The organism is Kitasatospora sp. NPDC058115 (assembly GCF_042884635.1).
Lineage (GTDB): Bacteria > Actinomycetota > Actinomycetes > Streptomycetales > Streptomycetaceae > Kitasatospora.
The window spans coordinates 1-115,343 of record NZ_JBHVTL010000011.1 but is presented as its reverse complement, the minus strand read 5'-3'; the positions used below and the strand labels follow the sequence as shown (position 1 = coordinate 115,343).

General features: G+C 76.0%; 71 protein-coding genes and 1 pseudogene (1 of these 72 running past the window's edge). 47 read left to right on the top strand and 25 right to left on the bottom strand.

Translation table 11 applies throughout. The features are described from left to right. The 8 genes in view from ACFVVL_RS14140 to ACFVVL_RS14105 are tightly spaced (at most 45 nt apart) and all read left to right on the top strand, a layout consistent with a single transcriptional unit that may run on beyond the window. On the top strand, positions 1 to 3,382 hold the 3' portion of the coding sequence (locus ACFVVL_RS14140) for a beta-ketoacyl synthase N-terminal-like domain-containing protein (RefSeq protein ID WP_387674690.1). It extends 1,298 nt beyond the left edge of the window; the window shows 3,382 of its 4,680 coding nt (coding positions 1,299-4,680); its start codon lies off the left edge, out of view; its stop codon occupies positions 3,380 to 3,382. After that, complete coding sequence (locus tag ACFVVL_RS14135) at positions 3,379 to 6,729, top strand: type I polyketide synthase (RefSeq protein WP_387674687.1); 3,351 nt, start codon at positions 3,379 to 3,381, stop codon at positions 6,727 to 6,729. The genes ACFVVL_RS14140 and ACFVVL_RS14135 overlap by 4 nt, the downstream gene beginning before the upstream one ends. Then, complete coding sequence (locus tag ACFVVL_RS14130; RefSeq protein WP_387674684.1) at positions 6,722 to 10,096, top strand: amino acid adenylation domain-containing protein; 3,375 nt, start codon at positions 6,722 to 6,724, stop codon at positions 10,094 to 10,096. The genes ACFVVL_RS14135 and ACFVVL_RS14130 overlap by 8 nt, the downstream gene beginning before the upstream one ends. A 33-nt stretch (positions 10,097 to 10,129) precedes the next feature. Continuing rightward, entirely contained in the window at positions 10,130 to 15,973 is a 5,844-nt protein-coding gene (locus ACFVVL_RS14125) for an SDR family NAD(P)-dependent oxidoreductase (RefSeq protein ID WP_387674681.1), read from the top strand. A 32-nt stretch (positions 15,974 to 16,005) separates the two neighbouring features. After that, entirely contained in the window at positions 16,006 to 26,559 is a 10,554-nt protein-coding gene (locus tag ACFVVL_RS14120; protein ID WP_387674678.1) for an amino acid adenylation domain-containing protein, read from the top strand. Positions 26,560 to 26,594: 35 nt separating this feature from the next. Beyond that, positions 26,595 to 27,338, top strand: coding sequence for a 3-oxoacyl-ACP reductase FabG (gene fabG, locus ACFVVL_RS14115; protein ID WP_380292914.1), 744 nt, complete (start codon positions 26,595 to 26,597; stop codon positions 27,336 to 27,338). A gap of 26 nt (positions 27,339 to 27,364) precedes the next feature. Continuing rightward, entirely contained in the window at positions 27,365 to 27,559 is a 195-nt protein-coding gene (locus tag ACFVVL_RS14110) for an MbtH family protein (protein ID WP_387674675.1), read from the top strand. A gap of 45 nt (positions 27,560 to 27,604) precedes the next feature. Continuing rightward, positions 27,605 to 28,318, top strand: a complete 714-nt coding sequence (locus ACFVVL_RS14105) for an HAD-IIB family hydrolase (protein ID WP_387674672.1) — start codon at positions 27,605 to 27,607, stop codon at positions 28,316 to 28,318. Between the two features lie 4 nt (positions 28,319 to 28,322). Here the strand turns inward: ACFVVL_RS14105 and ACFVVL_RS14100 are convergent, their stop codons facing one another. From ACFVVL_RS14100 to ACFVVL_RS14090, 3 genes are read right to left on the bottom strand one after another with little or no spacing between them, the layout of a single operon-like run. Continuing rightward, positions 28,323 to 29,624, bottom strand: coding sequence for a VWA domain-containing protein (locus tag ACFVVL_RS14100; protein ID WP_387674669.1), 1,302 nt, complete (start codon positions 29,622 to 29,624; stop codon positions 28,323 to 28,325). A 59-nt stretch (positions 29,625 to 29,683) separates the two neighbouring features. Then, positions 29,684 to 30,577 carry a serine peptidase gene (locus tag ACFVVL_RS14095; RefSeq protein WP_387674667.1) on the bottom strand — a complete coding sequence of 298 codons (894 nt, stop codon included), beginning with the start codon at positions 30,575 to 30,577 and terminating at the stop codon, positions 29,684 to 29,686. Continuing rightward, positions 30,574 to 34,941: an AAA family ATPase gene (locus ACFVVL_RS14090; RefSeq protein WP_387674664.1), complete on the bottom strand. Its 4,368-nt coding sequence runs from the start codon at positions 34,939 to 34,941 to the stop codon at positions 30,574 to 30,576. Before ACFVVL_RS14090 ends, ACFVVL_RS14095 begins: the two co-directional genes overlap by 4 nt. A 270-nt stretch (positions 34,942 to 35,211) precedes the next feature. Here ACFVVL_RS14090 and ACFVVL_RS14085 point away from each other — a divergent pair, with 270 nt between their 5' ends. Next, positions 35,212 to 35,643, top strand: coding sequence for a hypothetical protein (locus tag ACFVVL_RS14085; RefSeq protein WP_387674662.1), 432 nt, complete (start codon positions 35,212 to 35,214; stop codon positions 35,641 to 35,643). Between the two features lie 174 nt (positions 35,644 to 35,817). Beyond that, the gene (gene secD, locus ACFVVL_RS14080) at positions 35,818 to 38,169 is read left to right on the top strand and encodes a protein translocase subunit SecD (protein ID WP_387674659.1); all 2,352 of its coding nucleotides are present in this window, start codon (positions 35,818 to 35,820) and stop codon (positions 38,167 to 38,169) included. Positions 38,170 to 38,246: 77 nt separating this feature from the next. Here secD and ACFVVL_RS14075 read toward each other — a convergent pair whose 3' ends face one another. Further along, entirely contained in the window at positions 38,247 to 38,876 is a 630-nt protein-coding gene (locus ACFVVL_RS14075; RefSeq protein WP_380292670.1) for a hypothetical protein, read from the bottom strand. Positions 38,877 to 39,178: 302 nt separating this feature from the next. Between ACFVVL_RS14075 and ACFVVL_RS14070 the strand changes: the two genes are divergently transcribed. The 4 genes from ACFVVL_RS14070 (at position 39,179) to ACFVVL_RS14055 (ending at position 44,930) form a co-directional block, all read left to right on the top strand. Beyond that, positions 39,179 to 41,323, top strand: coding sequence for a hypothetical protein (locus tag ACFVVL_RS14070; RefSeq protein WP_387674656.1), 2,145 nt, complete (start codon positions 39,179 to 39,181; stop codon positions 41,321 to 41,323). Further along, a complete protein-coding gene (locus ACFVVL_RS14065) occupies positions 41,313 to 42,692 on the top strand; it encodes a hypothetical protein (RefSeq protein ID WP_387674654.1) in 1,380 nt (459 codons plus the stop codon). Before ACFVVL_RS14070 ends, ACFVVL_RS14065 begins: the two co-directional genes overlap by 11 nt. A gap of 95 nt (positions 42,693 to 42,787) precedes the next feature. Beyond that, positions 42,788 to 43,351 (top strand): dihydrofolate reductase family protein, encoded by a 564-nt coding sequence (locus tag ACFVVL_RS14060; protein WP_387674651.1) that lies wholly within the window; start codon positions 42,788 to 42,790, stop codon positions 43,349 to 43,351. A gap of 52 nt (positions 43,352 to 43,403) precedes the next feature. Further along, positions 43,404 to 44,930 (top strand): hypothetical protein, encoded by a 1,527-nt coding sequence (locus ACFVVL_RS14055; RefSeq protein ID WP_387674648.1) that lies wholly within the window; start codon positions 43,404 to 43,406, stop codon positions 44,928 to 44,930. 90 nt (positions 44,931 to 45,020) lie between these two features. Here the strand turns inward: ACFVVL_RS14055 and ACFVVL_RS14050 are convergent, their stop codons facing one another. Both ACFVVL_RS14050 and ACFVVL_RS14045 read right to left on the bottom strand, forming a co-directional pair. After that, complete coding sequence (locus ACFVVL_RS14050; protein WP_387674645.1) at positions 45,021 to 45,788, bottom strand: hypothetical protein; 768 nt, start codon at positions 45,786 to 45,788, stop codon at positions 45,021 to 45,023. Next, positions 45,785 to 46,693 carry an ATP-binding cassette domain-containing protein gene (locus tag ACFVVL_RS14045; protein WP_387674642.1) on the bottom strand — a complete coding sequence of 303 codons (909 nt, stop codon included), beginning with the start codon at positions 46,691 to 46,693 and terminating at the stop codon, positions 45,785 to 45,787. Before ACFVVL_RS14045 ends, ACFVVL_RS14050 begins: the two co-directional genes overlap by 4 nt. Before the next feature lie 160 nt (positions 46,694 to 46,853). On the opposite strand from ACFVVL_RS14045, the gene ACFVVL_RS14040 reads away from it, so the two are divergent. The 8 genes from ACFVVL_RS14040 (at position 46,854) to ACFVVL_RS14005 (ending at position 54,409) form a co-directional block, all read left to right on the top strand. Continuing rightward, on the top strand, positions 46,854 to 48,116 hold the full coding sequence (locus tag ACFVVL_RS14040) for a sensor histidine kinase (RefSeq protein WP_387674639.1): 1,263 nt from the start codon (positions 46,854 to 46,856) through the stop codon (positions 48,114 to 48,116). Further along, positions 48,116 to 48,781 carry a response regulator gene (locus tag ACFVVL_RS14035; protein WP_387674949.1) on the top strand — a complete coding sequence of 222 codons (666 nt, stop codon included), beginning with the start codon at positions 48,116 to 48,118 and terminating at the stop codon, positions 48,779 to 48,781. Before ACFVVL_RS14040 ends, ACFVVL_RS14035 begins: the two co-directional genes overlap by 1 nt. 482 nt (positions 48,782 to 49,263) lie before the next feature. Next, positions 49,264 to 49,767, top strand: coding sequence for an RNA polymerase sigma factor (locus tag ACFVVL_RS14030; RefSeq protein ID WP_380292672.1), 504 nt, complete (start codon positions 49,264 to 49,266; stop codon positions 49,765 to 49,767). Between the two features lie 61 nt (positions 49,768 to 49,828). Continuing rightward, on the top strand, positions 49,829 to 50,656 hold the full coding sequence (locus ACFVVL_RS14025) for an anti-sigma factor (protein WP_380292654.1): 828 nt from the start codon (positions 49,829 to 49,831) through the stop codon (positions 50,654 to 50,656). A gap of 32 nt (positions 50,657 to 50,688) precedes the next feature. Then, a complete protein-coding gene (locus tag ACFVVL_RS14020; RefSeq protein WP_387674635.1) occupies positions 50,689 to 51,498 on the top strand; it encodes an ABC transporter ATP-binding protein in 810 nt (269 codons plus the stop codon). Next, complete coding sequence (locus tag ACFVVL_RS14015) at positions 51,495 to 52,889, top strand: hypothetical protein (RefSeq protein WP_387674632.1); 1,395 nt, start codon at positions 51,495 to 51,497, stop codon at positions 52,887 to 52,889. Before ACFVVL_RS14020 ends, ACFVVL_RS14015 begins: the two co-directional genes overlap by 4 nt. Further along, positions 52,886 to 53,470: a hypothetical protein gene (locus ACFVVL_RS14010; RefSeq protein WP_387674629.1), complete on the top strand. Its 585-nt coding sequence runs from the start codon at positions 52,886 to 52,888 to the stop codon at positions 53,468 to 53,470. Before ACFVVL_RS14015 ends, ACFVVL_RS14010 begins: the two co-directional genes overlap by 4 nt. A 510-nt stretch (positions 53,471 to 53,980) precedes the next feature. Then, positions 53,981 to 54,409 (top strand): DUF2690 domain-containing protein, encoded by a 429-nt coding sequence (locus ACFVVL_RS14005; protein ID WP_380292648.1) that lies wholly within the window; start codon positions 53,981 to 53,983, stop codon positions 54,407 to 54,409. 135 nt (positions 54,410 to 54,544) lie between these two features. On the opposite strand, the pseudogene ACFVVL_RS14000 reads toward ACFVVL_RS14005, so the two are convergent. Beyond that, positions 54,545 to 54,865: pseudogene (locus ACFVVL_RS14000) on the bottom strand (sigma-70 family RNA polymerase sigma factor); the annotation flags it as partial. Between the two features lie 225 nt (positions 54,866 to 55,090). Here ACFVVL_RS14000 and ACFVVL_RS13995 point away from each other — a divergent pair. Continuing rightward, positions 55,091 to 59,905 carry an RHS repeat-associated core domain-containing protein gene (locus ACFVVL_RS13995; RefSeq protein WP_387674625.1) on the top strand — a complete coding sequence of 1,605 codons (4,815 nt, stop codon included), beginning with the start codon at positions 55,091 to 55,093 and terminating at the stop codon, positions 59,903 to 59,905. A gap of 13 nt (positions 59,906 to 59,918) precedes the next feature. On the opposite strand, the gene ACFVVL_RS13990 is transcribed toward ACFVVL_RS13995, so the two are convergent. The 3 genes from ACFVVL_RS13990 to ACFVVL_RS13980 form a co-directional block, all read right to left on the bottom strand. After that, a complete protein-coding gene (locus ACFVVL_RS13990; RefSeq protein ID WP_387674622.1) occupies positions 59,919 to 62,090 on the bottom strand; it encodes a BTAD domain-containing putative transcriptional regulator in 2,172 nt (723 codons plus the stop codon). Positions 62,091 to 62,230: 140 nt separating this feature from the next. Beyond that, entirely contained in the window at positions 62,231 to 62,557 is a 327-nt protein-coding gene (locus ACFVVL_RS13985; RefSeq protein WP_387674619.1) for a MazG-like family protein, read from the bottom strand. Between the two features lie 239 nt (positions 62,558 to 62,796). Beyond that, entirely contained in the window at positions 62,797 to 63,450 is a 654-nt protein-coding gene (locus ACFVVL_RS13980) for a TetR/AcrR family transcriptional regulator (RefSeq protein WP_387674616.1), read from the bottom strand. 132 nt (positions 63,451 to 63,582) lie between these two features. Here ACFVVL_RS13980 and ACFVVL_RS13975 point away from each other — a divergent pair, with 132 nt between their 5' ends. The 3 genes from ACFVVL_RS13975 (at position 63,583) to ACFVVL_RS13965 (ending at position 66,206) form a co-directional block, all read left to right on the top strand. Then, on the top strand, positions 63,583 to 64,563 hold the full coding sequence (locus ACFVVL_RS13975) for an alpha/beta hydrolase (RefSeq protein ID WP_387674613.1): 981 nt from the start codon (positions 63,583 to 63,585) through the stop codon (positions 64,561 to 64,563). 130 nt (positions 64,564 to 64,693) lie between these two features. Further along, a complete protein-coding gene (locus ACFVVL_RS13970; RefSeq protein ID WP_387674611.1) occupies positions 64,694 to 65,464 on the top strand; it encodes an NAD(P)-binding domain-containing protein in 771 nt (256 codons plus the stop codon). Between the two features lie 100 nt (positions 65,465 to 65,564). Then, positions 65,565 to 66,206, top strand: a complete 642-nt coding sequence (locus tag ACFVVL_RS13965) for a carbonic anhydrase (RefSeq protein ID WP_380292632.1) — start codon at positions 65,565 to 65,567, stop codon at positions 66,204 to 66,206. Positions 66,207 to 66,216: 10 nt separating this feature from the next. Here ACFVVL_RS13965 and ACFVVL_RS13960 read toward each other — a convergent pair whose 3' ends face one another. From ACFVVL_RS13960 to ACFVVL_RS13950, 3 genes are all read right to left on the bottom strand, one after another. Further along, positions 66,217 to 66,924, bottom strand: a complete 708-nt coding sequence (locus ACFVVL_RS13960) for a maleylpyruvate isomerase N-terminal domain-containing protein (RefSeq protein ID WP_387674607.1) — start codon at positions 66,922 to 66,924, stop codon at positions 66,217 to 66,219. Between the two features lie 56 nt (positions 66,925 to 66,980). Further along, positions 66,981 to 67,853, bottom strand: coding sequence for a class II glutamine amidotransferase (locus tag ACFVVL_RS13955; RefSeq protein WP_380292628.1), 873 nt, complete (start codon positions 67,851 to 67,853; stop codon positions 66,981 to 66,983). A gap of 158 nt (positions 67,854 to 68,011) precedes the next feature. Next, positions 68,012 to 68,605 carry a phosphoribosylanthranilate isomerase gene (locus ACFVVL_RS13950; RefSeq protein ID WP_387674604.1) on the bottom strand — a complete coding sequence of 198 codons (594 nt, stop codon included), beginning with the start codon at positions 68,603 to 68,605 and terminating at the stop codon, positions 68,012 to 68,014. Positions 68,606 to 68,949: 344 nt separating this feature from the next. Between ACFVVL_RS13950 and ACFVVL_RS13945 the strand changes: the two genes are divergently transcribed. The 7 genes from ACFVVL_RS13945 to ACFVVL_RS13915 all read left to right on the top strand — a co-directional run bounded on the left by ACFVVL_RS13945 (position 68,950) and on the right by ACFVVL_RS13915 (position 86,460). Next, the gene (locus tag ACFVVL_RS13945) at positions 68,950 to 77,322 is read left to right on the top strand and encodes a ricin-type beta-trefoil lectin domain protein (RefSeq protein WP_387674601.1); all 8,373 of its coding nucleotides are present in this window, start codon (positions 68,950 to 68,952) and stop codon (positions 77,320 to 77,322) included. 45 nt (positions 77,323 to 77,367) lie between these two features. Further along, positions 77,368 to 77,808 carry a DUF4240 domain-containing protein gene (locus tag ACFVVL_RS13940; protein WP_380297563.1) on the top strand — a complete coding sequence of 147 codons (441 nt, stop codon included), beginning with the start codon at positions 77,368 to 77,370 and terminating at the stop codon, positions 77,806 to 77,808. 146 nt (positions 77,809 to 77,954) lie between these two features. After that, on the top strand, positions 77,955 to 78,515 hold the full coding sequence (locus tag ACFVVL_RS13935) for a nucleotide exchange factor GrpE (protein WP_387674598.1): 561 nt from the start codon (positions 77,955 to 77,957) through the stop codon (positions 78,513 to 78,515). A gap of 35 nt (positions 78,516 to 78,550) precedes the next feature. After that, positions 78,551 to 80,131, top strand: a complete 1,581-nt coding sequence (locus tag ACFVVL_RS13930) for an Hsp70 family protein (protein ID WP_387674595.1) — start codon at positions 78,551 to 78,553, stop codon at positions 80,129 to 80,131. A 22-nt stretch (positions 80,132 to 80,153) separates the two neighbouring features. Next, complete coding sequence (locus tag ACFVVL_RS13925; RefSeq protein ID WP_387674592.1) at positions 80,154 to 82,874, top strand: hypothetical protein; 2,721 nt, start codon at positions 80,154 to 80,156, stop codon at positions 82,872 to 82,874. Then, on the top strand, positions 82,871 to 83,938 hold the full coding sequence (locus ACFVVL_RS13920) for an ATP-binding protein (protein WP_387674589.1): 1,068 nt from the start codon (positions 82,871 to 82,873) through the stop codon (positions 83,936 to 83,938). Before ACFVVL_RS13925 ends, ACFVVL_RS13920 begins: the two co-directional genes overlap by 4 nt. After that, positions 83,935 to 86,460 (top strand): hypothetical protein, encoded by a 2,526-nt coding sequence (locus ACFVVL_RS13915; RefSeq protein ID WP_387674586.1) that lies wholly within the window; start codon positions 83,935 to 83,937, stop codon positions 86,458 to 86,460. The genes ACFVVL_RS13920 and ACFVVL_RS13915 overlap by 4 nt, the downstream gene beginning before the upstream one ends. Here ACFVVL_RS13915 and ACFVVL_RS13910 read toward each other — a convergent pair. After that, positions 86,441 to 89,131 carry an NACHT domain-containing protein gene (locus ACFVVL_RS13910; RefSeq protein WP_387674583.1) on the bottom strand — a complete coding sequence of 897 codons (2,691 nt, stop codon included), beginning with the start codon at positions 89,129 to 89,131 and terminating at the stop codon, positions 86,441 to 86,443. The two genes, ACFVVL_RS13915 and ACFVVL_RS13910, sit on opposite strands and share 20 nt — an antisense overlap. A gap of 157 nt (positions 89,132 to 89,288) precedes the next feature. Here ACFVVL_RS13910 and ACFVVL_RS13905 point away from each other — a divergent pair, with 157 nt between their 5' ends. Continuing rightward, positions 89,289 to 90,227: an ADP-ribosylglycohydrolase family protein gene (locus tag ACFVVL_RS13905; protein ID WP_387674580.1), complete on the top strand. Its 939-nt coding sequence runs from the start codon at positions 89,289 to 89,291 to the stop codon at positions 90,225 to 90,227. Positions 90,228 to 90,695: 468 nt separating this feature from the next. On the opposite strand, the gene ACFVVL_RS13900 is transcribed toward ACFVVL_RS13905, so the two are convergent. Beyond that, complete coding sequence (locus ACFVVL_RS13900; protein WP_387674577.1) at positions 90,696 to 91,145, bottom strand: peptidoglycan-binding protein; 450 nt, start codon at positions 91,143 to 91,145, stop codon at positions 90,696 to 90,698. 312 nt (positions 91,146 to 91,457) lie between these two features. On the opposite strand from ACFVVL_RS13900, the gene ACFVVL_RS13895 reads away from it, so the two are divergent. Beyond that, on the top strand, positions 91,458 to 92,831 hold the full coding sequence (locus tag ACFVVL_RS13895) for a cytochrome P450 (RefSeq protein ID WP_387674574.1): 1,374 nt from the start codon (positions 91,458 to 91,460) through the stop codon (positions 92,829 to 92,831). A 47-nt stretch (positions 92,832 to 92,878) separates the two neighbouring features. Next, a complete protein-coding gene (locus ACFVVL_RS13890; RefSeq protein ID WP_387674571.1) occupies positions 92,879 to 93,241 on the top strand; it encodes a hypothetical protein in 363 nt (120 codons plus the stop codon). 55 nt (positions 93,242 to 93,296) lie between these two features. Here ACFVVL_RS13890 and ACFVVL_RS13885 read toward each other — a convergent pair whose 3' ends face one another. From ACFVVL_RS13885 to ACFVVL_RS13870, 4 genes are all read right to left on the bottom strand, one after another. Then, complete coding sequence (locus tag ACFVVL_RS13885; RefSeq protein WP_387674568.1) at positions 93,297 to 93,650, bottom strand: zinc ribbon domain-containing protein YjdM; 354 nt, start codon at positions 93,648 to 93,650, stop codon at positions 93,297 to 93,299. Between the two features lie 33 nt (positions 93,651 to 93,683). Beyond that, a complete protein-coding gene (locus ACFVVL_RS13880) occupies positions 93,684 to 95,342 on the bottom strand; it encodes a SulP family inorganic anion transporter (protein WP_387674945.1) in 1,659 nt (552 codons plus the stop codon). A gap of 235 nt (positions 95,343 to 95,577) precedes the next feature. Next, positions 95,578 to 97,248: a threonine/serine exporter ThrE family protein gene (locus ACFVVL_RS13875; protein ID WP_387674565.1), complete on the bottom strand. Its 1,671-nt coding sequence runs from the start codon at positions 97,246 to 97,248 to the stop codon at positions 95,578 to 95,580. 219 nt (positions 97,249 to 97,467) lie between these two features. After that, complete coding sequence (locus ACFVVL_RS13870; protein ID WP_387674562.1) at positions 97,468 to 98,673, bottom strand: amidohydrolase; 1,206 nt, start codon at positions 98,671 to 98,673, stop codon at positions 97,468 to 97,470. Between the two features lie 177 nt (positions 98,674 to 98,850). Between ACFVVL_RS13870 and ACFVVL_RS13865 the strand changes: the two genes are divergently transcribed. The 4 genes from ACFVVL_RS13865 to ACFVVL_RS13850 all read left to right on the top strand — a co-directional run bounded on the left by ACFVVL_RS13865 (position 98,851) and on the right by ACFVVL_RS13850 (position 102,151). Next, a complete protein-coding gene (locus tag ACFVVL_RS13865; protein ID WP_387674559.1) occupies positions 98,851 to 99,342 on the top strand; it encodes an HPP family protein in 492 nt (163 codons plus the stop codon). Between the two features lie 145 nt (positions 99,343 to 99,487). Next, a complete protein-coding gene (locus tag ACFVVL_RS13860; protein WP_387674556.1) occupies positions 99,488 to 100,666 on the top strand; it encodes a hypothetical protein in 1,179 nt (392 codons plus the stop codon). A gap of 76 nt (positions 100,667 to 100,742) precedes the next feature. Further along, positions 100,743 to 101,390, top strand: a complete 648-nt coding sequence (locus tag ACFVVL_RS13855) for a TetR family transcriptional regulator (protein ID WP_380296397.1) — start codon at positions 100,743 to 100,745, stop codon at positions 101,388 to 101,390. Further along, the gene (locus ACFVVL_RS13850; RefSeq protein WP_380296396.1) at positions 101,387 to 102,151 is read left to right on the top strand and encodes a glucose 1-dehydrogenase; all 765 of its coding nucleotides are present in this window, start codon (positions 101,387 to 101,389) and stop codon (positions 102,149 to 102,151) included. The genes ACFVVL_RS13855 and ACFVVL_RS13850 overlap by 4 nt, the downstream gene beginning before the upstream one ends. Positions 102,152 to 102,295: 144 nt before the next feature. Here ACFVVL_RS13850 and ACFVVL_RS13845 read toward each other — a convergent pair whose 3' ends face one another. Continuing rightward, positions 102,296 to 103,201, bottom strand: a complete 906-nt coding sequence (locus tag ACFVVL_RS13845; RefSeq protein WP_387674551.1) for an alpha/beta fold hydrolase — start codon at positions 103,199 to 103,201, stop codon at positions 102,296 to 102,298. Between the two features lie 71 nt (positions 103,202 to 103,272). Here ACFVVL_RS13845 and ACFVVL_RS13840 point away from each other — a divergent pair, with 71 nt between their 5' ends. Beyond that, entirely contained in the window at positions 103,273 to 103,878 is a 606-nt protein-coding gene (locus ACFVVL_RS13840) for a TetR/AcrR family transcriptional regulator (protein ID WP_387674548.1), read from the top strand. A gap of 113 nt (positions 103,879 to 103,991) precedes the next feature. On the opposite strand, the gene ACFVVL_RS13835 is transcribed toward ACFVVL_RS13840, so the two are convergent. Further along, positions 103,992 to 105,248 (bottom strand): cytochrome P450, encoded by a 1,257-nt coding sequence (locus ACFVVL_RS13835; protein ID WP_387674545.1) that lies wholly within the window; start codon positions 105,246 to 105,248, stop codon positions 103,992 to 103,994. Positions 105,249 to 105,714: 466 nt separating this feature from the next. Here ACFVVL_RS13835 and abc-f point away from each other — a divergent pair, with 466 nt between their 5' ends. The 3 genes from abc-f to ACFVVL_RS13820 all read left to right on the top strand — a co-directional run bounded on the left by abc-f (position 105,715) and on the right by ACFVVL_RS13820 (position 110,946). Continuing rightward, positions 105,715 to 107,349: a ribosomal protection-like ABC-F family protein gene (gene abc-f / locus ACFVVL_RS13830; protein ID WP_387674543.1), complete on the top strand. Its 1,635-nt coding sequence runs from the start codon at positions 105,715 to 105,717 to the stop codon at positions 107,347 to 107,349. A 189-nt stretch (positions 107,350 to 107,538) separates the two neighbouring features. Beyond that, entirely contained in the window at positions 107,539 to 109,773 is a 2,235-nt protein-coding gene (locus ACFVVL_RS13825; protein WP_387674540.1) for an MMPL family transporter, read from the top strand. A 69-nt stretch (positions 109,774 to 109,842) separates the two neighbouring features. Continuing rightward, entirely contained in the window at positions 109,843 to 110,946 is a 1,104-nt protein-coding gene (locus ACFVVL_RS13820) for a glutamate--cysteine ligase (RefSeq protein WP_387674537.1), read from the top strand. Between the two features lie 77 nt (positions 110,947 to 111,023). Here ACFVVL_RS13820 and ACFVVL_RS13815 read toward each other — a convergent pair whose 3' ends face one another. Both ACFVVL_RS13815 and ACFVVL_RS13810 read right to left on the bottom strand, forming a co-directional pair. Continuing rightward, positions 111,024 to 111,299 (bottom strand): hypothetical protein, encoded by a 276-nt coding sequence (locus tag ACFVVL_RS13815; protein WP_387674534.1) that lies wholly within the window; start codon positions 111,297 to 111,299, stop codon positions 111,024 to 111,026. Between the two features lie 64 nt (positions 111,300 to 111,363). After that, a complete protein-coding gene (locus ACFVVL_RS13810; RefSeq protein ID WP_387674531.1) occupies positions 111,364 to 111,681 on the bottom strand; it encodes a hypothetical protein in 318 nt (105 codons plus the stop codon). 145 nt (positions 111,682 to 111,826) lie between these two features. Here ACFVVL_RS13810 and ACFVVL_RS13805 point away from each other — a divergent pair, with 145 nt between their 5' ends. Further along, positions 111,827 to 112,870, top strand: a complete 1,044-nt coding sequence (locus ACFVVL_RS13805; RefSeq protein ID WP_387674528.1) for a YihY/virulence factor BrkB family protein — start codon at positions 111,827 to 111,829, stop codon at positions 112,868 to 112,870. On the opposite strand, the gene ACFVVL_RS13800 is transcribed toward ACFVVL_RS13805, so the two are convergent. Continuing rightward, on the bottom strand, positions 112,867 to 113,928 hold the full coding sequence (locus ACFVVL_RS13800) for a mechanosensitive ion channel family protein (RefSeq protein WP_380297124.1): 1,062 nt from the start codon (positions 113,926 to 113,928) through the stop codon (positions 112,867 to 112,869). The genes ACFVVL_RS13805 and ACFVVL_RS13800 overlap by 4 nt on opposite strands. Positions 113,929 to 114,105: 177 nt before the next feature. On the opposite strand from ACFVVL_RS13800, the gene ACFVVL_RS13795 reads away from it, so the two are divergent. Together ACFVVL_RS13795 and ACFVVL_RS13790 are read left to right on the top strand one after the other, a co-directional pair. Beyond that, a complete protein-coding gene (locus ACFVVL_RS13795; protein ID WP_380297126.1) occupies positions 114,106 to 114,474 on the top strand; it encodes a PRC-barrel domain-containing protein in 369 nt (122 codons plus the stop codon). A 130-nt stretch (positions 114,475 to 114,604) separates the two neighbouring features. Further along, positions 114,605 to 114,958 (top strand): hypothetical protein, encoded by a 354-nt coding sequence (locus ACFVVL_RS13790; RefSeq protein WP_387674524.1) that lies wholly within the window; start codon positions 114,605 to 114,607, stop codon positions 114,956 to 114,958. On the opposite strand, the gene ACFVVL_RS13785 is transcribed toward ACFVVL_RS13790, so the two are convergent. Continuing rightward, on the bottom strand, positions 114,937 to 115,260 hold the full coding sequence (locus tag ACFVVL_RS13785) for a DUF1232 domain-containing protein (RefSeq protein WP_380297129.1): 324 nt from the start codon (positions 115,258 to 115,260) through the stop codon (positions 114,937 to 114,939). The genes ACFVVL_RS13790 and ACFVVL_RS13785 overlap by 22 nt on opposite strands. Positions 115,261 to 115,343 lie beyond the last annotated feature (83 nt).

The following is a 115,343-nucleotide window of genomic DNA, read 5'->3' as shown; positions in this document are numbered from 1 at the left end:
CGGCATGGGCGGCACCAACGCCCAGGTGGTCGTGGGCGCGGCCGAGGAGCAGGACGGCGGCGCGGTGCCGGCGGGACCGGTCGACGGCTTCGAGCTGTCCGCCCGCACCCCGGAGGCGCTGCGGGCGCTGGCGGGCGCCCTGCACGACCGGCTCGCCGGGCTGACGGACGCCGACTACCCGGCGTTCGCGTACACGGCGGGCGCCGGGCGGGCCCGGCACCGGCTGCGGGCGCGGATCGCGGCCGGGGACCGGGGCGCCGCGCTGCGGGCCCTCCGGGGGCTCGCCGGGGGCGGTTCGCCGTCCGGGGTGGAGCTCTCCGAGCGCGAGCACGGCGGCGACGGCGCGGAGGACGTCGCGACGGCGCCGTCCCGGGCCGTGCTGGACCTGCCGAACTACCCGTGGCAGCGCCGCCGGTACGCGCCGGAGCCGGCCGGCCCGTCCTCTCCCGTGGCCGTGCCCGTGGCCGCGCCCGTGCCTCCGGTGGCCGAGGCGCCCGCGGAGGGCCGGCACGCCCTGTTCGCGCTGGAGTGGGCCCCCGCCGGGGACGGCGCCGACGAGGCCCCGGCCGGCGCCCCCGGCCGGTGGCTGGTGTTCGCCGACCGCACGGGCGTCGGCGAGGCGCTGGGCGCCGAGCTGACGGCCCGGCACGGCAGCGCGGTGACCGTCACCCCCGGCGAGCGGTCCCGGCGGCTGGACGCGCTGCGCCACGAGCTAGACCCGCGCCGCCCCGAGGACCTCACCGCCCTGCTCAAGGAGCTGCGCGCGGAGGGCGACGGGCCGTGGGCCGGGGTGGTCCACGCCTGGGGCCTGGACGCCCCCGGCCCCCGGCCGGACGGGCCCGCGCCGTTCCCGCTCACCGAGGAGCGCGCACGCGCCGTGCGCCCGGTGCTCCAGCTGCTCCGGGAGCTGGCCGGGGAGGGCCTGCCCGGTGCCCCGCGCCTCGCGCTGCTGACCCGCGGCGCGCAGCGGGTCAGCGAGCGGGATCCGGCGCCCGACCCGGCCCAGGCACTGCTGCGCGGCGCGGCCGCGGCCGCGGCCGCGCCCGGCACGCCGCACCCGCTGGTCGTCGACCTCGACCCGGACCCGGGCCGCGACGACCCCGCCCGGCTGCTGGACGTGCTGCTGCGCCCCGCCGGGGAGCCGGCCGCCGCGCTGCGCGGCCCGGCCCGCTACGTGCCGGTGCGGGTGCCGCAGGACTCCGCGGACGGCACCGAACCCGGGTGGCAGCGGCGGCCGTTCGACCCGGAGCTGGACACCAACCACCGGATCCTGGCGGTGCGGCCCGGCCTCCTGGAGAGCCTGACGCCGACCCGCTGGGAGCGGACCGCGCCCGGCCCCGGCCAGGTGGAGATCGAGATCGCGGCGGCCGGGCTGAACTTCAGCGACGTGCTCAAGGCGATGGGCGCCTATCCGGGCGCCGCCGGGAGCGTCCCGCTGGGCGTCGAGTGCGCCGGGCGGGTCAGTGCGGTCGGCGCGGGCGTCGACCGCTTCCGGCCCGGCGACCGGGTGATGGCCGTGGTGCCGTCCGCGCTGGCGGCGTACGCCACCACCGAGGCGCACCTGGTGGCGCCGCGGCCGGCCGCGCTGGACGACGAGCAGGCGGCGGCCGTCCCGGTCGCCTTCCTGACCGCCGTCTACGGGCTCGACCACCTGGCCCGGCTGCGGGCGGGCGAGACGGTGCTGATCCACTCGGCGAGCGGCGGGGTGGGCCTGGCCGCGCTGGCGGTGGCCCGGCGTCGCGGGGCCCGGGTGTTCGCCACCGCCGGGACGCCGGACAAGCGCCGCTTCCTGCGCGAACTGGGCGGTGTGGAAAGGGTGATGGACTCCCGCTCGACGGCCTTCGCCGACGAGGTCGCCGAGGCGACCGCCGGGCGCGGGGTCGACGTGGTGCTCAACTCGCTGACCGGCGAGGCGCTGCGGCGCGGCCTGGCGCTGCTGGCGCCGGGCGGCCGCTTCGTCGAGCTGGGCAAGCGCGACATCTTCGACGACAACCCGATCGGCCTCGGCCACCTCAAGGGCAACCGGGCGCTGTTCGCGGTCGACCTCGACCACACCTTCCACGCGCAGCCGGAGCTGCTCGCCGAGCTGTTCGCGGAGGTGGTGCAGGGCTTCGACAGCGGGGAGTTCGGGCCGCTGCCGGTCACCGCCCGCCCGTTCGGCGAGGCGCGGGAGGCGTTCGCCGCGATGGCCCAGGCCCGCCACCTCGGGAAGCTGGTGCTGCGCCCGGAGCCGGCGCCGGAGATCGCGGTGCCGCCGAGCCCGGCGGTCGTCCGGGCGGACCGGGCCGGCTACCTGGTGACCGGCGGGACGACGCCCGCCGCGCTGGCGGCCGCCGGACGGCTGGCGGAGCTGGGCGCGCGCCGGATCGTGCTGCTCCGCTCCCCCGGCGCGGACGCCGCCGGGGCCGCCGAGGCGGCGGCGGGACTGCGTGCCCGGGGCGTGGAGGTGGCGCTGCCGGTCGCGGACCTGGCGCGGCCGGGGGAGGCCGCCGCGCTGCTGGCCGGCCTGGACGTGGCCGGGGTGGTGCACCTCGCGAGCGCCCCGCGGGACGGCGCCGGCGAGGACGACCCGACGGACGCCTCGGCGGCCCGGGCCGCCGAGGCCTGGCAGCTCCACCTCGCCACGGCCGAAAGCGCGTTGGACTTCTTCGTGCTGTGCGACCCGGCCACCGGGGCCGGGCGCGACACGGCCCTCGGCGCCTGCCTGGACGCGCTCGCCGCGCACCGCCGGGCCCTGGGGCTGCCGGCCCTGAGCGTCGACGGCGAGGGCCTCGGCTCGCTGGCCCGGCTGCTGGGCAGCCCGGCCACGATCGTCCGGGCGTCGGCGGCCGGCGACGGCGCCCCGGGCGAGGACTCCGACGGCGGGGAGGCGGTCCGCCGCCTGATGCTGGAGGTCGAACCGGGCCGGCGCCGACGCGCCGTCCTGGTGCGGCACTGCCGGGAGCTGGCCGCCCGGGTGCTCGACGGGCCCGGCGCGGACGCCGCCGCGATCGACAGCTCGGCGCCGCTGGCCGGTCTCGGCTTCGACTCCATGCGCACCCTGGAGCTGCGCACCCGGCTGGAGCTGTCGCTCGGCGTGCCGCTGCCCGCCACGCTCGGCTGGCAGTACCCGACGCTGGACGCGCTGGTGCCCTTCCTCGCCGAGCGGATGGGCATCCCGCTGGAGGCCGCCGCCCCGGCCGGGACGAGCCGGCCCGCCGCGGCCCCGCCCACGGGCGTCCGGGAGACCTCCGGCGCCGGGGAGACCGCCGCCGCCCGGGAGGGCGCCGCCCCCGTCGACCTCGACGGGCTCTCGGAGAGCGAGCTCGAAGCGCTCCTCCTCGCCAAGACCGCGCAGTTCGACGCCGATGCCGATCCGACCGACCGGGGACAGGGACGATGACCACCAGCGACAGCACCACCCGGCCCGCCGCGCCCGACGACCGGTCCGCGTCCATGACGGCGATGAAGCGCGCCCTCCTGACGATGGAACGGATGCAGCAGCGGATCGACGCCCACGAGCGGGCGCGGACCGAGCCGATCGCCATCATCGGCGCCGGCTGCCGCTTCCCCGGCGGAGTGGGCGACCCGGACTCCTACTGGGACCTGCTCACCGCCGGCAGCGACGCGATCGGCGAGATCCCGCCCGACCGCTGGGACGTCGAGGCGCTGTACGACGAGCGGCCGCGCACCCCCGGCAGGCACAGCACCCGCTGGGGCGGCTTCCTGGACCGGATCGACCGCTTCGACCACGAGTTCTTCGGCATCTCCCGCCGCGAGGCCGTCTCCATGGACCCGCAGCAGCGCCTGGTGCTGGAGGTCGCCTGGGAGGCCCTGGAGGACGCCGGGCAGGCTCCGCACGCGCTGGCCGGCAGCCGCACCGGGGTGTTCCTCGGCATCTGCAGCAACGACTACGCCGGGCTGCTGTTCCGCGAGCCCGCCGACATCACCGCCCACGCCAGCACCGGCGTCGCCCACAGCATCGCCAGCGGCCGGCTCTCCTACCTGCTGGACCTGCGCGGCCCGAGCGTCTCGGTGGACACCGCCTGCTCCTCCTCGCTGGTCGCCGTGCACCAGGCCTGCCAGAACCTGCGCCTGGGCGAGTGCGACCTGGCGATGGCCGGCGGGGTCAACGCGGTGGTCTCCCCCGACGCGGCGATCTCCTTCTCGCAGTTCCCGGAGATGCTCGCCGACGACGGCCGCTGCAAGACCTTCGACGCGGCGGCCAACGGCTTCGTCCGCAGCGAGGGCTGCGGCGTGGTGGTGCTCAAGCGGCTCTCCGACGCCGAGCGCGACGGCGACCGGGTGCTCGCGGTGATCCGCGGCTCGGCCGTCAACCAGGACGGCCGCAGCTCCGGGCTGACCGCGCCGAACGGCGCGGCCCAGCGCGAGGTGTTCCGCCACGCCCTGGCCGCCGCCGGGGTGGGCCCGGACCGGCTCGGGTACATCGAGACGCACGGCGCCGGCACCAAGCTGGGCGACCCGATCGAGGTGGCGGCGCTGGCCGAGGTCTACGGCCGCGAGGAGGGCGAGCCGCTCTACCTGGGCGCGGTGAAGACCAACCTCGGCCATCTGGAGGCGGCCGCCGGGATCGCCGGGCTGATCAAGGCCGCGCTCTGCGTGGAGCGCGGGCTGATCCCGGCGAACCTGCACTTCGGCGAGCTGAACCCGCACATCTCCTTCGACGGGACCACCTTCGCCGTGCCGACCGCGCTCACCCCGTGGCCGGCCGCGTCGGGGCCCCGGACGGCGGGCGTGAGCAGCTTCGGCTTCAGCGGCACCAACGCCCACCTGATCGTGGAGCAGGCGCCCGAGCGCCCGGCGGCGGAGCCGGACGGCGCCCGCCCGCTGTCCGTGCTGGCCCTGTCGGCGAAGAGCGGCGGCGCGCTGCTCAAGCTCGCCCGCCGCTACCAGGACCGGCTGGCGACGGCCGGGCCGCTGGACGCGCCCGACCTCTGCTTCTCCGCCAACACCGGCCGCTCGCACTTCCCGCACCGGCTCGCCGCGGTGGGCTCCTGCGCCGGGGAACTCGCCGACCGGCTGGCGGACTTCGTGCGCGACGACGCCGGGGAGGGCCTGCTGCTGGGCACCGCCCGGGACGCCGGGCCGGGCACGGCCGCCGAGCCGGTCTTCCTGTTCACCGGCCAGGGCCCGCAACGCGCCGGAATGGCCCGGCAGTTGTTCGAGACCCAGCCGTCCTTCCGGCGCACCCTGGAGCAGTGCGACGAGATCCTGCGGGACGTCCTGCCGGCGCCGCTGCTCTCCGCCGTGTACCCGGCCTCGGAGGCGGACGGCGAGCTGATCAACACCATGGAGTTCGCCCAGCCCGGCCTGTTCGCCGTGGAGTACGCGCTGGCCGAGCTGTGGCGCTCGTGGGGCGTGGAGCCGGCCGCGGTCGTCGGGCACAGCCTCGGCGAGTACACCGCGGCCTGCTTCGCCGGCGCGATGCCGCTGGAGGACGGCCTGCGGCTGGTCGCCGAGCGCGGCCGGCTGCTCCAGCGGCTCGCCGACGCCGGGGCGATGGCCGCCGTCTCCGCCCCGGTGGAGGAGGTCGCCGCGGAGGTCGCCCGCCATGACGCCGCGCTGGTGGCGGTGGCCGCGGTCAACGGCCCGGCGAACACCACCGTCTCCGGGGTGCGCGAGGTCGTCGACGCGATCTGCGAGGTGTTCACCGCGCGCGGCGCCGAGGTGCGCCGGCTGCGGATCTCCACCTCCTCGCACTCCCCGCTGGTCGAACCGGTGCTGGAGCCGCTGCGGACGGCGCTGGAGAAGGTCGCCTTCGGCGCCCCGCGGCTGCCGCTGGTGTCCAACCTGACCGGCCGGCTCTGGCCGTGGGACCGGCCGCTGGACACCGACTACTGGCTGGGCCACGCCCGGCAGCCGGTGCTCTTCGCCGACGGGGTGCGCTCGCTGTACGAGCTGGGTTACCGCACCTTCCTGGAGGTCGGCCCGGCGCCGACCCTGCTGGGCCTGGTCCGCGAGGTGCTGACCGGTGACGACGTGCTGATGCTGCCCAGCCTGCGGCCCAAGTTCGACGACTGGGAGGTCCTGCTGGGCAGCCTCGGGCGGCTGTACGTCGAGGGGGCCGAGGTCGACTGGGCCGGGTTCGACCGCGACTACGCGCGGGCCCGCACCCCGCTGCCGCACTACCCGTTCGCCGCCACCCGCTGCTGGCACGAGCCGAGCGGCGAGGTCACCGAGGTCCGTGCGCCCCGGCCCGGCCGCCCGGACCGCGCGGACCGGACGGTCCGCCGGGCCCCCGCGCCCCGCACCGCCGACCGGCCCCGGCGCGAGCAGCCGGCGCCGCCGCCCGGGGCGCCCGGCCGGGCCGCGGCCGGCGCGCTGCCCACCGCCGAGGAGCTGGCGCGGGTCCCCGCCGAACGGCGCGTGGAGACCCTGGTGGCGGGGCTGACCGCCGGGGTGCGCACCGCCCTGGGCTCGCGCGCGGCCGCCGTGGACCCCGACGCACCGCTGTCCGCCCTCGGGCTGGACTCGCTGATGGCCGTGGAGCTGCGCAACGAGATCCAGGCCCGGCTGGGCGTCAAGGTGACCGTGGCCGACTTCCTCAAGGGCGCGACCGTGCGGAGCCTGGCCGGGCAGGTGGTCGGCGAGCTGGCCGCCGCCCCGGGCCCGGAGCGGGCGGAGGACAGCGCGCCGATCCGCCGGGCGGCCCGCGCGGGCGACCGCGACGCCGAACTGCTCGCCCTGCTGGACCAGGTCACCGGCGAGACGGAGCGTTCCGATGGCTGAGACGGCGCAGACCACGGGGCCGGGCGAGCTCGACCGGCGGCTGGCCGCCCTGACCCCGGAGCAGCGGGCCCGCCTGGAGCAGCTGCTCGCCGAGAGGCGGAACGCGGCCCCCGCCGAGGACGTCTTCCCGCTCTCGGTGTTCCAGCAGGGCATGTGGTTCCTGGAGCAGGTCCGCCCCGCCAACCCGGCGTACGTGGTGCCGGGCGCGGTGCGGGTGCGCGGCCCGGTGGACGCCGGGGTGCTGCGCGCGGCGTTCGCCGAGGTGGTCCGCCGGCACGAGGCGCTGCGCACCGGCTTCGGCCTGCGCGAGGGCCGCCCGGTCCAGCTGGTGCGGCCGGCGGCGGCGCCGGAGCTGCCGGAGATCGACCTGCGGGACACCGGGCTGAGCGCGGCCGAACTGGACGAGCGGATCACCGCGGTGGCGGTCGGCGAGCCGTTCGACCTGGAGACCGGGCCGCCGGTGCGGCTGACCCTGCTGCGCACCGGCGAGGACGAGTCGGTGCTCGCCCTGGCGCTGCACCACCTGGTCTCGGACCGCTGGTCGTTCTGGGTGCTGCTGTCCGAACTCGCCGCGCTGTACGCGGCGTTCGCCGAGGGCCGGCCCTCGCCGCTGCCGGAGCTGCCGGTGCAGTACGCGGACTTCGCCGTCTGGCAGCGCGAGCAGCAGGAACGCGGCCGCTGGGACGGGCAGCTGGCGTACTGGCGGGAGCGGCTGGCCGGGGCGCCGGCCGCGCTGGAGCTGCCGACGGACCGGCCGCGGCCCGCCGTGCAGGGTTTCCACGGCGGCGCCCTGCCGTTCGAGCTGCCCGAGCCGCTGATGCGGGAGCTGGCCGCGTTCGCCCACCGGCGCGGCGCGACCACCTACATGGCGCTGCTGGCCGTCTTCACCGTGCTGCTCGCCCGCTGGAGCCGGCAGCGCGACGTGGTGGTGGGCGTGCCCACGGCGGTCCGGGACCGGCCCGAACTGGAGCCGCTGATCGGCTACTTCGTCAACACCCTGCCGATCCGCACCGAGCTGCACGGCGAGCCGACGTTCGGTGAGGTGCTGGAGCGCGTCCGCGCCGCCTGCCTGGGGGCCTACGAGCACCAGGAGGTGCCGTTCGAGCTGGTGGTCGGGGAGCTGGGCACCGCCCGCGACCTCAGCCGCCCCCCGGTGTACCAGGTGAGCTTCGCCTACGGCCGGGAGGCGGTGCCGGACCTCACCCTGGGCGGTGCGCGGCTGGAGCAGGTGCTGGTGCGCAGCGGCGGCGCCCGCTTCGACCTGGAGCTCCAGGCCTTCGACCGGGACGGCGGGCTGAGCGGCTGGTTCGAGTACGACCGCGACCTGTTCGACGAGTCCACGGTCGTCCGGCTGGCCGCGCACTTCCGCCGGATCGCCGAGCAGGCGGTGGCGGCGCCGGACCGGCCGGTGGACGAGCTGGAGCTGCTGACGGAGCGCGAACGGCGGCTCGTCGTCGAGGAGTTCAATGCCACCGCGCGGCAGTGGCCGGCCGCGGAGGGCTGGATCCACCAGGCCTTCGAGGAGCGCGCGCGGCTGCACCCGCAGGCGGAGGCGCTGCGCTTCGAGGGGCGGTCGGTCGGCTACCGGGAGCTGGACCGGCGGGCCAACCGGCTGGCGCACCGGCTGCGCGGGCTCGGCGTGGGCCGGGACGTCGTGGTCGGCGTCGGGATGGAGCGCTCGCCCGAGCTGGTGGTGGCGCTGCTGGCGGTGCTCAAGGCGGGCGGCGCGTACCTGCCGCTGGACCCGGAGCTGCCGGCCGCCCGGCTGGAGCACATGGTGCGCGACGCCCGGGTGCCGGTGCTGCTCACCCAGCGCCGGGTGCTCGGGCGGCTGCCCGAGGCCGGGGCCGAGGTGCTGTGCGTCGAGGAGTTCGAGGCCGCGCCGGGCGACGCCCCGGACACCGCCCCGGACGTCGAGGTGGGCGGCGAGGACCTCGCCTACGTCATCTACACCTCGGGCTCCACCGGCCTGCCCAAGGGCGTGATGAACGTGCACGCGGCGATTCACAACCGGCTGCTGTGGATGCAGGACGCCTACCGGCTGGACGCGGACGACCGGGTGCTGCAGAAGACGCCGTTCTCCTTCGACGTCTCGGTGTGGGAGTTCTTCTGGCCGCTGGCCGCCGGGGCGACGCTCGTGCTGGCCCGCCCGGAGGGCCACCGGGACCCGGGCTACCTGTCCCGGACGATCCGGGCGGAGCGGATCACGACGGTGCACTTCGTGCCGTCCATGCTGCAGGCCTTCCTCCAGGAGCCGGTGGAGGAGTGCACCAGCCTGCGCCGGGTGGTGTGCAGCGGCGAGGCGCTGCCGCGCGACCTCCAGGACCGGTTCCTGGCCCGCAGCGGGGCCCGGCTGTACAACCTGTACGGCCCGACCGAGGCGGCCATCGACGTCACCCACTGGACCTGCCGTGCGGACGGCGACCCGCGCCGCCCGGTGCCCATCGGCCGGCCGATCGCCAACACCCGCATCCACGTGCTGGACGGGGCGCTGCGCCCGGTGCCGGTCGGGGTGCCCGGGGAACTGCACATCGGCGGCCGGGGCCTGGCCCGCGGCTATCTGAACCGCCCGGAGCTGACCGCCGAGCGTTTCGTGCCGGACCCGTTCGACCCGGACCCGGCGGCCCGGCTGTACCGGACCGGGGACCTCGCGCGGTTCCGCGAGGACGGCGCGGTGGAGTTCCTGGGACGCCTGGACCACCAGGTGAAGCTGCGCGGCCTGCGGATCGAGCTGGGCGAGATCGAGGCGGTGCTGACCGCGCACCCCGGGGTGCGCGAGGCGGTGGTGACGGCCCGGGAGCACCGGGCCGGGGACGTCCGGCTGGTCGCCCATCTGACGGCGGCCGACGGCGCCGCGGCGCCGGGGCCCGCCGAGCTGGCGGCCCATCTGCGCGGGCAGCTGCCCGGGTACATGGTGCCCGCCGCGTTCGCGGTGCTGGACGCCCTGCCGCTCACCCCGAGCGGCAAGGTGGACCGCGCCGCGCTGCCGGAACCGGAGCCGGAGGGCGGACGGGCGCAGGAGCCGTTCGCCGCGCCCGGGGCCGGTCTGGAACGCACGCTCGCCGGGCTCTGGCGCAAGGTGCTGGGGATCGAGCGGGTCGGCGCCCACGACAACTTCTTCGACCTCGGCGGGCACTCCCTGCTGATGGCCGAGCTGCGTTCGCTGCTCGCCTCGGACACCGGGCACCTGGTCTCGATGGTCGAGCTGTTCCAGCACCCGACGGTGGCCTCGCTGGCCGCCCACCTGAACCGGTCCGAGGGGGAGCCGTCCGCGGCCCCCGGACCGGACGCGCGCGAACGCGCGGAACACCGACGCCGGGCCGGTGCCCGGCGGCAACAGGCGGCCGCGCGCCGCGCCCGTTCCTGAGGGACCGATGTGAGAGGGCGACAGGAGACCCCGATGCCGGAGATGTCCGAAGAACTCGACCAGATCGCCATCGTCGGCATGGCCGGCCGCTTCCCCGGCGCCCCCGACGTCGACGCGTTCTGGAGGAACCTGGAGGAGGGCCGCGAGTCGATCGCCGTGCTCTCCGAGGAGGAGCTGCGCGCCTCCGGGGTGGACCCCGGGGTGTCGGGCCGTGACGGCTACGTGCCGGCCAAGGGCGTGCTGGAGGGCGCCGACCGCTTCGACGCGGCCTTCTTCGGCTACAACCCGCGCGAGGCCGAGATCATGGACCCGCAGCACCGGGTGTTCCTGGAGTGCGCGTGGGAGGCCCTGGAGTCCGCGGGCTGCGTGCCGGAGGCGTTCGAGGGCCGGATCGGTGTGTTCGCCGGCGCCGGTCTGAACACCTACCTGCTGCACAACGTGACGGCCAACCGGCGGGTCTTCGACTCGGCGGGCCCGTACCAGACGATGCTCGCCTCGGACAAGGACTTCCTCGCCACCCGGGTCGCCTACAAGCTCGGCCTCACCGGCCCGGCGCTGAGCGTGCAGACCGCCTGTTCCACCTCGCTCACCGCGATCCACCTGGCCTGCCAGAGCCTGCTCAACGGCGAGTGCGACCTCGCGCTGGCCGGCGGCGTCTCGATCGGCTCGCCGCTGGAGCAGGGCTACCAGTACGAGCCGGGCGGCATCCTCTCCCCCGACGGCCACTGCCGTCCGTTCGACGCGTCGGCCGGCGGGACGGTGCCGGGCAACGGCGCCGGCGTCGTGGTGCTGCGCCGGCTGGCCGACGCCCGCCGTGACGGCGACACCGTGGACGCGGTGGTGCTCGGCTCGGCCGTCAACAACGACGGCTCGCTGAAGGCCGGGTACACCGCGCCCAGCGTGGACGGGCAGGCCACGGTGATCGCCGAGGCGCTGGCGGTGGCCGGGGTGGAGGCCGGCTCGGTCGGCTACGTGGAGACGCACGGCACCGGCACCGCGCTCGGCGACCCGATCGAGATCGCCGCGCTCACCCGGGCGTTCCGGGAGTCCACGGAGGAGACCGGCTTCTGCGCGATCGGCTCGGTGAAGAGCAACATCGGCCACCTGGACGCCGCCGCCGGGGTCGCCGCGCTGATCAAGGCGGTGCTCGCGCTGCGCCGGGAGGCGATCCCGCCGTCGCTGCACTTCACCAAGCCCAACCCCGAACTCGACCTGGAGTCCGGCCCGTTCTTCGTCAACGACCGGCTGCGGCCGTGGCCCCGGGGCGGCGCGCCGCGCCGGGCCGGGGTCAGCTCGTTCGGCATCGGCGGCACCAATGTGCACCTGGTGCTGGAGGAGGGCCCGGCCCCCGAACCCGCCCCGGCCGCCGAGCCCGCCCCGGCCGCCGGGCCGGACGGCGCGCCGGTCGTGCTGCCGCTGTCCGGGCGGACGCCGGAGGCCCTCGCGCAGGGCGCCCGCCGGCTCGCCGACCACCTGGAGGCCCACCCGGCGACGGCACCGGCCGACCTCGCCCACACCCTGGCCCACCACCGCCGCGCCTTCGCCCGGCGCCGCGCGGTGGCCGGCCGCGACCTGGCGGAGATCGTCGCCGCGCTGCGCGCCGTGACCGCCGCCGGCACCGCCGAGGCCGCCGAGCGGGCCCGGGTCGCCTTCCTCTTCCCCGGCCAGGGCACCCAGTACGTCGACATGGCCCGCGGCCTGTACCGCCACGAGCCGGTGTTCACCGCCGAACTCGACCGCGCCGCCGAGCTGTTCGCCGCCGAGCTGGGCGAGGACCCGCGCGCGCTGCTGTTCCCCGCGCCCGGGCGGGCCGCGGCGGCCGAGGAGCGGCTGACCCGCACCGAGTTCGCCCAGCCCGCGCTGTTCCTGGTCGAGTACGCGCTGGCCCGCCACTGGGAGTCCCTGGGCGTGCGGCCGGGCGCCATGGCCGGTCACAGCGTCGGCGAGTACGTCGCCGCCTGCCTGGCGGGCGTGTTCTCGCTGGAGGACGCGGTGCGTCTGGTGGCCGCCCGGGGCCGGCTGGTCCAGGCGATGCCCGCCGGGTCCATGCTCACCGTGTTCCTCGCCGAGCGCGAGCTCGCGCCGTGGCTGGACGCCGACCCCGGCCTCGCCGTGGCGGCGGTCAACTCCAGCGAGCTGAGCGCGGTCTCCGGCCCGGCCGGGGCGGTGGACGCCCTGGAGCGCCGGCTCAAGGCCGCCGGCGTCGCCTGCCGCCGGCTGCACACCTCGCACGCCTTCCACTCCGCCGCCATGGACGGCGCGGTCGGCCCGCTGGTCGAGGCGGTCCGCGGGGTGCGGCTGAGCCCGCCGCAGATCCCGTTCTGCTCCAACGTCACCGGCACCTGGATCACCGACGAGGAGGCGACCAGCCCGGAGTACTGGGGCCGCCACCTGCGCGAGCCGGTCCGGTTCGCCGACGCGGCCGCGCTGCTGCTGGCCGATCCGTCCTGGGTGCTGCTGGAGGTCGGGCCGGGCCACACCCTCGGCGACTTCGTCCGCCGCCACGACGCCTGGCAGGAGGGCCGCACGGTGGCCGGCTCGCTGCGCCACCCGCAGGAGCGGGAGGACGACCGGGTCCGGCTGGCGCAGGCGCTGGGCGCGCTGTGGAGCGCCGGGGCGCCCGTCGACCCCGCCGCCCTCGCCCCGGCCGGGGGCCGGGTGCTGCGACTGCCCGGCTACGCCTTCCAGCGCGAGCGCTACTGGGTCGACCCGGACCCCGGCACCGCCGCCGCACCGGAGCGCCCGGCCGGACCGGTGCCACTGGAGGACTGGTTCCGCACGCCCGGCTGGAAGCGCCTCGCCCCGGCCGCCGCCCGGCCCGGCCGGGACGGCGAACCGCTGTGGGTGGTGCTCGGCGACGGCACCGCCCTCGGCGCCGCGCTCGCCGACCGGCTGGCCGGCGCGGGCGCGCCCGTGGTCCGGGTCGCCGTCGACGACGGCTCCGCCCGCACCGACGGCCTGCGCGTCCCCGGCCCGCACCGCCTCGGCGAGCACGCCTGGACGCTGGACCCGGCCGACCGCGCGCAGCTCGCCGGACTGCTCGGCTCGCTGGACCTCGGGGACGCCACGGCCCTGCGGCTGGTGCACGCCTTCAGCCTCGGTGACGACCCGTCCGAGGACGCCGCCGTCGACGAGGACCGGCTGGCCGCGGCCCGCCGGCTCGGCCTGGACAGCCTGAGCGCCCTCGCCCAGGCCGTCGGGGACGTCCGGCCCGCCGTCCCGGTCACCGTCGACGTGCTCTGCCGCGGCGTGCACGCCGTCACCGGCGAGGAGGCGCTGCGCCCCGAGCAGGCCCTGCTGGCCGGCCCGTGCACCGTCCTGCCGCAGGAGCTGCCGGACACCGTCTGCCGGCTGCTGGACCTCACCGGCACCGACCCCGGCGACCCCGGCCGGGAGGCGGTGGGCGCCGTGCACGCGCTGCTGCTGCGCGAGCCCGCGGAGCGCGACCTCGCCCTGCGCGGGCGGCACTGGTGGGTCCGTGACTTCGACGCCCTGCCGCTGGCCGCCGACGACCGGCCGGCCGGCGGCCCGGCGCAGCTACGCGACGGCGGCGTCTACCTGGTCACCGGCGGGCTCGGCGGCGTCGGCCTGGCTCTCGCCGAGCAGCTGGCCGAGGGCGCGGCCTCCCCCGTCCTCGCGCTGCTCGGGCGCTCCGGCTTCCCCGCCGAGGACGCCTGGCCGGCCTGGCTGGAGGCGCACGGCGAGCAGGACCCGACCAGCGTCCGGATCCGCCGGCTGACCCGGCTGCGCGAGCGCGGCGCCAGGGTCGCGGTGCTGCGCGCCGATGTCACCGACGAGCCGCAGCTCGCCGCCCGGCTGGCCGAACTGCGCGAGCGGTTCGGCCCGTTGAACGGCTTGGTGCACGCCGCCGGGGCGCCGTCGGCCGGGATGCTGGCGCGCCGCACCCCGGCGGAGGCCGACGGCGTGCTGGGGGCGAAGACCCTCGGCACCCTGCTGCTGGACCGGCTCTGCGCGGACGACCCGCTGGACTTCCTGCTGCTCTGCTCCTCGGTCAGCGCCGTCCTCGGCGGCCCCGGCCAGAGCGACTACGGCGCGGCCAACGCCTTCCTGGACGCCTACGCCCAGTGGCGGCGCCGCCAGGGCCGGCCGGTGACCTCGCTCGGCTGGGGCACCTGGGAGGGCGTCGGCATGGCCGCCGGGCTCACCGCCAGGACCGGCGCGGCCGGCGAGGAGACCGGGCACCCGCTGCTGCGGCCGGTGCGGTCCGAGGGGACCACCCGGGTCTACGAGACGGTGCTGTCCACCGCGGACAGCTGGATCGTCGACGACCACCGGCTGATGGACCACGGGCTGGTGCCGGGCACCGCCTACCTGGAGCTGGTCCGCGCCGCGCTCGCCGGACAGGCCGGCGAGCGCGACATCGAGCTGCACGACGTGCTGTTCATGACGCCGGTGATCGTCCCCGACGGGCAGACCCGGACGGTGTACACCACCGTCGAGGAGCACGAGGGCCGCACCCGGTTCACCGTCCGCAGCCGCCCCGGCGAGGGCGCGCCCTGGCGCGAGCACGCCGTCGGCTCGGCGTCGTTCCACGAGCGCGGCCCGGACACGGTGCGCGACCTGGCCGAGGTGGAGGCCCGCTGCGAGGTGACCGAGGTCCTGGAGACCGAGGAGGAGATCCGCCGCCGGCTGGGGGTGGAGCGCTTCGAGGAGGGCGGCGGCCCGCTGCAGTTCTGGTTCGGGCCGCGCTGGCAGGTGCTGGAGACCATCCGCACCGGCGGGCGGCGGATGCTCGCCACCCTGCGGCTGGACGACGCCTTCCTCGCCGACCTGGACGCCTACCCGCTGCACCCGGCGCTGCTCGACATGGCCGGCGGCGTGTTCCGGCTGCACGCCGAGGACCCGTACTACCTGCCGCTGACCTACCGGAGCCTGCGGATCCTGCACCCGCTGACCGGCACCGTGCACGTCTCGGTGGAGATCAGGCACCCCGCCGGGTCGACCGGCGAGACCCTCAGCTGCGACCTCGAACTGCTCGACCCGGACGGCCGGCTGCTGGTCCGGGTGGGCGACTTCACGGTCAAGCGGATCAACGACGTCGACGCCCTGCTGGAGCAGATCGCGCAGACCGTCGCCGAGGCCGAGGCCGCCGGCGGGTCCACCGCGGCGGCCGGGGACGGCGGGGACGCCGGGGACGCCGGGACCGGCGCGCGGCCCGCGGCCGCCGGGGCGCTCGCCGCGCTCGGCGAGGGCTTCACCGAGGAGGACGGCCGGGCGGCCTTCGCCCGGGTGCTGGCGCAGCCCGACCTCCCGGCCCACCTGGTGGTCACCCCGCAGGACTTCGGGGCGCTGCGCCGGCTGGCCCGCTCGATCACCCCGGCGCTGCTGGCCCGGGAGCTGGAGCAGCTGGCGCCGCTCGGCGGCAGCCACCCGCGCCCGGACCTGGCGACCCCGTTCGTGGCGCCCGCCACCGAGCAGGAGGAGGCCGTCGCGGCGCTCTGGCGGGAGGTGCTGGGCGTCGAGGAGGTCGGCGTGAACGACGACTTCTTCGCCCTGGGCGGCCACTCGCTGGCCGCCGTGCAGATCAACACCCGGATCCAGGGCCGCTTCGGGACCGAGCTCGACCTGCGGGACTTCTTCCAGTCCCCCACCGTCGCGCACACCGTCCGGCTGCTGGCCGGGGGCGGCGGCGGGGACGCCGAGGACGCCATCGAGGCGATCAGCCGTGACGCCTCCGTCGAACTCGACGGCCTCGGCACCCTCGACGGCCCGCACGGCCCCGACGGCCCCGACGGCCCGGACGCGCTCGGCGACCTCGACCTCGACGACCTCGACGGCCTGTCGGACGACGAGGTGGAGGCCCGGCTGCAGGCCCTGCTGGCCGAGGAGTCCGCCGAGCAGGGGGACCAGGAATGAGCACCCGCGACACACACGAGGACGGACGCGCGATGACCACCCCCGACCCGGCGACCCTGTCCGCCGCCGAGAAGCGGGCCCTGCTCGCCGAGCGCCTGCGCCGCAAGCAGGCCGCCGCCCAGCCCCGCCGGCACCGGTTCCCGGCCTCCTTCCCGCAGCAGCGGATGTGGTTCCTGGACCAGCTGACACCCGGTGACACCGCCTACAACGTCTGCGGCGCCACCCGGATCCGCGGCCCGCTCGACCTGGAGCTGTGGCGGCGCGCCGTCTCCGCGATCGCCCGCCGCCACGAGGCGCTGCGCACCACCTTCCGCGCGGTGGACGGCGAGCCGGTGCAGGTGGTCACCGAGGGCGCCGAGCCGGAGTTCGCCGTCGTCGCCTGCGAGCACCTGGCCGGCCCGGACGGCGAGGAGGGCATCAAGGCGCTGGCCCGGGAGGAGTTCGCCCGTCCCTTCGACCTCGCCACCGGCCCGCTGGTGCGGATGCGCTTCCTGCGGCTGGCCGCCGACGAGCACGTCCTGCTGCTGACCATCCACCACATCGCCGGTGACCTCTGGTCCACCTCGGTGTTCCTGGACGAGCTGGTCACCCTCTACGGCGGGTACGCCTCCGGCACCGAGGCCGTGCTGCCCGCGCTGCCGATCCAGTACGCCGACTACGCGGTGTGGCAGCGCAAGCGGCTGGACGGCGACGGCGCGGCGGGCGACCTCGCCTACTGGACCGCGGCCCTCGCCGGCGCCCCGGCCGCCCTGGAGCTGCCCACCGACCGGCCGCGGCCCGCCGTGCGCACCACCCGCGGCGGCTCGCGCCCGTTCGCGCTGTCCGCGCCGGTCATGGACCGGGTGCGGGAGTTCAGCCGGGCCGAGGGGGTCACCCCGTTCATGACGCTGCTCGCGGCCTTCCAGGTGCTGCTGCACCGCTACACCCGGGAGGAGGACGTCGTCGTCGGCGTGCCGGTCGCCAACCGGGGGCGCCCCGAGGTCGAGCGGCTGATCGGCTACTTCGCCAACATGCTGGCGCTGCGCACCGACCTGTCGGGCGCGCCGTCCTTCCGGGAGCTGCTGGCCCGGGTGCGGCCGGCCTGCCTGGGCGCCTTCGCCCACCAGGAGCTGCCGTTCGAGCGGCTGGTCGAGGAGCTGCACCCGCAGCGCGACCTCTCCCGCACCCCGGTCTTCCAGGTCTCCTTCGTCTTCCAGAACATCGCGATGCCCTCCTTCGACGTGGCGGGCCTGCACCTGGAGCCGATGGAGGTGGAGAGCGACACCGCCCGCTTCGACCTGGAGCTCCAGGTCTTCGACCGCCCCGAGGGCCTGAGCGGCCGCTTCGAGTACAACAGCGACCTGTTCGAGGCGGCCACCGTCGACCAGCTGGCCGGCCACCTGCGGCTGCTGGTCGAGCAGGTGCTCGCCGACCCGGACCGTCCGATCGGCGAGGTGCCGCTGCTCGCGCCCGACGAGGAGCGGGCGCTGCGCGAGCGGGGCAACGACACCCGCCGGCAGTGGCCCGACCGGGGCCCGGTCCACCACCGCTTCGCCGAGCGGGCCGCCCGCACCCCCGACGCCGAGGCGGTGCGCTGCGGCGCCGAGGCCCTGACCTACGCCGAACTCGACGACCGCTCCGCCCGGCTGGCCCACCGGCTGCGCCGGCACGGCGTCGGCCGCGACGTCCTGGTCGGCGTCTGCACCGAGCGCTCGGTCGACCTGGTGGTGGCGCTGCTGGCGGTGCTCAGGGCGGGCGGCGCCTTCGTCCCGCTGGACCCGGAGTTCCCGCCGGAGCGGATCGCCTTCATGCTCGCCGACTCCGGGCTGCCGGTGCTGCTCACCCAGCGCCCGGTGGCCGGGCGGCTGCCCGCCTGCGGCGCCGAGGTGCTCTGCCTGGACGAGCTGCGCGAGGAGCTCGCCACCGAGCCGGCCGGCGACCCCGGCGCCCCGGTGGACGAGGACGACCTCGCCTACGTGATCTACACCTCCGGCTCCACCGGGCGGCCGAAGGGCGTGCAGGTCCCGCACCGGGCGCTGACCAACTTCCTGCACGCGATGGGCGAGCGGCCCGGCCTGGCGGCGGACGACACCCTGCTCGCGGTCACCACGCACTCCTTCGACATCTCGCTGCTGGAGCTGCTGCTGCCGCTGGTGCGCGGCGCCCGGGTGGTGGTCGCCGAGCGTTCCTCGGCCGCCGACGGCGAGCGGCTGTCGCGGCTGCTGGCCGCCTCCGGGGCGAGCGTCATGCAGGCCACCCCCTCCACCTGGCGGATGCTGCTGGACGCGGGCTGGCGGGGCGCGCCGGGCCTGAAGGTGCTGGCCGGCGGCGAGGCGCTGCCCGAGGACCTCGCCCGGCGGCTGCTGGCCGGCGGCGTGGAGCTGTGGAACATGTACGGGCCGACCGAGACCACCATCTGGTCGGCGGTGGCCGAGGTGGGCGAGGGCCCGGTCTCGATCGGCGCGCCGATCGCCAACACCGAGCTGCACGTGCTGGACGAGCGCGGCCGGCTGGTGCCGCCCGGGGTGCCCGGGGAGCTGACCATCGGCGGCGCCGGGCTGGCCCGGGGCTACCTGGGCCGGCCGGAGCTGACGGCCGAGCGGTTCGTCCGGCACCCCTTCGACCCGGACCCGGCGGCCCGGCTGTACCGCACCGGGGACCTGGTGCGCCGCCGCCGCGACGGCGGCATCGACTTCCTGGGGCGGCTGGACCACCAGGTGAAGCTGCGCGGCTTCCGGATCGAGCTGGGCGAGATCGAGAGCGAACTGGCCGCCCACCCGGAGGTCGGCCACGCGGTGGTGACGGTCCGTGAGGACGTTCCCGGCGACCAGCGGCTGGTGGCGTACGTGGTGCCGGCCGCGGACGGCGGCACCGCTGCGGCCCCGGAGTGGCCCGACCAGGTCGACGAGTGGCGCCGGATCTGGGACACCGCCTACGACGAGCCGGAGGACGCCCCGGCGCCCGACGCGGCCCCGATCCCCGGCGAGGACCTGCGCGGCTGGAACAGCAGCTACACCGGCGAGCCGATCCCGGCCGCCGAGATGCGCGAGTGGGCCGACCGCACCGCCGAGCGGGTGCTCGCCCTGCGCCCGCGCTCGGTGCTGGAGATCGGCTGCGGCACCGGTCTGATCCTCCAGCGGGTCGCCCCGCACACCGAGCGCTACTGGGGCACCGACATCTCGCAGGTCGCCCTGGACGGCCTGCGCCCGGTGGTCGACGCCGCCGCCGGGGCCTTCGGCGAGGTCGCCCTGCACGCCTGCCCGGCCGACCGGCTGGACCGGCTGCCCGAGCGGCTCTTCGACGTCATCGTGCTCAACTCGGTGGTCCAGTACTTCCCCGACGAGCGCTACCTGCTGCGGGTCGTCGAGGGCGCGCTGAGCCGGCTGGCCCCGGGCGGCTCGCTGTTCCTCGGCGACATCCGCAGCCTGCCGCTGCTGAGCGCCTTCCACCTCTCGGTGCAGCTGGCGCACGCCGAACCCGGCCTGCCCGGCGCCGAGTTGCTCGCCCGGGTGCGCCGCCGGGTGGAGGAGGACGAGGAGCTGGTCTTCGACCCCGGGCTGTTCACCGCCCTGCCGCGGCGCTTCCCGGCGATCGGCGAGGTCCGGGTGCTGCCCAAGCGGGCCGCCGCCGCCAACGAGCTGAACCGCTTCCGCTACGACGTCGTGCTCACCACCGGCGGTCCCGCCGCCGGGCCGGCCGGCGAGCCCGCCGCCGAGTGGCTGGACTGGACGGCCGAGGGCCTGAGCGTGGCGGCGCTGCGCGAGCGGCTGACCACCGAACGCCCCGCGCTGCTCGCCGTGCGCGACGTGCCCAACGCCCGGCTGCGCGACCTCGCCGACACCCTCGGGCAGCTGACGGAGGGCGACGCCCCGGCGACCGGCCGCCCGGAGGCGGTCGACCCCGAGGAGCTGTGGTCCCTCGCCGACGCCACCGGCTACCGGATCGACCTCGACTGGTCCGGCCACGGCCCCGACGGCGCGCTCACCCTGGTCGCCCGCCGGACCGGCGCCGACGGCACGCCCGCGCCCGGCCTGCCGCGCCTCGCCGAGGTGCCGGCGAAGGAGCCGGACTGGGGCCGCCACGTCAGCGGCACCCGCCGCCGGCTGGCCCGCCGGCTCGTCCCGGAGCTGCGCACCGCCCTGGCCGGACGCCTGCCCGCCTACATGGTCCCCTCCGCCTACGTCCTGCTCGACGCCCTGCCGCTGACCCCCAACGGCAAGACCGACCGCAAGGCGCTGCCCGCCCCCGACGGCGAGCGCCGCGACCTCGCCTCCGCGTACGTCGCCCCGCGCGACGAGCGCGAGGAGGCGCTGTGCGCGCTGTTCGCCAAGGTGCTCGGGGTGCCCGCGGTCGGCGTCCACGACAGCTTCTTCGACCTGGGCGGCCACTCCCTGCTCGCGACCCGGCTGGTCTCCCAGATCCGCTCCGCGCTGGGCGCCGAGGTGCAGGTCCGGGCGCTGTTCGAGACCCCGACGGTGGCAGGCCTGGCCCGTCACCTGGCCGGTGAGGGCGCAGCCGCGGCTTCTGCGCGCCCGGAACTGGCGCCCGAGCCCCGGCCCGCCGAACTGCCGCTGTCCTTCGCGCAGCGCCGGCTCTGGTTCCTGGACCGGATGCAGGGCCCCTCCGCCACCTACAACATCCCGATGGCGGTGCGCCTGGGCGGACCGCTGGACGCCGTCGCGCTGCGTGCCGCGCTCGCCGACGTGGTCGAGCGGCACGAGGCGCTGCGCACCGTCTTCCCCGACACCGCCGGTGTCCCGCGCCAGCACGTGCTGGGCCCCGACGCCGGGCGCGCCGTGCTGACCGTCACCGAGGTGCCCGAGGCCGACGCGGCGCCCGCCGTGGAGGCCGCCGCCCGCCACCGCTTCGACCTGACGCGCGAACTGCCGGTGCACGCCGAGCTGCTGGTGCACGGCCCGCAGCGGCAGACCCTGGTGCTGGTGGTGCACCACATCGCCGCCGACGGCTGGTCCGTCGCCCTGCTCGGACGCGACCTGGCCACCGCCTACGCCGCCCGCCGCGACGGCCGCGCGGCACGCTGGGCGCCGCTGCCGGTCCAGTACGCCGACTACACCCTGTGGCAGCGCCGGCTGCTCGGCGACCAGGACGACCCGGACAGCACCTGGAACCGGCAGCTCGCCCACTGGCGCCGGGCGCTGGACGGCCTGCCGGAGCGGATCGCGCTGCCCGCCGACCGGCCGCACCCGGCCTCGGCGAGCCGGCGCGGCGGCACCGTCGCGCTGCGCTGGGACGCCGCGCTGCACGCCGCCGTCGCCGAGCTCGCCCGGCGGCACGACGCCAGCGAGTTCATGGTCGTGCACGCCGCCCTGGCCGCGCTGCTGCACCGGCTGGGCGCCGGGGACGACGTCCCGGTCGGCGCGACCGTCGCCGGGCGCACCGACGCCGCCACCGAGGAGCTGGTCGGCTTCTTCGTCAACACCCTCGTACTGCGCGCCGATCTGAGCGGCCGCCCGACCTTCCGGGAGCTGCTGGCGCAGGTCCGCGAACGCGGCCTGGACGCCTACGCCCACCAGGAGGTCCCGTTCGAGTTCCTGGTGGACGCGCTGCGGCCGGCCCGCTCCACCGCCCACCACCCGCTGTTCCAGGTGATGCTGGCCTGGCAGAACGTCCCCGACGCGGTGCTCGGCCTGCCGGGCCTCACGGAGGAGGTCGTGCCGGTGGACACCGGCGGCGCCCGGATGGACCTGGTGTTCTCGCTGACCGGCCGGCGCACGCCGGGCGACGGCGCCCCGGCCGGGATCGACGGCGTCGTCGAGTACAACGCCGATGTCTTCGACCCGGCGACCGTGGAGCTGCTGGCCGAGCGGCTGCGCCGGATGCTGCTGGCGGTCTGCGCGGCGCCGGAGCGCCCGGTCGGCGAGGTCGAGCTGCTCGCCCCCGAGGAGCGGCAGCGGCTGCTGACGGACGGGAACGGCGCGGCCGGGGCCCCGGCCGCCGCCACCCTCCCCGCGCTGTTCGAGGCGCAGGCGGCCCGCACCCCGCAGCGGCTCGCGGTGCTGGACGCCGAACGGGAGCTGACGTACGCGCAGTTGGAGGCGGAGGCCAACCGGCTCGCCCGGCTGCTGATCGGCCTCGGCGCGGGCCCGGAGCGGCCGGTGGCGGTGGCGCTGCCGCGCTCGGCCGCCTCGGTGGTGGCGATGCTGGCCGTGGTCAAGGCCGGCTCGGTCTACCTGCCCGTCGACCCGGACTACCCGGCGCAGCGGATCGCCTTCCTGCTCCAGGACGCCCGCCCGGTCCTGCTGCTGACGGCCGGTGAGGCCGCCGGGGCGCTGCCGGCCACCGACGTCCCGGTGCTGCGGCTGGACGCGCCGCAGACGGCGGCCGAGCTCGCCGCCCTCCCCGTGACGGCGCCGTCGGACGCCGAGCGCACCGCTCCGCTGACCCCGGCGAACGCCGCGTACGTCATCCACACCTCGGGTTCCACCGGCACGCCCAAGGGCGTGGTGGTCACCCACACCGGCCTGGCGGGCCTGGTCGCCGCGCAGCGCGAGGGCTTCGGCCTGGACGAGGAGAGCCGGGTGCTGCAGTTCGCCTCGCCGAGCTTCGACGCCTCGGTGGCGGAGCGCTGCGACGCGCTGCTGACCGGCGCCGCGCTGGTCGTCGTGCCCAAGGAGGAACTGCTCCCGGGCGAGCCGCTGGCCCGCACCTGCGAGCGGTACGGGGTCACCAATGTGACGCTGCCGCCGAGCGTGCTGGCCGCCGTGCCGCCGGGCGGGCTGCCCGCCGGGCTGTCGCTGGTGGTGGCGGGCGAGTCCTGCCCGGCCGCGCTGGCCGACCGCTGGTCGGCGCACGGGCGGATGGTCAACGCCTACGGCCCGACCGAGACCACGGTGTGCGCCACCCTGACCGGACCGCTGACGCCCGGCGGGGGCGTTCCGCCGGTGGGCCGGCCGATCCCCGGCGCCCGGGTGTACGTGCTGGACGAGGGGCTGCGGCCGGTGCCGCCCGGCGTGCCCGGCGAACTGTTCGTCGCGGGCGCCGGGCTGGCCCGGGGCTACCTGGGCCGCCCCGGTCTGACGGCCCGCCGCTTCCTGGCGGACCCGTACGGGGAGCCGGGCACCCGGATGTACCGCACCGGGGACCTGGTGCGCCGGCGGGCCGACGGCCGGCTGGACTTCCTGGGCCGCACCGACCACCAGGTGAAGGTGCGGGGCTTCCGGATCGAGCTGGGCGAGATCGAGTCCGCGCTCGGCGCCCTGCCGGAGGTGGCGCAGGCGGTGGCGGCGGTCCGCGAGGACCAGCCGGGCCGGCGGGCCCTGGCCGGCTACGTGGTCCCCCGCCCGGGGACGGCGCCGGACCCGGCGGCGCTGCGGGCCGCGCTGGCCGCGCAGCTGCCGCCGTACCTGGTGCCGGCCGCGGTGGTGGTGCTGGCGGAGCTGCCGCTGACCGCCAACGGCAAGGTGGACCGGGAGGGGCTGCCGGCGCCGGAGTTCACCGCGGCCGCCGGTTCCGCCCGCCCGCGCACCGCGGCCGAGGAGACGCTGTGCGCGATCTACGCCGAGGTGCTGGGGCTGGCGGAGGTCGGCACCGGGGACGGCTTCTTCGACCTCGGCGGCGACAGCATCCAGGCGATCCAGGTGGTCTCCCAGGCCCGTACGGCCGGGCTGGTGATCGGCGCCCGCGACGTGTTCGCCCACCCGTCGGTGGCCGAGCTGGCGGCGGTGGCCGTCCGGGCGGAGGACGCGGCGGACACCGAGGACATCGGGACGGGTGAGATCGCCCCCACCCCGATCACCGAATGGCTGCGCGAACTGGACCTGCCCGCCGAGGAGTGGGGGCGGTTCAGCCAGGAGGCCGTGGTCGCCGTGCCGCCGGCCGGGGAGCTGGACCTGCCGCGGCTCGCCGCCGTGCTGCAGGCACTGGTCGACCACCACGACGTGCTGCGCTCCCGGCTGGACACCCGGGCCGACGGCCGCTGGGTGCTGCACGCCGGGCCGGCCGGTTCGGCGCCGGTCGCGGACCACCTGCTGCGGGTGGACGCCGAGGGCCTCGACGCGGCCGGGCTGCGGGCGCTGACCGCGGAACAGGCCGCCGCCGCCCGGAGCCGGCTGGACCCGCGCGCCGGGGTGATGCTCCAGGCGGTCTGGCTGGACGCCGGGGCGCACCGCCCCGGACAGCTGCTGCTGGTGCTGCACCACCTGGTGGTGGACGGGGTGTCCTGGCGGATCCTGCTGCCCGATCTGCGGGCCGCCGGCGAGGCGGTGCTCGCGCAGCGGCCGGTGCCGCTCGCCCCGGTGGGCACCTCGGTGCGCCGCTGGGCCGGACTGCTGGCCGACGAGGCCGCCGATCCGCGGCGCGTGGCCGAACTCCCGGCCTGGCAGCGGCTGCTGTCGGACACGCCGGCGCTGCTGCCGGCCGGCCCGGAGCCGGCCGGGGGAACGGGCCGGCTGGTCCTCACCCTGCCGGCCGAGGCCACCGCCGCGCTGCTCGCCACCGCCCCCGGCGCCTTCCACACCGGCGTGCAGGACGTGCTGCTGGCCGCGTTCGGCATCGCCCTGGAGGAGTGGCGCCGGCGCCGCGCCCCCGAGCGGGCGCCGGACGGCGGGGTGCTGGTGACCGTGGAGAACCACGGGCGTCAGGAGGACCTCGCGGACGGGGTCGACCTGTCCCGTACGGTGGGCTGGTTCACCAGCGTCCAGCCGGTGCGGCTGGCGGCCGGCCCGCTCGACTGGCCGCAGGTCGAGGCCGCCGGGCCCGAACTGGCCGCCGCCGTGGTCCGGATCAGGGAGCAGCTGGCCGCCCTGCCCGGGGACGGCCTGGGCCACGGCCTGCTGCGCCGGCTGAACCCGGAGACCGCCCCGGCGCTGGCCGCGCTGCCGGCCCCGCAGGTGGCGTTCAACTACCTGGGGCGCTTCGCCGACGCCGGTCCGGACGCCCTCTGGGCGCCGGTCACCGCCGACGCGGCGCTCGCCCTCGGCGGCACCGGCACCGAGGACGGCGCCCCGGCCGGACTGCGGACCCACCCGGTGGAGCTCAACGCCGTCACCTACGACGGCCCCGACGGCCCGCGCCTGGCGGCCGGCTGGACCTGGGCCCGGGGGGTGCTGGACGAGTCCGCGGTGCGCGAGCTGGCCGAGACCTGGTTCGCCGCCCTGACCGCCGTCGCGGCCTGCGCCGCCCTGCCGGACGCCGGTGGCCCGGCGCCCGTCCGCCCGGCGGCGCAGCCCCGGCGCCGCCGCCCGGCCGCGCGCGGCGGCGTCCCGCGCGCCGACCGCACCGGCGGGGTGCCGCTCTCCTTCGCCCAGCTGGACATCATGCACCAGCCGGTCGACCCGGAGGCCTCGCACCACAACGTCATCACCGCCACGGTGCTCACCGGCACCCTCGACCCGGCGGCGCTGCGCGAGAGCCTGGACGCGATCGTGGCCCGTCACGAGGCGCTGCGCACCCGGATCGTCGAGGACGGCGCCGGTTCCTGGCGCCAGCTGGCCGACCCGTCGGGCGGCTGGCCGCTGGCCGCGGTGGACCTGAGCGGCGAGCCCGAGGAGACCAGGACCGGGGCGCTGCGACGGCTGGTCGAGGCCGAGGTGGACCGCCCGTTCCGGCTGGCCGAGGGCCCGTTGGTGCGCGGCACCCTGGTGACCACCGGGCCGGACACCTGGGTCCTGGTGCTGGTGCTGCACCACATCGTGGTCGACCTCTGGTCGTACGCGCTGCTCGGCCGCGAGCTGGGCGAGCTGTACGCCGCCCGGGTGCTGGGCCGCGAGCCCCGGCTGCCCGAGCCGGCGCTCCAGTACCCGGACTGGGCGGCCTGGCAGCGGCGGCGGCTGGCCGACGGCGAGCTCGACGAGCACGTCGCCCACTGGGAGCGGCTGCTGACGGACCTGCCGGAGCTGCCGCGCTTCGAGGCGCCCGAGCACCAGAAGGCCGAGGCCGTCGAGGGCTACACCAGCGGCTTCGTGCTGGAGCCCGAGGTCACCGCGGCGCTGAAGGAGGCCGCGCAGCGCGAGGGCACCACGCTGTTCATGCTGCTGCTGTCCGCCTTCCACCTGCTGCTGCAGAGCTACGCGCAGGAGGAGGCCGGCACCGATCTCGCGGTGGGCTTCCCGCTGGCGGGCCGGGAGCACCCGCAGACCGAGCAGATGATCGGCTTCTTCATCAACCCGGTCGTGGTCCGCCCCCGCCCGGCCGGCGACGCCACCGTCCGGGACCTGGTCACCGCCGTGCGGGCGGGCGTCCTGGACGCCCATCGGCACCAGGAGGTCCCGCTGCGGTGGCTGCGCCGGGACGCCGGGGAGGACCGCAACCCGCTGCGGCTGCTGTTCAACCTGCTCAACGTCGCGGGCGACCCGCTGGACCTGCACGGGCTGAGCGCGGCGCCGCTGAACCTCAACGTCGGCGACGCGGAGGTGATCCCGGAGCTGATCACCGAGATGCGCCCGCACAACGCCGACCTCTACCTGATGATGCACGAGTCCGACGCCGGGCTGCGCGGCCTGTGGCTGTACGCGCCGGACCGGATCGACCCGCGCTCGATGGCCGCCATGATGCGCCGGTGGCCGGCCGTGCTGGACCTGCTGACCGGCGAGCCCGACCTCCCGCTGGCCGAGCTGCGCCGCCGCGTGCGGCAGCATCCCGCCTCCTGACCCCGCCCGTTCACCCCCTCCCCGAAAGGCACGCCATGCACCGCACGGCCACCCCCGTCGCGCTGATCACCGGCGGCACCCGCGGCATCGGCCGGGCCACCGCCCTGCGGCTGGCCGAGGACGGCTACGACGTCGCCCTGTGCTACAGCAGCGACGCCGAGTCCGCCCGCACCCTGGAGAAGGAGCTGCGGGACCTCGGCCGCGCCGTCTACGTCCGCCGCACCGACGTGGCCGACGCCGCCGCCGTCCGCGAACTGGTCGACGGGGCCGAGGACGCCCTCGGCCCCGTCACCGCCCTGGTCGCCTCGGCGGCGATCCTGCGCGACACCCCGCTGCTGCTGATGGAGGACCAGGACTGGCACGACGTCCTCCAGGTCAACCTGAGCGGCGTCTACCACGCCTGCCGCGCCGTGATCGACGGCATGGCGCTGCGCCGCCACGGCGCCATCGTCACGCTGTCCTCCGTCGCCGGGGTCTGCGGCAACCCCGGCCAGACCAACTACGCGGCCACCAAGGCCGGCATCATCGGCTTCACCCGCTCGCTCGCCCAGGAGGTCGGCCGCTACGGCATCCGCGCCAACGTGGTCGCGCCCGGCTACATCGACACCGACCTGGTCGCCGACCTCCCGGAGGAGGCCGTCGAGCAGTCCCTCGACCAGGTCGCCCTGCGCCGCCTCGGCCGCCCCGAGGAGGTCGCCGACCTGGTCGCCTTCCTGCTCTCCGACCGGGCGAGCTACCTCACCGGCGAGGTCGTCCGCATCGACGGCGGCTTCCGCTGACCCCCTTCCCCCCTCTGGAGCCCCCCGTGTCCGACACCCGCTGGACCGTGCTGGTCAACGACGAGGAGCAGCACGCCCTCCATCCCGCCGCCCTCCCCGCCCCCGCGGGCTGGCGTCCCGCCGGCTTCACCGGCACCGAGGACGCCTGCGAGTCCTGGGTCGACGCCCACTGGAGCGACCTGCGCCCGCTGTCCCTCCGTCAGGGGGCCGCCCGCACCTGAGGTGGACACTTCACCACGACCCGTGACCGTGCTAGCGTCCTGGCGGTGTCGAGGATTCTGGTCACCGATCTGGACGGCACCCTGCTCGGCGGCAGCCCGGACCAGCGTCGGCGGTTGCGGGACGCGTTGCTCCGCCACCCCGAGGTGACCCCGGTCTTCGCCACCGGCCGGGGTCCCTCCGCGGTCCGCGAGGTCCTGCGCGACCCGCTCGTCCCCCGGCCGCGCTGGATCGTCGCCGACGTCGGCGCCACCGTCCTCGACGGCACCGACCTCACCCCGCTGGACGCCCTCCAGGACCGGCTGCGGGCCGGCTGGCCGGGAGAGGACCGGGTGCGCGCCGCACTGCACCGCTTCCCCGACCTCACCTACCAGCACGACGTCGTCCAGGACGGCCGCTGCTCCTACCGGCTGGCGCCGCGGCACCTCACCGCCGACCTCACCGCCGCCGTCGAGGCGCTGGGCTGCGCCTGGGTGTACTCCGGCGACCGCTACTTCGACGTGCTGCCGCCCGGGGCCTCCAAGGGCACCGCCGTGCGCGCCCTGGCCGGCAAGCTCGGCTGGCGGCCCGAGGACGTCCTGGTCGCCGGCGACTCCCTCAACGACCTCTCGCTGTACCGGCTCGGCACCCACGCGGTGGTGGTCGGCGGCGCCGAGCCCGCCCTGCTCGCCGCGCTCGCCGACACCCCGCACGTGCTGCGCCCCGAACACCCCGGCGCGGCGGGCATCCACGCCGCCCTGGACACCCTCGGCTGGATCTGAACCGCTACGGCAGGATGCCGGCCCGGCGGGCGGCCACGACCCAGCGGGGGAACTGGGAGAGCAGCCGGTCGTACAGCTCCGGGTCGGGCAGGGTGCTGATGTCGTCCACGGAGAAGAAGCCGACGTTGTCCACGCGCCGGCCGGGCAGGTCGTCGAAGCGCTGCAGCACGCCGTAGTCGGAGCGGCCCAGGCCCACGAACTGCCAGAAGACGGGCTCCTCCACGGACGCGCGCAGCTCGCGCTCGATCTCGGCGTTGCGGTAGACGCCGCCGTCGGAGAAGAACAGGACCAGGGTGGGCGCCGCGGCCGGGTTCCTGCGCACGTGGTCCCGCACCTCGGCGATGACCTTCTGCTCCTCGTTGCCGATGCCGACCGCCCTCATGTCGACCCGGCCGTCGGGCAGCCGGTTGCCGCGCCGGCGGCGGCCGAACAGCCCGGCCAGCTGCCCGACCCGGACGTGCTGCAGCCACTCCGGCAGGTCCCCCACCCGCAGGTCGGGCAGCCGGGCCGGGTTCGACGCGAACGTCCACGCCTGCATCGTCCCGTCGTCGTCCAGCTGCGCCGCCACCGCCACCATCCGCTCCACCACGTCGGACACCACGCCCCGGGCGTAGAGCGCGGACATCGACCCGGAGGCGTCCAGGACCAGCACGACCCGTGCGACCATGCCCGCCGCCCCGTGCTTCTCCAGACTCACCGCCACCTGCCGCTTGCGCAGCGACAGCCGTTCCCGCATCCCGGCCGGGAGCCTCTCCTCCTCCCCCGCGCCGCCGCGTTCCTCGTCGTCCACGGTGACCCCGAAGTCGGCCGCCAGCCCCGCGAGCCCCGACGCGTACCCCTGCCCGAGCGCCCGGAACCGCCACTGTCCGCCCCGCCGGTACAGCTCACCGCCGATGAGCACCGTCTCCGGCCCCGCCACCGGCTCGAACCGCGCCAGCTCCCGCTGCGTCCCCGCGTCGACCAGCCGCACCACCAGCCCGCGCACCTGCCCGAAGGTCCCGCCGTCCGCCGAGGCCACCAGCACGATCCGTTCGACGCCCGGTTCCACGGCCGCCGGCCCCACCGCGAGCCGGTCCGTCACCACCCCGTCCCCTTCGGCCTTCCCCTGATGGACCACCGCCCCCGACGCATGCCGCGGCTGGTTGTGGAACACGAAGTCCCCGTCCCCCCGCACCCGGCCGTCCGCCGCCACCAGCAGGGCCGACGCATCGACATCGGGTCCCCCGGCCCCTCGGCCGATCTCCACCCGCACGGCCGCCGCGTCGACCGGCACATTCGCACCCGCACTCAAGCCTCGCTCCGTCATGGACACAGTCTGGCAAGGCTCCTCCCCGCCCCGACAGGACCGTGCCGCCGCTCGCCGGGTCAGAGCCCGGCGTAGGGGGCGATGGTGGCCGCCGTGGCCGCGCACCGCAGGTAGTTGTCGGCGTGGTGGAAGCGGAAGAGGGAGCTGACCGACGTGGTGTGGTCCAGGGCGATCCCGTCGAAGAACCGGCTCAGCCCGGGAGGGACGGCGACGGGGTCGCCCGGGTCGGCGATGTTCACCCAGCGAATCCCGCCGGGCAGGCCCGCACCGCGCGCCCGGGTGCCGTCGGCGGGCTGCGGAGCGGGGACGAGGCGGTCGAAGACCACGCGGGGCAGCGCGAGCGGCGAGCCCAGGGTGAGGAACAGCTCGGGCCGCAGCTCCGGGTGGGCGTGCAGGGCCTCGTAGGCGACGACCGAGCCGAGGGAGTGCGCGACGACGACGCGCGGCCGGTGCCGGGCGATGCGCGCCGCGACCTCCTCGCGCGCCGCGAGGCGCTCCGGGGCATCGGCTGCGCGCAGGTACGCGGCCACCTCGCCGCACAGCAGCCGGACGAAGACCCCGAGCCGGCCCTCGGCCAGGTCGAACCTGCGCGCCAGCCAGGACGAGAACGCGCGCAGCGGCACCGCGGCGTTCCCCTGCGCCACCTCCTCCGGCACCCCCAGCTCCCGCGCCCACGCGTCGAGCACCTCCTGGGCGAGCGGGTCGTCGAGGAAGTCGCCGCCCCGGTCGCCCTGCGGCGCCGGGCCGGGGCGGAGCTTGTCCGCGTAGTAGGCGAAGTCGGCGTCGATCCGCTCCGGCGCCGTGCCGAGCCCCGCCGCCAGGTCCCGTGCCCAGGCGGCGGCCTTGAGCGCCCGGAGCTCCTCCTTGCGCGCGTCGGAGATGCCGGCGCCGAAGCTGTTGTGGATGCCGTGCACGGCGACGACGCGGAGCGGTGAATCGGTGATGCCGGTCAACGGAGTCTCCTGAGAAGGGGGTCCAGACTGAGGGTGGCCACTTCGCGGCCGAAGCCCGCCACGACGGTGCCGTCGGCGGTGACCGTCACGGCGGTCACCGCGGCGGGGAGGTGGAACGTGGTGCGGCAGGTGCCGGTGGTGAGGTCCCAGACCCGCACCACCCCGTCGCCGCAGCCGAGGACGGCGTGCGGACGCCCTGCGAGGTCGGCCACCGCCGCCGCCCCGACCCCGCCGGTGTGACCGGCGAGCAGGCGGACCCGGGCACCGGTGGTGAGGTCCTGGACCGACGCCGATTCCCCGTTGCCGGTGACGACGGCGTGGGGGCGTCCGTCGATCTCCGTCACCGCGACCGCGTGAACCCCGCCGGTGTGGCCGTCGAGTTGACGAACGTGGGTGTCGGTGGTGAGATCCCACAGCCCCACCGAACCGTCGCCGACGACAAGGGCGTGGAGGCGTCCGTCCAGGACCGCCACCGCCACCGCGTTCACCCAGCCGGTGCGGGTGTCGAGCCGGCCGACCTGGGTACCGGTGGTGAGGTCCCACAGCCGCACCGCCCCGTCGCCGCAGCCGGAGACCGCGTGCGGACGCCCGTCCAGGACCGCCACCGCCACCGCGTTCACCCAGTCGGTGTGGCCGGTGAGCCGGCCGACCTGGGTACCGGTGGTGAGGTCCCACAGGCGCACCGCCCCGTCACTGCAGCCGGAGACCGCGTGCGGACGCCCGTCCAGGACCGCCACCGCCACCGCCCTCACCCCGCCGAAGTGGCCGGCGATTCCCCGGACCCGGACACCGGTGGTGAGATCCCACAACCCCACCGAACCGTCGCCGGCGGTCACCACGTGGGGGTGTCCGTCGAGCTCCGTCACCGCCACCGCCCTCACCCTGTCGCTCTGGCCGGTGAGCCGGCGGACCCGGGTACCGGTGGAGAGATCCCACAACCGCACCAACCCGTCCCGGCAGCCGGTGACGGCGTAGCGGCGCCCGTCGAGGTCCGCCACCGCCACCGCCCTCACCCCGCCGAAGTGGCCGGCGATCCCGCGGACCCGGACACCGGTGGTGAGATCCCACAGCTTCACCGAACCGTCGCTGGTGGTGAGGGCGTGGGGGCGCCCGTCGAGCTCCGTCACCGCCACCGCCCCGACCCCGTCGGTGTGACCGGCGAGTTGACGAACCTCGGTGCCGGTGACGAGGTCCCTCACCTGCGCCGACTGGTCGTTCCCGCCGGTCACGGCGTGGGGGTGCCCGTCCAGGACCGTCACCGCCATCGCGTTCACCCCGCCGAAGTGGCCGGTGAACCGGCGGACCCGGGTGCCGGTGGTGAGGTCCCACAGCCCCACCGACCCGTCGCTGCCGCCGGTGACGGCGTGGGGGCGCCCGTCCAGGACCGTCACCGCCACCGCCCCGACCCTGACGGTGTGGCCGGTGAGCCGGCGGACCCGGGTACCGGTCGTGAGGTCCCACAGCCCCACCGACCCGTCGCTGCCGCCGGTGACGGCATGGGCGCGCCCGTCCAGCACCGCCACTGCCACCGCCCCTGCCCCGCCGATGAGTTGACGGGCCTGGGTGCCGGTGGTGAGGTCCCACAGCCGCACCGACTCCGCACTGGCGGTGACGGCGTGGGGGCGCCCGTCGAGGTCCGCCACCGCCACCGCCACGACCCTGCCGGCATGGCCGGTGAACCGGCGGACCTGGGTGGCGGTGGTGAGGTCCCACAGCGCCACCGACCCGTCGCCGCACCCGGCGACGGCATGAGGGCGCCCCGTGAGGACCGCCACCCCCAGCGCATGGACCGCGCCGTTGCGGCCGACCATGGTGCGGATCAGCGCGGTGGAGACCTGGCCGCCCGTGGCCCAGCACACCCGCCAGTCGGCGTCGCCGGGGAGTTCGTCCTGGAGCGGGGCGATGCGGAAGCGGGCGGCGTCCAGGGCGAGGAGCTGCCGGCGCACCGCGGGTGGCAGCGTGTGGTGGACGCCCCAGGAGGCGCGGTAGACGGCGGCGACCAGCCGGGCCCGGTCGGAGCCGGCCCGGGACAGGGCGTCGGCGAGGGCGTGGGGGTCGGCGTGCTGGAGGTGACCGGCGTCGTCGAGGAGCTCGTCCAGGCGTCCGGCGTCGACGGCGTGCTGGGCGGTGTGCCGCAGCAGGTAGTCGGCGGCGTTCTGCCACAGCGGGCCGCCGTTGCGGTCCCGGGGGACGCCGAGCAGGAGGTGTTCGAACAGGCGCTGCGCGGGGCCGGGCAGCGGGTCCGTCGCCGGCGACGGGTCCTCGGGCGACGGGTCACCGGCGGGCCCGCGCAGCCAGTCGGCGAGGCCTTCGTGGAAGAGCCGGTAGAGGGTGGTGCCGTCGGCGTCGAGGTCGCGGCGCAGGTAGAAGCGTGCGTCCCCGTCGAGAAGGGCGTACAGCTGCGGCAGGGACGGAGGCGGGTCGCCGTCGGCGGTGAAGGCGGCGGCGGCGTGGACCAAGACGCTCTCGGGCATGCCCCGGCCCTGGGCGAAGGCGAGGGCCGTGAGCACCGGTCGCAGGTGGGGCTGGTCGGCGTGGCGCCGCAGGTCGAGTTCGAGGAGGTCGGGGAGGCTGCGGGGCACGGCCCCTCCCAGCCGCCGGGCCTCCTCGGGTGTGTCGGCGGGCGGCAGCGCCAGCAGGTGGTGGACGTAGAGTCCGGTGGTCAGGAACTCCCCCCAGTGCGGGGCTTCGGCGTCCGCGCCCGGCCGGTCGGCGTCGGCGGGTGCGGTGAGGGCTTCGGCGATCGCGTCCGCGAGGGCGTCCCGGGCGGGCCGCAGGGTGCTGCGGGTGTACGGCCCGTCGGCGGTGAGCAGCCGTTTCGCGTAGGCGGTCAGGTCCGCGCGGAGCTCGTGCGGTGCGACAGTGCTCAGGTCCGTCAGCGATCCGCCGTCCCGTGCCAGGCCGAGGAGCTCGTCGAACCGGTCCTCCTCGCGGGTGGCGACCAGCAGCCGCAGCGGCCCGCCGGTCGTCCGCGCGTGCCGGGCGAGCGGGAGCAGCAGGGCGGTGGTGACGTCCCGGGGTCTGAGGGCTTCGTCGAGGGCGTCGATGACGACGGTGACCGGGCGCTCGCCGGAGGGGATCAGGTCCAGCAGGCGCTGCGCCGGGCTCGCGTCCGGGGCGGGCGCCTGCCCGTCCGGGGAGCCCGCAGCGCCCGGGGTGACGATGTGGCGGATCTGGCGGACCAGGGAGGCGACGATGTCGTCGAGGCCGAGGCGTCGTGCGTGGACGGCGGCGATCCGGTCGTTCTCGCCCGGGACGTGGTCGTCGAGGGCGGCCCACAGGGGGCGGGTGTGGCGGCGCAGCGCGGGGTGGGCGGCGCACAGCAGGATGCCGAGGAGCGCGGACTTGCCGGCGCCCGGTCTGCCGGTGACGACCCGCAGGTGCGGGGCGGCGGTGTCGTCGTCGAGCCAGCCGGTGAGGGTGTCGAGTTGCGCGGTGCGGCCGCTGAAGTAGCCCTCGGTCCAGTCCCGGGCCACCGGTTCGCCGCCGCCGGCGCGGCGCATGAAGTGCAGGGGGTCCGCGGCCCAGTCCGCCAGGCGGGCGATCTCCGGCGGCAGGTCCGGTGCCGGTCCGCCGTGCTGCGGGGCGTAGCAGGGGTTGGGGAAGAACGGCAGCCGGGAGAGGTCGGCGTGACCGGGGACGAGGCTGGTCAGGACCGACTGCGGCAGCCCGCCGGCCTGTTCGGCCATCTCGTCGACGGTGCGGCCGATGTCCCGCCAGACCGTGGCGGAGGGGATGTGCGGCAGGGAGGGGTCGAAGCGGACCTCCAGGTCCCGGTAGCGTTCCAGCACCCGGACCAGGGCCCGGCTGAGGCGGTAGCCGAACGCCTGCCGGTCCGGTCCGGTCGCGGCGAGCACCCAGGCCCGGCGCCTGTCGACGTCCATCCGCGCGTGCCAGGCGGTCACCGCCGCCTGTCCGCTGTAGCAGACGTCCAGGACGAACAGGGTCACCGGCCGGTGCCGGTCGGGGTGGTCCTCGATCAGGTCGATCCAGCTGCCCACCGGCCGGCTGAGCCGCTCCCCGTCGCTGCCCAGGACGTACAGCTTCTCGCTGCTGCCGTCGGCGAGTTCGCCGTGCCCGACGATGTGCACGATCAGCACGTCCGCGTCCTCGGCCTCGACCGCGGCCTCCACCAGCCTCCCGTAGTCCGCCCGGGGCTGCGGCTCCGCGGCCGGGCGCCGGGTGTACCGGAACTCCGCCAGGATCCCCGCCACCCGGTCGGCGTGCGCAGGAGCCTCCTCCAGGACGTCCAGGCCGAAGCGCGGCGAGTCCCCGTCCTCGGTCCGGGTCAGCGCGATCCCGAGCGACAGCACCGCGTACCGCGGCTCGCCCGCGGCCTGCGTCCGCTCCTCGCCCAACGCCACCCTCCGCCCCCGGTCCCCCGGTCCCCCGGTCCCCCGATCATCGCGGTTCGACGATAGACACTTCCCGCCCCGGTGGGGCCGGATCGCCCGGATCGGAGCGGTGGTTCCGAGGGCCGCACCGCCGTGACGAACCGCCGGGCGGCCGCCTCCCCGCACACCGTCACGGGTGCGGGGCGCCGACCGGATCCCCACGCGGCGGCGCCGTCGCCTACAGTGAGACCTTCTTGCGGACGGGGCCGGGTGACGGCACGAGCACGGAGGGGGGCCGGAGTGGAGCGACGGGTACGTCGGACCGCGGCGGCCGCCCTGTCCTGCGCGTTCCTCGCGGCCTGGGCCGTCTGCCAGGTCCTCCTCGGCACGGCGACGGGCGCGGCGCGGCCGGCCCTCGAAGCGCCGCCCGCCCTCGCCGCCCAGGCCGCCCCGGCCGCGCCCGTCGCCGTACGGTTCGGCCCGGCGGGCGCGGAGGTCCGGCGCGCCGCGGACCGCCGCGACGCGGATGTCGCCCAGCGGCGCACGGCCACCGCCGAGCCCGCCGTGCGGCTGCCCGCGCTCCCGCCGGCCGCGCTCCCGGCCGGCCGGACGGACGCCCCCCGGCCCGGGACCGGGGTGTACGCCCCGGGGTCGCGCCAGGAGCGGGCGCCGCCGTCCGACGCCTACGACCCCCGCCACACCCGCGGTCCCCCCTCCACCCGGTCCAGCTGACGTTCCACCGCGCCCGCCGACCGGGTGCCGCGGCCTGCCCGCGGCCCGGCCGGGAGGACTCCGGCCACCGTGCCCGGAGCGTCCCCGGCGGCGCGCGTCCCCTCGCGTCCGCCCGTCCCGGGTGCGGCGTCCCCCGCGGACGCCCGGCTCCCGCGGACCGCCCGTGGAGTACCCATGCCCACTCGCCGTGCCACGTTCTGGCGCGCGCTCGTCGCGCTCGCCGTCGTCGGTGTCTCGCTCTACATCGCCCTGACCACCCCGCCCCGCCTCGGCCTCGACCTGCGCGGCGGCACCCGGATCGTCCTGGAGACCCAGGACTCGCCCACCGTCCGCGCCGACGCGGACGCCACCGACCGGGCGCTGGAGGTGCTGCGCCGCCGGGTCGACGGCCTCGGCGTCGCGGAACCCTCGCTCGCCCGCGCCGGGGAACGGCGCATCGTCGTCGAACTGCCCGGCGTCCAGGACCCCCGCGAGGCCGCCGCGGTGATCGGCCGCACCGCCCAGCTCACCTTCCACCCCGTCACCGCGACCGCCGAGGGCCCGGCCGGCCCCGCGGCGGCGGACGGCTCCCGGGTCCTCGCCGACCCCGCCCTGCCCGGCGGCCACCTGCGGCTGGGCCCGCCGGTGCTGACCGGCGACGGCGTCAAGGACGCCTCGGCCGTCCTCGACACCCGGACCGGCCTCGGCTGGAGCATCGACCTGTCCTTCCGGGGCTCGGCCGGCGACGCCTGGGCCCGGCTCACCGGGGAGGCGGCGTGCGCCGCGCCGGCCGACCCGGCCCGCCGGGTCGCCATCGTGCTCGACGACCGCGTCCTGTCCGCCCCCGGGGTCCAGGACAGCGTGCCCTGCGGGCAGGGGATCACCGGGGGTTCGACGCAGATCACCGGCGGCTTCTCGGCCGACGAGGCCCGTGACCTCGCGGCCCTGGTGAAGGGCGGCGCGCTGCCCGTCCCGGTGACGGTGATCGAGCAGAGCACCGTCGGCCCCACCCTGGGCGCCGAGGCCATCCGGGCCAGCGCCCTCGCCGCGGCCATCGGCCTGCTCTGCACCGGGGCGTTCATCATCGCGGTGTACCGCCTGCTCGGGGTGCTGGCCACCGTCGCGCTCGGCCTCTACGGCCTGATCTCGTACGCCGCCGTGGTCGTGCTCGGCGCGACGCTCACCCTGCCCGGGCTGGCCGGCTTCGTGCTCGCCATCGGCATGGCGGTGGACGCCAACGTGCTGGTCTTCGAACGGGCCAGGGAGGAGTACACCGCACCCCGGGCGGCCGGCCGCGGCAGGGAGCGCGACCTGCGGCGCCCGCTGCGCGTCGGGTTCGCGAAGGCGTGGAGCGCGGTGGCCGACTCCAATGTGACGACGCTGCTCGCCGCCGGGCTGCTCTTCGTGTTCGCCACCGGCCCGGTCAAGGGCTTCGGGGTGACGCTCTCGATCGGCGTGCTGGCCTCGATGTTCTCGGCCATGCTGATCACCCGGCTGCTCGCCGAGTGGGCAGTGCGGCGGCCGGCCGTCGCCCGGCGGCCGGCCCTGACCGGCATGGCCACCGTCGGCCGGCTCCGGACCCGGCTGAACCGGCGGCCGCCCCGGCTGATGCGCCACCGGCGGCGCTGGCTGGGCGCCTGCGCGGGCCTGCTGCTGCTCGCCCTGGCCGGGATCGGCGGGCGCGGCCTGGACTTCGGCGTCGAGTTCACCGGCGGCCGGGTGGCGCAGTACACCGCCGCGCAGCGGGTCGACGCGGACGCAGCCCGCGCGGCGGTGGTCGGCGCCGGGTTCCCGCAGGCCGTGGTGCAGACCACCGGCGACACCGGCGTGTCCGTCCGCACCAAGGAGACCGGCGACGACCAGCAGCAGCGCATCCGGGAGGCGCTCACCGGCGTCACCGGCGAACTGTCGGTGGAGCGCGACGAACTGATCGGGCCGAGCCTCGGCAGCGAGCTGCGCGGCTACGCGCTGGCCGCGCTCGGACTCGCGGTCGCCGCCCAGCTGCTCTACCTCACGGTCCGTTTCCGGTGGACCTTCGCGACCGCCGCGGTGATCGCGATGGCACAGGACCTGCTGCTCGTGCTCGGCCTCTTCGCCTGGCTGGGCAAGCCGGTGGACAGCGTCTTCCTCGCCGCGCTGCTCACCATCGTCGGGTACTCCGTCAACGACACGGTGGTGGTCCTGGACCGGCTGCGCGAGCTGCGCCGGACGGGGACGAAGGCGAGCTGGGCGGACCTCGCCGACCGCGCCGTGGCGCAGACCCTGCCCCGGACGGTGAACACCGGCATGGGGGCGCTGTTCGTCCTGGCGGCCCTGGCGGTCCTCGGCGGCGACTCGCTCGCCGACTTCTCGGTGGCGCTGCTGGCCGGGGTCCTGGTGGGCACGGCCTCGACGGTGTTCACCGCGATGCCGGTGGTCGTGCTGCTCCAGGGGCGGTTCCCGGACCGGCCGCGGGAGGCCCGGGAGGCGCCGGGGGCGCGGGGCGTGCGGACGCCGCACCCGGCGGGCGCGGCCCGCACGCGCGACCACAACGGGGCGGTGGTCTGAGCGGGGCCCGCGCCACTCCCGGACTCCGGTCCGGGAGCGGCGCGGGCCCGGTGCGGGCCCGGTGCCGCGCCACGGCGCTACCGCGCCGCCGCGGCCTCCAGGGCGGGGACGGCCGCGACGAGGGCGTCCACGAAGGGCTCCAGCTGCCCGGGCTCGGGCAGCTCGTCCCAGAGGAAGCACACCTCGCGGTCGTGGAACGACACCGCCGGGGCGTCGACGGCGGCCAGCCGCCGCGCGATGTCGGTGTCCACCAGGAAGGCCACGAGGTCCCCGGCGCCCTCGCCGCGCGGTACGTAGACGAAATCGGGGGGCCAGTGGACGCCCAGGGGCAGCGAGCTCCAGGGGCGTTCCAGCCGGACGGTGCGCGCGGGGGCCGCGAGGCCGATGCAGACCGCGAGCCAGATGTCCACGTCCCGGGACCGGTTGCGCATCAGCAGGGCGATCGTCGCCCGGCGCTTGCCGAGCATCCCGGAGACGGCGTACACCGCGAGGGTCTCCTCCGTCAGCCAGCCGTAGTGCGTGAGGTGGCCGGTCCAGCGGGGCTTCCGGCGGTCGTGCTCCCACCAGCCCGGTCGCTTCCCGAAGTCCCCGACGGCCCTGCGCAGCCGCCCGGCGCGCCGGGCCTTGCGCCCCGCGAGCACGGCCGCTGCGATCAGGACGACGACCGGCAGGCCGAGGGTCAGGAAGTAGACGATCGCTCCGACCATGGAATCTCCAACTCACCGATGAACAACCGATGTTCACCGTAGCGTCGACACGGCCCGCGGAACAGCGGCCGGGCCCGCCGATACGGCGGCGGCGCCTCCCGGGCCCGTCCCGCCGCCGGCCCCGCCGGGCCGGGCCGGTGACGGTCCGGGGAGGTCGCCTCCGTCCGGAGCGCCCACGAGTAGGGTGGGCGGACGAACCACCGGGAGGGGCGCCGATGCGGACACCGGCAGGCATACGGAGACGGACCGGGACACGCCGGGCCCGGGCGGGCACGGCCCTCGCGGCGCCCACCACGCTCGCCGTGCTCCTCACGCTCGCCGCGCTCGTCCTGCTCGGCGGCGGCGGAACGGCCGTCGCGGCCGCGCCGAGCCCCACGGCGACCGCCGCTGCCACCGCCACTGCCACCGACACGCCGGCCGGCCGGCCCACCGACGGCACGACCCGCTCCGAGCGCCTGGCCGAGCAACTGCGCAGGAACCCGGTCTACGTCTCGGCCGCCCTGCCTCGCCGGCTGCCGCGCTCGCTCGCCCCGGAGATCGCCGCCCTCGCGGAGCGCACCGGCGTGCCCACCTACGTGCTGGCGCTGCCGGACGGCGACGCCGCGCTGCTCGCCCTGGTGCACGACCGGCTCGGCACGGACGGCCTCTATGTGCTGATCGGCGACCACGGCTCCATCACCGCGGCCGCGTTCGGCGTCGACCTCCCGGTGGACGACGCCCGCCGGATCTCCTTCTACGGCACCCCGCGCGGTGCCGGGCCGCTCGCGGCGTTCGAGAACTTCGTCGACGCCGTCGCCTCCGGCAAGGACCGGGCCGCCGCCGACGCCGAGGAACTGTCGAACCGGTACCACGACGGCGACCGGAGCGATCCGTACATCAGCTCCACCGACCGGCAGAACCAGAACCTGCTGCTCGGACTGGCGGTCGTGGTCCTGCCCGGCCTGGTGCTCGCCCTCGGCCTCGGCCTCTGCCTCCCCCTCCGCCGGACCGGCTCCTCCGGCCCGGGCAACAGGCCCGCCGTCAGCCTGGAGAAGCCGCCGGCCGTGCGCCACCGTGCCCGGGGTCCGGCCGCCGCGCGGCGCGGCCTCGTGCTGCTCCCGGTGACCCTGCTGGCGACGGCCGCCACCGTGGTCGGCGTGGTGCGCGTCGCGCCCGCCGTCTTCCCCCAGGTCGTCGACGGCCCCTCCCTGAACGTCACCCGGGCCGACCTGGACGCCCGCGTCGACGAGATCGCCGCCGGGCTCACGGCCGACCCGGTCTACCAGGACCCGTCCGGCCCCGACGCGCTGACCGCCGCCGAGTTGCCCGCGCTCCGGCAGCGGCTCGCCGAACTCGCCCCCCAGGGCCCGGTGCACGTCGTGGTCACCCCCACCGGCAGCGACGACGAGACCGACCAGGACGCCGATCTGCTGCTCGCCCTGATCCACGAACGCACCGGCCGCAACGGCGTCTACGTCCTCGTCGACCCGACGACCGGCACGATCGACCTCGACAGTTACGGGACCGACCGGGACACCCTGCGCCGCTTCGCACGACTGCCGGCCGGGGTCAGGTACGTGTACGGGAACACCGGGGGCCGGAGCGTGGCACAGCGGCTGGACCAGGTGCTGGACGCCGTCGCCGCCGCCGGGCCCCGGCCGGGCGACGATCCCGCGGAGCGCCCCACCACGCTGCCCCCGCTGCACGACAACCGGCTGCCGGCCCTGTTCGGCAACGACTTCGGGACCGGCGTCGGACTCGGCGTGATGCTGCTCGGCGCCCTGCTGGTGCTCGGCTGGGCCGCCCTCGCCACCGCCCGGGCCGTGATCCGCTCCCGGCGCACCCGCGCGGCCGGCCCCTCGCCGCAGCACACCACCCCGCTGCCCTCCCTGCGGCAGCTCCGCGCCCGGGCCGGCGAGGGGGTCCGCGAACTCTCCGCACAGCTGGCCGCCTCACAACCGACCGCCGCGCAGGAGACCGCCGCCGCGCAGGATCCGGCGCCCGGCCGCGCCCGCGCCTGGGACTGCCTGGACGCCGCCGGGCTCCTCGCCGGCGGCGGGCAGCGCCCCGACGCCCCGGCCGGGGCGGGAGAGGCGGCCGAGGCCGGCGACCTGGCCGCCGCCGTGGTGCTCGCCCGGGCCGGGCTGGCCGCGCTCCGCGGCCGTTCCCACCCCACCGTCTGCCGGCTCAACCCGCTGCACGGCGAGGCCACCGGCGGCCCGGTGCCGGCCTGGTTCGCCGCGGGCGGCCTCGGCCCGGGGTCCGCGGAGTTGTGCCCCGCCTGCCGGGACGCCCTCCGCGGCGGAGCCGTCCGCGTGGACCTGGCCCGGGACCGGCTGCTGCGCCTGCCCGCGGCGGACCACCGCACCCGGACCGTCTGGGACGAGGCCGGGCAGGTCCTGCCGGCCGCCCGCGAGGGAATCGAAGCACTCATCCTCAGGACCAGGGAGTCCGCCGGTGTCCAGTGACCGCACGACCGTCCGACGCGAGACCGTCCGACGCGCAACCGTCCGGCGCCCGGCCACCACGACGCTCGACCGGCGCCGGCTCGGCGGGCTGCTCGCCGCGCTGCTGACGGCCTGTGCGGCCCTGCTCGGCACCGCCGCCCCCGTCCGCGCGGAGAGCACGGGCCCCGGCCCGGGCGCCGCGACGATCGTCGAGTCGCTGGCCACCGCCCCGGTCCACGTCGACCCGTCCTTCGCCGCCGCCGTCACCGCCGCCCAGCAGCGGGAGCTCGCCGACCGGATCGCCGTGTCCGGCCTGCCGATCAAGGTGGTCCTGGTGCCGCTGAAGAAGGGCGACGCGTTCGGCGGCAGCGCCGAGTCCCTGGCCGCGGTGGTCCGGGAACGCCTCGGCCTGCCGCAGTTGATCCTGCTCACCAACGACGAGTACGGGAGCCGGCTCAAGGGCACCGAGTGGCCCGACGACACCCACCGGGCCCGCGACGCGGCGATGGCCGTGGGCATGCTGAAGGAGCTCAAGGACGCCGGACTGGCCGCCCGCGTGGGCCGGGCCGTCGACCTGATCGCGACCGGCCGGGCCACCGAGGTCTACCAGGCCGAGGCCGCCCGGGCCGACCGCGAGTACTCGGCCCGCCCCACGGTGCCCCGGGTGAAGGACGAGGCGGCCCGCTCCTCCTCCGACGGCAGCGGAACCCTGCTCGTGGTCGACGCCGCGCTGGTCCTCGCCGTCCTCGCCGCCGCCCTCCTGATACGGCGCCGCCGCTCCTCCCGGCCCGCCGCCCCCGCCTTCCCCGACACCGTCTTCGCCACCGGGCAGGCCGCCGACGAGGCCGGGCTGCGCCGGCAGGCCGCCGCCGAACTGCTCGCCCTCGGCGAGGCCGTCGACGGCGCCGACGGGACCACCACCCCCGGCCTGGCCCGCGCCCTGGACGCCTACGACGCGGCCGGCCGGGTGCTGGACGCCGCCCGCGGCGTCCCCGACCTGGTGGGCGTGCTCGCCCTGGCCGCCGAGGGACGCGCCGCGCTCGCGGCCGGACCGCGGCTCCCGCTGTGCTTCTTCGACCCCCGGCACGGCGCCGCCGTCCGCCGCACCACCTGGCGCCCGGTCGGCCGCCGGGAACGCGTCGACGTCGCCGTCTGCGAGGACTGCGCCCGCGCCCTGCGCGCCCGCCGCGCGCCCCGGGTGCTCGCCGTCCGCGACCAGGGCCGCACCGTCCCCTACTTCGAGGTGCCCGCCGACCGCAGCCTCTGGGCCGCGACCGGCTACGGCTCCCTGCTCTCCGGCCCCGACGACACCCTCGCCGCCCGGGTCGGAACCGGCGCCTTCAGCCGTGCCCGGCAGCGGTCCGAGGAGCGCGGCGCGGCCGAGGACTGACCCCGGGAGGGCCGCCGGATCCCTGCCGCGCGCCGATGAGTCCCCCGCACCACGCCCGTCGCTACGCTGGGACCGACTCACGGAGGGCCGGTGCCATGCGGAGACTCATCTACGGCATGAACGTGTCCGTGGACGGCTACATCGCCGCACCCGGCGACGACATCGGCTGGAGCACGCCGAGCGACGAGCTGTTCGGCTTCTGGTCCGACCGGTTGCGGGCGACCGAGCTGTCGCTGTACGGGGGCAGGCTGTGGCGGACGATGAGCTCCTACTGGCCGACCGCCGATCAGCAGCCCGGGGTCACCCCGGCGGAGACCGAGTTCGCGCACCGCTGGCGGGACATGGCCAAGGTGGTGTTCTCCTCGACGGTCGACGAGGTCGACTGGAACACCCGCCTGGTCCCCGGCGACGCGGTCGCCGAGATCACCCGGCTCAAGGCCGAGGACGGCGGCCCGATGGACATCGGCGGCGCGACGCTCGCCGGGGCGGCCATGCGGGCCGGACTGATCGACGAGTACGTGCTGGCCACCGCGCCGGTCCTGGTGGGCGGCGGCACGCCGTTCTTCACCGCGCTGGACAACTGGGTGGACCTGAACCTGGTGGAGACCCGGACGCTCCCCTGCGGCGTGGTCCTGAGCAGGTACGAGACCCGACGCTGAGCACCCGTCACCCGCCCGGCCGGCCGCCGCCACCGGGTGACAGGATGGCGCGGTGTCCGACTCCCTGCGTGAACCGTGGCTGCGCGGCCTCGCCCTCAACCCCGCGGCGCCCTCCGACGTCCTGGTCCGCCTGATGGACCGGGCGGCCGGTGCAGCCGGCCCGCTGATGTGCGAGGGCCGTGACCTCCCCGACGCCGTCGTCGACGCGGCGCTGCGCCATCCGGACCCGGGGATCCGCCGCGCACTCGCCCGCAACCGGCACGTCGACCCGGCCCGGCTCGCGCCCTTGGCGACGGACCCGTCGGGGATCGTCCGCGCCTGGCTCGCCGGTGGCCCCCGCTCCCGGCCCCGGTCGGTCCGGCCGCTTCCGGACGACGTCCTCGTCACCCTCCTGACCGCCGAGGACGGGGGTGCGGACGGCAGGCTCACCGCGAACGAGATCATCGAGGAGCTCGTCTCCTCCCGGCAGATCCCGCCGTCCTTCCACCGCTCCCTGGCCGATCGCGAGCACCCCGCGCTCCGGATCCGGGCCACCCTGACGTGGCAGTCGCTCACCCCCGCGCAGCGCGAGGCCCTGCTCGACGACCCCGACCCCGCCGTGCGGCAGGCCGCGCGGGACCGGAGCTGGGTGCTGGACCCGGAGCGGGTGGAGGCCGAGCTGCCGTCCGTCGGCGCGCGTCACAGGGAATTCGTGTTCGGCACCTGCGCCCTGTCCCCCGCGCTCGTCGAGCAGTGCTTCGCGGACGGCACGGTGCGCGCCCTGGCCCGGAACCCCCACATCCCGGCCGACACCGTGGCCCGGCTCGCCCGCCACCCCGAGGCGACCGTCCGCGCACTGACCGCCGTCCGGCCCGACCTGGGACCCGACCTGGCGGCGGAGCTGAGGCAGGATCCGGACGAGACCGTACGGCTGCGCGCACGCCTCCAGCCCTTCTCCCGCACCTGGGCCGAGTACGGGGCGATCGGGCGGGTCGTCGGCCAGGTCGTCGGACATGGTCCGGACTGCATCTGCCCGATCACCGAGCCGTCCGCCGAGTCCTCCTCCGAGCCGTCCGCCGAGCCGTCCGCCGAGCCGTCCCCGGACTGGTTCGCCGCCTGCGCCGCGTCCGGGGAACCGGAGCTCCGCCGGGTGGCGGCGAGCCGGCCGCTCCTGCCCGCGGACCTCGCCGGGGCACTCGCGCAGGACGCCGACGAGGAGGTGCGGATCCGGCTGGCCTGCCACCACCCCCTGGCTCCGCCCGGTCTCCTCCTGGACGTCTTCGTCACCCGCCCGGTCCACCGCCCGCACCTGCTGACCCTGCCCGCGTTCCCGCGCACCGGCCTCACCCATCTCATCGCCCACCCGGACCCCGAGGTGCGCGCCCTGGCCGCCGCCGATCCCGCCCTCCCCGACCCCCCGGTGGACGATCCCGACGACACCGTGTGCCGGGCAGCCGCCGCCAACCCGAGCCTGACCCCTCGGGCCCTGGAGGACCTCCTCACCACCCCCCGCACCGCGGAGGGCGCCGCCGCCAACCCGTCCCTCCCCGCCCACCGCATGCACACCCTCCTCGACCACTGCCTGCACGCCCCGGCGTGAATCCGCTCGCCGACACGCCCCCGCCGCCGGGCACGGCCCACGGGTTGCCCGAGGCGGCGGGGGCGCGGTCCCACCAGGCCCGGCGCCCCGTCAGTTCCCCTGGCGGCGCAGTCCGCACAGTCCGGCGTACGCGGCGGCGCCGGCCCACAGGGCCATGATCAGCAGGCCGGTCCAGTGCCCGTACGCGACCTGCGGGTCGTCGGCGTAGCGCAGCGCGTACTGGCCCGCGCGGTCCGGGAGGAACTGCGCGGCACTGCGTACGCCCGGGACGCCGGACAGCAGCGGGGAGAGCAGGAAGACGCCCGGCAGCAGCAGGCCCATGGCCGCGGTGAGGCTGCGCAGCACCGCGGTCAGCCCCAGGCAGAACACCACCAGCAGCACCGGGTAGAGCACCCCGGCGGTGGCGCTGCGCACCAGGGCGGGACCGTCCCAGGTCTCCGGCACGAACGCGCCGTAGCCGAGGAACGAGCCGGCGGTCCCGAGCACGCCGACGCCGAGGGCGACGGCCGCGCCGAGGGCGAGCTTCGCGCCGTAGAGGCGACCGCGGTGCGGGACGGCGGCCAGGGAGACGCCGATCATGCGGGTGCCGAACTCCTGCCCGAACAGCAGGACGGCGAAGCAGACCAGCGCCGCCTGGCCGAAGTTGAGGCCGTAGTGGATGCCGAGGCCCGGGTCCTCGGCGAAGCTGTCGTCCCGGCCGCCGACGGCAGCGGCCACGGCGGTGCCGAAGCCGACGGTGAGCAGGACGGCGACGAGCGGGGTGATCCACAGGGAGCGCAGGGTGGTGAACTTGATCCGCTCGGCGCGCAGCGCGGCCCGGGCGGCCCGGCCGGCCGTGAAGGAGGTCGCGGTGCTCATGCGGCCACCGCCCGGTACTCGACGCTGTCGGCGGTCATCCGCAGGAAGGCCTCCTCCAGGGAGTCCTGCTGCACGGCGATCTCGTACAGCACCACCCCCTCGGCGGCCGCCAGCGCGGCGACCTCCTCGGGCGCCGCGCCGGTGACCTCCCAGGCGCCGCCGTCCGCACGCCGGGCGTCCAGGCCCGAGCGGCCGATCAGCGACGCCAGCGCGTCCGGGTCGACGGCCCGCACCCGGATCCTGGTCCGGCCGTGGCGGTCGATGAAGTCCGTGGTCGCCGCGTCCGCCAGCAGCCGGCCCCGGCCGATCACCACCAGGTGGTCGGCGGTCAGCGCCATCTCCGACATCAGGTGCGAGGAGGCCAGCACCGCGCGCCCCTCGGCGGCCAGGCCGCGCAGCAGGGCGCGGATCCAGCGGATGCCCTCCGGGTCCAGGCCGTTCACCGGCTCGTCGAGCATCAGCACCGGCGGGTCGCCGATCAACGCGGCGGCCACGCCCAGGCGCTGGCGCATGCCGAGGGAGAAGGCGCGGATCCGCCGGTCGGCCGCGTCGGACAGCCCGACCTGGTCGAGCACCTCCTCGACCCGGCGCCGCGGCAGGGCGTTGCTCGCGGCCAGCCAGCGCAGGTGTCCGCGCGCCGTGCGGCCGCCGTGCAGGGCGTGCGGGTCGAGCAGGGCGCCCACCCGCCGCAGCGGGGCGTCCAGTTCGGCGTACGGGCGGCCGTCGATCAGGGTCCGGCCGGCGCTCGGGCGCTCCAGGCCGAGGATCAGCCGCATCGTCGTGCTCTTGCCGGCGCCGTTGGGCCCGAGGAAGCCGGTCACCACCCCGGGGCGGACCTCGAAGCCGAGGCCGTCCACCACCCGCGTCCCGCCGTACTCCTTGGTGAGTCCCTCCACGGTGATCATGACCGTCCTCCGTTCTGCCGCGTCGTGCGAGCCGCGCCGTTGTCCTTCGGTGGCTCCATGGGACCGCGTCCGGGCGCCCCGGCGGATCCCGCCGGGGAGGGGACCGGCCTCCCTCCCGGGAGGGAGGCCGCGCACGTCTCCGGCCTGGCAGGATGGCGCCGTGTCCCGCATCGTCGCGCCCCTGCTGAGTCCCGTCACCTACGCGCGGTGGCTGCATCTGCTGATCGGCTGGATCTTCGCCGGCGTCATGCTGATGATCTATCCGGGCATCGCGGGACGCGGCTTCGGCGAGGTGCTGGTGCGGGCGGTGCCGGTGGACGTCGCGCTGGTGGTGCTGTCCGCGACGGTGCCCGCGATGCGCCGGGCGGAGGGCGTGCAGGCACGGCTTCTGCTCGTCCCCGAGCGCGAGCAGGACATCGTCGCCGAACCCTCGCGCAGTTGGGCCGACCGGTGGCGCACGGCGCTCTGGCTGCTCGGCCGGCTGGTCCTCGGCGGGGCCGTGGGCGCGGCCTCGGTGCTCGGACCCGCCACCGCCTTCGACCTGCTGGTGCGGCCGGAGCCGGTGGTGTTCGGCCTCCGGATGCCGGGCGGGGACGCCCCGCGCTGGGCGCCGCTGCTGGCACCGCTGGCCCTGTTCGGTCTCGGCTGGCTGGTCGTCTGGGCCGGTCGGCTCCAACTGGCCATGGCCGTCCGGCTGCTGGGGCCCTCCCCGGCGGAGCGGCTGGCCGCGGCCGAGCTGCGCGCCGAACGGCTGCTGGAGCGCAACCTGCTGGCGCGCGAGCTCCATGACTCCATCGGCCACGCGCTGACGGTGACGGTCCTTCAGGCGGGCGCCGCACGCGCGGTCGGCGACCAGGCGTTCACAGCCAAGGCGCTCGACGTCATCGAGGAGACCGGCCGCCGGGCGATGGACGACCTCGAACGCACTCTCGCCCTGCTCCGGGACACCGGCGGCGCCGGCGGCTTGGGCGGCGTGGGCGACAGCGGCGACGCGGGCACCGAGGACGTCCGCGAACGGCCGGGCATCGACCGCCTCCCCGCCCTCTTCGAGACCGCCCGGGCGGCCGGCAGCCCCGTCGAGGCCCGGGTCGACGTCCCGCCCGGGCCCCTGCCCGGCGTGCTCTCCCGCGAGGGTTACCGGATCGTCCAGGAGGGCGTCACCAACGCCCTCAAGTACGCCCCCGGCGAGCCGATCAGCGTCCGGATCGCCGTCCGCGACGGCCGGCTGGAGCTGCGCTGCGCCAACGCCCTGCCCGCGCACGCCGGTGCACCGGGCCGCTCCGGCAGCCCACCGCGCCGCGGCGGCAAGGGACTTCGCGGCATCCGCGAGCGGGCCGTGCTGCTCGGCGGCGAGGCCTCGGCGGGCGTCGAGTCCGGCGAGTGGGTGCTGGCCGTCCGGGTCCCCCTACGCTTGGGCGCGTGATGATCGACATTCTGCTGGCGGACGACGAGGAACTGGTCCGGGCCGGCCTGCGGGCGGTGCTGGAGGCGCAGGGCGACCTGCGGGTGGTCGGCGAGGCGTCCGACGGCGCGCAGGCGGTCGACCTGGCCCGCCGGCTGCGTCCGCACGTGGTGCTGATGGACGTGCGGATGCCCGGAACGGACGGCCTCGCCGCGACCCGTGAACTGGTCCGCGACGGGGCCGTGCCCGGCGGCCACGCGCCGAAGATCGTGGTCGTCACCACCTTCGAGATCGACGACTACGTCTACCAGGCCCTGCGGGCCGGCGCCGACGGCTTCCTGCTCAAGCGCACCAGGCCCGCCGAGATCGCCCAGGCCGTACGGCTGGTGGCGGCCGGCGAGTCGCTGCTCTTCCCCGCCCAGATCCGCCGGCTCGCGGCCGGCCGGGGCAACGAGGCGGCGCGCGCGGCGATGGCACGGGCCGCCCTGACCGGACGCGAGGCCGAGGTGCTGCGGCTGGTCGCACGCGGACTGACCAACGGGGAGATCGCCGAACAGCTGTACCTCGGCGTGCAGACGGTGAAGACGCACGTCAGCAGCATGCTGGCGAAGCTCGGCGCACGCGACCGCACCCAGGCGGTCGTCCTCGCCTACGAGTCGGGCTTCGTGGCACCGGCCGACCGGTGATTTCGAGGCCGGCGGGCACGTCCCTGTCGAGCCCGGCCGGGAGCCTTCCGAACTCCACGGCGCGGTGGCGGCGGTGGAGGGAGCCGACGAGGCTGCCGGTGGCGGTGCCCGCGCGGACGTCGTCGCGGCTGCGGCGTCCGGGCACCCCGGGCGCCCCGGGCGCCCCGGGCATCATCGGCAGGACCGGCCGGGAGCGGTCCGGGGCCCGGACCGCGCAGTGGCCCGCCCGGACCGGCGCAGCGCCTCGGTGCGGCCAGCGCCGGGCGCGACACCGGCGCCCCTGAGGATCGTCCGGAGACTCCGCGCCGCCAAGGGCCGACCGGCCCGGCATCCGGCGAACAGCCACCGCCGACGAGACCCGCCCGACTGTGATGCAGGTCACGCCGGGCGCAGAACCCGGACGCCCCTGCGGGCGTCTGGCTGGTGTGAGATCACGCAGGAGAGCACTGGACGACGTGGACGAGGAGCGACTCCTCCGGCTGGTGGCCAAGGGGAACCGCGCGGCGTTCGACGAGCTGTACCGGCGCACGTCGCCGTGGCTGGCGGTGCGGCTGCGCCGCCGTTGCGCGGACGAGCAGATCGTCGCCGAAGTCATGCAGGAGACCTATCTGGCGGTATGGCGCGCGGCCGGCGCGTTCGCCGGGAGCGCGGCCGGCGGGACGGCCGCCGGATGGCTGTGGACCATCGCGGCGCGGCGCCTCGTCGACGCGTTCCGGCGCCGCGCCCACCACGCCGAACCGCCGGTCGCCGCCGCCGAGCGGGCCGTGGTTCCCGCGGCGGAGGAGGAGGCGCTCGCCGGGACCGTCGGCGGAGACGTCGGCGACGCCCTGCGACGGCTGGCGCCGGAACTCCGAGAGGTCCTCCAGGCCACCGTGCTCGACGGGCTCTCCGTCCGGGAGACCGCCGTCCTGCTCAGACTGCCCGAAGGCACGGTCAAGACCCGTGCCCGCCGGGCCCGGATCGCGATGCGGGAGGCGCTGGCATGAGCGGGCGAAGCACGAGGGTCCCCCCGGCCGGAGGCCGGGAGAGAGTCATGGGGAGGTGCGCATGAGCGGGGAACACGCGTCCCGGCGCTTGATCGACGACTACACGCGCGGTGACACGGCGATGGCGGCGGACACGGTCTGGGCCCTGGAGGCCCACCTGGAGACGTGCGCGCCGTGCCGGAGCCTGCTGGCGGCCTCCGTGGCCACCGAGGCGCCGGGCATCGCCGCACTCGTCGACTCCGTCCGGGCCGGTTTGGAACCGCGGTTGGACGCGGCGGTCACGAGGCCCTCGCGGTGGCACCGTCCGGGCTGGGTGTCGTCCTGGCTGACGCCGGTCATGACCCCGTGGCTGGCGATGACCGCCGTCGTCACCCTGATGGCGCTGCTGCTGGACGCGGCCGCGCCGCCGGAGTTCCTCGGCGGCTCCTCGGTGGTGTCGCTGCTGGCGCCGGTCCTGCCGCTGTGCGGCGTCGCCGCGTCGTGGTCGAGCGGCCTCGACCCGGCACACGAACTGACCGCCTCGACCGCCCGGGCCGGCCTGCCCCTGCTGCTCAGGCGCACCACCTCGGCCCTCACGGTGGTCCTGCCCGTGCTGCTGCTGGGGGGATGGCTGACCGGGACCACGACGGCCGCGCAGTGGCTGCTGCCCTCGCTGGCCTTCACCTCCACCGCGCTGGCACTGGGCAGCGTGATCGGGGTGACCCGCGCCGCCGGCTGGCTGGCGGTCGCCTGGGGCCTCGTCGTCGTGGCACCCGCGCTGGTCACCGGCCGCGGCCCCACCGTCCTCCGCCTGGCCCTGCAGCCGGACCGGCTGCCGGTGTGGGGGCTGCTCCTCGCACTCAGCGCCGGCGCCGTGATCGCCCGCAGGAACACGTACTCGACGCTGTGACACCCATGTCCACCACCGAAAGGCACCACCGCATGACACCCGTGACGAGCGCGGCCGAAACCGCGCCCAGGACGTACGCCTGGGAGATCAGGGCCGACGGCCTCAAGGTACGCGTCGGACGGAGCAGGATGGCCGTCGACGGACTCGGCCTCTCCCTGGGCACCGGCGCCCACGGCCTCCTGGGGCCCAACGGCGCGGGGAAGACCACCCTGATCCGGACACTGGCCACGGTGCTGCGCCCCACCAAGGGCGAACTGGAGATCCTCGGCACCTCCGTGCGCAGAACGGCCGACCACCGGGCCCTGCGCCGCCGCATCGGCTACCTGCCGCAGGACTTCGGCTACTACAAGCGCTTCACGGTGCGCGAGTTCGTCGAGTACATGGCCTGGTTGAAGGAGGTCCCCAAGGCGGACATCCCCGAAGCCGTCCAGCGCGCCGTGGAACGGGTGGGCCTGGCGGACCGCGCCGACCACCGGATGAAGACCCTGTCCGGCGGCATGGTGCGCCGGGCCGGCATCGCCCAGGCCATCGTCAACTCCCCGGAGGTGCTGCTGCTGGACGAGCCGACCGCCGGCCTCGACCCGGCACAGCGGCTGCGCTTTCGCGAACTGCTCCACGAGCTGGGCCGCGACACCTGCGTGATCGTCTCCACCCACCTGGTGGAGGACGTCGCGGCCGCCTGCTCCGACGTGCTGCTCTTCGCCGACGGCCGCCTCGTCTTCCAGGGCACCCCGGACGAACTCGCCGCCGCGGGCGGCCCCGAGCACCCGGGCGACAGCCCCCTGGAACGCGGCTACTCGGCGCTGCTCCGCGACTCCGGCCGGCAGGGAGGCGCCTGGTGAACGGACGTCTGCTGCGCACCGAGCTGAAGCGCTCGGCGGCCCCGTGGGCCGGAGCCGTCGTCCTGGGCGGCAGTCTGGCGGTCTTCTTCCTGATCGACGGAGTCTGGTGGCGGGGCACCGCGGGCTGGACGGCCCAGTGGACCACCATGGCCATGTGGACCCGTTCCCTGCTGGCCTTCTGGCTGCCGCTCGTGGTCGGCATCGGGGCGGTCTACGGGCTGCGTGAACCCCGCTCGCGGATGACCGAACTGCTGGCGACCACGCCGCTGCCGGCCTGGCGCCGCGCGGCGCTGCCGGCGGGAGCGCTCGCGCTCGCCCTGGCGGTGGGCTTCGGCCTCCTCGTCCTCACCGGCGGGGTGCGGGTGGCGCTCGGCCCGACCACCTACACGGGCCTCGGCTGGCTGCCGATCCCGCTGGTGGCGGTGCTGGGACTCGTCGCGGCCGCCGTGTTCGCCATGGGCGTCGCCCGGACGCTGCCCTCCGTCCTCACCCCGCCGGCCCTGGTGGTGGCCTGCCTCGTGATGACAAACGTGCTGCGGGTGCGGATCGAAGGGGAGGTGCCGGAGAGCAGGACGTCGAACCGGCTCGGCCTGTTGTCCCCGGTGACCGCGGAGCCGCGGCGGACGCTGCTGACCCTGTCCGACTCCGTCCACCTCGGCCAGACGCTCTGGCTGGTCGGCCTGCTCGCCACCGGCCTGGCGCTGCTGGCGGCCACCACCCGCCGGGCCCGGCTGCTCGCGCCGGCTCCCGCCCTGGCCGCCGCGGCCGCGGCCCTGCTGATCCTGCCGGCCGCCCCGCGCGACACCTACGTCGTCGACAAGGCCGCCGCCGCCCTCGTCTGCGACGGCCCGGTCTGCGTGACGCAGGCGAGCCAATCCCACCTGGCCGAGCTCGCACCGCGCGGCCGGGAGGCGCTGGGCGTCCTCCACGACGTCCTGGGCGACGCGGCGCCGACCTCGGTGCGGGAGGACACCGCCCTGCGCGCGCTCGGCGACCTCCGCACACTGTCCGCCGACACCGTGACGGTCGACTTCGACGACCAGCTGTTCATCGACGCGACCGGCAGCGACCTGACCCGCGCGCTGATCGCCCAGGGGCTGGCACCGAGCTGCCACGCCCGCACCTCCCGGGAGGGCGGGACACAGAACGACATCGCCCTCCAGAGCATCGCCGTGAGCTGGGCCCTCGACGACCCCACCCTCCGGCCGATGGCGGAGAAGGCCGCCGACGAGTACGCGCGCCGGACCTGGGCCGCCGCCGATGCCGCCTGGCAGGACCTCAAGGGGCTGGCCACGGCCGAGCAGCGCGCACGGATCGCCGAGCTGCGCACCGCCGCCCTCTCCTGCACGGCGCGGCTGCCCGAGCTCCCGGCGGGAGGTGCGCAGCGATGAGGTGGCTGACGCTGTACGCGCGTTCACGGCAGGTGCCCGCCTCGGCCGCCGCGGTCACGCTGGTCGCCCTGGCGGTGTGGGCCTTCACCCGGGGCGACGGCACGGGCGGGACGGAGGCGATGGACCCGACCGCGTTCTTCGTGCTCGCCGCGGGCGTGGCGGCCGGCTCCGTCGGGTTCGGCGGGCAGGACCTCGCCCTGGACCGGACGGCCGCGATCCGGTGGGCGCCCCGCCGGGTGGCGCACGTGCTGCTGGTCGGCGCGCTCGCCGGTGCGGCGCTGCTGACGGTCCAGGCGGCGGGCCCGAGGTTCGCCCCCACCGAGGTCGTCCTCCGGGACAGCGCGGGCCTGGTCGGCCTGGCCGCGCTCGGAGCGGTGCTCTGCGGGGCGCACCTCGCCTGGACGCTGCCGACCGCCTGGCTCGCGTTCACCGTCCTTGTCCCACCACTGCCACCCGACGCCGTGGGAAAGACGGTCGGCTGGATGACGTCTCCCCCGGGCACGGAGGCGTCCACCTGGGCCGCGGCAGCCCTCCTGCTGACCGGCAGCGCCCTGTACGCCACAGCCGGCCCGAGACGCTGACGATCACCTCCGCCGGCCACCGGATGATGACGGTCAGTCACGATTCGCATGGCCTGCGCCATGGACCACGGCGAGGAGAGCACAGGATGCCCGCCACGGTGGCCTCCCAGCCGTTGCGGCCATGGCCGCCCGACCGCTCAACAGCATCCCGCACCGCCCCTGCTGACCTGCGAACCCGGACACCAACCGCCGGCCGGCGGATCACGGCCTTCGCTCCGGACTGCGAGCAGGTCGTTTCCGCCCGGCAGTCAGGGAAGCCCGGCTCCCGCGCGGCTTCGCGGGAGTGCGCGGACGACGGACGTGACCGCCCTCAAGGTCGTCGCGGCCCGGTGAGCCCCCGGAGGACCCGAGAGTTCGACCGTGAGGCCCGCGGCGTCCTGGCGTCGGCCTGCGAGGTGTCCCCTTTCCGGTGAATGAGGCGCTCTTCGCTGCGCGGGTCGGCCGGCTGCCGGTACCCCTGGGAGGAAGGAGGGCTCCGCCGGAGCCCCGACGGAAGGAGTGCCGATGCGGGTGTCCCGCAGCTCAGCCCTGGTTCTCGCGGCCGCCGCCCTGCTGGCGCCGGCCGCGCTGGCGCCGGTCCCGGCGCAGGCCGCGGTGGCCTGTCACGGCAACGCCTGCGACGGCGGGAGCCCGAAGTCCGCGGGCTGCGCCGCGGACGCGCGGACGGTCCCCGGCAGCGAGGTCCCGAAGGCCGCCGACCACGTCCGCGCCTGGCTGCGCTACTCCAGGGCGTGCCACGCGGTGTGGGCGCAGGCCGACGCGTCCGACGGCTGGGAGTTCGCGGTCCAGATCCGCGGCGGCGCCTCCCACCACGCCTTCACCGTGACCTCGGGCCCGACGTACACCGCCATGGTCGGCGCGGACCACGAGCACCGGGTACGCCTGCGGGACTTCGACAACCAGTGGGAGGACGGACCGTGGCGCAAGGGCGGCAGCTGAGCCCGCGGCGTCCGCCCGCCCGGCCGGGAGTGCCGGCCGGGCGGGCGGGCGGGGCGGGCGGCGGACGGGTCGTCAGGCGGCCCGGCGGTCGTGGGTGAGGACGGCGGGGCCGATCCGTTCGGCGGTCACGCATTCCAGGTCGGCCCGGGGACCCTCGGCGGGGAACAGCCGTCGGCCGGTGCCGAGGACGGTGGGGAAGGTCAGCAGCCGGTACAACGGACGCCGTCGGCGCCCCTCCAGGGCGCTCAGGCAGGCATTGGCCGCGATCCGGTACAGCCAGGTGCGCACCGACGCACGCGCCGGGTCGTACCGGTCGCGGGCCTTCCAGGCCCGCAGCAGCGTCTCCTGCACGACGTCCTCGGCATCGTGGCACGACCCCAGCATCCGGTAGCGGAACGCCGTCAACTCGCCCCGGTACGGTTCGTCATCCGCCCGCCCATCATGCCGCACGGGCATCCCGCGCCCTCCGGGAGGAAGGCGCGGAGCCGGCGGTCGGTCCGTTCGGGGCGCCGTCGAGCCGCCCAGGGCGTGGCCGACCTGCGGCGATGGTGCTCATAGCGGCGTCGTAGCGGGCTCGAAGCGGCCCTCCGTACGGTCCTCCGCAGCGGCGCCGCCCCGTTCCGAGGTGGCGGTGACCGCGCGTCGGGCAGCGGTGGGAGCCGCTGCCGGGAGGGCGGAAGGATGAGACGACCACGATGGGGGCTGGCGGCCCGTCTGGCCGCGTTCGGGATGCTGGTGGGCGGCCTGACGGTGCCCGCCGGGCCGGCGGGCGCGGCGACGGCGCCGTGCTCGGCGGAGTCCCGGACGGTGACGGACTACAAGGGGCGGCCGTTCCCGAGGATCTACCACTGCGCCACCTACGTCGCCCAGACGATGTTCGCGAACATCCAGGACGCCGCGCCGCTCGACGACGTGACCGCCATGAACCTCGGGTCCGACATCTGGGGGGTCTGCCAGGTCCAGGGCCGGGCCAATCCGGTGATCCAGGGGAACACCAACACCTGGTGGCTCTACACCCAGGGCGACGCGGTCAACCGGGACAACAACTACGGCTACACCAACGCCTGGGGGTTCCTCCCCGCGACGGCCCTGGTCCAGGGCGAGCAGAACGCTCCGGTCCCCGGCGTGCCGGTCTGCGCCACCGACTACGCCGTCCCGGGGGCACCGGGCGTGGCGTCCGCGAAGTACCCGGCCGACGGCACCTGGTCCGGCGGCGCGGGCGAGGCCGGCTCGTTCACGCTCACCCCGGTGACCGGCACCACCGACCTCGCGGGCTTCGTGTACGGCCTGGACACCAACCCACCCGGCACGTTCGTCCCCGCGACCGGGCCCGTCACGGTCACCGTCACCCCGTCCGCGGTCGGTCCGCACACGCTCCACGTGCGGACGAAGGACAAGGCGGGCAACCTCTCCCCGGTCACCCGGTACACCTTCAGGACGGGCCGGGGCGCGGTGACCTCGCCGGCGGACGGCCGGCGCACCCCCGGCCGGGTGCCGCTGTCGGCGGCCTTCACCCCCGAGCACACCCAGGTCCGGTTCGAGTACCGGCGCGGCGAGGCCGACGCCTGGCGGACGGTGCCCGCCGCCGACACGGTGCTCGCCGCGAGCGGCACGGCGGTCACCTGGCCGGTGGCGACCACCGGCGGGGTCTCGCCCGATCTGCAGTGGGACGTCGCGCGGTCGCTGCCCGAGGACGGCACGATCGACCTGCGGGCGGTCTTCACGGCCGCGACGGGGAGCTCCCCCACCGAACCGGTGCGCCTCGTGCTCGACCGCGGCGCGGACGGCGCGGCCACCGAGGAGATCGGCCCCGGTTCGGTGAACCTGCTGACCGGTGACTTCGAGCTGACCACGACCGACGCCTCCGCGCTGGACCTCGCCGTCAGCCGCACCGCCTCCTCCCGCGAACCGGACGCCGGCGCCCGGCAGGAGGGCCAGGTCGCACCGTTCGGTCCGCAGTGGACGACCGGCGGCGTGGCCCAGGCCGCCGACAGCGACTACGTCCAGCTCCGGCGCACCTCGCCCACCTCGGTCGAGGTGGTGCGGACCGACGGCTCGGTGACCGGATTCACCGCCACCGCCGCCGGGGCGTGGACGCCCGAACCCGGCGCCGAGGCGCTCACCCTGACCGGCACGCTGTCCTCCGGCGGCTTCACGCTGGCCCGCACCGACGGCACCGTCACCACCTTCGAGAAGGTCGACCCGGCCGCGCCCACCTACCCGGTGCGGACCACCGCCCCCGCCACGCCCAACTCCACCGTGCTCCACATCGCGGAGAAGGTCGTCGGCGGCGACGGCACGGTGCGGGCCCGGCCGGTCCGGATGATCGCCCCGACCCCGGCGCTCGCCAACCTCGCCGTCTGCAACACCGCCTCGGGCGTCGCCCCGCCGCGCGGCTGCAAGGTGCTGGACCTGGTGTACGCCACGGCCACGACGGCGACGGCCACCGCGCTCGGCGACCGGGCCGGCCAGGTGCGCGAGGCCCGGGTCTGGGCCACCGACCCGGCGGACGGCGTGGTCAAGGCGTCCTCCGTCGCCCGCTACGCCTACGACGCCGAGGGACGGCTCCGCGAGACCTGGGACCCGCGGATCACCCCGGCGCTGAAGACCGCCTACGCGTACGACGACGCCGGCCGGGTCACCGGACTCACCCCGCCCGGCGAGCTCCCGTGGACCTTCACCTACGGCCGGGCCGGGAACCCGGCCACCGCGGGCGACGGCATGCTGCTGAAGGCCTCCCGGCCGACCCTGGTGCCCGGCAGCGCCGACCGCACCGACGGCACCGGCGCCGTCTCGGTGGTCTACGACGTCCCGGTCGCCGGCCCCGGCGCGCCCTACGCGATGGGCGCCACCGACATCGCCGGCTGGGGCCAGGGCGCCCGGCCCGTCGACGCCACCGCGGTCTTCCCCGCCGACCAGGTGCCCGCCTCCGCCACCGGACGCGGCGCGCTCGGCAGCGGCGACTACCGGCGGGCCACCGTGCACTACCTCGACGTGGACGGACGCTCCGTCAACACGGCGCAGCCGGGCGGCCACCTCTCCACCGTCGAGTACGACCGCGCCGGCCGTACGGTGCGGGAGCTCTCCGCGGCCGACCGGGCGCTGGCGCTGGGGCAGGGCGCGGGCGCGGCGGCGCGGCTGGCCGAGCTGGGCCTGCTCGGGCTCGACACGGACGAACGGGCCCGGCAGCTGTCCGAGCTGACGCTCCACGACGCCGCCGGGGGCCGGGTCACCGAGACCCTCGGCCCGCTGCACACGGTGGCACTGGCGGACGGGCTCGCCGCCGCCGACGGCCTGCCGGCGATCCCGCCCGGCGGGCGGACCCCGGCCCGCCGGCACGTGGTCAACACCTACGACACGGGCCGCCCGACCGACGGCTCGGCCGTCGTCGAGGACCTGGTCACCCGGGTGGACACCGGCGCGAGCGTCCCCGGCTATCCCGTGGACGCCGATGTGCGGGCCACGGCCACCGGGTACGACTGGACGACGGGCCAGCCCGTGCGGAACGTCCAGGACCCGAACGGCCTGGCGCTCACCCGCACCACCGGCTACGACGCGGCCGGCCGGGTCGTGCGCTCCGGTCTGCCGGCCTCCGACGGTTCCGACGCGGGCACCACCGTGACCGCCTACTGGACGGCGGAGGGCACGGGCGAGTGCGCCGGGCGGCCCGAGTGGGCCGGGCTGGTGTGCCGCACCGCCCCGGCCGGCCCGGTCGCCGGCGGCCAGGGCAATCCGCAGCAGCTGGTGACGAAGACGATCACCTACGACCGGTGGGGCCAGCAGGCGACGATCACCGAGACCGCCAACGGCGTGAGCCGCACCACCGCCAACACGTTCGACGACGCCGGCCGGGAGACCAGGAGCGCGGTCACCGGGGGCTCCGGCACCCCGGTCGCCGAGACCACCACCCAGTACGACCCGGCCACCGGCAGACGGGCCGGCACCACGGCGTCCACCGGCGGAACGGTCCTGCGCGAGTACGACCTCCTCGGCCGGCTGCTCGCCTACACCGACGCCGACGGCGGGCGCACCGCCTTCGGCTACGACGCGCTGGACCGGCCCGTCCGGGTCACCGACTCGGCGCCCAGCTCCACGACGTACAGCTACGACACGGTGAAGGAACCGCGCGGTCTCGTCACCGGCCTGTCGGACTCGGTCGCCGGGGCGTTCACGGCCTCCTACGACGCCGCCGGGCGGCTCTCCGCCGCCACGCTCCCGGGCGGGGTGAGCCTGGAGCAGGCCGCCGACGAGACGGGTCAGCCGGTCCGCCGGTCCTACACCCGCAACGGCGCGGTGCTGCTGGCGGACGCCGTCACGCCGACGGTCCACGGCCAGTGGAGCAGCCGGTCCGGTCCGGCCGCGGTGACCTACCGCTACGACCGGGCCGGACGCCTCACCACGGTCGACGAGACCGCGAACGGCGGGTGCACCCGGCGGACGTACGCCTTCGACCGGAACTCCAACCGCACCGCCGGGACCACCGCCGCCACGGCGGCCGGCTCCTGCGCCACGACGGGCGGCAGCACCGAGACGTACGCCTACGACACCGCCGACCGGCTGGTCGGCACCGGGTACGCGTACGACGCCTTCGGGCGGACCACCTCGCTGCCGGGCGGAACGGCGATCCAGTACCACGTCAACGACCGGGTGCGCAGCCAGACGTCGGGCTCCACCCGGCAGACGTGGGAGCTGGACCCGGCGATGCGGCCGCGCTCCTGGGTCGTGCAGGAGAGGGCGGCGGACGGCAGCTGGACCACCTCGGCCGGCAAGGTCAACCACTACGGCTCCGAGGACGACTCGCCGCGCTGGATCGTCGAGGACCGGGCGACGGGAGCGATCACCCGCAACGTCGTGGGCATCGACGGCAACCTGGCCGCGACCACCTCGGCCGGCGGCGACGTCCGCGTCCAGCTGACCGGCCTGCACGGGGACGTCGACGCCGTCCTCGACGCGGCCGGCGGCACGGTGACGACCAGGGCCACCGACGAGTACGGCGTGCCCGCCGCCGGACAGCCTCCGGCGGCACGGTACGGCTGGCTCGGGCAGAAGCAGCGCTCGGCGGAGGCGCAGGGCGGCACGCTGCTGATGGGCGTGCGGCTGTACGCGCCCGCGCTGGGGCGGTTCCTCCAGGTGGACGGGGCCCTGGGCGGCAACGCCAACGCGTACGAGTACTGCAACGGGGACGCCGTCAACTGCACCGACACCACGGGGTACGGCGGCTGCTCGCTGTGGGGGCGCCTGTGCGGGCAGGTGCTCAACCTGAGCCGCAGCCCGGTGCGGATCGCCAGGGACTGGAACTGTCACGGCCCGTGCCCCTCACCTCAGGCGACCCTGAGGCCCGGTATGAGCTCACGATCGTTCTACTCGGACACCGACGGTTTCAAGACCTCCACCCGCGCTTACGTGACCATCGGCTTCAACGTGGGCTGGGGCACGGCCCGACCGGGCCGTTGGTACCAGATCCACAACTTGTGGGCGCCGCACATCATCTGGTGATCGCCCACCGACCTCAGGACGCCCGGTGCCTCACCAGCACCGGGCGTTCGCCGATCCGCAGGGCGCCGCCCGGGGCCAGGGAGGTCGTGGTGCCGTCGAGGTGGTCGACGCGGTAGGCGTCGGGGCCCGCCGTCATCACGGCCTCGCCGTGGTCCGTCCAGCGGATGGCGGCCTCCTCCCCCTGCGCACCGTGCTCGCCCCGGACGAGGAACCGGCACTCCCACACCGCGGCCGGCAGACCCACCGCCGTGCCGTGACCGCAGGAGCGGATCCGGGCTCCGGCGAGCCAGCGCTGGAGTTCCTCCACGGCCAGCGCCGCCCGGGTGGGCGGCCCGCCCTCGGCCTGGAGGACGAGCGGCAGCCGGCGGCCGCCCCAGCTGTAGAAGTACATCCGCGGGTACCGCAGGTAGAGGCCCACCAGGTAGAACCGGACGGCCTGGTCCACCGCCTGTTCCTCGCCCAGCGTGGAGTCGGCCGCCAGGCGGTAGGTCGTCCCGGTGTTCCACAGCGGCAGGTGGCTGCCGGCCTGGTGGAAGGTGCGGTCGATGAGCGCGCCGAGTTCGACGATGGTCTCCGGCGCGTCCCCCTCGTTGCGCTGGTGGAGCTTCACCCCGGCGGCGTCGCAGTGGCGGTAGCCGCCGGCGGCGGCGAAGTCGGCGAGGAAGCGGCGGGGCGTCTCGTCCCAGAGCTCGCCCATGGACGGGCAGACCACGGTGGCCGACGGGTCGGCGGCCTTGATGATGCGCGCGGCCCGTTCGGTCAGTGCGGCCAGTGTCTGCGGGTCACCGGTGTAGAAGCGCGGGGAGTTGGCCGTGTTCCACAGCTCGTACGCGTCGATCCGGCCCCGGTAGCGCTCGGCCACCCGGCGGACGTACTCGTCCCAGTCGGCCGGATCCGCGGGCGGACCGGTCCGGGAGCCGTCGTCGTAGGCCATCCGGGGCGCGTCCGGGGCGGCCCAGCCCGGGGTGCCGCCCATCGTGTAGAGGACCGGCAGCCGTTCCTCGCCCGCCCCGGCGACGAGGCGGTCGAGGATCTCCCAGTCGAACTCGCCGCGGCGGGGCTCGACGTTGGTCCACCGGGTGCGGCTGTCCCACAGCCGCACGGCGCCGACCCGGAAGGACGGCATCGCGCCCGAGGAGCTGTTGAGCGTCACGCCGAACAGCTCCGGGGCGACGGGCGCCGCGGGCTCCCCCACCCAGGCGGGGCCGAGCACCTGCTGCGACGGCCCGCGCTCCGGGGCCGGGGTGCCCGGGGCGCCCGGCGCGGAGGCGTCCCCGCGCACGGCCACCGGCAGCAGCACCAGCAGCAGGCCGAGGACCAGGCTCGCCGCGCCGGTGCGGCCGCGGACCGGTGCGGCGGCCCGCGCCGGTGGCCGTACGACGGGACCGGGCGGCGCCTCGGCGGGCTCCCCCGCCACCGGGCCGGCGAGGGAGAGCGCGGGATCCGCGGCGAGGATGGCCGCGTGGACCCGCCGCAACTCCTCGCCGGGCCGGACGCCGAGCTCGTCGTCGAGCAGTTCACGGCCCCGGGCGTACACGGCGAGCGCGTCGGCCTGCCGTCCGCAGCGGTACAGCGCGAGCATGTACTGGGCGCGCAGCCGCTCCCGCAGCGGGTGATCGGCGGTCAGCGGCACCAGCTCCGGAACGAGTTCGCCGTGCCGGCCGAGGGCGAGGTCGGCCTCCAGCCGTTCCTCCAGCACGGCCAGCCGGTCCTCCTCCAGGCGTGCGGCGACCGCGTCGGAGAACGCGGTGCCGATGTCCTCCAGCGCAGGACCCCGCCAGAGTCCGAGCGCCCGCCGGTAGGCCTCGGCGGCCGTATCCGTCTCACCGGCCCGGGCGGCGGCACGGCCCCGTTCGACGTGCTCGCGGAACTCCGCCAGGTCGAACGAGGCGGTGCCGGCCACGCTGAGCACGTACCCGGGCGCGCGCGTCTCGATCAGCGGCGTCCCCGCCCCGTCCTCCCCGAGCGCCCGCCGCAGCCCGTGCACCAGGGACTGCACCTGCGCCCGCGCCGAGGCGGGCGCCGCGTCGCCCCACACCGCGTCGATGAGCCGGTCCAGCGAGACGACCTGACCCTCGTTCAGCAGCAGGACGGCCAGCAGGGCCCGCCGTCGCGGCCCGGCGATCGGGACGGCCCGGCCGTCCCGGCGTATCTCCAGCGGCCCCAGCACCGCGAACTCCAGCACGCCTGTCCCCCGGCTCCCCGCTGCGGTCGAAAGCTGGACCGGCCCCCCTCAAGATCCGGCCGATCGCGAGGTCATGGTGTCATGCACGGACCTACGGGGTCACCCACTCCTGCGCCACGGCCCGGCCGTGGCGGAGACCGCTACGGCGCGACCGGTCGCGCGGGGGTGCGGGCGGCGACCATCCGCAGGTGCTCCTCGAAGAACCAGCGCGGGTCCCCGCCCATCCGCACCAGCAGGACGAGCGCCGTCACGGCGACGTCGCACGCCTCCTTCCGTACGTCGTCCCAGTCATGGGAGCGCCCCTTGCGCGGGTTCTCCCCGAGCGCCCCGATCGCGGCCTCGGCGACCTCTCCGACCTCCTCCTGGAGCTTCACGATCTGCATCAGCCAGCGCTGCTCGCCGACCATCGCGGAGTGCGAATCAAGGCTTCGGGCAAGGGAGTTGAGCGTCTTCCAGGTGTCGTCCATGGCGCTGGATCCTGCCGCTGTTCGAACCGTCCGTTCAACACGGGCGGTTCCCGGCGAGCCTGTGGCGAACGCGGCGTTTCCGGGCAGCGGCCCACGACGCCCCCGCACCGCCCCGCCGGGCCCTCCCACGCCCGACGCGCCCGACGCGCCCGCCCCCGCCCGGATCGACGTCGCCACCGCAGGTTCACCTGACCGGGTGCGCTTCCGCGCCCGCCCCGGCGACGCGCCCGGCCGGGGCGTCAGGGGGTCCGGGCCTCGATGTGGGCGAGATGGGCGGCGAGGACGTCTTCGAGCACGGCGCGGCGGTCCGCTCCGAGGGGGCGGAGGTCGCGGGCGAAGTGGGCCAGGGCGGGGAAGCGGTCGGGGTCCGCGCCGAGCACCGCGACGCGGAACTGCTCCATGCCCTGCTCGTACTCCTCGGGGGTGATGGCGCTGAAGCCGGCCTCGGCGGAGATCAGCGCGGCGATGAGGGTCACGATGCGGTGGTAGCGGAGCGGGATCTCCTCATCGGGCAGGCCGGAGGCGCGCAGGGCTTGCAGCACCTCCTCCATGACCGCCCGGGAGCCGGTGCCGCCGGAACCGTAGCGGCCCCAGACCGCCGCGAGCTGGGGCTGTTCGCCGAAGGCCTCGCGCAGGCGCAGGGCCAGGGCGGTGATGCGCTGCTTCCAGTCGCCCTCGGGGCGGTGGCCGTCCATGGCGGCCAGCAGGACGCGGTCGGCGACGGCGCGCAGCAGTTCGGTCCTGTTGCGGAAGTGCCGGTAGAGGCTGGAGGAGTCGGTCCCCAGCGCGGCGGCGAGTCTGCGCACGCTGAACGACTCGGCGTCGCCCGTGCGCAGCAGCTCCGCCGCCGCCTTGAGTATCTCCTCGGTCGACCATCGCCTGCGGCCAGTCATCTCGCCCCTCTCGTCAGGGTCTCAGCCTAACCCGTGCACTTGGTGTTGCACGCACCGCGTGCATAATGAGGACGACCAGCTGTCCGAGCGTCACCGCACACCCGGCGACCGGCCGGGAGGGAAGAAGGACACATGAGCGGGAGCACGACCGCCGCGCGGCCGCCCGAGCCGGACTTCTCGACGGTCACCGCCGAGGAACTGCTCGCCTACCGCGAGGCGGAGAACCGCTTCCGGGCCTCCGGCGCGGCGCGGGCGTTCCTCGGGGAGCCCGACCCCGGCGCCGCCGTCGAGTGGCAGCGGGTTGCGCTGCCCGGGCGGGACCTGCCGGTCCGGGTGTACCGGCCGGCCACCGACCGGAACCGGGACGGTGACGGTGGCGGGGACGGCGCCACCCGGACCGCCCTGCCGCTCGTCGTCCACGTCCACGGAGGCGGTTTCGTCGGCACGGCGGTGCAGTGCGACTGGACCAACAGTCACCTCGCCGCCCGGCTGCCCGCGCTCGTCGTCTCCGTCGAGCACCGGCTCCTCGCGCCCGGCAGCCCGCTCGCGGACGCCGCCGACGACGGCTGGGACGTCCTCGGCCACGTGCTGCGGCACGCCCGGGAGTGGGGCGCCGATCCGGCGCGCACGGCCGTCTTCGGCGAGAGCTTCGGCGCGCTGGTCAGCGCGCTGACCGCCCTCCGGGCGAGGGAGGCGGGCCTGGAGCTCAGGGCGCAGGTCCTGGTCAACCCGCTGGCCGATGTGACCGACGCGATGTTCGACCTGCCCTCCGTCACCGAGTACGCCCACGAGCCGTCCCCGGCCCTGCCGCTCCTGCGGTTCGTCCAGCGGCTCGCCGTCCCGCAGGGGACCGACGCCCGCACGCTCTCGCCGCTGCACGCGGACGACCTGGGCGGCCTGGCCCCGGCGCTCGTGGTGGTGCCCACCCGGGACGCGCTCGCCGATCACGGCCGCCGCTACGCCGAGCGGCTGCGCGCGGCGGGGACGCCCGTGCGGCTCTCCGAGTACCCGGACGCGCAGCACGCGTTCCTCACCCTGCCCGGCCTCGAACCGCAGGCCGCGACGGCCCAGGCGGAGATCCTCCGCTTCCTCCGCGCGGCCCTGGGGAACTGACGGAGGGGAACACCGGGGCACCCGGGGACGACGAGGGCGCGCGACCGACGGCACGCCGGCCGGGCCGGTCCCTCACCGCCGGGGCCGCCGCCGGGGGCCGCCACCACCGCGTACACGGGAGGACGACACAGTGCACCGCATCGGCATCATCGGAGTGGGCGAGATCGGCCGGGCGATCGTCGAGGGCCTGCGGGGCGGCGGCGCCTCCGCACCGCCGGAGGAGGTCTTCCTCTCCCCCCGGGGGGCCCGGACCGCCGCCGAGCTGGCCGGGCGCTTCGAGGGCGTCCGGGTGTGCGCCGACAACCAGGAGGTGGTGGACCGCTCCGAGCTGGTGGTCCTCGCGCTGCGCCGCCAGGACCACCGCGCGGCACTCGCCGGGCTGAAGGTGGACGACACCAGGACCGTGGTCAACCTGATGGCCGGCGTCTCCACCGAGGAGCTGCGCCGGACCCTCGCCACCGGCGCCCCGATCGTCCACGCCATCCCGCTGCCCGCCGTGCGCGAGCGCCGTTCGGTCACCGTGACCCGGCCCTCGCACCCGGTGGTGGACGCCCTCTTCGACCGGCTGGGCGGGGCGCTCCCGGTGGCGGACGAGGACACCTTCGCCGTCCTCTCCGCGCTGACCGGGACCCTCACCGCCCACTACGCCTACCTGACCGCCCTCACCTCCTGGGCCACCGATCACGGCATCGCGCCCGAGGTGGCCGACCGCTACGTGCGCGGCCTCTTCGAGAGCGTCGGCCGCTCCCTGGCCGACGGGACCCGCCCCCTGCACCGGCTCGCCGCCGACCACGAGACACCCGGCGGGAGCAACGAGCGCATCCGCACCACCTGGTTCGGTCCGGCCAACGCCGCGGCCCTCGGGGAGGCCCTGGACGGCCTGCTCGACGATCTGCGCTGAGCCGCGCCCGGGGGCCGCCGCCCGGCCGCGGCCCCGATCCGGGGCGGGCCTGCCCGTCCCCGGTGCTGCCCGGCCCGGAGCCCCACCGTAGGCTGCCACCATGACCGGTGATCGAATGACTGTCCACGCCGCCCTGGAAACCCTGCTGGCCGGTAACCGGCGATTCACGGCGGGATCCCCCGAGCACCCCAACCAGGACGCCGCCCGGCGGGCGGCCATCGCCCCCGCGCAGAGCCCGTTCGCCGTCCTGTTCGGCTGCTCCGACTCCCGCCTCGCCGCGGAGATCATCTTCGACCAGGGGCTGGGCGACCTGTTCGTGGTGCGCACCGCCGGGCACGTGGTCGGCGCGGAGGTGCTGGGCAGCATCGAGTACGGCATCAGCGTGCTCGGCAGCCCGCTGGTCGTCGTCCTCGGTCATGACTCCTGCGGCGCCGTCGCCGCGACCCGCGCCGCCGTCGAGGAGGGCACCACGGCCACCGGCTACGTGCGCGACGTGATCGAACGCGTGACCCCGAGCGTGCTGGCCGCCCGGGCGGCGGGGCACACGGAGAACTCCGACTTCATCGACACCCACATCCAGCACACCGTCGACCTGCTCCTGGAGCGCTCGCGCACCCTCGCCGAGGCCGTCGCCGCCGGGACGGCCGCGGTGATCGGCGTCTCCTACCGCCTGGCCGACGGCACCGCGCACCTGGTCACCGCGCACGGTCTGGAGGAGGCGCCCGCCGGCTCGCCCTCGTAGACCGGGCCGCTCAGCCGAGGATCAGCGGCAGCCTCACCCCGGGAGCCCCGGGGAGCCCGAGCCCTCCGGAGTCGTCGGGCGCCCCGGGGCCGGGCGCCCCGAGCCACGACCGCTCGGCCGGTGTCGCGGGGCGCCGCCCGGTGCCGACGAGCAGTGCGTCGGCGTCCGCGAAGGGCGCGGGGAACGGGGCCCCGGCGACGCGCTCCAGCAGCCGCCGTGCCGCGGCGAGCCCCTCGGCGGGCGGTCCCGGCACGTGCGGCAGGTGGACGACCAGGTCCAGGTGGTGCAGCGTCCACTCCAGGACGTAGGCGTCCAGGTAGTCGCGCACGGTCAGCACCTGCCCCTGGGTGGCCACCCGCAGCGCCGGGTCGGCGAGCTCCGCGGCACGCCCGGCCGCGGAGCCGACGTCGTCCAGGTGGAAGCGCAGCAGCGCCGGGTCCCCGTACGCGGCGGCCAGCCGGACGGTCAGGGCGTCCAGCGGGTCCGGCCCGTCCGGCGGTCCGGCGGCGGGCCGCCAGTACGACGCCGCGTCCGTGGTCGGTTCCGCCGGGGACGGGGTCACCAGGGTGATCAGCACGTCCTGGGCGTCGATCACCAGGTGGCACACCAGGTCCCGCACCAGCCAGCCGGCGCACCCCGACGGCCGGGTGAAGTCCTCCGCCGCGAGTGCGTCGACCGCCGACCGCAGCGCCGCCCACGACGGCCCGAAGAGTCCCATCGGCGCACGCTACCACCGCCCGCGGCCGGGGGCCGGGGGCCGCACGACGCCGGGGATCAGACCGCGGCGGCCTGCGGCCGGAAGGTGCGGATCGCGTCGTGGCCCTCCTGGACGACCGCGTAGCTCGACTCGGGAACGGGGTTCCAGGCCCCCGGCAGGTCGCCCAGCGGCTCGGAGACGATGATGCGGGCCTGCTCGGACGCCATCTGCAGGACGGGGTTGTCCGGGTGCAGGGCGCGCAGCGCCTGGACGCTGGTGCTGAAGTACAGCGACCGCGAGGCGCGCTCGCTCGAATAGCGGAACGCCCACAGCCGCTTGCCCTCGGAGACCGCCACCGTCATCTGCAGGGGGTCGGCGACGCCGTGGCGGGCCGCCGTCGCCTCGACGAAGCCGGCCATGCGCTCGACGGCGCCCGGGACGTCGTCGCGCAGCCCGAAGGTGAGCGCCAGGTGGAACATCAGCTCCGAGTCGGTGGAGCCCTCGATCGAGGGGTAGAAGGAGGCGTCCACGGCGACCATCAGGTCGCGCTTGAGTTCCGGGAAGTCGCGGATCGACCCGTTGTGCAGCCACAGCCACGGTCCGTAGCGGAAGGGGTGGCAGTTGGTCTGCTGCACCGCCGTGCCGGTGGAGGCGCGGATGTGGGCGACGAACAGCGGTGAGCTCACGCACCGCGCCAGCTCGCGCAGATTGCGGTCGCTCCAGGCGGGCCCGGTCCCCCGGAAGACCGCGGGCTCCACGACGCCGCCGGGCTCCCGGAGGCCGGGCGCGCCCTGGTCGGCGGGGTACCAGCCGATGCCGAACCCGTCGCCGTTGGTCGTCTCCACTCCCATCCGGGCGTGGAGGCTCTGGTCGATCAGCGAGTGGGCGGGCTTGTAGAGCAGGACCTCCAGCCTGATCGGGGATCCGGAATAGGCCAGCCAACGACACATGCGGCTCACCTTCCTCACGGGAGACGCGGCCTCACGGCACCGCGGCCGCACGACACCGCGGCGCGCGGACCTTCGGCCGGGCTCCTTCCACGGTAGGCCGAGGAGCCCGCCCGGGCGCGCGGAGCACCGCGGCGCCGCCCCGGCCCACCGGCCGGCCCTCAGGCGGACTTGGCGGCCCGGAGGAACTCCGCGATCAGGGCCGGGTCCTTGACGCCGCGCCGCACCTCCACGCCGCTGGAGACGTCCACACCCCACGGCTTGGCGACGGCGATCGCGTCGGCGACGTTCGCCGGGCTCAGCCCGCCCGCCAGCACCCACCGCCCGGCCGGGGGCGTCCGCCCCAGCGCGGACCAGTCCCACGGCTCGCCCGCCCCCGCCACCGGCGCGTCGAGCAGCAGCAGGTCCTCGCCGAAGTCACCGCTGTCCGCCCCGGCCGCGGCGGCCGCCGAGGTGGCCCGGATCAGCGGCAGCCCCAGGTCGGACAGCTCCGCGAAGGCGGCCGCCGGGTGGTTGCCGTGCAGCTGCACCGCCCGCACCCCGGTGGCGCGCACCGCCTCGCGCACGTACGCGGCCGGCTCCTCGCGGAAGACGCCCACCGTCAGCACCCCCTCGGGCACCGCGGCGGCCAGCTCCCGCGCCAGCTCCGGCGACACCCGGCGCGGGCTCTCGGTGAGCACGAACCCGATCGCGTCGGCACCGGCCGCCACGGCGGCGGCGACGTCCTCGGCGGTGCTGAGACCACAGATCTTCACGAACACGTTCCCGGACGCTCCCTACTCGACGGCGGCTGCCAGGGTACCCCCGGGAGGCCGGGACGGGAGCGCCGTGATCGCGCCCGATTGGGAGCTTTTCCCCGAATGGGAAGGAGTGCGCGGATCGTCCCTCCTTCTGACGACCTGTCGCATTGTTCGTCTTCAGATCGATACAAACCCCGAGGGATTCCGACTATTCCTTATGGGATCTTTATGCCCTGACCTTTCCTCAGGTCGGACCCACAGACGATGATCCCTCGGGAGTAGCGTTGCTACGGAAGTCCCAGGCCTCACCTGCGTTCGCAGGTGGGGCCTTCACTACGCGCAGGGCACGGCGAATAGCCGTGCTCGCCGCCCTCGGCCTGCTGGTGGAGACCGGCGTGGCCCTCAACGGGCTGACCGCGCCCCCGGCGGCGGCCGCGGAGCCCTCGCCCGCGGCCCGGTCCGCCGGCACCGCCCCGGTGACGGAGGCGCCCGACCAGACGTCGGCGCTGCTGGCGGCCCGGACGAACAACCGGCGGATCGAGGTGACCGGGGCCCGGACGGAGACCCTCACCCTCTGGGCCAACCCGGACGGCACGCTGAGCCAGGAGCTCTCGGCCGGCCCGATCCGGATGAAGCTCGGCGAGGCCTGGGTGCCCGTCGACACCACGCTGGTGGAGACCGGCGACGGCAAGGTCGCGCCGAAGGCGCACCCGGAGGGCCTGGTGTTCGCCGGCGGCGACGCCTCGGTGAAGACCGGCGACCCGCTGCCGTCCGCGGCCCCGGTCGTGCCCGCACCCGCCTCCCCGGCCCCGGCCGTGCCCGCGGACCCGTCCGCACGGGCCCGCCGCGCCCCGGCCGCCGCATCGCCGTTCGCGGCGCCGGCCCCGGCGGCCGAGGCGCAGCCCCAGGCCCCGGCGCCCGCCCCGGCCCCGCAGGACCTGGTCAAGGTCGGCTCCGGCGACCGGCAGGTCGAACTCGGCTGGCTCGGCAAGCTGCCCAAGCCGAAGCTCTCCGGCTCCACCGCCACCTACCCGGACGCCCGTCCGGGCGTGGACCTGGTGCTGGAGGCCACCAGGACCGGCTTCGAGCAGTACCTGATCGTCAAGGACCGGGACGCCGTCTCCCAGGCCGGCACGCTGACGCTGCCGCTGGACACCACCGGCTACCAGGTGGAGCGCCAGGACGACGGCTCGATCCACCTGACCGACGCGGCGGGCGGCAAGCCCACCGTGCGGATCCCCGCCCCGGTGATGTGGGACGCCGCGCTGGACGAGGCGTCCGGCGAGCACCTGCACCGCGGCGCGGTGTCGATGGAGCTGCGCGGCGCGGGCCCGGGCAGCGAGCTGGTGTTCACCGCGGACCCGGCGTTCCTGGCGGACCCGGGCACCCGGTACCCGGTGACCATCGACCCGGTGGTCGACGTCGGCACCAACTTCGACACCTTCGTCCAGACCGACTTCGGCTCCGACCAGTCCTCGTCGACCGAGCTGAAGGTCGGCACGTACAACGGCGGCGCGGTCAAGGCCCGTTCCTTCCTGCACTTCCCCGGTGGCGGGTTCAACGGGAAGCAGATCCTGAACGCCAAGCTGTACCTCGCCAACTTCCACTCCTACTCCTGCAGCCCCAGGAAGTGGGAGGTCTGGGCGGCCCAGTACGCGAGCACCGGGAGCAGGTGGGGCAACCAGCCCGGCCTGATCACCAAGTACGGGGAGTCCACCGACACCTGGGACATCGCGGGCGACCCCGACTCGTACAACTGCTACGCGTCCGACGGCACCTACTGGGCGAAGGCGGACGTCACCAACCTGGTGCGCGACTGGTCCGGCATGGGCGCGGGCACCTACGCGCTGGGCCTGAAGGCCACCGACGAGAACGACTCCTACGGGTGGAAGAAGTTCGAGTCCTCCGAGGGCGGCCACGCCCCGTTCCTGTCGATCACCTACAACTCGGTGCCGCCGACCCCCTCGACGGTCGACGTCCTGCCCTCCCAGCAGGGCAACCCGCGCTACACCTCCTCCGCCACCCCGGTCTTCCAGGTGCTGGCCAGCGACCCGGACGGCGGTGACGTCGGCGCCGACTTCGACCTGTACCGCGAGGGCGTCTTCGTCAAGCGCGTCTACAAGCAGGGCCCCAACGGCAGCTACCTCCAGGTCCGGCCCGCCGACTTCGGGCTGGCCCGGCTCGACGAGGGCGTGTCGTACTCGATCGGCTCGCGGCTCTGGGACGGCCAGGTCAACTCGGGGTGGACGCCGAGCGTCACGGTGATCGCCGACACGGCGAAGCCGGCCTCGCCGTTCGTCAACTCCGCCTCCTACCCGTCGGACGGCCTCTGGCACGGCTCGGCCGGACAGGCCGGCACCTTCACCTTCACCCCGGCCCCCGGGGTCGCCGACCAGATCGCCTTCGTCCACAGCCTCGACGGCGCCGCCGCGGTGACCCTCGACGCCACCGGCGCGGCGAACGCCACCATCACCCCGGCCACCGACGGCCACCACACCCTGAAGGTCCAGTCGAAGGACCGGGCGGGCAACCTGTCCGACCCGACCGTCTTCGCCTTCTCGGTCGGCCAGGCCGGGCTGGTCTCCCCGGTCGACGGCAGCCAGGCCGCCAAGCGCGTCAAGCTCCAGGTCGACGCCCAGACCCAGTACAAGCGGGTGGTCTACCAGTACCGGCGCGGCCCCGGCGCGACCGAGTACAACGTGCCGCTCGCCAACCTGGCCAAGGCCGACAACACGCCCGTCACCGACCCGAAGCCGCTGCTCGCCGACCTCGGCCCGCACGCCAACTGGACGGTCGTCGACACCCTCGGCACCGTCGGCGGCGTCGTCCAGGTCCGCGCCCTGCTGTTCCCGCAGGACGGCTCCGGCACCGGCTACCCGACCGCCTGGAACACCATCACCGTCGACCGCAACGCCGACGGCGCGGCCGGCGCCGACATCGGCCCCGGCTCGGTCAACCTGCTGACCGGCGACTACTCCGTCGACGTGACCGACGCCGACGAGTTCGGCGTGTCGGTGGCCCGCAGCTCCTCCTCGCGCGACCTCGGGCGCGGCTGGCAGCCGCAGGGCGAGCGCCTGACGGCCAACCAGCGGCAGATCGGGTTCGACACCAACGGCTTCACCGCCGTCCAGGCCACCGTCGAGCGCTCCACCGCCCGCGGCCACGACAACAGCACCGACTCGCTGCGCATCGTCGCCAACGCCACCGGCCAGGACTCCTACGCCGCCATCGGCGACCACTCCATGGCCATGGGCATAAAGCCCGGCCGGACCTACCGGCTCTCCGGCTGGATCTACGTCCCCGGCGCCACCGGTCTCGGCCCCGACTTCACCGACCGCGGCCTGCGGCTGGCCGGCTTCACCAAGACCGCGGCCGGCTACGCCCAGATCACCTCCGGGAAGGCCGGGTTCACCGACGGCTGGCAGCAGCTGACCGTCGACATGGCCGTCCCGCAGGACGCCACCGAGGCGTTCTTCCGCCTCTACAACGGGTTCTCCGGCAACGGGAAGGAGGTCTTCTTCGACGATCTGTCGCTGAAGGAGATCGTCGCGCCGTTCGGCCCGCAGTGGTCCGGCGGCCCGGACGCCGGTACCGGCTCCGAGTACCGCTCGCTGGGCTTCCCCGAGTCCGACCTGGCGGAGATCAAGCTCACCGACGACTCCTCGCTCACCTTCGCCAAGGGCACCGGCGGCACGTTCTTCCCGGAGCCGGGCGCCGAGTCGCTCACCCTGACCGCCCAGCCCGCCGTGGCCGGCCGGATCACCACGCCGACCACCGGCCGCTGCCTGGACGTCAACGGCGGCAACACCGCCAACGGCACCGCCATCCAGACCTGGGACTGCAACAGCAGCGGCGCGCAGCAGTGGGTCCTGGGCGACAACGGCTCGGTCTCCGCGGTCGGCAAGTGCCTGGACGTCCCGAACGCCTCCACCGCGGACTACACCAAGATCCAGCTGTGGGACTGCAACGGCACCGGCGCCCAGCAGTGGGAGGTCCGCCCCGACGGCAGCCTGATGAACGCCAACTCCGGCAAGTGCCTCGACGCCCCGGACTCCGGCGGCCAGGGCACCCAGGTCACCCTGCACTGGTGCCACGGCGGTCTCAACCAGAAGTGGACCCCGGCCAACTCCGGTACCACCTACAAGCTCACCGACCTCGACGGCAGCACCACCGTGTTCGCCCGGGGTCTCGGCACGAACGCGTTCCAGGTCCAGAGCGAGACCGGCGCGGAGGCGGCCTCGACCACCCGCTACGTCTACGACGTCACCGACGGCCGGGCGCTGCCCAAGCGCGCCGTCCCGACGGTGGAGCCCGGCGTGGACGACGCGGGCGGCTGCCTGGTCGACCCGCTGCCGCGCGGCTGCGAGGCGATGGACTACGACTACGCGGTCACCACGACGGCGGTCGCCGGGACCCCCGGTGACTTCACCGACCGGATCCGCTCGGTCAGGGCCTGGTCGTGGAACCCGGTCACGGCGAAGCAGGAGGCCGTCGAGGTCGCCCGCTACGCGTACGACGAGCGCGGCCGGCTGGTCCAGGTGTGGGACCCGCGCCTGGCCCAGCCGCTGAAGACCACGTACGACTACGACGCGGACGGCCGGGTCACCCGGATCACCGCCGCCGGTGAGCTGCCGTGGAACCTCGACTACGGGAAGGCCGCGGCCGACCAGGACCCGGGGCGCCTGCTGAAGGTCCGCCGCGCCGCGCTGGCGCAGGGCAGCAAGGACCAGGTCAGCGGCGAGGTGGCGACCAACGTCGTCTACGAGGTCCCGCTGACCACCGGCGCCGGCGGTCCGTACGACCTGTCGGGCGCGGACGTGGCGAAGTGGGCGCAGCTGGACGCGCCGACCGACGCCACGGCGGTGTTCGGTCCGGAGGACGACCCGGGCGTCAACACCGCGACGGCCGTCAAGCCCGGTCCGGGCGGCTACAGGCCGGCCGCCGTCCACTACCTCAACGCCTCCGGCAACGAGGTCAACGCGGCGAGCCCGTCCGTCACCCCCGGGGGTGACATCGACACCACCGAGTACGACCGCTATGGCCATGCCGTCCGGACCCTGGAGGCCACCAACCGGGCCATCGCCCTGGGCACCCACCCGGACACCGCCCGGTTCGTCGAGGAGCTCGGCCTGCCCGCGGCGTCCGCCGACCGGGCCCGTCTGCTCGACTCCCGCACCACCTTCAGCGCGGACGGCCTGGACGTCGTCGAGACGCTCGGCCCGGTGTACCGCGCCTCGCTCGCCGAGGACGTCGCGGCCGGCACCAACCCGGCGGCCGTCACGGTCGAGGGCGAGAACATGCCCCGCCTGGGCACGACCGCCTCGGTCATCACCCAGAACGGCGACGGCAGCTGGGTCGGCGGGGGCGGCTGGTCCGGCAACGCCCAGGTGATGCTGCTCGGCAAGAAGACCGGGGACAGCGCCTCGTTCCGGGTCAGCGTCCCGGAGGAGGGCAAGTACCTGCTCTCCGCCAGGATGACCAAGGCCGCCGACTACGGCATCGTCAAGTTCGTCCTCGACGGCACCGACGTCACCGGCAGCTTCGACGGCTACAACAACGGCGTCACCACCTCCCCGTGGTCCGCCGGCGCCCCGCTGCAGCTGGCCCGCGGCGACCACCAGCTCGACCTGGTCGTCACCGGCACCAATCCGTCGGCCGGCCAGCCGTACTACCAGGCGGGCATCGACACCCTCACGCTGACCAAGACCACCGTGAACCCGGCCCTCGCGGCGGGGACGCCGGTCGTGGCGCGGGACCACAACACCAACACCTACGACGAGGGGAAGCCGGACGGCAAGGCGTACCACCTGGTCACCACCCAGACCGACGGCGCCCGGATCGACGGATACGCCGACGACGTCGAGCTGCGGGTCACCAGGACCGGCTACGACACGCCGATCGGCGGGACCTCGGGCTGGGCGCTGAAGACCGCGACGTCCATCACCACGGACGCGCTGGGCGCCAAGCTGACGTCGACGGTCAGGTACGACGCCTCGGGCCGGGCCGTCGAATCCCGCAAGCCGGGCTCGAACGGTGCGGATGCCGGGACGGTGAAGTCGGTGTTCTACACCGCCGGCGCCAACCCGGACGACGCGCTGTGCGCCAACCGTCCGGAGTGGGCGGGCCTGCCCTGCGTGACCGGTCCGGGTGGTGCGATCACCGGCGCGGACGCGTCGCGGATGCCGACGACGCTGCCGGTCAAGCGGGTCACCCGCTACTCGCCGTTCGGCGAGCCGGAGGAGGTGACCGAGACCAACGCCGGAAAGTCCCGCAAGACCGTCACCACCTACGACGGCGCGGACCGCATCACCTCCACCGAGATCACCTCGGACGAGGGCAAGGCGCTGCCGAAGGTCACCACCGAGTACGACCCGGCCACCGGCGACATCGTGAAGACGAACGCAGACGGCAAGTCGCTGACCCGGGTGATCGACCAGCTCGGCCGGCTGATCTCCTACACGGACGCCGACGGCGGTACCACCACCTCGGAGTTCGACAGGTTCGGCAAGCCGGTCAAGGTCACCGACCCCACCGGGTTCACCACGTACACCTACGACCGCGCGAAGGAGCCGCGCGGACTGGTCACCTCCGTCAACGACAGCGTGGCCGGTGAGTTCACGGCGAAGTACGGTCCGGACGGTCAGCTGGTCGAGCAGACCTACCCCGGCGGGATCGTCCGCAAGGACACCACCAACGCGGTCGGCGAGGAGACCGGCCGCACCTACACCCGCACCAGCGACAACAAGGTGATCTGGGCGCAGACCACCGACATTTCCACCCAGGGCCAGGTGGCCAAGGACACCAGCTCCACCGCCACCCGCTCCTACCAGTACGACCGGCTCGGGCGGCTGGTGAAGGCCGAGCAGTCCACGGTCACCGCCGGCTGCGTCACCCGCCAGTACGCCTTCGACACCCACTCCAACCGTCTGTCCAAGCAGACGTCCCCCAAGGGGGCGTCGGGCGAGTGCAGCACCGGCGGGGCGACGGCGGAGAACCACACCTACGACAGCGCCGACCGCCTCACCGACGCGGGCTTCACCTATGACGCCTTCGGGCGCACGGTGCAGACCGCGACCGGCGCGACCAACACCTACTGGGCGAACGACAAGGTCGCGGCCCAGGAGAAGGGGGACACCAAGCAGGAGTGGGCACTGGACGCCGCCCACCGCCTGACCGCGTTCACCACCTCGAAGAAGCAGGCGGACGGCTCCTGGGCCAACGCCACCTCGAAGCTGAACCACTACGGCGACGACTCCGACGAGGTCCGCTGGACGATCGAGGACACCACCCAGGGCACCCTGACCCGCAACGTCTCGGGCCCGGACTCCGACCTGGTGGCCACCACCAGCAGGACCGGTGACGTCCAGCTCCAGCTGACCAACCTGTTCGGCTCGGTCGTCATCACCACCGACACCGCGCTGACCAAGCCGGTCGTGCTGGACTTCGACGAGTTCGGCATCCCCCAGGACGGCCAGGAGACCGTCCGCTACGGCTGGCTGGGCGGCAAGCAGCGCTCCGCCGAGGCCCAGGACGGCGACATCCTCATGGGTGCCCGCCTCTACAGCCCCGCGCTCGGGCGGTTCCTGCAGATCGACCCGGTGCCCGGTGGCAACGCGAGCCCGTACGACTACTGCACCGGCGACCCGGTCAACTGCACCGACCTCGACGGCAACTGGGGCATGCCCAAGTGGCTGAAGAAGACGGTGACGGTGGTCGCCAAGGTCGCCGAGGTGGCGTCCTACATCCCCGGCCCGATCGGCGCCGTCGCGGCTGCCGTCTCCTCGGTGTCCTACGCGGCCACCGGCAACTGGGCGAAGGCCGCCGAGATGGCGGTGACGGCGGTCGCCGCGAGCGTCGGCGCCGGCCCCGTCGTGAAGGCCGCCGCGACGGCGGTCCGGACGAGCCGGGCGGCGGCACGTGTCCAGAAGGTCGCGTCCACGGCCAGGAACGTCTTCCGCCGAAGCGGCTGCAACTCCTTCGCACCCGACACGCCCGTCCTCATGGGCGACGGCAGCTACCTGCCGATCGACGAGATCGAGGTCGGCGACTACGTGTCGGCCACCGACCCGAAGACCGGCCGCACCGAACCCCAGCCCGTGCTCGCCGTCATCGTGGGCTACGCCACGAAGCACATGGTCGAGGTGCGCACGGAAGGGGACGACGACGCCCCGGGCATCGAGGCCACCGCGAGCCACCCGTTCTGGACGGAGGAGGACGGCTGGGTCGACGCCGCCGACCTGCAGCCGGGCGACCACCTGCGGTCGCCCGACGGCAGCGCCCCGGTGGTCGGCTCCGTGGTGGACCTGGGGGAGGTGGCGGACCAGCTCGTCTACAACCTGAACGTCGGGAACACCCACACCTACACCATTCTCGACGGGACGGGCCACGACGTCCTGGTGCACAACTCCGCCTGCGGATTGAACGCCAATAACCTGAACTGCTCCTGCGGCAGCCACTTGTACAAGATCTATGTGAAGGGGACTAACATCCTTCACAAGTACGGCACCGGCACCGGATCGAAGCGGCACGGACTCCGGCTCGACGGAAAGTCCAAGCGCGCGGAGAAGCAGGTCCGGAAGCTGAACAAGAAAGCAGGGTACGAGAAATACGAATCCAAGGTGTTGCGTAGATTCGGCACCGTGGGGGCGGCCAAGAAGGTCGAGACCGCGAAGATCAGGAAGCACACCAAGCGGTTCGGCCGCCGGGCCCCCGGCAACCCCGTGGACCATTGAGCGGCGCCGGAAACGGCGGCGCTCGGAGGAAGGAAGTCGCAGGACATGGATCGCTCGGAGTTCTGGAGGATCATCGATTCCTCCGTCGGCCCTGAGATGCACGAGACGGTCACCGAGATCGAGGAGAAACTGGAATCCCTCCCGGGGGACGAGATCACCTCGTTCCACGACCGGCTGAGCGAGGTCCTCTTCGACCTCGACCGGCGGGACCTCAGCGAGGCCGGCTACAGCTTCTCGGGCGCCTACGAGGCCGACGGACAGGGCGACGACGACTTCCTGTTCGCACGCTGCGCCGTGGTCGTCTCCGGGTCGAAGGTCTACCACGAGGTCCTCAAGGACCCCTCGGCCTTCGCCACGGCCTGGGACTGGTGCGGCCAGGACGTCCTCAACGTCATCGAGGACGCCTATGAGGAGGTCACCGGGGACGTCTGGGAACACGACTCCCCGGTCGACTACGAAACCGGCTCGAACACCGCGGCCTGGTGACGGAGGGCAGACGCACTCCTGAGCCGTGAGCCGACTGCGGGCCTCCCCGGATCCACCGGGGAGGCCCGCAGTCCTGTACGGGCCGGCGGCCGGACGTTCGCCGTCGACCGGTCGCGGACGGGCGAGGACCGCTACGATGACGGGACTTGGCGCGGGGATCGGGGGTCGCGGTGGACGAGGCGGGCGACGAGGCGGGGGACGCCGGTACCGGTGGGGAGATCGCGGGGCTGGCACGGGAGTTCACCGCCGCGCTGGCCCGGGAGCAGGAGCTGGCGCAGCGGCGGGAGACGGTGATCGCCCGGCTGCACGCGGAGCTGGAGGACTTGCGGCGCGGTGAGGTGGAGCGGGCGCTCGACCTGGTCCGCCACCCGTTGATCCGGCTGCACGACCAGCTCCTGAGGCAGGCCGCCTCACTCGAAGCACCGCTCACGGTCGAGGAGTCGGCCGCGCTGTTGCGGGCGTTCGCGGACGAGGCGGCGGACGCGCTGGCCGGCACCGGCGTCGAGCGCTACACGGCGCGGGTGGGCGAGCCCTACGATCCGGCCCGGCACCGGCCGGTGGGGCGGGAGGCCGCCCGCACGCCCGAGGACGACCGCACGGTCGCCGGCGTCGTCTCGGCGGGCTTCGCGGCCGGTGACCGGGTGGTGCGCAAGGCCGAGGTGCGGGTGGCCCGTTGGGACCCCGGCGCGGCCGCCCACCGTTCCTGACCACTGTTTCGGCGACTCCTCGGGGAAGGGTCCGCATGGCTGTCTTCGGCATCGATCTCGGCACCACCTACTCCTGCGTCGCCTGCGTCGACGACGTGGGCCGGCCCACCGTGCTGCGGAACCTGGAGGGTTCCGACACCACCCCCTCCGTCGTGTACTTCGAGAGCGCGGACAGCACCGTCGTCGGCCAGAGCGCCAAGGACGCGGCCGTGCTGGACCCGGAGCGGGTGGTGCGGCTGATCAAGCGGGACATGGGCGAGCCGGTGCTGCGCGAGTTCCACGGGCGCCCGTTCACGCCCGAGGAGGTGTCGGCCCGGATCCTGCGCAAGCTCGCGGACGACGCGCGCGTCAGCGGCGGGGCGGAGGTGCGGGACGTGGTGATCACCGTGCCCGCGTACTTCGGGCTCGCGGAGCGCGACGCCACCCGCAAGGCCGGGGAGATCGCCGGGCTGCGGGTGCTGGACGTGGTCGCCGAGCCGATCGCCGCCGCGCTCGACTACGGGGTGCTCGACACCGACGGCGACACCGGGCGCGACCGCGCGGTGCTCGTCTACGACCTGGGCGGCGGCACCTTCGACACCACCGTGCTGACCCTGCGCGGCACCGACCTGACGGTGGTGTGCACCGACGGGGCCAAGGAGCTCGGCGGGACCGACTTCGACGACCGCGTCGTGATGCACCTGGTCGAGGCGTTCCGCACGCGGTTCCCCGAGGCGGACGACCCGTTGGCGGACCAGCACTCGGAGACCCAGCTGCGCCGGGACGCCGAGGACGCGAAGCGGGCGCTGTCGTTCCGCGAGCGCTACACCGTCCGCGTGATGCACCAGGGCCTGGTCGCCGAGGTGGAGCTGACCCGCGACCTGCTGGAGGAGCTGACCCGCGACCTGCTCGACCGCACGGTCGAGATCACCCGGCGCACGCTGGCCCTGGCCCGCCGGCGCGGGGTCGAGCGCTTCGACGAGGTGCTGCTGGTCGGCGGGTCCACCAAGATGCCCGCCGTGGCGCAGCGGCTGCGCGAGGAGTTCGGCTTCGAACCCCGGCTGCACAACCCGGACCTGACGGTCGCGCGCGGCGCCGCGCTGTACGCCCTGGACCGGGCCCTGTACATCGTCAGGAGCGGCGAACTGCCCGCCTCCGAGGCCCCGGACGTGCCCGACGCCGGCCGGATCACCCGGCAGGCCTACCAGGTCGCCACGGTGGCCGCGCGCGGCTACGGCATCCGGGTGCTGGACGTCGAGACCGACCGCGAGTACGTCACCCACCTCGTCCACGCGAACGACACCCTCCCGGCGGCGGTGAGCCAGGACTTCTTCACCGTCCGCGAGGGCCAGCGCGTGGTGCGGATCCAGGTGATGGAGCAGGCCGGCGCGGTGGAGTCCGAGCAGCTCGACCACAACACGGTGGTCGCCGAGGGCAATCTTGACATCCCCCCGGGCAAGCCCGCCCGCTGGCCGTTCGCCTGCGAGTTCTCGCTCGGTTCCTCGGGGCTGCTGGAGGTGGTCGCCACCGAGCGCGAGACGGGCCGGCGCCTCGAACTGTCCGTGCAGATCGGCGGGATGGACGCGGCGGCCGTGGACGAGGCCAGGATCGTGCTGAGCCGCGAGCAGATCGTCTGACGGCGGCGGGGCACCGTCCGAGATGGCCTTCGACGAGGCGCGCTACCTGCGCGAGGTGCTCGACCGGGGTCTTCCGGTGGACGAGGACCTGCGGCACCGCTACCAGCTCCCGGCGGAGTTCACCGCCCCCGGGGTCGAGGAGTCGGTGCGGCAGGCCCGCGCCTGCTGGCGGCGCCACCGCACCCGGCTCAGGTACCTCCCGGTGATCGAGGAGCTGGAGGCCGGCCACCTGCTGCACCAGGGCCTCTTCGAGGCGGCGCGGGGCGGCGACCTCGGCCCGCTGCGGGCGGCGGTCGCCGAGCAGGGCCGGGCCGCCGCGGCCGCGCGCGACGATCTGCGTGCCGCCCTGCGCGAGGCCGCCGGCGGGCTCGGCTTGGTCACGCCCGCCACACTGGCGGGCGTCGGCGCCGTCCACCGGGCGGACCGCGCACGGCTCGACGAGGCCCTGACGGCGCTGTCGGTGACCGTCGCGGACCCGGACCCGCTCCCCCGCGACCTGCCGCACCCGGCCTACGCGCGCTGCGCCCGGCAGCTGGCCGTCCTGCGGCTGCGCCACCTCGCCGACTTCCTGGCCGCCGGCGGTCCCGGGGAGCGCGTCGACGATCCGGTGCGCCCGTTCACCGGCCCGGCGCCGGGCGAACCCGAGCTGGAGGCGGCCGCGTTGCGCTGGGGCCGGCAGCCGCACGGCGCCGCGCACACCGCGGCGCAGGCCGTGGCCGCCGCGGCGCGCAAGGTGCTCGGTGATCGCGGTCCGGAGGGGTTGCGGGCGGTCCTGCTGTACGAGCTGGCCGAGCCGCTGCGGGCCCGGCGGGCCGCCCGGGCCGGTGCGGGGACCCTGCTGGGGCACGCCGAGCGGGGGCTCTCGGTCGCCGCGCCCGAGGCCCGGCGGCTGGTCCTGGCGGTCCTGGAGGAGCCGGACCCCGATCCGGTCACCGCGCGGCTGCGCGCCCTGGTCGCGGACGGGCTGCTGGCCGAGGCGGCGGCGGTGCTCGACCGGCTCCCCGCGCAGTCGCTCCCGCCGGAGGCCGTGGCGCCGGCCGCGCACGTCCGCGCCGCGCTGGCCGAGGCGCGGCGGCTCGGCGACCTCGCCTCCGGGCGCCGGACCGCCGATCCGGACGAGGCCTGGTCGCTGCTCGACCGGGCCGAGACGCTGGTCCGGGACCTTCCCCGGCTCGACGAGGTGCGCCGCTCGCTGCCGGTCCGTCCGGTGCCCCGGGTGAGCGCGACGCCGGACCGCACGGGCGTGCTGGTGGAGTGGCGGCCGAGCCCCTCGACGGCCGGGCGGCCGGAGTACCTGGTGGTGCGCCGGGCCGGCCGGGCCCCGCGGTCGGTGGCCGACGGCACGCTCCTGGCCCCGCCCGCTCCCGGCGCGACCTCGCTGGTGGACGAGGGGGCGCCGGTGAACGTGCCCGTCCACTACGGGGTCGTGGTGCGGCGCTCCGCCTCGCCGGACGGGCTGTACTCCCCGCTCGTCGTCTGCGGCCCGGTGCGTCACCGGCCGGAGGTCGGGGAGGCCCGGCTGGAGGCGGACGACGGTGTGGTGAGCGGCAGTTGGCGGCTCCCGGCGGGCGCGGAGGCCGTACGCGTCACCCGTCGCACCGACCCGGACGCCCGGGACGACCCGCATGACCCGGACACCCCGGACGACCCGGACGCTCCCGAGGAGCCTGCCGCCCCGGTGCCCGCCCGCGCGGACGGCTTCACCGACCGGGGACGGCCCAACGGCCGCGTCCACGCCTACCGGATCCAGGTGCTCTACCGGGAGGACGACGGCCGGACGACGGCCACCGGCGGCCGGTGGCTCAGCGCTGTCCCGCTGGCGCCGCCGGAGCCGGTGACCGACCTCACCGTGGAGCCCTCCGCGGAGGAGCCCGGGCTGTTCGAGGCCCGCTTCGCGACCGGGGCGCAGCCCGCGCACGGCGAGGTGCGCCTCTACGCCTTCGACGCCCGGCCCCCGTGGCCGGTGGGCCGGCTGCTGCGCCCGGCCGAGCTCGCCGCCCGGGGCACCCGGCTGACGGCCCGGCCGGTCGCCGGCGGTCTGCGGTTCCGGCCCCCGCGGCGCGGCGCCGTGGTCGCCGTGGTCACGGTCGCCGGCGAGCGCGCCGCGATCGGGGCGAGCCGGCCGGTGGTGGCCGTCCCGGAGCCGGCGAACGCGACCGTGGCCCGGGACGCGGGCGAGGCGGTGGTCACCTTCGACTGGCCGCCGGACGGGCCCGGCGAGGCCGAGGTGCGCTGGCAGGTCGCCGGGGGCGCGCCCCGGCGGCGGACCGTCACCCGCCTCGGCTACGTCCACCGCGACGGCGTCCGGATCCCCGCTCCGCACGGCGCGGCCGTCGAGATCGAGCTGCGCCCGGTCGGCCGGGCGGACGGCCTGCCGGCGTTCGGCGCACCGGTGCGGCTGGTCCTGCCGGCCCGGATCGAGGTCCCCTACACGCTCACCCGCCGGGGGCTGCCGGGCCGGCGCTCGGTGCGGGCGGTCTTCCGGTGCGCCACCGAGGTGCTGGTGCCGGGTCTGCTGCTGGTCGGTTCGACCGGGCCGGCCTGGCCGCTCGCCGCCGGGGACGGCACGACGCTCGCCGAGGCCGGCCCGGTGCGGATCGGCCCCGGCCGGCCCGCCGTGCTCACCGCTCGGCTGCCCCGGGGCGGCCGGGTCCGCTGGCTGCGCTGCTTCGCGGCCGACGAGGAGGTCGTCCTCGTCGATCCGCCGGTCCACCGCCTGCGGGCCGGTGGGGGGCGGTCGTGAGCGCCCCCGGCCGGCCCGGGGCCGTGCTGATCTGCCCGTCCTGTCCGCGGCGGGTCGGCCGCGCGGAGATCGTCTACCGCTGCGTCGCCGGGCCGGATCCGTGCGCCGGTGACCGCCGGCCCGCCGTCGGCCCGCGGACGCCCTCCGCCGCCGTCTGCGACGGCTGCGGGCGGACGACCGCGCGCCGCCACTGCCGGCGGTGCGGGGAGCGGCTGCCCGAGGGGCGGCCCGGGGAACCGGGGCGGATCGTCGCGGTGGTGGGGCCGCCGGGCAGCGGCAGGAGCACCTTCCTCGCCGTGCTGCTGCACGAGCTGCGGCACGGCCTCGGGGCGGAGCTGGGCGTGGCGCTGCTGCCCGGCGACGACCGGACCGAGACGGGGCTGCGGCGGCACTACGAGCGCCCGCTCTACGAGGAGGAGCGCGCGCTCTCCCCGCACGCCCCCGGCGAGGGCTTCCGGCCGCTGGTCCACCGGCTGAGCCGCGGGCACGGCCGGCGGGAACGGTCGCTGACGCTGGTCCTGCTGGACACCCCCGCCGACGCCGACGCCCGGCCGGCCCTGGCGGCGGCGGACGCGGCGGTGCTGCTGCTCGATCCCCGCGACCTGCCCGGCACCGGGCTCGGCCGCCCCGGCCGCGGCACGCGGTCGGCGGAGGCCCTGGACCGGGTGATCGACGCGCTGCCCCGGGACGCCGGCGGCCGGATCGGCGTCCCGGTCGCGGTCGGGCTGGCCAAGTTCGACCTGCCGGCCCCGCTGCTGCCGCCGTACTCCCCGCTGCACCGCCGTCGCCGGCCCCGGCCGGGCTTCGATCCGGTGGACCGCGCGATCGTGGACACCGAGCTGCGGGCGCTGCTGGAGCTCTGGCAGGGCGACGCGGCGCTCCGACGGCTGCGCGAGGGCCGGGCCGAGCACCAGCTCTTCGCGTTCTCCGCGCTCGGCGCCCCGCCGCGCCCCGGCGCGACGCCGCCGGGTGGCCCGCGCCCGCACCGGGTCGAGGACCCGCTGCTGTGGCTGCTGCACCGCTTCGGTTTCCTGCCGCGCGCGACGAGGGCGGGGCGGGCGTGAGGCCGGGGCGCGGCGGGGCCGGCCGGGCGCGCCGCCGGGGCCCGACGGCCGAGGCGTGGGGCAGCATCCTCTTCGGCCTCCTGCTGCTCCCGGTGCTGCTCTGGTTCGCCTTCCTGTTCGCGGTCGCCGGTGTCGCGCTGCACTGCCTGCTGGTCGCCCTGCCCCGCCTGGTGCTGCGTCATGCGCAAGCCGTGCGGCGCGCGTTCGGCGCCGGTGCGCCCGCGCCCGCCGCCACCGGCGACGGCACCGCCCGGGAGCCGTATCTGCACCGGGCCGGCGCCCTGGCGCTGCGCTCGGTCTCGCACGACCTGCGGCGGGCCTACGCGGACCAGTTCCGGGCCGCCTTCCGGTGGGACCCCGGGCCGCTGCCGCCCGAGGGCCGGCCCTGGCGGCGTACCGAACTGCTCGTCACCCGCTGTCTCGGCGGGCTGTTCTGCGCCCTCAGGGGCTGCAGCGTCGGCGTGGCCGTCCTGGTGTCGGCGCTCCTCGCGCTGCCCGCCCTGCTCTGCCAGCTGCTGGTCCGGGCGGCGCTGCTGGCGGTCTTCCGGCTCTGGTGGACGGCCTGCCGGGCGGCCGACCGCCTCGGCCGCCGGCTGACCGGCGCCGCCCCGGTCTGCCCGCATCCGTCCTGCGGCCGGGCGGTGGAGCTGCCGCTCCGGCTCTGTCCCGGGTGCGGTGCGGTGCACCGGCGGCTCGCCCCCGACCGCTACGGCGGCCTGCGCCGCACCTGCCGCTGCGGGGCCGGGCTGCCCGCCGGCACGCTGTTCGGCGGGTGGCGGCTGGAGGCCCGCTGCCCGCACTGCTCCCGGCCGGTGCCGCCGGGCGGCTCGCCGGCGCGGGTGGTGCTGGTCGCGGGCGCGGCCGGTTCGGGGCGCAGCACCGTCGTGCGCGGCGGGTTCGCGCATCTGGCCGGGGTCGTCGGGGCGCTGGGCGGGCGGGTCGGCGGCGCGCCGCCGGGGGCGGCGGTGGCGGAGCTGTCGGGGCTGCGCGGCGGTCGGCGGGCGCTGGTGCTGCTGGATCCGCCGGGCCCGGTGTTCGAGGAGCAGTCCGGACTCGACGCGCTGGACGGTCTGCGCCGCGCGCACGGCCTGGTGCTGGTCCTCGACGCGCTGACGCTGCCGTCGGTGCGGCGGGCGCTGCCCGGCGGGGCCGCGTCGTCCGCGCCCGGCTCCGTCCCGGCCGCCGAGCGGCTGCTGCGGACCGTCGGCGCCCTTCCCCGGTGGCGCCGGCCGCGGCGGATCGCCGTGGTGCTCACCCGGACCGCCGCGCTGCGCGCCACCCCGGCCGGTCCCGGTCCCGACGGCGGTTCCGGGGGCGGTGAGGAGGCCGTGCGCCGGTGGCTGGAGGAGGCCGGGGCGGGGAACCTCGTACGGGTGCTGGACCGGGCCGGCGCCCGGCTCCGTTTCCTGGCCGACGGGGCGGGGCCGCAGGCCGGCCCCGCCCTGGGCGAGTTGCTGCTCTGGACGGCCGGGGTGCGTGCCGCGCCGCGGCGGGCGGCGGCCCCGCGCCGCGCCCGCCCGGCCCGCGGGCCCCGGATCCGGCGGGCCGGGACGGCGGCCCGCGCGCGGCACGCCCTGCTGCTGTCGCACCTGGCCGGCCTGGCGGCGGTGCCGCTGACGCTCACCCTGCTGTTCACCGGCACGCTGCCGCCCGGCGCGGCGTTCGGGCTGCCCGCCGCCGTGGACCGGTGGCTCCGTCCCCTGCCCGACTACGCTCGTGACGTCGATCTGGCCGCCTTCCGCGGGGACGGCTCCTGGCCGGCCGTGACGGCGAGCTACTCCGCCCCCGGGAGCAGCCCGGACGGCCCGCGCGCCGGGAAGGGCGGCCACTGGTCGACCGAGGGCCACCCGCAGGAGCTCCTGCCCGACGACGGGCCGGACGAGGAGGCGTTGACGAACCGGCTCCCGCGACGGGACTGGCTGCAGGTCGACTTCGGGGTACCGGTGCCGGTCTCCCGGATCGAGCTGACCATGGAGCCCGGGGTCACCGCGATGGCCACGGTCGCGGTCCTGGGCCCGGACGGGGCCTGGGTGGACGGCGGTCCCGAGCAGACGTCCACCGAGAACTTCCTGACGGGCCGCGACCGGCGGTTGCGGGTCGACGCCACCACCTCGGCGATCAGGATCGTCCCGGTGCTGCTGCCCGGGCGCGACGGCGCGCGCGTCACCGATCTGCGGATCTGGTCGCCCTCGACCACCCTGCTCAGGCCCCGCCTCGCCGGCACCGACCTGCTGCTGACCAACACCACGAACCGGGACGTCCCGGTGGAGGTGCTCGCGCCGGCGCTGCCGCCGGGCTGGCGGGCCGAGCCCGGTGCCGCCGCTCCGCGCCGGGTGGCGGCGAACGCCACCGTCACCTCCGGCTGGCACCTCGTGCCCGGCCCCGGCGCGCGGCCCGGCCCGGTCGGGTACGCGGTCCGCGTCAGCGAGGGCGGCCGCACCGCGATCGCCACCTGTTTCGCCCTGCTGCGCACCACACCGGCCGGGGTCCGGGCCGAGCCGCTCACCTGCGATCCGGCCTGACCGTTCCCGTCCACGGCCGCCAGCGGCCGCCGGAGAGGTCGCCCAGCGCCTCCTCGATGTCCGGGGGCAGCGCCGGGCCGATGCCCATGGCCAGCACCAGGTACCAGCCGTCCCGCCCCCGGCGGCGCGCCGGGGGAGCGGGCGCTCCCGGCCGCAGCCGGACGTGGATGCCGTGGACGCGGGCGTCACGGCCCCGGCTGTGGACCCGGCGGACCGCCACCTCCTCGACGTCGCTCCACGCGTGGCGGCAGCGGTGGCGGCCCCACCGGGCGGCGATGAACGTATCGGTGATGTGCAGTTCGAGCCGCCGCAGGGGCAGGTAGCGGACCAGCATCAGCAGCAGGCCGACGAGGGGCAGCCCGACCAGCGGCGCCCAGGACGACAGCCGGTCCCAGTCGCCGCTCACCGTGGTGCGGACCAGGTGGAGGCCCATCAGGGCGCCGAGCGGCCCCCAGTGCACCAGCATCACCTCGCGGGACCGGCCGCTGAGCAGGTACGAGGTGGGCTCGCGCCGTACGGTGAGGCCGCGCCGGCTCGCGGCCGGGGGCCGGGGCGGGGGCGGGAGCGGCGCGGTGCCGGCACCGTCCGGCGCCGTGTCGGGCGCCGTGTCGGGCGCCGTCCGGGGCGCGGGGAGCCCGGCGGCCGTCCCCGGACCGGCGGCGCCCCCGGGGCCGCCCGGGCCCGCCAGGTGCTGTTGGAGGCGCAGATTGCGGAAGCGGTACGTCCCGGCGGTCCGTTGCAGCAGACCGGCCCGGTGGGCGTCCCGCAGGAAGGTCATCAGCGCCCAGGGCACCCGGCCCGCCAGCGCCAGCGAGCACCGTGCCAGCAGCCACCGGCTCCACGGGCTGAGCAGCAGGAAGGTCGCGCACGCGCCGCACCAGGCGGCCAGGGCGTCGGCCCAGTCGGTCACCGGGCGGCCCCACGACCAGTTCAGCAGGGCGATCCCCAGGGCGATCAGCGGTGCGAGGACGACCATGGTCAGCAGGACCGAGGTCCGCTCCGACCGCAGCAGCGCGTCGGGGGTCGCGGCGTCCACGGTGTCCGAGGGCGCCGCCAGCACGATCATCAGATAGCCGGGCAGCAGCACGCCGACCACCAGGGAGAGGCCCTCCGTCGAGGGTGCCAGGAGCTGGAACACGCCCAGGGCGAGGATCACCGGCGGCCCGCCGACCACCACCGCGAGCCGCCACGCCCGGCCCACCCGCCCGTCCCGGCCGGCCGAGCGGAGGGCGCCCGCGAAGCGCAGCGGATCGGCCCGCCGCCGGGGTGTCGTGCTGTCGTCCCCGAACCACGCCTGCGCGGCCACCCGGAGCGCACCCGCGAGGGTCACGCTGAGGCCCAGCGTGGTGCCGAAGCCGAAGGACCGGTGCCCGCCGCCCGGGACGGCCCCCAGCACCAGCTCGAACAGCAGCGACAGGGCGATCCCCGCCACGATCAGCACCGGCACCGCGAGCGCCCTCGGCAGCGGCGCACCGAACAGCCGCCACCAGGCCAGCTCGGCGGTTCCCTGACGCCCCATCATCCGGGCGAGGTGGGACAGCCAGAGCCGCGCCCGCTCCGGCTCCCACTGCCGGGGCGGGTGCAGGCGGTCGGGGCCCGGCGGCAGCTCCGGGAAGGAGGCGGGCACGATCCGGTCCAGCAGGTGCTGCTCCACCTGCCCGGCGGTCGCGAAGCGCCGGCGGTCCACCAGCTCGCCCGGATCCGCCGGCGCCCGCTCGTACCCGCGCCGCAGGAGCCACACCATCAGCGGCGTCGACAGCGCCCGGCTGACCGGGCTGTGGGGCTCCGCGCGGAGCTCGGCCAGCAGCGGCGCCCACTGCCCGGCGCGCGACGGCTGCCGGGTCTGGCGCAGGTAGGCCGCCACGTCGGCGGGCGCCAGCGGCAGCGCCTCGATCGCCGAATCCACCCGCAGCACGTCCCGCTGCGCCGCCACCAGCTCGCGGTAGGCCTCGGTCCGGCAGATCAGCACCAGCCCGCCCTGCCCGCCCAGCTGGCGCCCGAGGGCGCCGAGCACGGCCGTCCGCCGGTGCTCGGGCAGTTCGTCGAGGCTGTCCAGGACGGGCAGCAGGCGCCGCTCGCGCACCAGCCGGGCGGCGGGATGCACGCCGTCCACCCGCGGCAGGCCGGGGTGCTCCTCGGCGACCCGGCGGATCAGCCAGTCGTGGAAGTTGACCCGCTCGGCGTCCCAGGACTCCAGCGAGAGCACCACGGGCACCGGGACGTCCTCGTCGCGGGTGAGCCGGCGGGCGAGCAGCTCCAGGGTGAGCAGCACCGCGAGGGTCGTCTTGCCCGCGCCGGCCCCGCCGAGGATCAGCAGCCGGCGGCGGTCGAGCCCGAGCAGGGCCTCCGCCATCGTGCCGACCCGGTCGCCGCGCCCGTCGAGCTCCCGCCCGGGCCCGAGCGCGGTGCGGCTGTGCACCCAGCGGACGGCCAGCGGTTCGGGGTCGGCCATGTCCCAGGCGTCGGCCTCGGCCCGCCACTGGTACAGCAGGCTGCGGGCGAGCCGCTCCTCGGCGAGGGCGAGCGGCGTGGCGGGCGGTACGGGCGGGGGCGGCACGGTGAGGTGCAACTCGCCGTTGAGCACGCCGATCTGCACCAGGTAGTGGACCGTGCTGTCGGTGACGACGTTGCGGATGTCCGTGGCCCCAGGCCCGGGTTCGGATCCCGTCACTCCCCCGTCCCGCCCTCGTCGACCCCTGCCGTGCCCCTCCTTTCTACCAGGACGGGCGCGCTGCCTCCGACGATTCGTCAGGTTCACGCCGACGGCGGCCGGTCGGCTCCGTCCCGCGGCCGCTCCGGCGGCGGTGAGCAGCTGGGAGGATGGGGCGATGACATCCACTTCCGCCGCTCGTGACGCATTGGAGGGCCTGGCCCTCGGGGACGGATTCGGGGAGCGCTGGTTCCCGCTCTTCCGCACGCCCCGGGAGGCGCTCGACCGGATCAGGGCCCGCCGGATCCCGGAGGAGGCGCCGTGGCACTGGACCGACGACACCGCGATGGCGCTGTCGGTGTACGGGGTGCTGACCGCCTTCGACGCGGTGCACCAGGAGAAGCTGGCGCTGGCCTTCGGCATGACCTACCTGGCCGACCCGGGCCGCGGCTACGGGCACGGCATGCGCGGGCTGCTGCCCGGGCTCGCGGACGCGCCGGGCGGCTGGCGCACCGCCGCGCGAGACCTCTTCGGCGGCGCGGGAAGCTTCGGCAACGGCGCGGCGATGCGGGTGGCCCCGCTCGGGGCCTGGTTCTGCGCGGACCTGGAGGAGGCGGCCGAACAGGCGGTGCTGTCGGCCGAGGTCACCCACGCGCACCCGGAGGGCATCGCCGGAGCGGTGGCGGTCGCCGTGGCGGCCGCGCTCGCCGCGCGCGGCCGGGGCGGGCCCGCGCCGGCGGGCTCCGACCTGCTGGCCGAGGTCACGGACCGCACGCCGCCGGGGGCCGTGCGCGAGGGGCTGGGGCGGGCCGCCGGCCTGGACGGCGCGACGGAACCGTGGCGGGCCGCCGACCTGCTGGGCAGCGGGCAGCGCGTTCGGGCCGCGGACACCGTCCCGTTCGCCCTGTGGTCCGCCGCCCACCACCTGGACAGCCTCACCGACGCCCTGTGGGCCACCGCCGAGGGCCTCGGCGACGTCGACACCACCTGCGCGATCACGGCCGGGGTGGTCGCCGCCCGCACCGGCCTGGAGCGGGTGCCCCGGGAGTGGCTGACCCGCCGGGAGCCGCTCCCGGCGTGGGTCGCCGGGGCCGAGGCGGAGGAACCGGGGCGGTAGCCACCGGGGCCGTCGTCAGCGGGAGCACCCGGACGTCGCACCGGCGGCCCCGGCCTGCCCCGGATCACGGCCGGTCCCCCGGCCCGCCGGCGGCGCGTCGTCCCCGGGGCGGGGACGGTCGTCGCCGTCCCGGGCCGGCTGCCCCTCGCCGATCGTCACATGGGCCAGGCCCGGGCAGCCGTTCCCCCCGGCGGCCGTCACCGGGACGCGTGCGGGGCCCCTGCTCCCCCAGATCATCCGGTGGTCACCGCCCCGACGGCCACCCGGCCGGTCTGCGTCCGCTTCCGGCCCGGCCCGCCCTGCTGATCGCTGGTCATACCGTCGATCCTGCCGAGCGCGTACACCGTTCGCCTGAGTACCGGTACTCAACTCCGCGGCACCGATTCACTCAATTCCGCGGCACCGTTCCCCTCGACTCCGCGGGCCCGCGCCGCTCTGTCGACGGCTCTCGGTGGGGCGGTGGCGCGGTCAGCACCACCCGAGGTCGGCGAACGCCTTCCAGGCGGCCTTGGTCTTCGATCCGGCGATGCCGTCGATGCCCCCGGTGTCGTAACCGAGGTCGGTCAGGAAGCGCTGGAGGGCGCGGATGGTGTTGGGGCCGACCGCGCCGTCCACCGTTCCGGCGTTGTAGCCCTGGTCGTTGAGGTAGCTCTGCCAGGCCTTCCAGCTGTTGGTGCCGAGCTGGCCGTCGATCGTGCCCGGGTCGTACCCGGCGGTGCGGACGTAGCACTGGACACTCTTGCCCTCGGCGGTGTTGAGACCGAGGTTGTTGACGGCCCGCAGGCCGGCCGTGCGGGCGGGGGCCTGCTGGGCGGGCGCGGCGGCGGTGGCCGCAGTGGCCCCGGCGAGGGTGCCGAGGCCGAGGGTGGCGGCCGTGAGAATCCCCGCCAGCGCCTTGGTGAGCCTGTGCGATGCCATGGTCTTTGCTCCCTCGTACGGGAATCGGGACAAGCCGGAAGCTATCACCGATCGCATGCGAAGAACCAAGCCCTTTCCGGGCTCCCGGCCGGAGCCCGGAGACGATCCGGGAAGGCCTGGAAAGGCCCGGTGAAATTCGGGTTCCGGCAGGTCGGAAATGGTGGTCCCGCTTCACCCGGCCACCCCGGGGCCGATCCGTACACGGATCGTGAATGGACGGTCCGACATCGCGAATCCCCCGTTCGGCCGAGCGTGCGGCGCACCGGTGCGCGCCGCTTGTCCGCCGTGCACGGGTGCGCCTAGCCTGCTGCTGTGTCCTCGTCAGCGCGGGGTGCCGCGACCACGACCTTCGTGCACGGGAAGCCGCCCGGGGCGGTGCCGGTGCTCGGACACCTGCCCGCGCTGGCCCGGGATCCGGCGCGCTTCCTCGGGCAGGTGCACCGTTACGGCGACCTGGTGGAGATCCGGCTGGGACCGCACCGGCTGGTGGCCCCCTGCCACCCCGAGCTGGTGCGGCAGGTGTACGCCGACGACCGCACCTTCGACAAGGGCGGGCCGATCTACGGGCGGTTCCGGGAGATCCTCGGCAACGGGCTGGCGACCTGCGCCCACGCCGACCACCGGCGCCAGCGCCGCATGCTGCAACCGGAGTTCCGGCCCGACCGGCTGGCCGCCCACGCCGCCGTGATGAGCCGGGAGGCCGACGCGCTGGCCCGCTCCTGGCACCACGGCGAGGTGGTGGACGTCTTCCCCGCCTGCTACCGCTTCACCCTGCGGGTGGTGACGCGCACCCTGCTCGGCACCGAGGTGCCGGACGCGCTGGCCGAGCGGCTGCAGCACGCCTTCGAGACGGCGTTCGCCGGTGCGCTGCGCAAGCTCTGGATGCTGCCCGCCGGCCCCGGCCACCGGACGGCGGTGCGCACCCTGCGGCGGACCGTCGCCGAGCTGGTGCACGACCACCGGGCGCACGGCCCGGGCCGCACCGACCTGCTGGCCGGGCTCGTCGCCGCCCGGGACGAGGACGGCTCGACGCTCTCCGACGCCGAACTGCACGACCAGGTGGTCGCCATGCTGCTGGCCGGCACCGAGACCACCGCCTCCCAACTCTCCTGGACGTTGCGCCTGCTGACCGCCCATCCGGCCGAGCTGGCCGCCGTGCAGGCGGAGGTGGACGCGGTGCTGCCGGACGCCCGGGCCGCCGGGTGGGACGACCTGCCCGGGCTCCCGCGCACCGCCCGGGCGCTGACCGAGGCCCTGCGGCTCCGCCCGCCCGGCTGGGTGCTGCTGCGCACCTGCACCCGGGAGACCGAGCTCGGCGGGCGCGCCCTGCCGCGCGGCAGCCAGGTGCTGCTCAGCCCGTACGTCGCCCACCACAATCCGCGGATCTTCCCCGACCCGGCCCGTTTCGACCCCGACCGCTGGCTGCCCGAGCGGGCCGCCGCGCTGCCGCGCTGGGGGTTCGCCGGCTTCGCCAACGGCCCCCGGCAGTGCCTCGGCGCCGACTACGCCCGCGCCGAGGCCGCGATCGCGCTGGCCACCGTGCTCGCCCGCTGGCAGCCCGTCGCGCTGCCGGGCCGGCGCGGGGACGACCGGCCGGTGCGGCTGACCACGGTCCTGCGCCCGCAGCGGCTGCGGCTTCGGGTGCTCGACCGCGCACGGACCGGGGCGGCGGCGGACGGCGGCTGACGCCGTGCCAGGCGGCGATGTCGGACGTCTCCCCTAGCGTCCTCGGCATGACTCCTGTGAGCACCACACCACCGGCCGACAGCACCGCACACGCCCACCGGGACGGCAGCGGGCACCCCGCCCTCGGCGGCGCGCCCGTCGCCCGGCTCTCCGGCGCCCTGCGCGAGGCGCTGCTCGCCCTGGCCACCCGCCTCGACCCGGCGGGCACGGCGGCCGACCCCGGCTGGGCGGTGTGCCTGGCGCTGCGGCTGGTGGTGGCCGGGGCCTACGACACCGCCGAGCCCGGCGAGGAGCCGGGGCTGCTGTACGTCACGCCGCCGGTCGCCGAACTGGGCAGCCGGCCGGTGTGGCTGGAGCGGACCCGGCCCGGCGGGCCGGTCACCGCCAGGTTCCCGGCCGACCGCTGCTGACCTGCCGCCACCGGCCGCCACCGGCCGCCGGGCCGGGGCCGGGGCCGAAGCCGGTTCAGGCCTTCTTGACCACGCTGGACTTGAGCTGCATGGCGCCGAAGCCCTCGATGCGGCAGTCGATGTCATGGCCGTCGACACCGTCGACCAGGCGGATGTTGCGCACCTTGGTCCCGGCCTTGATGCCGGAGGCGCTGCCCTTGACCTTGAGCGCCTTGACGACCGTCACGGTGTCGCCGTCGGCCAGCACGTTGCCGACCGAGTCCTTGATCACCCGCACGCCGGACGCCGCCCCGCCGTCACCGGCGGCGGGGTCCCACTCGTGGCCGCACTCCGGGCAGACCATGAGGGCGTCCATCTCGTAGGTGTACTCGCCGGAGCACTGCGGGCAGGCGGGGAGGTTGTCGCTCATGTGATTCAGGCTGTCCAGTCGTTCGGATGGTGGTCAACGGGATGAAGGATGGCAGGTGGGGAGGGCCGGGGTCGACGACCCGCCGACGGCGCCGCGGGCCCGCAGATGGGTGCGGGCGTGGGCGATCGCCTCGGGGGTGGTCGCGAAGACGTGGCCGGCGGCACGCAGTTCGTCGAAGGTGCCGAGGGCGTCGAACGGGCGGTGGTGCTCGTCCCGCAGTCCGGAGACCAGGACGACCGTGCCGCGCCGCCGCAGCCGGGCCATCGCGTCGCCGAGGACGGTGGCACCACTGGCGTCGACCGCGCTGACCCGGGACATCCGCAGGATGACGACATCGACCTCGGCGCACTCGGTGAGCTCCAGCAGGAACCGGTGCGCGGCCGCGAACAGCAGCGGCCCGTCGATCCGGTAGGCGACGATGTGCTCGGCGAGCAGGGCCTGTTCCTCGTCGTGGTGGTCGGCCGGCGGCAGGTCGGCGTGCAGCGGCACCTGTTCCACCCGGGCCGCCCGCGCGACCGCGGCCAGGGCCAGCACGCCCGAGACGAGCAGGCCGACCACGACCGCGGTGACCAGGTCGAGGGCCAGCGTGGCGGCGGCGGTGAGCAGCAGCACGGCGGCCTCCCCGCGCCCGGTCCGGGCGATCGCCCGCAGGGAGCCCACCTCGACCATCCGCACGGCGGTGGCCAGCAGCACTCCGGCGAGCGCCGCGAGCGGGATCCCGGCGACCAGCGGGGCCGCGGCGAAGACGATCACCGCCAGGACGGCGGCGTGGACGAGGGCGGCGAGGCGCGACACGGCGCCGGAGCGGACGTTGACGGCGGTGCGGGCGATCGCGCCGGTGGCGGCGACGCCGCCGAACAGCGGAGCGGCCAGGTTGGCCAGGCCCTGGCCGAACAGCTCGCGGTCGCTGTCGTGCCGCTCCGAGACGCTCATGGCGTCCGCGGCGGTCGCGGACATCAGGGACTCCAGGGCGGCCAGCGCGGCGACGGCGAGCGCCGGGGGCAGCAGGGCGGGGACGGCCGACGGGTCGAGGAAGCCGAGCGAGGGCACGGGGAGCCCGGCGGGCAGGTGGCCGATGGTGGCGACCGGCAGACCGGCCACCGCGGTGGTGACGGTCGCGGCGACGACGGCGACCAGCGAGAACGGCACCGCGGGCCGCACCCGCGCGCCGATCAGCATCACCGCGGCCACCGCGAGGGCCACGCCGAGCGCCGCCCAGTGCGGTTCGGCGGCGAACGTCCGCACCGCGGCGGCGGCGACCGCGAGGGGGCCGTCACCGTCCGCCTTGCTCACCCCGAGCGCGCCGGGCACCTGCTGGAGGGCGATGACGCCGGCGATCCCGAGGGTGAAGCCCTCCACCACCGGCACCGGGACGTAGGCCATCCACCGGCCGGCCCGGGCCAGCGCGAGCCCGACGAGGATCACCCCGGCGAGCAGCCCGACGGTCAGCACCCCGGGGGTCCCGTAGCGGGCCACGATCGGCACGAGGACGACGGTCATCGCGCCGGTCGGCCCCGAGACCTGGAGGTCGGAGCCGCCGAAGACGGCGGCGAGCGCTCCGGCGACGACGGCGGTGGCGAGCCCGGCCCCGGCACCGGCGCCGGAGGAGATGCCGAACCCGAGTGCCAGCGGCAGGGCGACGATCGCGACCGTCAGCCCGGCGAGCAGGTCCTTGCGGGGCGAGCGCCCCATCGTGGCGAGGGTCTCGCGGTTCGGCAGCACGGCGCGGAGCCGGCCGAGGGCGGCGGCGGCGATGGTCACTCCGCCTCCCTCGTTTCGCTGGCTCACCGGTTCGCCGGGCTCCGCTGCTTCGTTTCCGGCCCGACGGCTCGCCAGCATGTATGAACATGAAGAATTTTTCAAGTCGCAGATTGCGCACCCGACGGATCCGGACAGTAGCGGCGGGAGTCCGGCCCGGGTGCGGCGCTCAGCGGCGGTGACGGCCCCGCCGGGCCCGGGGGCGCAGGGGCGGGAGCGGGAGCGGGGCCCGGACCGGGGTCCTGCCGGCGGCGGCCCCGGGGCGGGTGCCGGCCGGGGTCCGGGGGCGGGCCGGGAGCAGGAGGCGGGCGGCCTCGCGGCCGAGGTTGACGCCGATGGCGAGCGCCATGGCCATGGCACTGGCCTGGGCCATGCCCCGCAGGCCCGCCTCGGCGTCGCCGCGGACGAAGGCGAGCAGGGCGAAGTAGAGCAGCGAGCCGGGCAGCAGCGGCCCGAGCGCCGCCGTCACGTGCGGGAGCGCGGAGCTGCCGCGGTGGCGGGCCATCACCTGGCCGGCCAGGCCGACCAGCCCCGCGGCCAGGACGGCGGCCGCGATCGGCTGCTGGCCCGCGCCGACCAGCACCCCGTACGTCGTCCAGCCCGCCGTGCTGTTCAGCATCACGGCGGGCAGCGCCCCCGGCTCGGTGTTCAGCATCACCGCGAAGGCCAGGGTGACCAGGACGGCCGCCGTGAGCTGGAGCGGCGGGTTCGACGCGCCGACCGGGAGGTCCCGGGCGGCCAGGTCCGCACCGTGGTTGATGCCCACGTAGAGCACGGCCGTCACCCCGATCACCACGCCGGCCATCAGGAACAGCGCTTCGAGCATCCGGGCGGCGGCGGTGAGGTAGAAGCCCGCGAGCCCCTCCTGCGCCGCGGCGACCAGGCGCCAGCCGGGGAGCAGCGCGTACAGGCCGCCGGTGATCACCGCCGAGCCGCGCAGGTGGAGGCCGTTGAAGGAGAGCAGGATGCCGATCAGCGCGGCCGGGGTCGCGGCCAGGACGAACTGGTAGAACTCCGGGAGGTCGTGGCGCGCCACCAGGGCGGCGAGCCGGTCGCCCACCGAGGCCGCGACGAAGGCGCTGGTGAACACCAGTCCGGCCCGGGCGTCGGTGCGGCCGCCGACCAGCACCGTGGCCGCCCCGGCGAGCAGGCCGCAGGACAGTGCGACCAGCCACCCCGGGTAGCGGTGGCCGGTCCGCAGCCCGGCCGCGAGCCGGCGGTGGGCCTGGTCGACGTCGATCCCGCCCGCCGAGATCCTGGTGACCAGCCGGAAGAGCACCGCCAGCCGGGCGTAGTCCCCGGCGGGCCGGCGCACCGACCGCTCCGCCGTCAGCGACGGCTCGGCCGGGCCCGGGCGGTAGGAGACGGCGACCCGGGTGAAGGTGACCTGCGGATCGCACGGGTGGACGCCGTAGGCGCGCGCCACCGCGAGCATCGCCGCCTCGACGTCCTCCGCCGCCTCGCCGCTCGCCAGGAGCAGTTCCCCCACCAGGAGGGCGAGGTCCAGCACCGCCGCCACCTCGGCCGGTCCCGGCCGGTGCGCGCCGAGCGGCTCCGGGAGCAGCGGGCGGGCGGCGGTGGGCGTGCGGAGCAGCGGCAGCATCCGGTCGGGCCAGGAGGTCGCGCCGACGCCGGTGACGGCCGGGCCGTCCACGTCCGCGGGCGGGCGGGGCACGCGGGTCTGGAGCGGCACCTTGTCGGGCCGCGCCGGACGTCTGGCCGGTCCGGGGGCTTCGGTGAGGTCGGCGGCTCCGGAGGCTCCGGTGGCTCCGGTGGCTCCGGTGGCTTCGGCGGGCCCCCCGGGCTCGGCGCGCGGGCCCAGCTGTTCGTGTTCCGGCATCGCCGCTCCCTGGCCAGAACCCCCCTTTTCGGGTCGCCCAGTGTATGCGAACGGCTACCCACTGCGACCGTTCGGGAACGCGCCACGCGCACGCAGGCGCGCCGGGGTGGAGTGAGGGCGGGCCGTTCGCGCCGGTCAGGTCCGGACGCGCCACGGTCGCCGCCTTCGCCACCCCGGGGCCACCGCCGGCGGGCGGGGCCGCCGGGGAGCGGCGGGCCGTCAGCCGAGGTGGCGGCCGTCCCGGGCGACCACGCGCCCGCCGCGCACCACGAGCTCGCGCGCCGGGAGGTCCACGACCACCTGCGGCAGGCACTCCCCGGCGACCAGCATGAAGTCGGCCGGGGAGCCGGGCCGCAGGGTGACGCGCGGCAGGTCGAGCAGGTCGGCGCCGCCGTCGGCGGCAAGCGCGAAGCAGTCGGCCAGCTCCTGGTCGGTGCGGGCGTCGGTGGTCCAGCCGAGCAGGTGGGCGCGGTGCAGCATGTCGGCGTTGCCGTAGGGGCTCCAGGAGTCGCGCACGCCGTCCGAGCCGAGCCCGACGCGCACGCCGCGCGCCTGGAGCTCGCGGAACGGCAGCACCTGGTGGGCCGAGGGGGCGACGGTGGTGAGGCCGACTCCGGCCTCGGCCAGCTCGTCGGCGAGTGCGGCGAGCCGGTCCCCGGAGAGCTCCGGCACGCAGAAGGCGTGGCTGACCACGACCCGGCCGGCCAGGCCGGCGGCCCTGGTCCGCGCGACGATGTCGCGCAGCGGGTCCAGGCCGCGCCCGCCGACGTCGTGCAGGTGGACGTCCAGCCGCAGGCCGTGGCGTTCGGCCAGGCCGAAGACGAGGTCCAGCTGGGCGGGGCCCTCGCCGTCGGGCCCGCCGTCGAAGCCCGCCGGGTCGATGCCGCCGACCGCGTCGATCAGCCCGCTCGCCGCCGCCTCGGCGAGCAGTTCGCCCGCGCCCGGCGTGCGGCGGACGCCGTGCTGAGGGAAGGCGACCAGCTGGACGTCGAGCGCCCCGGCCAGCCGCTCGCGGGCCTCGGCCAGTCCGGTCACCCCGGCGAGTCCGTAGGCGGGGGCGACGTCGACGTGCGCGCGCACGGCCCGGGTGCCGGAGGCCACGGCGTGGGCCAGCAGCCGGTGGGCGCGTTCGGCGAGCGGGGTGGCCAGGTGGTGGTGGAGGTCGACGTCGCCCTCGACGTACTCGGGCAGCGAGGCGGCCGGGCGGCGGCTGTACCAGGGCTCGCCCCAGGCGGTCTTGTCCGGGTGGATGTGCGCGTCCACCAGCGTGGGCAGCGCGATCCGGCCCCCGCCCTCCACGACGACCGGCTCGGCGCCGTCCGGCAGGCGTTCGGCCAGCACGCCGTCGACGGCGAACAGGTCGACGGGCCGTTCGGCGCCGTACGGGCGGACGTTGCGGAAGACGGTGGCGGCGGTTCCGGCCATCGGGGGTCAACCCTCTCTGCGGGCATGGTCGCTGGGGTCGTTCCGCCGCCGCCACGGACAGCAGTCCGTCCACGGAGTGTCTGACAATCGTCCAACTGGCGAAACATCCCACCTTTTCTTACAACAGTCTGTTTATCATCCCCGGGTCCCCCGTTCCCCACCCGGAGCCGCACCCGCATGACCACGCCGCCCCCCGCCGAGGCCCCCCGGCCGCATCCGCTGCACGCCCTGCGGGCGTCCGTCTTCGCCATCGGGGCACTGCTCCTGCTGGCCGGCATCGGGGTGCTGGTCCACCAACCGCTGCTGATCCCGCCGGTCGCCGCCAGCGCGGCCCTGGTCCACGGCGCGCCCGGGCTGCCGATCTCCCAGCCCCGCAATCTGATCGGCGGTCACCTGCTGGCCGGTGCGATCGGCTACGCGACGCTCGCCGTCACCGGCAGCACCGCCTGGGGCGCGGCGATCGCCGCCGGACTCGCGCTGGGCGCGATGATGCTCTGCCACGTCTCGCACTCCCCGGCCGTCGCCAGCGCGGTGGTGGTGGTCCTCCAGTCCCCGCACGCCTGGCCGTTTCTGCCGCTGCTGGCGCTCTCCACCGTCCTGCTGGCGGCGATCGGCCTGCTGCCGGGCCGGATCGGCGGACACCCGGTGCGCTACCCGCTCTCCTGGTGACGGCGGACCCCGGGGGTCATCCGATCGGATGACCCGCCGGTCCGACGATCGGGCCGCCCGAAGGGGCCGGGCCGCCGATTCCGCGCCGGTCGCCGGGGGCGCAGGCTGGGACGGATCCGCCCCGCGCCCCCGGAGGAGCCCCGCGATGACCGACCGCCCCTCGCCCCCGGCCGCCGTCGCGGCCGTGCTGGCCGCCGCCGCCCTGCTCGCCGGCTGCGCCGCCGGGACGACGCCCGCGCCCCCGGCGGCCCCGGCCACCCCCGACACCGCGGCCGCCTCCGCACCGCCGCCGGTGACGGCCGGTCCGGCGCCCGCGCCGGACCCCTCCTCCCCCACCCTCCTGGTGACCGACTTCGGCGCGGACACCGTCACCTTCGTCGACCCGGCCCGCCCCGGCGGCGCCGCTCTCGGCTCCGTCCGGGTCGGCACCGCCCCGTACGGGCTCGCCGTCGCGGCCGACGGCACCGCGTGGGTGGCCACCGCCGAGGGAGTGGCCGCCGTCGACACCGTCACCCGGACCCGCACCGCGCTGATCCCCTACCGCACCCGCACCGGCCCGGTGACCACCGGCGAGTACCGGGGCGGCGGCATGGGCCTCGCGCTGTCCCCGGACGGCCGCCGGGTCTACGTCGGCGTCAACGTGCCGGGCGGCAACGGCGCCCTGGAGGTCGTCGACACCGCGACCCGCACGGTCACCGAGGTCGTGCCGGTCGGCCGCCGCCCCTTCGACGTGGACGTCTCCGCCGACGGCGGCGAGGTGTACGTCACCGACCACGACTCCTTCGACGTCACCGTGGTCCCCACCGCCACCTGGCGGCCCCGCCGCATCGAGGTCGCCCCGTACGGCACCGAGGGCGGCCTCGGCTCCTGGCTCAAACCGCACTACACCGCCGTCCGGCCGTCCGACGGGGCGCTGTTGCTGCCCTTCGAGGGCGAGCGGCTCGCCGTCGTCGACCCCGCCACCGGCCGCGTCACCGTCGAGCCGATGACCGCCGACACCCATCAGCACGGCGCCGCCACCGCCCCGGACGGCACCCTCTTCGTGGTGGGCACCGGGCCGATCGACCCCGCCACGGACGCCGGCCCGTCCCTCACCGTCCGCTCCCCCGACGGCACCGAGCGCCTGGTCCCCCTCGACGGCCCGCACGAGACCGTCACCCTCTCCCCCGACGCCCGGACCGCCTACGTCTCCGGCGGCTTCACCCGTGAGGGCGGCTGGGACGGCCTCACCGTCGTCGACACCGCCACCGGCCGCACCACCCGCGTGCCGGTCGGCCGTCTCCCGCTGGCCGTCGCCGTCCTCCCGGCCCGCGCCGACGGCTGAGCGCACCGCCTCCGGTCGCGCCGGGGCGACCGGGCCGCTCATTGACGTTAATAATGCCCAGTATTAATCTGGCCGCATGGCAAGGACGTCGGCGGGCCACGAGACCCGCGAGAGGCTGCTGCGGGCGGCGGAGGAACTCTTCGCCACCCGGGGCGTGGAGGCCTCGCTGACCAAGGACATCGTCCGGCAGGCCGGGCAGAGCAACCCGTCGGCCGTGCAGTACCACTTCGGATCCCGCGAGGGACTGCTCGACGCCATCATGGCCGCCCGCCAGGAGCGCACCGAGCGGGCCCTCGCGCCCCGGCTGCCGGCCCTCGCCGACGCGGACCTGCCCGCACTGCTCGGCGCGCTGATCGCCGCCGAGGCCACCGAGCTGCGCACCGAACAGGGCCGCCGCTGCCTGCTGATCTCCGCGCAGATCAGCCGCAACAGCGGCGTCCGCACCCGGACCCCGCACCCCACCCTGGCCGGCGGCGGCTACTGGCGGATCATCGAGCTGGCCGAGGAGCGGATCTCCGCCCTGCCGGAGCCGATCCGGCTGGAGCGGCTCGACCTGGTCCTCACCCTGATCGGCGCGGCGCTCGCCGACCGCGCGCAGCAGTACCTCGGCGGGTCCGTGCCGCTGACGGACGAGGAGACCTTCCTCACCGACCTGGCGGCGGTCTCCGCGGCCGTGCTCTCCACCCCCTCCCCCAGCCCCACCTCACGAAGGAGCGCGTCATGAACGACCTGACCGGCAAGACCGTCATCATCACCGGAGGCGCCCGCGGTCTCGGCGCCGAGGCCGCCCGGCTGGCCGTCGCGGCCGGGGCCCAGGTGGTGATCACCGACGTCCTGGCGGAGGACGGCGAGGCCGTCGCCGCCGAACTCGGCGAGCGGGCCCGGTTCACGGTGCACGACGTGACCTCCGAGGAGGACTGGCAGCGGGTGGTGGACTTCGCGGTGGCGGAGTTCGGCGCGGTGCACGGCCTGGTCAACAACGCGGGCATCTCCACCGGCACCCCGCTGGTGGAGGAGAGCGTCGAGCACTTCCGCCGGGTCCTGGACGTCAACCTGACCGGGGTGTTCATCGGGATCAAGACCGTCACCCCGGCGCTGCGCGCGGCCGGCGGCGGCTCGATCGTCAACATCTCCTCCGCCGCCGGCCTGATGGGCATGGCGCTGACGGCCGGCTACGGCGCGTCCAAGTGGGCCGTGCGCGGCCTCAGCAAGATCGGCGCGGTCGAGCTGGGAGCCGAGCGGATCCGGGTCAACTCGGTGCACCCGGGCATGACCTACACGCCGATGACGGCCTCGGTCGGCATCCGGCGCGGCGAGGGCAACTTCCCCAACACCCCGATGGCCCGCGTCGGCGAGGCCCCCGAGATCGCCACCGCCGTGGTCTTCCTGCTCTCCGACGACGCCTCCTACGTCACCGGCGCCGAGCTGGCGGTGGACGGCGGCTGGACGGCCGGACCGACCGTCAAGTACATCATGGGCCAGTAGGACCCCGACGCCCTCGCGCCGCCCCGTGCGATCCGCTCCGGAGGATCACACGGGGCGGCGCGGCGGTCCCCGCCTCGTGACCGCGCCCGTCCCCGGCGCCGAGGAACGGACGCCGCCGGCCCGCGGGAGGCGCTCCTCTCCGGGCTACTCGCTCCGGGCGGCTTCGGCCCGCCGCGCGGCGAAGAACCGCAGCAGGCGTTCGCCGACCAGCTCGGGACGCTCCAGGTTGAGGCCGTGGCCGGCCCGCCGGACGATCTCGGCCTGCACGTCCGGGATCAGCGCGGTGACCCGCTCCAGCACCCGGCGGGGCCGCAGCAGCGCGCTGCGGCGTCCGATCAGGACCAGCACGGGCAGCCGGATCGCGCCCAGCTCCTCGTCGGTGAACGGCCGGGCCGGGGGGCGGGTGTTCGGCCGGTAGCTCCGCATGCCCAGCATCAGCGGCGCGATCATCTCGGGCGGCGAGCCGAGCGCGGGGTTGGCGAGCAGCCGTCCGACGGCCGGGCGCAGCGGGCGCGGGGCGAGCATCCCGAACAGCCCGGCCACCATGTGGACGTAGAACCGCGCGGGGACCTTCTCGATCCCGCCCGGGTCCAGGGACGCGACCGACGCGAGGCGCTCGGGCGCGTGCACGGCCTGGTTGAGGGCGAGCCATCCGCCGTAGGAGAGGCCGGCCAGGTGGACGCGTTCCAGTCCGAGTCCGGCGAGGACCTCGCCGAGCCAGGCCGCGTTCTCCGCGGAGCCGGCCGCGACGGCGCGCTGCACGCTGCGGCCGGGGTCGTCCAGGGTGGAGATCGCGTAGACCGGGTGGTCCTCGCCCAGGGCGGCGATCTGCGGGTACCAGTTGGCGGGGTGTCCGGCGTGGCCGTGCAGGAGCACGACCGGCTCGCCGGTCCGGGCGCCGTAGCGGTGGACGTGGACGGTGCCGTAGGCGGTCTCGACGTCCAGTTCCTCGCGCGGGCCGGGCCACAGCTCCATGGCACGGTCGTACGCCGCGAGGAACGTCCCGCGGGCTTCCTCGCTGACGAAATGTCCGACGCTCGTCCTGGTCATGGTCCCTCCCGGTGCGGAACAGCAGGATTTGATGGTATGTTTGTACCATAAAAACGTTCGAAGGGAACCCGATGCCGAAGCTGGTGGACCACGAGGAGCGACGGGCCGGGATCATCGACGCCCTGCTCCGCACGGCGGCGGACACCGGGCTGCACGCCGTCACCATGCGGTCGGTCGCCGTCGAGGCGGGCATCTCGGTGCGGCTCGTGCAGTACTACTTCGACACCAAGGAGCAGTTGCTGCTCGCCGCGCTCCACCGCCTGACGGAACGCATGGGCGAGCGGGTCCGCGACCGGGTAAGGGCGGCCGGCCCCGCACCGTCGCCGCGCGACGTCGTCGAAGCGATCCTGCTCGAAGCCGTGCCCACCGACGAGGAGAGCCGGGTCTTCCACCTCGTGCACACCGAGTACGCGGTGCTCTCCGTCACCGATCCCGCCCTCGGCGGCCCGCAGTTCCTCGCGGCACCCGGCGAGATGGAGCGGTTCCTCGCCGACCGGCTCACGGCCGCCCAGCAGGCCGGGGACGCCGATCCGCGCCTGGACGCCGCCCGGGAGGCCGTCGTCCTGCTGTCCGTCTCGGCCGGCCTCGGCCTGAGCGTCCTGCTCGGCCAGCGCACGGCGGACGACGCGACGGCCGTACTGCGCTACCACCTCGGCCGGCTCTTCCCCGGCTCGTGAACCCCCGCGGACGCCCATCCGTCCGGAGGCCCGGGCAGCGCCCTCACGACCCGGGGAGCCGCCCCCGGCTCACGGCCGACTGCACGGCCCTGCGCCTGACATGACGAACGGACCTACTTCCTCCCGTGCAGCAGGACGGGGAGCGTGCGGTGTCCGTTGGAGATCAGCGACTCGACGGGCCGCAGATCGGCGTCCGGGGCGAGGGCGACGTCCGGGAAGCGCTCGAAGAGCTTGCGCAGGGCGGTGCTGCCCTCCAGGCGGCCGAGCGGGGCGCCGAGGCAGAAGTGCACGCCGTGGCCGAAGGCGAGGTGGTCCTTGTCCGCCCGGGTCACGTCGAAGGCGCCGCCGTCCTGGTGGCGGGAGGGGTGACGGCCGGCGGCGGCGTAGGAGGCGAGGATCGCCTCGCCGCGGCGCACGGTGAGCCCGCCCGGCAGCTCGATGTCCTCCACCGCGTAGCGCAGCGGCAGGTGGGCGACGGGGGCGTCGCGGCGCAGCGTCTCCTCGACCACGTCCTCCCAGCCGACCTCGCCCGCGCGCACCAGGGCGAGCTGGTCGGGGTTGGTGAGGAGGTTGGCGATGCCGTTGTCGATCAGGTTCACGGTCGTCTCGTAGCCCGCCGAGACGACCAGCAGCAGGGTGTCCATCAGCTCCTGCTCGCTCAGTCCGGCGTCCCCGCCCGTGCTCCCGTCGCCCGCCGCGTCCCCCTCCGCCGGGGCGGCCCCGCCCTCGCAGGCGGCGATCAGGGCGGAGGTCAGATCGTCGCCGGGCGCGCGGCGCTTGGCGGCGACCAGTTCGCCGACCATCGCGTAGAAGGCCGCCGCGTTGGCCTCCGAGGCCTCCGGGGAGAGCGTGGTGTCGAAGGCGCCGTCCACGTGGGCCCGGAACCGTCCCGTCAGTTCGCCGGGCAGGCCGAGGAGCTGGCCGATGACCCGGATCGGCAGCGGGTAGGCCAGGTGCTCGCGGAGGTCCACCGGGGTGCCGGGCGGCATCGCGGCGAGGTCGTCCAGCAGGGCGTCCGTCAGCTCCTCGACGCGGCCGGCCAGCGCGTTGATCCGGCGGGCCGTCAGGACGGTGCCGACCAGCCGGCGCAGCCGCCGGTGGTCCGCGCCGTGGGCGGTGAACATGCTGCGCACGGTCACCCACAGGGCCAGCGGCCAGGTGGTGGAGATCTCGGAGAGCCCGGGCCAGTGCCGGTGGCCGTCCTTGGAGACCCGGGGATCCTTGAGCAGGTCCTCCAGCAGGTCCGGGTCGGCCACCGCCCAGGCCTTCACCCCCAGGATGTCGACGGGCGTCGCCGGTCCGCCCGCGCACAGCGCGGCGGTCTCGGCGTCACGGTCACGGCCGGTCGGGTCCAGCACCAGACGGTCCACGGGGCTCCTCGGGTCGGGCGTGCGGAGACGCGCGGCACGGCACGAGCCGCGCACGGGGACGAGCATGACGCCGCCCGGCCCGCCGCGTCGAGAGGGCCTCGGTGGTCCCGATGACACCCCCCTGGGGCATCGCTCGAACAGCCGGTCCGGCGCCGGCCGGCCACGGCGGGCGTCCGACGACCCGGCCGGCTCCGGGGGCCGGGCCGCCCGGCCCCCGGGGCAATTCACCTGCGGCGTGGGACCCGTGCTGCTAGAGTGACGAGAACGTTGAACCTTCGTCGAGGAGACCGGACATGGTGGTGGACGACGACATCTCCGGGTGATACCCGGACCGACAGGCCGCTCGCCGGTGCGCTGAAGCACCGCTGCCGCGGCCCGGCTGTCGTCCCCTCTTCCCCCTTGTCCATCCAGGGGACAGGTGTGTCCTTCCCTGCCCCTGGCGCCTTCACCCCGTGAGGTCATCTCCATGTCCGGCGCTTCCGTCGTCTGCTCCAACCTGTCCTTCTCCTGGCCCGACGACACCCCCGTCTTCCAGGACCTCTCCTTCGCCGTCGGCCCCGGCCGCACCGGCCTGGTCGCCCCCAACGGCAGCGGGAAGAGCACCCTGCTGCGGCTCGTCGCCGGGGACCTGCGGCCCACCGCCGGGTCGGTCACCGTCGACGGCACCCTCGGGTACCTGCCGCAGACCCTCCCGCTGACCGCCGACCTCACCGTCGCCGAGGTGCTGGGCGTCGCCGAGGTGATCCGGGCCATCGACGCGGTGGAGTCCGGGGACGTCGACGAGCGGCACTTCACCACCATCGGCGACGACTGGGACATCGAGGAGCGCACCCGCGCCCAGCTCGACCGGCTCGGTCTGGGCGCGCTCGCCCTCGACCGCACGCTGCACACCCTCAGCGGCGGTCAGGTCGTCTCGCTCGGCCTGGCCGGCCAGTTGCTCAGGCGGCCCGACGTGCTGCTGCTCGACGAGCCCACCAACAACCTCGACCTGGACGCCCGGCACCGGCTGTACGACACCCTGGAGGACTTCCACGGCTGTCTGCTGCTGGTCAGCCACGACCGCGCGCTGCTCGACCGGATGGAGCGCGTCGCCGAACTCGACCGGGGCGAACTGCGGCTGTTCGGCGGCAACTTCACCGCCTACGAGGAGGCCGTGCGGGCCGAGCAGGAGGTCGCCGAGAAGAACGTCCGCAACGCCGAGCAGGAGCTCAAGCGGGAGAAGCGGGAGATGCAGCTGGCCCGGGAGCGGGCCGACCGGCGGCAGAGCAACGCCGCCCGCAACCTCAAGAACGCGGGCCTGCCGAAGATCTTCGCCGGGAACATGAAGCGCGGCGCCCAGGAGGCCGCCGGACGGGCCGGCCAGGTGCACGCCGGGCGGGTCGGCGAGGCGAAGGCGCGACTGGACGAGGCCGGGCGGGCGCTGCGCGAGGAGCAGCGGATCGTGCTGGACCTGCCGGACACCCAGGTCCCCGCCGGGCGCACCCTGTTCCTCGGCGAGGGGCTTCGGGTGCGGCTCGGCGAGCGGGAGGTCTTCGCCGGTCCCGGCGTCGACCTGACCGTCCGCGGCCCCGAGCGGATCGCCCTGACCGGCCCCAACGGCGCGGGCAAGAGCACCCTGCTGCGCCTGCTCACCGGTGACCTCGTCCCGGAGGGCGGGGAGCTGCGGCAGGCCGACGGGCGGATCGCCTACCTCTCGCAGCGCCTGGACCTGCTCGACCCGGAGCGCAGCGTCGCCGAGAACTTCGCCGCGGCCGCCCCGGAGCGCCCGGAGGCCGAGCGGATGAACCTGCTGGCCCGCTTCCTGTTCCGCGGTGCCCGCGCCCATCTGCCGGTCGGGGTGCTGTCGGGCGGCGAGCGGCTGCGCGCCACGCTGGCCTGCGTGCTGTGCGCGGAGCCGGCCCCGCACCTGCTGCTCCTGGACGAGCCGACCAACAACCTGGACCTGGTCAGCACCGGGCAGCTGGAGAACGCCCTGAACGCCTACCGGGGCGCCTTCGTGGTGGTCAGTCACGACGAGCGGTTCCTGAGCGGGATCGGTGTCACCCGCTGGCTGCACCTGGCCGGGGGCGAGCTGCGGGAGACGGCGGCGCCCGTGCGCTGACGGCCCGCCGACGCCGGGGAGGGGCCGTGCCGGACGGGGCCGGCCCTCCCCCCGGCCCGGCCTCCCCGGCCCGCGCCGCACACCGCCGGCGGGGCGACTACCCGGCGGTAGCGGTGGGCGGCGCGGTTCGCGGGGGAACGCTGCGCCGGATCGGCGCGGCGCCGCGCCGAAGACCCCCGGGAGCCGTCCATGCCGCCGTCCACCCGCCGCGATCGCCCGGCCGCCGAGCCCGCGGCCGCACGTTCCGGTCTGCACCGCCTCGGCGAGTGGTGCGCACGCCACTCGCTGCTGGTCGTGGTGCTGTGGATCGTGGCGCTGGCCGGTGTCCAGGCGGCGAACAAGACGGTCGGCGGCACCTACTCCGACGACTTCTCGCTGCCCGGCACCCAGGCCGCGCAGGGCAAGGACGTCCTCCAGGCGCACGAGCCGGCCGCCGCGGGCACCAGCTCCCAGGTGGTGCTGCACGACGCCCAGCAGCTGACCGGCTTCCAGCCGCAGATCACCCAGGCCGTCTCCGCGCTCCAGCAGCTGCCGCACGTGCTCGGCGCGCAGAGCCCGCTGCCGCCGCCCGGCCAGCCCGCGCCGCCCGGCGGCCCGCTGTCCACCGACGGGCTGACCGGCTACATCACCGTGCGGTTCGACACCAATCCCACCCTGCTCGGCGATGCGTACCTGACCGGGGTGGACGCCGCCGTCGCCCCGCTGCGCCAGGCCGGGGTGCAGGTGGAGTACGGCGGGCCGCTGGGCGAGCTGGCCCGGCCGGCGCCGGACGACCGCTCCAGCGAGGCGATCGGCTTCGCGGTGGCGATCGTGGTGCTGCTGGTCGGCTTCGGCAGCCTCCTCGCGGCCGGGCTGCCGCTGCTGACGGCGCTGTTCGCGGCGGTGGTCGGCCTCGGCGTGCTGGGACTGATCGCGGCGCTGTCCACCTTCGCGACGGTCGCGCCGACCCTGGCGACCATGATCGGCATCGGCGTCGGCATCGACTACGCACTGTTCCTGCTCACCCGCCACCGGCAGAACCTGATGGACGGCGCGGACCCGGTCGCCTCCGCCGGGCAGGCGGTGGCCACCAGCGGCCGCGCGGTGCTGGTCTCCGGCTGCACCGTGATCATCGCGCTCTCCGGGCTGTCGGTGTCCGGCATCTCGTTCATCGCCAAGCTCGGGGCCGCCGCCGGGGTCACCGTGGTGTCGGCGGTGCTCGGCGCGCTGACCCTGCTTCCGGCGCTGATGGGGTTCATCGGCCGCCACATGGACCGCATCTCGGTGCGCCGGCCGATCGCGGAGACCGGCGGCGCGCAGGGCGAGGAGACCACCGGCGCCTGGCACCGCTACGCCCGGCGGGTCGAGGCCCGCCCCTGGCGCTACCTGGTCGCCGGGGTGGTCGCGCTCGGCGTGCTGTCGATCCCGCTGTTCTCCATCCAGCTCGGCCACATCGGCGACGGCGCCGACTCCACCGACTTCACCGACCGGCGCGCCTACGACCTGATGTCCGAGGCCTTCGGCCCCGGCTCCAACGGGCCGCTCACCCTGGTCGTCGACCAGGGCGCGGTGGCGGTCGGCGAGCGTCCCGCCGTCCAGGCCTCGGTGCAGCAGGCCCTCACCGGGCTTCCCGGCGCGGCGAGCGTCGGCCCGCTGCAGACCAGCCCGGACGGCGTGGTGCTGTTCAACACCGTCGTCCCGGCCACCGCGCCGCAGGACCGCGCCACCACCGACCTGGTGAACCGGTTGTCGGACACCGTCCTGCCGGACGCGGTGGCCGGCACCGGCGCGAAGACCTACGTGACCGGCAACACCGCCGCCCAGGTGGACTTCCTGGACATCGTCTCCAGCCGGCTGGTGCTGATCATCGCGGTGGTGGTCGGGCTCGCCTTCCTGATCATCCTGGTCGTCTTCCGCGGCCTGCTGGTCGCCGTCAAGGCCGCGGTGCTCAACCTGCTGTCGATCGCCGCCTCGTACGGGGTCGTGGTGGCGGTCTTCCAGTGGGGCTGGGGCGGGCCGGCGCTCGGGGTGTCCGGGAAGGTGCCGATCGAGAGCTACGTGCCGATGATGATGTTCGCCATCGTCTTCGGGCTGAGCATGGACTACGAGATCTTCCTGCTCTCCCGCGTCCACGAGGCCTGGCTGCGCACCGGCCGCCCCCACGACGCCGTGGCGCACGCCCTGGAGATCACCGCCCGGGTGATCTCCTGCGCCGCGCTGATCATGGTCAGCGTGTTCGCCGCGTTCATCGTCAGCGACAACATCGTGATCAAGATGATGGGCCTCGGCCTGGCCGTCAGCGTGCTGGTGGACGCCACCATCGTCCGCCTGCTGCTGGTGCCCGCCGTGATGACCCTGCTCGGCGCCTCCGCCTGGTGGACCCCGCACTTCCTCGACCGGATCCTGCCGCACATCGACACCGAGGGCACCGGCGAGAAGGTGTAGGGCCGGCGGATCGACCGGGATGCGGAACCGACGGGCGTGGAACGGGCGGTTCCGGGTAGCGGAGGGGGCATGCTGACACTCGGAGTCGAGGAAGAGTACCTGCTGATCGATCCCCGGGACGGCACCCCGCTGCCCCGGGCGGCCGAGGTGCTGGCCGCCGCCGACCTGGCACCGGCGCTGCGGCCGAGCGAGGCGCAGCACGAGCTGCTCCAGGTCCAGGTGGAGTCGGCCACGCCGGTGTGCGAGGACCTCCCGGCGGTGGTCCGCCACCTGTCGCGGGTGCGCGCGGGGCTGGCCGCGGCGGCCGCGCAGCACGGGTGCCGGGTGGTGCCGGTCGGCGCGGCGCCGTTCGGGCTGGACGACCCGGTGCCGGTCACCGAGAGCACCCGCTACCGCCGGGCCCACCGCGAGGCGCCCGCGCTGGTCGACGACCTGATGCTCAACGGCATGCACGTGCACGTCGGGGTCGAGGACGAGGAGGAGCGCCTCGGCGCGCTGATGCGGGTGCGCCCCTGGCTTCCGGTGCTGATCGCGCTCTCCGCCAACTCGCCCTACTTCCGCGGCCGGGACACCCGTTTCGCCAGCTGGCGCACGGTCCACTTCGACCAGTGGGCGGTGAGCGGCCCGCCGCCCGCCTTCGCCGACGCCGCCGACTACCGGCGGCGGGTGGCGGCCCTGGGGGCGGCCGGTGCGATCGCCGACGAGGGCCAGCTCTACTGGCACGCCCGGCTCTCCGCCCGCTACCCGACGGTGGAGGTACGCGCCGCCGACGTCCAGCTGACCGTCTCCGACGCGGAACTGTTCGCCGGCCTGGTGCGCGCCCTGGTGACCCGGGCCCTCCTGGACGAGCGGGCCGGGGAGCCGCGCCCGGCCGTTCCGGAGGAACTGCTGCGCGCCGCCACCTGGCACGCCGCGCGCACCGGCCCGAGCGACCGGCTGGTCTCGCCGCTCAGCGGGTCGGCCCGGCCGGCGGCGGACGTGGTGGCGGAGTTCCGGGCCCACGTCGCCCCGGGGCTGCTGGCCAACGGGGACACCGAACGGGTCGCCGGGCTGTGGAAGGACTTCGTGCGCGCGGGCACCGGCGCCGACCGCCAGCGCCGCTGGTACGCCGAGGGGGGCCGGGAGGGTCTGGCCGAGCACCTGGTCGCGTCCACCGTGCGGCCGGAGCACTGAGCCGGCCTTCCGCCGGAGGGCCCGGGGTGAGCACCGCAGCGGTGGTCACCCCGGGCCCTCGGCCTTCCGGTGCACGGTCAGGACGTGTCGTCCGGCGCCTCGTCCGGCTCCCCGCCGTCCGGATCGCCGTCCGGGTCGTCCACATCGGACTCATCGGATCCGCCGGACCCGTCGGACTCATCGGGGCCCAGGCGGCGGGCCCGGCCGGGCTCGACGGTGGTCGCGTCGCCCCCACCGCCACCCCCGCCGTCCCCTTCGCGCCGGCCCGGGGCCCGGGGGTCGTCGGTCTTCTCGTCGTCCGGGTCGTGGTGCAGCGGTACTCCGCCCGCGCCGCCCTGCGGGATCTCCTCCACCGTCGTCTCCTCGCCTCGTAGCGGATTCCTCCGGTCGCTTCGCGGATGCCCGGGCCGCCCCGGGTCAATCGGCCTTCCGACAGCCGCGCAACAGGCCGAAGGACGCCCCCAGGAGCGCGGCCCAGCCGCCGACCGAGGCCCAGAACACTCCCGGGGCGCAGCCGCGCAGCCCGGCCGCCAGCAGGCCCAGGGCGAGCAGCCCGAGGGCCAGCACGCTCCGGGGGCGGGCACCGCAGAGCGTCTCCCAGGCCCGGCCGCGCAGCCGCAGTCCGACGCCGCGCAGCGCCGGGCGGGGGCGGTACCGGGGCCCGCCGCCCGTCCGGACCGCGATCACGCCCGCCCCGGCGCTGCCGAACTCCGCCGCCCGTTCCCGACCGTCCACCGTGTCCGCCTCCTCGCGGTCGCCCTGCGTGCCGGCGCTCGGTTTCCCCGGTTCGCCGGGCGCTAACGTGCGGATCCGGCGGGTCCGGCGGCCCGTGGGCGCACGCGGAGGTGTCCCCGCGCGCAGCGGGGGCAGACGCGCGGGCGTGAATCCGGTCGAACGCGTCCTTCGCGCGCTGGACGGCCTCCAGCAGCGCCACCGTCCGCCCGCCGTCGTCTTCGGGGTCGTCAAGAAGTACGGGGACGACCGCGGCGGGCTGCTCTGCGCCCTGCTCACCTACTACGGGTTCGTCGCGCTCGTCCCGCTGCTGCTCCTGCTCAGCACCGTGCTCGGTTTCGTGCTGCACGGCCACCCCGGGGCGCAGCGGGCCGTCGTGGACTCGGCGCTCGCCGACTTCCCGATCATCGGCGACCAGCTGCGCCAGAGCACCCACTCGCTCCAGGGCAGCGGTCTGGCGCTGGTCATCGGCGTGCTCGGCCTGCTCTACGGCGCGCTCGGCGTCACCCAGGTGCTCCAGCACGCGATGGCCGAGATCTGGAACGTGCCGGGCGTACGGCGGCCCGGCTACTTCCCCCGGCTGGCGCGCGGACTGCTGCTCTTCGCCGTCCTCGGCACCGGGCTGGTGCTCACCACCGCCGGCGCCGCGCTGGTCGGCACCACCCTGGGCGGGCTGCCCGCCCGGATCGGCGCCCTGGTCGTCTCGGCACTGCTGAACACCGTCCTGTGCCTGGCCTGCTTCCGGGTGCTCACCCCGCGCGACGTGCCGACCCGGGCGCTGTGGCCGGGCTGTCTGCTGGCCGGACCGCTGTTCACCGCGCTGCAGGCGTTCGGCTCGCTGCTGGTGGCGCACGAGCTGCGGCACGCCGGGCAGGTGTACGGGTTCTTCGCGACCGTGATCGGACTGCTCTCCTGGCTCTACCTCACCGCCCAGATCACCGTGTACGCGGCGGAGACCGACGTGGTGCTCGCCCGCCGGCTGTGGCCGCGCAGCCTGCTCCAGCCGCCGCTGACGGAGGCCGACGAGCAGGTGCTCGCCTCGGTCGCCCGGCAGGAGGAGCGCCGGCCCGAGCAGCGCGTCGACGTCTCGTTCCACGACCCGGACCCGGCCGGCGACGGCGACGGTGCCGGCGAGGGCCCCGACCGGCCGAAGGGCGCCGACCGGCCGAAGGGCGCCGCACAGGACGGTTAGGGGACCGGCCGCCCCGCGTCCGGGCGGTCGCCGGGGGCGTCCGTCACCGAGACCCGCGGCAGCGCGTACGCGTGATGGTCCCGCAGGTAACCGATGAGGTGCTCGCGCAGCTGGCAGCGGAGTTCGTAGGCGTGGTCCGCATTCGCCGCGGTGGCCAGGGCCCGCACCACGATGGTGGTGGGCGTGGTGTCGACCACCTGGAGGGCGCTGCCCTCGCCGTCCCACAGCGGATTGCCGGCCAGGAAGGCGTCGAACTCCTCGCGCAGCTTGCCGACCGGGGCATGGTGGTCGAGGTGCAGCAGCGCCGTGCCGGTGATCCGGCTGGAGCGGCGCGACCAGTTCTCGAACGGGCGGCCGACGAAGTACGACATCGGCATCACGATCCGCCGCTGGTCCCAGGTCGCGATCACCACCGCCGTGAGGGTGATCTCCTCCACCGTGCCCCACTCCCCCGCCACCACGACGACGTCCCCGATCCTCGCGAGGTCGCCGAAGGCCATCTGCACGCCGGCGAAGACGTTGGCGAGGGTGCTCTGCGCCGCCACGCCCGCCACCACGCCGACCAGGCCGGCCGAGGCGAGCAGGCTGGTGCCGACGCCGCGCACCGCCGGGAAGGTCATCAGGACGGCGCCCAGTGTCACCAGCCCGATCACGGCCTGGCAGATCCGGCCGAGCAGATCGGCCTGGGTGCGGGCGCGGCCGGCCCACGCCGGGTCCCGCCGGTGCACGGCGAGCCGGACCGTGCCGTCCACCAGCAGCGCCACCACCCGGGCGCAGAGCCAGCCGCCGCAGCCGATCGCGGCGATCAGCACCAGGTGCCGCAGGCCGTCACGGGCGGCGGGCGGTGCGTCGATCCACGGCATCGCGCCGAGCACCAGCAGGCAGGCCGTCAGCGCCAGCAGCGGGCGGCGGCACCGGGCCAGCACCCGCGGCACGCCGGTGCCGCGCCCCCCGGCGGTCAGCCGCCGGGCGGCCGCCAGCGCGGCCCGGTCCGCGCCGTACGCCAGGAGCACCGCCGCCAGGCCCGCCAGCGCCAGCCGTATCAGACTCCACCCCATGTCCCCGTTCTCCTCTCCGCGCTCTCCGGCGCTCTTCCGCGGCCCCTCTCGGGCGCGCCGGGGCGCGAGCACCCGGCCCGCGGCCCGTCTTTCCCGGCTCGGCGCGCGCACACCTGCATGGATCGCCCGGTACGGGGCACCCGACCACCGGTCCTACGACGGAAGGGAGAAGGACACATGAACGAGGGCGTCAACCTCTGGCAGTTCCGCGACACGGCCGGCCACACCGCCGGCACCGACCTGATCGGGTTCCACGTGGAGGCCGTCGACGGCTCCGTGGGCAAGGTGGACAAGCTCTCCGAGGAGGTGGGGTCGCAGTACCTCGTCGTCGACACCGGCCCGTGGATCTTCGGGCGGCTGGTGCTGCTCCCGGCCGGAACGGTCATCCGCATCGAGATCGGCGAGCAGAAGGTCTACGTCGACCGGACCAGGGACGACATCAAGAGCAGCCCCACCATGGGCGCGGGCGAGGACGACCTGGGCCCCGACTTCCGCGACCGCTACGCGCTCCACTACGCGCCCTTCTACGGCGGCCGCCTGATGTGACGCCGGCCCGGCCGCCGCGGCTCCCGGCCCCGCACCCTCGCCGCTCGCCCCGGTCCGGTGACCGGCCGTCGGAACCCGTTCCGCCCGGCCGCCCGGACCGGCATCCTTGGAGCATGCGGGGAACCCACCGGTGACACGGATCATGGACAGCGACCTCGTCCAGGCGGCGCTGTACGGCGGCCTCACCCTGGTGCTCGACGTGTGGCTGCTGGCCCGCGCCGGGTACGACGGGCGCGTCGTGGCGGCGCTCGCCGCGCTGGTCACGGTCGGGGCGCTGGCCGGCCTCGGTCTCGGCCGTGCGAGCGCGCGCCGCGGTGCGCGGACCCGCCGCCCCGGGCCGCCCGCGCCCGGCGGCGGGGTCCGCGCGTTACGCAGCGCGCTGACGGGAAGCCTCTACATCCACCTCGCGCTGCCGGTGGCCGTGCTGGTCGACATCGCCCTGCACCGGGATCACCTGATCGGCTACCTCGGCGGCACCTTCTGAAGGCCCGTCCGGCCGGCGCCGCTCCGGCCGGGCGAGGCCTGCCCGACCGCCTTGTGCAGGGTGCGCAGGGCCACCAGGAGCAGCCCGATGTCGTCCAGCAGGATCGGGTCGGGGAGCAGGTCGACGGGGCTGATCAGGTAGGCGATGGACGCCCAGAACAGGACCTTGGCCGACATCGGGACACCGGTCGACACCAGGAGCCTGCGCACCCGGACCAGCTTCACGACCAGGACCACCGCGACCGCCAGGGACACCGCCGCCAGGCCGGCGAGGACCCACCACAGAACGTCGCCACCGTTCACCGGCGCACCTCCGCTCTCTTCGCACGGTTCTGCCCAGGGTACGGGAGCTCCGCAGCAGCCGGTCCGGGGCGGGTGCCCCGGAC

What these genes read in the sequence shown, in the direction of transcription:
- ACFVVL_RS14135 (WP_387674687.1), top strand. Translation starts at nt 3,379, where the DNA reads ATGACCACCAGCGACAGCACCACCCGGCCCGCCGCGCCCGACGACCGG.
- ACFVVL_RS14130 (WP_387674684.1), top strand. Translation starts at nt 6,722, where the DNA reads ATGGCTGAGACGGCGCAGACCACGGGGCCGGGCGAGCTCGACCGGCGG.
- ACFVVL_RS14125 (WP_387674681.1), top strand. Translation starts at nt 10,130, where the DNA reads ATGCCGGAGATGTCCGAAGAACTCGACCAGATCGCCATCGTCGGCATG.
- ACFVVL_RS14120 (WP_387674678.1), top strand. Translation starts at nt 16,006, where the DNA reads ATGACCACCCCCGACCCGGCGACCCTGTCCGCCGCCGAGAAGCGGGCC.
- fabG (WP_380292914.1), top strand. Translation starts at nt 26,595, where the DNA reads ATGCACCGCACGGCCACCCCCGTCGCGCTGATCACCGGCGGCACCCGC.
- ACFVVL_RS14100 (WP_387674669.1), bottom strand. Translation starts at nt 29,624, where the DNA reads ATGACGGAGCGAGGCTTGAGTGCGGGTGCGAATGTGCCGGTCGACGCG.
- secD (WP_387674659.1), top strand. Translation starts at nt 35,818, where the DNA reads ATGCCCACTCGCCGTGCCACGTTCTGGCGCGCGCTCGTCGCGCTCGCC.
- ACFVVL_RS14075 (WP_380292670.1), bottom strand. Translation starts at nt 38,876, where the DNA reads ATGGTCGGAGCGATCGTCTACTTCCTGACCCTCGGCCTGCCGGTCGTC.
- ACFVVL_RS14060 (WP_387674651.1), top strand. Translation starts at nt 42,788, where the DNA reads ATGCGGAGACTCATCTACGGCATGAACGTGTCCGTGGACGGCTACATC.
- ACFVVL_RS14050 (WP_387674645.1), bottom strand. Translation starts at nt 45,788, where the DNA reads ATGAGCACCGCGACCTCCTTCACGGCCGGCCGGGCCGCCCGGGCCGCG.
- ACFVVL_RS14045 (WP_387674642.1), bottom strand. Translation starts at nt 46,693, where the DNA reads ATGATCACCGTGGAGGGACTCACCAAGGAGTACGGCGGGACGCGGGTG.
- ACFVVL_RS14035 (WP_387674949.1), top strand. Translation starts at nt 48,116, where the DNA reads ATGATCGACATTCTGCTGGCGGACGACGAGGAACTGGTCCGGGCCGGC.
- ACFVVL_RS14025 (WP_380292654.1), top strand. Translation starts at nt 49,829, where the DNA reads ATGAGCGGGGAACACGCGTCCCGGCGCTTGATCGACGACTACACGCGC.
- ACFVVL_RS14020 (WP_387674635.1), top strand. Translation starts at nt 50,689, where the DNA reads ATGACACCCGTGACGAGCGCGGCCGAAACCGCGCCCAGGACGTACGCC.
- ACFVVL_RS14010 (WP_387674629.1), top strand. Translation starts at nt 52,886, where the DNA reads ATGAGGTGGCTGACGCTGTACGCGCGTTCACGGCAGGTGCCCGCCTCG.
- ACFVVL_RS13995 (WP_387674625.1), top strand. Translation starts at nt 55,091, where the DNA reads ATGAGACGACCACGATGGGGGCTGGCGGCCCGTCTGGCCGCGTTCGGG.
- ACFVVL_RS13985 (WP_387674619.1), bottom strand. Translation starts at nt 62,557, where the DNA reads ATGGACGACACCTGGAAGACGCTCAACTCCCTTGCCCGAAGCCTTGAT.
- ACFVVL_RS13980 (WP_387674616.1), bottom strand. Translation starts at nt 63,450, where the DNA reads ATGACTGGCCGCAGGCGATGGTCGACCGAGGAGATACTCAAGGCGGCG.
- ACFVVL_RS13975 (WP_387674613.1), top strand. Translation starts at nt 63,583, where the DNA reads ATGAGCGGGAGCACGACCGCCGCGCGGCCGCCCGAGCCGGACTTCTCG.
- ACFVVL_RS13965 (WP_380292632.1), top strand. Translation starts at nt 65,565, where the DNA reads ATGACCGGTGATCGAATGACTGTCCACGCCGCCCTGGAAACCCTGCTG.
- ACFVVL_RS13960 (WP_387674607.1), bottom strand. Translation starts at nt 66,924, where the DNA reads ATGGGACTCTTCGGGCCGTCGTGGGCGGCGCTGCGGTCGGCGGTCGAC.
- ACFVVL_RS13955 (WP_380292628.1), bottom strand. Translation starts at nt 67,853, where the DNA reads ATGTGTCGTTGGCTGGCCTATTCCGGATCCCCGATCAGGCTGGAGGTC.
- ACFVVL_RS13940 (WP_380297563.1), top strand. Translation starts at nt 77,368, where the DNA reads ATGGATCGCTCGGAGTTCTGGAGGATCATCGATTCCTCCGTCGGCCCT.
- ACFVVL_RS13930 (WP_387674595.1), top strand. Translation starts at nt 78,551, where the DNA reads ATGGCTGTCTTCGGCATCGATCTCGGCACCACCTACTCCTGCGTCGCC.
- ACFVVL_RS13925 (WP_387674592.1), top strand. Translation starts at nt 80,154, where the DNA reads ATGGCCTTCGACGAGGCGCGCTACCTGCGCGAGGTGCTCGACCGGGGT.
- ACFVVL_RS13905 (WP_387674580.1), top strand. Translation starts at nt 89,289, where the DNA reads ATGACATCCACTTCCGCCGCTCGTGACGCATTGGAGGGCCTGGCCCTC.
- ACFVVL_RS13900 (WP_387674577.1), bottom strand. Translation starts at nt 91,145, where the DNA reads ATGGCATCGCACAGGCTCACCAAGGCGCTGGCGGGGATTCTCACGGCC.
- ACFVVL_RS13890 (WP_387674571.1), top strand. Translation starts at nt 92,879, where the DNA reads ATGACTCCTGTGAGCACCACACCACCGGCCGACAGCACCGCACACGCC.
- ACFVVL_RS13885 (WP_387674568.1), bottom strand. Translation starts at nt 93,650, where the DNA reads ATGAGCGACAACCTCCCCGCCTGCCCGCAGTGCTCCGGCGAGTACACC.
- ACFVVL_RS13880 (WP_387674945.1), bottom strand. Translation starts at nt 95,342, where the DNA reads ATGGGGCGCTCGCCCCGCAAGGACCTGCTCGCCGGGCTGACGGTCGCG.
- ACFVVL_RS13875 (WP_387674565.1), bottom strand. Translation starts at nt 97,248, where the DNA reads ATGCCGGAACACGAACAGCTGGGCCCGCGCGCCGAGCCCGGGGGGCCC.
- ACFVVL_RS13870 (WP_387674562.1), bottom strand. Translation starts at nt 98,673, where the DNA reads ATGGCCGGAACCGCCGCCACCGTCTTCCGCAACGTCCGCCCGTACGGC.
- ACFVVL_RS13865 (WP_387674559.1), top strand. Translation starts at nt 98,851, where the DNA reads ATGACCACGCCGCCCCCCGCCGAGGCCCCCCGGCCGCATCCGCTGCAC.
- ACFVVL_RS13860 (WP_387674556.1), top strand. Translation starts at nt 99,488, where the DNA reads ATGACCGACCGCCCCTCGCCCCCGGCCGCCGTCGCGGCCGTGCTGGCC.
- ACFVVL_RS13855 (WP_380296397.1), top strand. Translation starts at nt 100,743, where the DNA reads ATGGCAAGGACGTCGGCGGGCCACGAGACCCGCGAGAGGCTGCTGCGG.
- ACFVVL_RS13850 (WP_380296396.1), top strand. Translation starts at nt 101,387, where the DNA reads ATGAACGACCTGACCGGCAAGACCGTCATCATCACCGGAGGCGCCCGC.
- ACFVVL_RS13845 (WP_387674551.1), bottom strand. Translation starts at nt 103,201, where the DNA reads ATGACCAGGACGAGCGTCGGACATTTCGTCAGCGAGGAAGCCCGCGGG.
- ACFVVL_RS13840 (WP_387674548.1), top strand. Translation starts at nt 103,273, where the DNA reads ATGCCGAAGCTGGTGGACCACGAGGAGCGACGGGCCGGGATCATCGAC.
- abc-f (WP_387674543.1), top strand. Translation starts at nt 105,715, where the DNA reads ATGTCCGGCGCTTCCGTCGTCTGCTCCAACCTGTCCTTCTCCTGGCCC.
- ACFVVL_RS13825 (WP_387674540.1), top strand. Translation starts at nt 107,539, where the DNA reads ATGCCGCCGTCCACCCGCCGCGATCGCCCGGCCGCCGAGCCCGCGGCC.
- ACFVVL_RS13820 (WP_387674537.1), top strand. Translation starts at nt 109,843, where the DNA reads ATGCTGACACTCGGAGTCGAGGAAGAGTACCTGCTGATCGATCCCCGG.
- ACFVVL_RS13800 (WP_380297124.1), bottom strand. Translation starts at nt 113,928, where the DNA reads ATGGGGTGGAGTCTGATACGGCTGGCGCTGGCGGGCCTGGCGGCGGTG.
- ACFVVL_RS13795 (WP_380297126.1), top strand. Translation starts at nt 114,106, where the DNA reads ATGAACGAGGGCGTCAACCTCTGGCAGTTCCGCGACACGGCCGGCCAC.